The sequence below is a fragment of the Streptomyces sp. NBC_01622 genome (assembly GCF_045209635.1).
Lineage (GTDB): Bacteria > Actinomycetota > Actinomycetes > Streptomycetales > Streptomycetaceae > Streptomyces.
On the sequence record NZ_CP109293.1, the window covers coordinates 11,546,888 to 11,662,230 of the forward strand.

At 68.7% G+C, this 115,343-nt stretch carries 102 protein-coding genes and 11 pseudogenes (1 of these 113 cut by a window edge); 63 read left to right on the forward strand and 50 right to left on the reverse strand.

Annotated elements, in window-relative coordinates; all coding sequences use genetic code 11:
• Positions 1 to 73, forward strand: partial view of a DUF1326 domain-containing protein gene (locus tag OH768_RS53430; RefSeq protein ID WP_406464912.1) — the final stretch only. 581 nt of this gene lie to the left of the window's left edge; the window shows 73 of its 654 coding nt (coding positions 582-654); its start codon lies beyond the left edge, outside the window; the stop codon is at positions 71 to 73.
• A 143-nt stretch (positions 74 to 216) separates the two neighbouring features.
• On the opposite strand, the gene OH768_RS53435 is transcribed toward OH768_RS53430, so the two are convergent.
• Positions 217 to 951, reverse strand: a complete 735-nt coding sequence (locus OH768_RS53435) for a DUF899 domain-containing protein (protein ID WP_406464913.1) — start codon at positions 949 to 951, stop codon at positions 217 to 219.
• 220 nt (positions 952 to 1,171) lie between these two features.
• Between OH768_RS53435 and OH768_RS53440 the strand changes: the two genes are divergently transcribed.
• Both OH768_RS53440 and OH768_RS53445 read left to right on the forward strand, forming a co-directional pair.
• On the forward strand, positions 1,172 to 1,441 hold the full coding sequence (locus tag OH768_RS53440; RefSeq protein ID WP_406464915.1) for a helix-turn-helix domain-containing protein: 270 nt from the start codon (positions 1,172 to 1,174) through the stop codon (positions 1,439 to 1,441).
• 84 nt (positions 1,442 to 1,525) lie between these two features.
• Positions 1,526 to 1,957, forward strand: a complete 432-nt coding sequence (locus tag OH768_RS53445; RefSeq protein ID WP_406464917.1) for a transposase — start codon at positions 1,526 to 1,528, stop codon at positions 1,955 to 1,957.
• 94 nt (positions 1,958 to 2,051) lie between these two features.
• Here OH768_RS53445 and OH768_RS53450 read toward each other — a convergent pair whose 3' ends face one another.
• The gene (locus OH768_RS53450; RefSeq protein ID WP_406464919.1) at positions 2,052 to 2,909 is read right to left on the reverse strand and encodes a ketopantoate reductase family protein; all 858 of its coding nucleotides are present in this window, start codon (positions 2,907 to 2,909) and stop codon (positions 2,052 to 2,054) included.
• 70 nt (positions 2,910 to 2,979) lie between these two features.
• Between OH768_RS53450 and OH768_RS53455 the strand changes: the two genes are divergently transcribed.
• A complete protein-coding gene (locus OH768_RS53455; RefSeq protein WP_406464920.1) occupies positions 2,980 to 3,609 on the forward strand; it encodes a TetR/AcrR family transcriptional regulator in 630 nt (209 codons plus the stop codon).
• Between the two features lie 88 nt (positions 3,610 to 3,697).
• Here the strand turns inward: OH768_RS53455 and OH768_RS53460 are convergent, their stop codons facing one another.
• Complete coding sequence (locus tag OH768_RS53460; RefSeq protein WP_406464922.1) at positions 3,698 to 4,393, reverse strand: hypothetical protein; 696 nt, start codon at positions 4,391 to 4,393, stop codon at positions 3,698 to 3,700.
• Positions 4,394 to 4,442: 49 nt separating this feature from the next.
• On the reverse strand, positions 4,443 to 7,307 hold the full coding sequence (locus tag OH768_RS53465; protein WP_406464923.1) for a hypothetical protein: 2,865 nt from the start codon (positions 7,305 to 7,307) through the stop codon (positions 4,443 to 4,445).
• A 661-nt stretch (positions 7,308 to 7,968) separates the two neighbouring features.
• On the opposite strand from OH768_RS53465, the gene OH768_RS53470 reads away from it, so the two are divergent.
• Positions 7,969 to 9,159, forward strand: a complete 1,191-nt coding sequence (locus tag OH768_RS53470) for an RNA-guided endonuclease InsQ/TnpB family protein (RefSeq protein WP_406464924.1) — start codon at positions 7,969 to 7,971, stop codon at positions 9,157 to 9,159.
• 49 nt (positions 9,160 to 9,208) lie between these two features.
• On the opposite strand, the gene OH768_RS53475 is transcribed toward OH768_RS53470, so the two are convergent.
• Positions 9,209 to 10,723, reverse strand: a complete 1,515-nt coding sequence (locus OH768_RS53475; RefSeq protein WP_406464926.1) for a sialidase family protein — start codon at positions 10,721 to 10,723, stop codon at positions 9,209 to 9,211.
• A gap of 489 nt (positions 10,724 to 11,212) precedes the next feature.
• Here OH768_RS53475 and OH768_RS53480 point away from each other — a divergent pair, with 489 nt between their 5' ends.
• Positions 11,213 to 11,539: an ATP-binding protein gene (locus OH768_RS53480; protein ID WP_406465811.1), complete on the forward strand. Its 327-nt coding sequence runs from the start codon at positions 11,213 to 11,215 to the stop codon at positions 11,537 to 11,539.
• Positions 11,540 to 11,633: 94 nt separating this feature from the next.
• Here OH768_RS53480 and OH768_RS53485 read toward each other — a convergent pair whose 3' ends face one another.
• Both OH768_RS53485 and OH768_RS53490 read right to left on the reverse strand, forming a co-directional pair.
• On the reverse strand, positions 11,634 to 12,383 hold the full coding sequence (locus OH768_RS53485; protein ID WP_406464928.1) for a hypothetical protein: 750 nt from the start codon (positions 12,381 to 12,383) through the stop codon (positions 11,634 to 11,636).
• On the reverse strand, positions 12,380 to 12,697 hold the full coding sequence (locus tag OH768_RS53490; protein ID WP_406464929.1) for a PadR family transcriptional regulator: 318 nt from the start codon (positions 12,695 to 12,697) through the stop codon (positions 12,380 to 12,382). The genes OH768_RS53485 and OH768_RS53490 overlap by 4 nt, the downstream gene beginning before the upstream one ends.
• 205 nt (positions 12,698 to 12,902) lie before the next feature.
• Between OH768_RS53490 and OH768_RS53495 the strand changes: the two genes are divergently transcribed.
• The 11 genes from OH768_RS53495 to OH768_RS53545 all read left to right on the forward strand — a co-directional run bounded on the left by OH768_RS53495 (position 12,903) and on the right by OH768_RS53545 (position 26,224).
• Positions 12,903 to 13,529: a hypothetical protein gene (locus tag OH768_RS53495; RefSeq protein ID WP_406464931.1), complete on the forward strand. Its 627-nt coding sequence runs from the start codon at positions 12,903 to 12,905 to the stop codon at positions 13,527 to 13,529.
• Positions 13,530 to 13,677: 148 nt separating this feature from the next.
• Positions 13,678 to 14,571: a universal stress protein gene (locus OH768_RS53500; protein WP_406464933.1), complete on the forward strand. Its 894-nt coding sequence runs from the start codon at positions 13,678 to 13,680 to the stop codon at positions 14,569 to 14,571.
• Positions 14,572 to 14,602: 31 nt separating this feature from the next.
• Positions 14,603 to 15,625 (forward strand): zinc-dependent alcohol dehydrogenase, encoded by a 1,023-nt coding sequence (locus OH768_RS53505; RefSeq protein WP_406464935.1) that lies wholly within the window; start codon positions 14,603 to 14,605, stop codon positions 15,623 to 15,625.
• 5 nt (positions 15,626 to 15,630) lie between these two features.
• Entirely contained in the window at positions 15,631 to 16,503 is an 873-nt protein-coding gene (locus tag OH768_RS53510; RefSeq protein ID WP_406464937.1) for a universal stress protein, read from the forward strand.
• Positions 16,504 to 16,724: 221 nt separating this feature from the next.
• A complete protein-coding gene (locus OH768_RS53515; protein WP_406464939.1) occupies positions 16,725 to 19,106 on the forward strand; it encodes a phosphoketolase in 2,382 nt (793 codons plus the stop codon).
• A gap of 43 nt (positions 19,107 to 19,149) precedes the next feature.
• Positions 19,150 to 20,163 (forward strand): type I glyceraldehyde-3-phosphate dehydrogenase, encoded by a 1,014-nt coding sequence (gap, locus tag OH768_RS53520; protein WP_406464941.1) that lies wholly within the window; start codon positions 19,150 to 19,152, stop codon positions 20,161 to 20,163.
• Positions 20,164 to 20,313: 150 nt separating this feature from the next.
• The gene (locus OH768_RS53525) at positions 20,314 to 23,004 is read left to right on the forward strand and encodes a GNAT family N-acetyltransferase (RefSeq protein ID WP_406464943.1); all 2,691 of its coding nucleotides are present in this window, start codon (positions 20,314 to 20,316) and stop codon (positions 23,002 to 23,004) included.
• Positions 23,005 to 23,013: 9 nt separating this feature from the next.
• The gene (locus OH768_RS53530; protein ID WP_406464945.1) at positions 23,014 to 23,745 is read left to right on the forward strand and encodes a CBS domain-containing protein; all 732 of its coding nucleotides are present in this window, start codon (positions 23,014 to 23,016) and stop codon (positions 23,743 to 23,745) included.
• Between the two features lie 21 nt (positions 23,746 to 23,766).
• Entirely contained in the window at positions 23,767 to 24,276 is a 510-nt protein-coding gene (locus tag OH768_RS53535) for a flavodoxin domain-containing protein (RefSeq protein ID WP_406464946.1), read from the forward strand.
• 368 nt (positions 24,277 to 24,644) lie between these two features.
• Positions 24,645 to 25,631 (forward strand): Acg family FMN-binding oxidoreductase, encoded by a 987-nt coding sequence (locus tag OH768_RS53540; RefSeq protein WP_406464948.1) that lies wholly within the window; start codon positions 24,645 to 24,647, stop codon positions 25,629 to 25,631.
• A 5-nt stretch (positions 25,632 to 25,636) separates the two neighbouring features.
• Positions 25,637 to 26,224 (forward strand): hypothetical protein, encoded by a 588-nt coding sequence (locus OH768_RS53545; protein WP_406464950.1) that lies wholly within the window; start codon positions 25,637 to 25,639, stop codon positions 26,222 to 26,224.
• 103 nt (positions 26,225 to 26,327) lie between these two features.
• Here OH768_RS53545 and OH768_RS53550 read toward each other — a convergent pair whose 3' ends face one another.
• The 3 genes from OH768_RS53550 to OH768_RS53560 all read right to left on the reverse strand — a co-directional run bounded on the left by OH768_RS53550 (position 26,328) and on the right by OH768_RS53560 (position 28,518).
• The gene (locus tag OH768_RS53550) at positions 26,328 to 26,960 is read right to left on the reverse strand and encodes a CBS domain-containing protein (protein ID WP_406464951.1); all 633 of its coding nucleotides are present in this window, start codon (positions 26,958 to 26,960) and stop codon (positions 26,328 to 26,330) included.
• A complete protein-coding gene (locus tag OH768_RS53555) occupies positions 26,960 to 27,421 on the reverse strand; it encodes a Crp/Fnr family transcriptional regulator (protein WP_406464953.1) in 462 nt (153 codons plus the stop codon). The genes OH768_RS53550 and OH768_RS53555 overlap by 1 nt, the downstream gene beginning before the upstream one ends.
• Positions 27,422 to 27,687: 266 nt before the next feature.
• Positions 27,688 to 28,518, reverse strand: a complete 831-nt coding sequence (locus OH768_RS53560; protein ID WP_406464955.1) for a universal stress protein — start codon at positions 28,516 to 28,518, stop codon at positions 27,688 to 27,690.
• A gap of 166 nt (positions 28,519 to 28,684) precedes the next feature.
• Here OH768_RS53560 and OH768_RS53565 point away from each other — a divergent pair, with 166 nt between their 5' ends.
• Together OH768_RS53565 and ppdK are read left to right on the forward strand one after the other, a co-directional pair.
• Positions 28,685 to 29,587 (forward strand): universal stress protein, encoded by a 903-nt coding sequence (locus OH768_RS53565; protein WP_406464957.1) that lies wholly within the window; start codon positions 28,685 to 28,687, stop codon positions 29,585 to 29,587.
• A gap of 15 nt (positions 29,588 to 29,602) precedes the next feature.
• The gene (gene ppdK, locus OH768_RS53570; RefSeq protein ID WP_406464959.1) at positions 29,603 to 32,305 is read left to right on the forward strand and encodes a pyruvate, phosphate dikinase; all 2,703 of its coding nucleotides are present in this window, start codon (positions 29,603 to 29,605) and stop codon (positions 32,303 to 32,305) included.
• Between the two features lie 264 nt (positions 32,306 to 32,569).
• On the opposite strand, the gene OH768_RS53575 is transcribed toward ppdK, so the two are convergent.
• The 4 genes from OH768_RS53575 to OH768_RS53590 all read right to left on the reverse strand — a co-directional run bounded on the left by OH768_RS53575 (position 32,570) and on the right by OH768_RS53590 (position 36,153).
• Complete coding sequence (locus tag OH768_RS53575; protein WP_406464961.1) at positions 32,570 to 32,752, reverse strand: hypothetical protein; 183 nt, start codon at positions 32,750 to 32,752, stop codon at positions 32,570 to 32,572.
• Positions 32,753 to 33,337: 585 nt separating this feature from the next.
• Complete coding sequence (locus OH768_RS53580; RefSeq protein WP_406464963.1) at positions 33,338 to 33,529, reverse strand: hypothetical protein; 192 nt, start codon at positions 33,527 to 33,529, stop codon at positions 33,338 to 33,340.
• A gap of 512 nt (positions 33,530 to 34,041) precedes the next feature.
• On the reverse strand, positions 34,042 to 34,305 hold the full coding sequence (locus OH768_RS53585; protein WP_406464965.1) for an FAD-binding oxidoreductase: 264 nt from the start codon (positions 34,303 to 34,305) through the stop codon (positions 34,042 to 34,044).
• A gap of 255 nt (positions 34,306 to 34,560) precedes the next feature.
• Positions 34,561 to 36,153, reverse strand: coding sequence for an oleate hydratase (locus OH768_RS53590; RefSeq protein WP_406464966.1), 1,593 nt, complete (start codon positions 36,151 to 36,153; stop codon positions 34,561 to 34,563).
• Between the two features lie 521 nt (positions 36,154 to 36,674).
• On the opposite strand from OH768_RS53590, the gene OH768_RS53595 reads away from it, so the two are divergent.
• From OH768_RS53595 to pflA, 6 genes are all read left to right on the forward strand, one after another.
• A complete protein-coding gene (locus tag OH768_RS53595; protein ID WP_406465813.1) occupies positions 36,675 to 38,078 on the forward strand; it encodes an amino acid permease in 1,404 nt (467 codons plus the stop codon).
• A gap of 53 nt (positions 38,079 to 38,131) precedes the next feature.
• Positions 38,132 to 39,352 carry an arginine deiminase gene (locus tag OH768_RS53600; RefSeq protein ID WP_406464968.1) on the forward strand — a complete coding sequence of 407 codons (1,221 nt, stop codon included), beginning with the start codon at positions 38,132 to 38,134 and terminating at the stop codon, positions 39,350 to 39,352.
• Positions 39,353 to 39,372: 20 nt separating this feature from the next.
• Positions 39,373 to 40,374: an ornithine carbamoyltransferase gene (gene argF, locus OH768_RS53605; RefSeq protein ID WP_406464970.1), complete on the forward strand. Its 1,002-nt coding sequence runs from the start codon at positions 39,373 to 39,375 to the stop codon at positions 40,372 to 40,374.
• Positions 40,375 to 40,377: 3 nt separating this feature from the next.
• Positions 40,378 to 41,301 carry a carbamate kinase gene (locus OH768_RS53610; protein WP_406464972.1) on the forward strand — a complete coding sequence of 308 codons (924 nt, stop codon included), beginning with the start codon at positions 40,378 to 40,380 and terminating at the stop codon, positions 41,299 to 41,301.
• A gap of 148 nt (positions 41,302 to 41,449) precedes the next feature.
• Positions 41,450 to 43,708 carry a formate C-acetyltransferase gene (gene pflB, locus OH768_RS53615; protein WP_406464973.1) on the forward strand — a complete coding sequence of 753 codons (2,259 nt, stop codon included), beginning with the start codon at positions 41,450 to 41,452 and terminating at the stop codon, positions 43,706 to 43,708.
• 5 nt (positions 43,709 to 43,713) lie between these two features.
• Positions 43,714 to 44,451 carry a pyruvate formate-lyase-activating protein gene (pflA, locus tag OH768_RS53620; RefSeq protein ID WP_406465815.1) on the forward strand — a complete coding sequence of 246 codons (738 nt, stop codon included), beginning with the start codon at positions 43,714 to 43,716 and terminating at the stop codon, positions 44,449 to 44,451.
• 193 nt (positions 44,452 to 44,644) lie between these two features.
• Here the strand turns inward: pflA and OH768_RS53625 are convergent, their stop codons facing one another.
• From OH768_RS53625 to OH768_RS53635, 3 genes are all read right to left on the reverse strand, one after another.
• Positions 44,645 to 45,733 carry an IS630 family transposase gene (locus OH768_RS53625; protein WP_406464974.1) on the reverse strand — a complete coding sequence of 363 codons (1,089 nt, stop codon included), beginning with the start codon at positions 45,731 to 45,733 and terminating at the stop codon, positions 44,645 to 44,647.
• Between the two features lie 142 nt (positions 45,734 to 45,875).
• Positions 45,876 to 46,070, reverse strand: a complete 195-nt coding sequence (locus OH768_RS53630) for a hypothetical protein (protein ID WP_406464976.1) — start codon at positions 46,068 to 46,070, stop codon at positions 45,876 to 45,878.
• A gap of 31 nt (positions 46,071 to 46,101) precedes the next feature.
• The gene (locus OH768_RS53635; RefSeq protein WP_406464978.1) at positions 46,102 to 46,323 is read right to left on the reverse strand and encodes a hypothetical protein; all 222 of its coding nucleotides are present in this window, start codon (positions 46,321 to 46,323) and stop codon (positions 46,102 to 46,104) included.
• Between the two features lie 735 nt (positions 46,324 to 47,058).
• Here OH768_RS53635 and OH768_RS53640 point away from each other — a divergent pair.
• Positions 47,059 to 47,499 carry a hypothetical protein gene (locus OH768_RS53640; RefSeq protein WP_406464980.1) on the forward strand — a complete coding sequence of 147 codons (441 nt, stop codon included), beginning with the start codon at positions 47,059 to 47,061 and terminating at the stop codon, positions 47,497 to 47,499.
• Positions 47,500 to 47,535: 36 nt separating this feature from the next.
• On the opposite strand, the gene OH768_RS53645 is transcribed toward OH768_RS53640, so the two are convergent.
• The 9 genes and pseudogenes from OH768_RS53645 to OH768_RS53685 form a co-directional block, all read right to left on the reverse strand.
• A complete protein-coding gene (locus OH768_RS53645; RefSeq protein ID WP_406464981.1) occupies positions 47,536 to 47,967 on the reverse strand; it encodes a hypothetical protein in 432 nt (143 codons plus the stop codon).
• A gap of 28 nt (positions 47,968 to 47,995) precedes the next feature.
• Positions 47,996 to 48,598, reverse strand: a pseudogene (locus tag OH768_RS53650) (transposase); the annotation flags it as partial.
• Between the two features lie 290 nt (positions 48,599 to 48,888).
• Entirely contained in the window at positions 48,889 to 49,410 is a 522-nt protein-coding gene (locus OH768_RS53655) for an SgcJ/EcaC family oxidoreductase (protein ID WP_406464983.1), read from the reverse strand.
• 73 nt (positions 49,411 to 49,483) lie between these two features.
• Positions 49,484 to 50,941, reverse strand: a complete 1,458-nt coding sequence (locus OH768_RS53660; protein WP_406464985.1) for an aldehyde dehydrogenase family protein — start codon at positions 50,939 to 50,941, stop codon at positions 49,484 to 49,486.
• 23 nt (positions 50,942 to 50,964) lie between these two features.
• Entirely contained in the window at positions 50,965 to 52,092 is a 1,128-nt protein-coding gene (locus tag OH768_RS53665; protein WP_406464987.1) for an NAD(P)-dependent alcohol dehydrogenase, read from the reverse strand.
• Positions 52,089 to 52,655, reverse strand: coding sequence for a hypothetical protein (locus OH768_RS53670; RefSeq protein WP_406464989.1), 567 nt, complete (start codon positions 52,653 to 52,655; stop codon positions 52,089 to 52,091). The genes OH768_RS53665 and OH768_RS53670 overlap by 4 nt, the downstream gene beginning before the upstream one ends.
• 68 nt (positions 52,656 to 52,723) lie before the next feature.
• On the reverse strand, positions 52,724 to 53,440 hold the full coding sequence (locus OH768_RS53675; RefSeq protein ID WP_406464990.1) for a maleylpyruvate isomerase family mycothiol-dependent enzyme: 717 nt from the start codon (positions 53,438 to 53,440) through the stop codon (positions 52,724 to 52,726).
• Positions 53,437 to 54,282: a fumarylacetoacetate hydrolase family protein gene (locus OH768_RS53680; protein ID WP_406464992.1), complete on the reverse strand. Its 846-nt coding sequence runs from the start codon at positions 54,280 to 54,282 to the stop codon at positions 53,437 to 53,439. Before OH768_RS53680 ends, OH768_RS53675 begins: the two co-directional genes overlap by 4 nt.
• A complete protein-coding gene (locus OH768_RS53685) occupies positions 54,282 to 55,418 on the reverse strand; it encodes a cupin domain-containing protein (RefSeq protein WP_406465816.1) in 1,137 nt (378 codons plus the stop codon). The genes OH768_RS53680 and OH768_RS53685 overlap by 1 nt, the downstream gene beginning before the upstream one ends.
• Positions 55,419 to 55,446: 28 nt before the next feature.
• Between OH768_RS53685 and OH768_RS53690 the strand changes: the two genes are divergently transcribed.
• Positions 55,447 to 56,196 (forward strand): IclR family transcriptional regulator, encoded by a 750-nt coding sequence (locus tag OH768_RS53690; protein ID WP_406464994.1) that lies wholly within the window; start codon positions 55,447 to 55,449, stop codon positions 56,194 to 56,196.
• Positions 56,197 to 56,319: 123 nt separating this feature from the next.
• Here OH768_RS53690 and OH768_RS53695 read toward each other — a convergent pair.
• A pseudogene (locus tag OH768_RS53695) lies at positions 56,320 to 56,430 on the reverse strand (IS5/IS1182 family transposase); the annotation flags it as partial.
• Positions 56,431 to 56,526: 96 nt separating this feature from the next.
• Between OH768_RS53695 and OH768_RS53700 the strand changes: the two are divergent.
• Positions 56,527 to 56,772, forward strand: a pseudogene (locus OH768_RS53700) (DUF1028 domain-containing protein); the annotation flags it as partial.
• A 33-nt stretch (positions 56,773 to 56,805) separates the two neighbouring features.
• Here OH768_RS53700 and OH768_RS53705 read toward each other — a convergent pair.
• Positions 56,806 to 57,336, reverse strand: coding sequence for a transposase (locus OH768_RS53705; protein WP_406465818.1), 531 nt, complete (start codon positions 57,334 to 57,336; stop codon positions 56,806 to 56,808).
• Complete coding sequence (locus OH768_RS53710) at positions 57,333 to 57,878, reverse strand: winged helix-turn-helix domain-containing protein (RefSeq protein ID WP_406464995.1); 546 nt, start codon at positions 57,876 to 57,878, stop codon at positions 57,333 to 57,335. Before OH768_RS53710 ends, OH768_RS53705 begins: the two co-directional genes overlap by 4 nt.
• Positions 57,879 to 57,940: 62 nt before the next feature.
• Here OH768_RS53710 and OH768_RS53715 point away from each other — a divergent pair, with 62 nt between their 5' ends.
• The 3 genes from OH768_RS53715 (at position 57,941) to OH768_RS53725 (ending at position 60,549) form a co-directional block, all read left to right on the forward strand.
• Positions 57,941 to 58,582 (forward strand): DUF1028 domain-containing protein, encoded by a 642-nt coding sequence (locus OH768_RS53715; RefSeq protein ID WP_406465820.1) that lies wholly within the window; start codon positions 57,941 to 57,943, stop codon positions 58,580 to 58,582.
• Positions 58,583 to 58,932: 350 nt separating this feature from the next.
• Entirely contained in the window at positions 58,933 to 59,952 is a 1,020-nt protein-coding gene (locus tag OH768_RS53720; RefSeq protein ID WP_406464997.1) for an ISAs1 family transposase, read from the forward strand.
• A gap of 138 nt (positions 59,953 to 60,090) precedes the next feature.
• Entirely contained in the window at positions 60,091 to 60,549 is a 459-nt protein-coding gene (locus OH768_RS53725) for a hypothetical protein (protein WP_406464999.1), read from the forward strand.
• Positions 60,550 to 60,608: 59 nt separating this feature from the next.
• Here OH768_RS53725 and OH768_RS53730 read toward each other — a convergent pair whose 3' ends face one another.
• Positions 60,609 to 61,904 (reverse strand): hypothetical protein, encoded by a 1,296-nt coding sequence (locus OH768_RS53730; RefSeq protein WP_406465000.1) that lies wholly within the window; start codon positions 61,902 to 61,904, stop codon positions 60,609 to 60,611.
• A gap of 259 nt (positions 61,905 to 62,163) precedes the next feature.
• Between OH768_RS53730 and OH768_RS53735 the strand changes: the two are divergent.
• Positions 62,164 to 62,318, forward strand: a pseudogene (locus OH768_RS53735) (IS5/IS1182 family transposase); the annotation flags it as partial.
• 6 nt (positions 62,319 to 62,324) lie between these two features.
• On the opposite strand, the gene OH768_RS53740 reads toward OH768_RS53735, so the two are convergent.
• Positions 62,325 to 62,687: a peptidase inhibitor family I36 protein gene (locus OH768_RS53740; protein WP_406465002.1), complete on the reverse strand. Its 363-nt coding sequence runs from the start codon at positions 62,685 to 62,687 to the stop codon at positions 62,325 to 62,327.
• Positions 62,688 to 62,825: 138 nt separating this feature from the next.
• The gene (locus OH768_RS53745) at positions 62,826 to 63,953 is read right to left on the reverse strand and encodes a helix-turn-helix domain-containing protein (RefSeq protein ID WP_406465003.1); all 1,128 of its coding nucleotides are present in this window, start codon (positions 63,951 to 63,953) and stop codon (positions 62,826 to 62,828) included.
• 147 nt (positions 63,954 to 64,100) lie between these two features.
• Here OH768_RS53745 and OH768_RS53750 point away from each other — a divergent pair, with 147 nt between their 5' ends.
• From OH768_RS53750 to OH768_RS53780, 7 genes are all read left to right on the forward strand, one after another.
• Positions 64,101 to 64,772, forward strand: a complete 672-nt coding sequence (locus OH768_RS53750) for a transposase family protein (RefSeq protein WP_406465005.1) — start codon at positions 64,101 to 64,103, stop codon at positions 64,770 to 64,772.
• Entirely contained in the window at positions 64,712 to 65,281 is a 570-nt protein-coding gene (locus OH768_RS53755) for an ISAs1 family transposase (protein ID WP_406465007.1), read from the forward strand. The genes OH768_RS53750 and OH768_RS53755 overlap by 61 nt, the downstream gene beginning before the upstream one ends.
• Positions 65,282 to 65,608: 327 nt before the next feature.
• The gene (locus tag OH768_RS53760; RefSeq protein ID WP_406465008.1) at positions 65,609 to 65,866 is read left to right on the forward strand and encodes a hypothetical protein; all 258 of its coding nucleotides are present in this window, start codon (positions 65,609 to 65,611) and stop codon (positions 65,864 to 65,866) included.
• Positions 65,863 to 66,234: a fic family toxin-antitoxin system, toxin component gene (locus tag OH768_RS53765; RefSeq protein ID WP_406465010.1), complete on the forward strand. Its 372-nt coding sequence runs from the start codon at positions 65,863 to 65,865 to the stop codon at positions 66,232 to 66,234. Before OH768_RS53760 ends, OH768_RS53765 begins: the two co-directional genes overlap by 4 nt.
• Positions 66,235 to 66,356: 122 nt before the next feature.
• Positions 66,357 to 66,764, forward strand: a complete 408-nt coding sequence (locus tag OH768_RS53770) for a hypothetical protein (RefSeq protein WP_406465011.1) — start codon at positions 66,357 to 66,359, stop codon at positions 66,762 to 66,764.
• Positions 66,761 to 67,060 (forward strand): tyrosine-type recombinase/integrase, encoded by a 300-nt coding sequence (locus OH768_RS53775; protein WP_406465012.1) that lies wholly within the window; start codon positions 66,761 to 66,763, stop codon positions 67,058 to 67,060. Before OH768_RS53770 ends, OH768_RS53775 begins: the two co-directional genes overlap by 4 nt.
• A 548-nt stretch (positions 67,061 to 67,608) precedes the next feature.
• The gene (locus tag OH768_RS53780; protein WP_406465013.1) at positions 67,609 to 68,136 is read left to right on the forward strand and encodes a hypothetical protein; all 528 of its coding nucleotides are present in this window, start codon (positions 67,609 to 67,611) and stop codon (positions 68,134 to 68,136) included.
• Between the two features lie 66 nt (positions 68,137 to 68,202).
• Here OH768_RS53780 and OH768_RS53785 read toward each other — a convergent pair whose 3' ends face one another.
• Positions 68,203 to 68,637, reverse strand: coding sequence for a DUF6228 family protein (locus OH768_RS53785; RefSeq protein ID WP_406464614.1), 435 nt, complete (start codon positions 68,635 to 68,637; stop codon positions 68,203 to 68,205).
• A 99-nt stretch (positions 68,638 to 68,736) separates the two neighbouring features.
• On the opposite strand from OH768_RS53785, the gene OH768_RS53790 reads away from it, so the two are divergent.
• From OH768_RS53790 to OH768_RS53815, 6 genes are all read left to right on the forward strand, one after another.
• A protein-coding gene (locus OH768_RS53790) for an IS5 family transposase (RefSeq protein ID WP_406464615.1) occupies positions 68,737 to 69,553 on the forward strand; the annotation gives its coding sequence in 2 pieces (ribosomal slippage) (positions 68,737 to 69,084 and positions 69,086 to 69,553; 816 coding nt in all).
• A 51-nt stretch (positions 69,554 to 69,604) separates the two neighbouring features.
• A protein-coding gene (locus tag OH768_RS53795) for an IS5 family transposase (protein WP_406448790.1) occupies positions 69,605 to 70,422 on the forward strand; the annotation gives its coding sequence in 2 pieces (ribosomal slippage) (positions 69,605 to 69,947 and positions 69,947 to 70,422; 819 coding nt in all).
• A gap of 83 nt (positions 70,423 to 70,505) precedes the next feature.
• Positions 70,506 to 71,323, forward strand: a protein-coding gene (locus OH768_RS53800) for an IS5 family transposase (RefSeq protein ID WP_406465015.1) whose coding sequence is annotated in 2 segments (ribosomal slippage) — positions 70,506 to 70,848 and positions 70,848 to 71,323 — 819 coding nt in all. Because the reading frame shifts where the segments join, the coding sequence is not laid out codon by codon here.
• A 70-nt stretch (positions 71,324 to 71,393) separates the two neighbouring features.
• Positions 71,394 to 72,350: a type II toxin-antitoxin system prevent-host-death family antitoxin gene (locus tag OH768_RS53805; protein WP_406465017.1), complete on the forward strand. Its 957-nt coding sequence runs from the start codon at positions 71,394 to 71,396 to the stop codon at positions 72,348 to 72,350.
• Positions 72,319 to 73,869 (forward strand): hypothetical protein, encoded by a 1,551-nt coding sequence (locus OH768_RS53810; RefSeq protein ID WP_406465018.1) that lies wholly within the window; start codon positions 72,319 to 72,321, stop codon positions 73,867 to 73,869. The genes OH768_RS53805 and OH768_RS53810 overlap by 32 nt, the downstream gene beginning before the upstream one ends.
• The gene (locus OH768_RS53815) at positions 73,869 to 74,441 is read left to right on the forward strand and encodes a hypothetical protein (protein WP_406465020.1); all 573 of its coding nucleotides are present in this window, start codon (positions 73,869 to 73,871) and stop codon (positions 74,439 to 74,441) included. The genes OH768_RS53810 and OH768_RS53815 overlap by 1 nt, the downstream gene beginning before the upstream one ends.
• A 512-nt stretch (positions 74,442 to 74,953) precedes the next feature.
• Here OH768_RS53815 and OH768_RS53820 read toward each other — a convergent pair.
• Together OH768_RS53820 and OH768_RS53825 are read right to left on the reverse strand one after the other, a co-directional pair.
• Positions 74,954 to 75,277, reverse strand: a pseudogene (locus OH768_RS53820) (transposase); the annotation flags it as partial.
• 43 nt (positions 75,278 to 75,320) lie between these two features.
• On the reverse strand, positions 75,321 to 76,016 hold the full coding sequence (locus tag OH768_RS53825; protein WP_406465022.1) for a hypothetical protein: 696 nt from the start codon (positions 76,014 to 76,016) through the stop codon (positions 75,321 to 75,323).
• Positions 76,017 to 76,350: 334 nt separating this feature from the next.
• Between OH768_RS53825 and OH768_RS53830 the strand changes: the two genes are divergently transcribed.
• From OH768_RS53830 to OH768_RS53845, 4 genes and pseudogenes are all read left to right on the forward strand, one after another.
• On the forward strand, positions 76,351 to 76,626 hold the full coding sequence (locus OH768_RS53830) for a transposase family protein (RefSeq protein WP_406465024.1): 276 nt from the start codon (positions 76,351 to 76,353) through the stop codon (positions 76,624 to 76,626).
• A 63-nt stretch (positions 76,627 to 76,689) separates the two neighbouring features.
• Entirely contained in the window at positions 76,690 to 76,938 is a 249-nt protein-coding gene (locus OH768_RS53835) for a transposase (protein WP_406465026.1), read from the forward strand.
• Positions 76,939 to 77,126: 188 nt separating this feature from the next.
• Positions 77,127 to 77,390, forward strand: a pseudogene (locus tag OH768_RS53840) (IS5/IS1182 family transposase); the annotation flags it as partial.
• Between the two features lie 153 nt (positions 77,391 to 77,543).
• Positions 77,544 to 79,250 carry an IS1182 family transposase gene (locus OH768_RS53845; RefSeq protein WP_406465027.1) on the forward strand — a complete coding sequence of 569 codons (1,707 nt, stop codon included), beginning with the start codon at positions 77,544 to 77,546 and terminating at the stop codon, positions 79,248 to 79,250.
• Here OH768_RS53845 and OH768_RS53850 read toward each other — a convergent pair.
• Entirely contained in the window at positions 79,209 to 80,408 is a 1,200-nt protein-coding gene (locus OH768_RS53850) for an IS30 family transposase (RefSeq protein ID WP_406465821.1), read from the reverse strand. The genes OH768_RS53845 and OH768_RS53850 overlap by 42 nt on opposite strands.
• 388 nt (positions 80,409 to 80,796) lie before the next feature.
• Positions 80,797 to 81,680: pseudogene (locus tag OH768_RS53855) on the reverse strand (IS5 family transposase).
• A gap of 197 nt (positions 81,681 to 81,877) precedes the next feature.
• Here OH768_RS53855 and OH768_RS53860 point away from each other — a divergent pair.
• The 4 genes from OH768_RS53860 to OH768_RS53875 all read left to right on the forward strand — a co-directional run bounded on the left by OH768_RS53860 (position 81,878) and on the right by OH768_RS53875 (position 86,490).
• Complete coding sequence (locus OH768_RS53860) at positions 81,878 to 82,402, forward strand: PadR family transcriptional regulator (protein ID WP_406465029.1); 525 nt, start codon at positions 81,878 to 81,880, stop codon at positions 82,400 to 82,402.
• Positions 82,399 to 83,097, forward strand: coding sequence for an ABC transporter ATP-binding protein (locus tag OH768_RS53865; protein ID WP_406465031.1), 699 nt, complete (start codon positions 82,399 to 82,401; stop codon positions 83,095 to 83,097). The genes OH768_RS53860 and OH768_RS53865 overlap by 4 nt, the downstream gene beginning before the upstream one ends.
• Positions 83,094 to 85,391 (forward strand): FtsX-like permease family protein, encoded by a 2,298-nt coding sequence (locus OH768_RS53870; RefSeq protein ID WP_406465033.1) that lies wholly within the window; start codon positions 83,094 to 83,096, stop codon positions 85,389 to 85,391. The genes OH768_RS53865 and OH768_RS53870 overlap by 4 nt, the downstream gene beginning before the upstream one ends.
• A gap of 361 nt (positions 85,392 to 85,752) precedes the next feature.
• On the forward strand, positions 85,753 to 86,490 hold the full coding sequence (locus OH768_RS53875; protein WP_406465034.1) for a dienelactone hydrolase family protein: 738 nt from the start codon (positions 85,753 to 85,755) through the stop codon (positions 86,488 to 86,490).
• Positions 86,491 to 86,736: 246 nt separating this feature from the next.
• Here the strand turns inward: OH768_RS53875 and OH768_RS53880 are convergent, their stop codons facing one another.
• On the reverse strand, positions 86,737 to 87,588 hold the full coding sequence (locus OH768_RS53880) for a class I SAM-dependent methyltransferase (RefSeq protein ID WP_406465036.1): 852 nt from the start codon (positions 87,586 to 87,588) through the stop codon (positions 86,737 to 86,739).
• A 124-nt stretch (positions 87,589 to 87,712) separates the two neighbouring features.
• Here OH768_RS53880 and OH768_RS53885 point away from each other — a divergent pair.
• Together OH768_RS53885 and OH768_RS53890 are read left to right on the forward strand one after the other, a co-directional pair.
• Positions 87,713 to 88,457, forward strand: a pseudogene (locus tag OH768_RS53885) (IS5 family transposase).
• A gap of 66 nt (positions 88,458 to 88,523) precedes the next feature.
• Positions 88,524 to 89,678: pseudogene (locus OH768_RS53890) on the forward strand (IS4 family transposase); the annotation flags it as partial.
• Here OH768_RS53890 and OH768_RS53895 read toward each other — a convergent pair.
• The 8 genes and pseudogenes from OH768_RS53895 to OH768_RS53930 form a co-directional block, all read right to left on the reverse strand.
• Positions 89,669 to 90,517: pseudogene (locus OH768_RS53895) on the reverse strand (ATP/GTP-binding protein); the annotation flags it as partial. The pseudogenes OH768_RS53890 and OH768_RS53895 overlap by 10 nt on opposite strands.
• Positions 90,514 to 91,122, reverse strand: coding sequence for a hypothetical protein (locus OH768_RS53900; protein ID WP_406465038.1), 609 nt, complete (start codon positions 91,120 to 91,122; stop codon positions 90,514 to 90,516). The gene OH768_RS53900 and the pseudogene OH768_RS53895, both read right to left, overlap by 4 nt.
• Positions 91,123 to 91,398: 276 nt before the next feature.
• Positions 91,399 to 91,701 carry a hypothetical protein gene (locus OH768_RS53905; RefSeq protein WP_406465040.1) on the reverse strand — a complete coding sequence of 101 codons (303 nt, stop codon included), beginning with the start codon at positions 91,699 to 91,701 and terminating at the stop codon, positions 91,399 to 91,401.
• A pseudogene (locus tag OH768_RS53910) lies at positions 91,689 to 91,997 on the reverse strand (transposase); the annotation flags it as partial. The gene OH768_RS53905 and the pseudogene OH768_RS53910, both read right to left, overlap by 13 nt.
• Before the next feature lie 95 nt (positions 91,998 to 92,092).
• Positions 92,093 to 92,857, reverse strand: a complete 765-nt coding sequence (gene istB, locus OH768_RS53915; RefSeq protein WP_406465042.1) for an IS21-like element helper ATPase IstB — start codon at positions 92,855 to 92,857, stop codon at positions 92,093 to 92,095.
• The gene (gene istA / locus OH768_RS53920) at positions 92,854 to 94,380 is read right to left on the reverse strand and encodes an IS21 family transposase (RefSeq protein WP_406465044.1); all 1,527 of its coding nucleotides are present in this window, start codon (positions 94,378 to 94,380) and stop codon (positions 92,854 to 92,856) included. The genes istB and istA overlap by 4 nt, the downstream gene beginning before the upstream one ends.
• A 145-nt stretch (positions 94,381 to 94,525) precedes the next feature.
• Positions 94,526 to 94,903 carry a hypothetical protein gene (locus tag OH768_RS53925; RefSeq protein WP_406465046.1) on the reverse strand — a complete coding sequence of 126 codons (378 nt, stop codon included), beginning with the start codon at positions 94,901 to 94,903 and terminating at the stop codon, positions 94,526 to 94,528.
• Entirely contained in the window at positions 94,900 to 95,394 is a 495-nt protein-coding gene (locus OH768_RS53930; protein WP_406465048.1) for a winged helix-turn-helix domain-containing protein, read from the reverse strand. Before OH768_RS53930 ends, OH768_RS53925 begins: the two co-directional genes overlap by 4 nt.
• 794 nt (positions 95,395 to 96,188) lie before the next feature.
• Between OH768_RS53930 and OH768_RS53935 the strand changes: the two genes are divergently transcribed.
• Positions 96,189 to 96,749, forward strand: coding sequence for a hypothetical protein (locus tag OH768_RS53935; RefSeq protein WP_406465050.1), 561 nt, complete (start codon positions 96,189 to 96,191; stop codon positions 96,747 to 96,749).
• 9 nt (positions 96,750 to 96,758) lie between these two features.
• Here the strand turns inward: OH768_RS53935 and OH768_RS53940 are convergent, their stop codons facing one another.
• The 4 genes from OH768_RS53940 to OH768_RS53955 form a co-directional block, all read right to left on the reverse strand.
• Positions 96,759 to 98,297, reverse strand: a complete 1,539-nt coding sequence (locus OH768_RS53940) for an ISKra4 family transposase (RefSeq protein WP_406465051.1) — start codon at positions 98,295 to 98,297, stop codon at positions 96,759 to 96,761.
• Between the two features lie 74 nt (positions 98,298 to 98,371).
• Entirely contained in the window at positions 98,372 to 98,899 is a 528-nt protein-coding gene (locus OH768_RS53945; RefSeq protein ID WP_406465053.1) for a hypothetical protein, read from the reverse strand.
• 110 nt (positions 98,900 to 99,009) lie between these two features.
• The gene (locus OH768_RS53950; RefSeq protein ID WP_406465055.1) at positions 99,010 to 102,711 is read right to left on the reverse strand and encodes a hypothetical protein; all 3,702 of its coding nucleotides are present in this window, start codon (positions 102,709 to 102,711) and stop codon (positions 99,010 to 99,012) included.
• A gap of 596 nt (positions 102,712 to 103,307) precedes the next feature.
• Positions 103,308 to 104,078 carry a transposase gene (locus OH768_RS53955; RefSeq protein WP_406458364.1) on the reverse strand — a complete coding sequence of 257 codons (771 nt, stop codon included), beginning with the start codon at positions 104,076 to 104,078 and terminating at the stop codon, positions 103,308 to 103,310.
• 134 nt (positions 104,079 to 104,212) lie between these two features.
• Here OH768_RS53955 and OH768_RS53960 point away from each other — a divergent pair, with 134 nt between their 5' ends.
• The 7 genes from OH768_RS53960 to OH768_RS53990 all read left to right on the forward strand — a co-directional run bounded on the left by OH768_RS53960 (position 104,213) and on the right by OH768_RS53990 (position 115,241).
• Complete coding sequence (locus OH768_RS53960; RefSeq protein ID WP_406465057.1) at positions 104,213 to 107,062, forward strand: CRISPR-associated endonuclease Cas3''; 2,850 nt, start codon at positions 104,213 to 104,215, stop codon at positions 107,060 to 107,062.
• A gap of 651 nt (positions 107,063 to 107,713) precedes the next feature.
• Positions 107,714 to 109,306 (forward strand): type I-E CRISPR-associated protein Cse1/CasA, encoded by a 1,593-nt coding sequence (casA, locus tag OH768_RS53965; protein WP_406465058.1) that lies wholly within the window; start codon positions 107,714 to 107,716, stop codon positions 109,304 to 109,306.
• 46 nt (positions 109,307 to 109,352) lie between these two features.
• Complete coding sequence (locus OH768_RS53970) at positions 109,353 to 110,030, forward strand: type I-E CRISPR-associated protein Cse2/CasB (protein WP_406465060.1); 678 nt, start codon at positions 109,353 to 109,355, stop codon at positions 110,028 to 110,030.
• 1 nt (position 110,031) lies between these two features.
• On the forward strand, positions 110,032 to 111,246 hold the full coding sequence (gene cas7e / locus OH768_RS53975; RefSeq protein ID WP_406465062.1) for a type I-E CRISPR-associated protein Cas7/Cse4/CasC: 1,215 nt from the start codon (positions 110,032 to 110,034) through the stop codon (positions 111,244 to 111,246).
• Positions 111,243 to 112,748, forward strand: a complete 1,506-nt coding sequence (gene cas5e, locus OH768_RS53980) for a type I-E CRISPR-associated protein Cas5/CasD (RefSeq protein ID WP_406465064.1) — start codon at positions 111,243 to 111,245, stop codon at positions 112,746 to 112,748. The genes cas7e and cas5e overlap by 4 nt, the downstream gene beginning before the upstream one ends.
• A gap of 40 nt (positions 112,749 to 112,788) precedes the next feature.
• The gene (locus OH768_RS53985) at positions 112,789 to 114,375 is read left to right on the forward strand and encodes a recombinase (protein WP_406465066.1); all 1,587 of its coding nucleotides are present in this window, start codon (positions 112,789 to 112,791) and stop codon (positions 114,373 to 114,375) included.
• On the forward strand, positions 114,372 to 115,241 hold the full coding sequence (locus OH768_RS53990; protein ID WP_406465067.1) for an AAA family ATPase: 870 nt from the start codon (positions 114,372 to 114,374) through the stop codon (positions 115,239 to 115,241). The genes OH768_RS53985 and OH768_RS53990 overlap by 4 nt, the downstream gene beginning before the upstream one ends.
• The last annotated feature ends 102 nt before the right edge of the window (positions 115,242 to 115,343 follow it).

Sequence of the window (115,343 nt, forward strand, 5' to 3'; positions counted from 1 at the left end):
GTTCGGCTTCAGCTGGGACCGCAGTGGCAAATCCAGCAAGCATTTCCCGTTCGACTGGAGCGGCCCCGACTGACTGAGCGCCCTGCTCTTCACCTGCCTCTCCTACCTCTCCGCCGTTGTCACTCGGGAGTGTGCTGGAGCCGAGCCCTGGTGCCGTTGTGCGGAGGCGGAGGCGGAACATGGATCCCCGTGTGCACGTCGGGGACGGACGGCCCCTCAGGTCTTGCCGTACTCGTCGTGGCGGCGCAGCCAGTGGGTCTGCTCACCCTCCTCGTGGCGGCCAAGCGGCGCACGGTCGAGAAGCCCGTAGTAGGCCATGGCAGCCTCAAGGCCGCGCGCGGTGGTGACATACGTTCGGTAGACGGTGCCGTCGAGGAGCGCGTAGGCGCTCATCCCGGGCCCCTCGGTGACGTAGCCACGCACGTCCGTGCCGGACAGCTGCGCCATCTGACTCACCGTCGGCGGGACGTCGCCTTCGAGGAACGACCTCAGCTCGTCCTCGGTGTACTGGAAACCGAGGTCGCGGTGGAAGTCGCTGCCGCCGACGGAGACCCAGTCGAAGCTCCAGCCCATCCGCTCCCGGTAGGAAAGGAGCTTGTCGAGCGGCGCCCGCGAGGAGCAGATCAGCGTCACGTCGCGGGCCCTGAGGTGGATCACGTTGGGGGAAAGGGTGTCCGCGATCGAGGAGCAGACCGTGCATCCGGCCTCGTACGGCGGGCCGAACATGAAGTGGTAGACGAGCAGCTGGGAGCATCCGTCGAAGAGGTCCGCGAGCGACTTGGTCCCGCCCTCGGTCTCGAAGCGGTAGTCCTTCTCGACCGGCACCCAGGGGAGCTCCCGCCGCTTCCGGGCGAGCTCGTCGCCGCGTCGGGTGAGTTCCTTCTCCTGCGCCAGCAATTCCTCGCGGGCTGCCTCGAAATCCTTCTGGGTTCCGATCCTGTGCTCAGGCATGGTCTCTCCCTCCTGAGCGGAACGGATCACCGTGCCTGTGCCGGCGTATCCGTCCGGCCCTACGTCCACCGTACGCGCGCGTAGGCGGGCCTTCGCGACCAAACTGGGGACCCTCGCCTACAAGACCACGCCCTGACGCCACCGGCTCGTCCGTTGTTCCAACCGCCACCCATTGCATCGGATGAGCTTTCCCGCCCGAAGGGCCTGGCGCGGTCGCACGATGCCGTGGCTAATCCGTCAGGTGGCGCGAGAGTCCCGGCGACATGCTGCCTCAGCTGAGCCTGTGTTCCGAGCTGCCCATGCCCAGGTCCACCAGCTGATCGCCCAGGGACACAGTCTCCGGGCGATCGCTCGGCGCCTCGGCTGGGGCCGGAGAACGGTGATGAGGTACGCGCACGCCGCCCGCTGGCAGGACATGATCGTCGGAATGCCAGTGCGGCCGAGCAAGCTCGACCCCTACAAGCCATACCTGGAACGCCGCTGGGCATAGGGGTGCACGAACGCCCGTGCCCTGCACCGTGAGATCACCGAATGGGGCTACCTCAACGGCTACGGACCCGTCCGCGACTACCTCGTGGCCTTCCGGCTGACATCCGGCACGCCGCCGCCCGGACCGCCGAGTGTCCGCCGGGTCACCGGCTGGCTCACCCGCCATCCCGGCACGCTCAGGGAAGGGGAGCATCAACACCTCAAGATGATCCTGGCCCGCTGCCCCGAGCTGGAAGCCGCCCACCAGCACATCCGCGACTTCGGAGAGATCCTCACCTGCCGCCTCGGTGGCCTGCTCCCCGGCTGGATCGAATCCGTCGTCCGGGATGACCTGCCCGGACTGACGGGCTTCGCCCGCGGCCTGAACAGCGACTTCGACGCCGTCACCGCTGGCCTCACCCTGCCCTGGAGCTCCGGCGGCACCGAAGGCGCCATGAACCGCATCAAGAAGATCAAGAGGCAGCTCTACGGACGCGCCGAGTTCGAACTACTCCGGAAGTTGATCCTTCTTCAGTGACCGAATGTCACTGAAGCGGGATCAGTGCCACTGCTCGGCCGCGACGAGGCGTTCGATGACGATGACGACGCAGCAGTTCTCGTCCCCTCTTCTCCTAAGCGCGTATCTGTTCGGCCATCCGCTCAAGTTCGGCCGTTGTCGCAGGCGAGGCGTTGTTGAGTCCGCTGTGCACGGCCGTCGGGCTCCGCAAGAAGCGCCGCAGTACGACCACGAGCAGTCTTTCCGGCAGAGTCTGCAACGCGGCGAATCCGCGCGGGACCGGAGGTGTCGCCATGGCGTCCAGGTTCTGCCGCATGAGGCGGAGCATGCCGCGGACCGCGTCCGGATCGTCGGCCAGTGCCGCCGGGCCGCCCGCCGCGTGCACCGCCTGCCCGAGCGGCACCTCGAACGCGGCGTGCGTCTTGAGCCAGGCATCCATCTTCGGTTCGACCTTGGCGTTGATCCCGGCGGTGCGGAACGTCTCCACGATCCGTTCCAGGCGCGGGGTGGTACGGCCGTCGGGTTCGCCGATCGGCATCGCAACCCGGCGGGTCATGAAGTTGGTCGCGCGGTAGCGGACCACGTCGCCGTCCATCGTGCCGCCGGCCGCGGGGAAGCCGAGCAGCACCCGCTCGGGGCCGATCACCGCGCCCAGCGGCTCCGCGCCGGCCGCCCAGTTGTGCAGGAACGCCACGTCGCCCTCGGTACCGGCGAGTGACTCCAGCACCGCGTCCACCTGGTGGGTGCGGACGAGGACGGCGATCAGGTCGTAGCGGCCGACCGGGTGCTCGACCACTGGCACCGGTACCCGCCTGACAGCTGGGCTGTCTCCCTCGGCGAGCTGCACGCCGTGCCGGCGCAGGGCGGCCAGGCGCTCGCCCCGGGCGAGGAGGGCAACGTCCTGCCCGGCCTCATACAGGCGGGCGGCGAACAGGCTGCCGAGAACCCCGGCGCCGTACACGAGCAGTTTCATGGCAACCCTTTTCGTACGTTCGTTTCAGTCATACGTTCGTTTTAATCAAACGTCTGTAGTGTACGCAGACGTGGCCCCATCTGACACACGCACCCAGATCCTCGACGCGGCAGAACGCCTCTTCGCCGAGCGTGGATATCGCGGCACCTCGGTCCGCGCGATCACCGACCTCGCGGGAGCGAACCTGGCCGCCGTCGGCTACCACTTCGGCTCGAAGGCCGAGCTCCTGGCAGCGGTCGCCCGCCGCGTGATCGAACCCATCAACGCCGCGCAGTGCGCCGGGCTCGACCGGCTCCTCGCCCGGACCCCGGACCCCGCGGTCACCGACCTGGTGGAGGCATTCGCGGGGCCGCTGTTCGACGAGATGCCGGCCGGTGACGAGGGCGGCGCCCGGACGTCCCGGCTGATCGTGATGATCCTCAGCGACCCGGCCGAAGAGGTGCGCAGCTGGACTGGTCCGGCCGAAGGCACGGTCCGTGAGCGCTACCTGGCGGCCTTCGGGCGGGCACTGCCCAGCCTCTCCCCGGAGGAACTGTGGTTCCGGCTACGGGGAGTCCTCGCCGTGACGGCAGTAGACCGCGTCGAGGTCTACCAGCAGAACTCGCCCACATGCCCGTCCCCGGCAGCAGGCGAGGCAGGCCGGCACTGGGCGATCACATTCCTGGCAGCGGCGATGAGTGCACCACCGACCATGACCTAGCCACTCGGGACGGCCGAGGCCGGCCGGAGACGCCGCCGGTCGGCCAGAAGGCGGGCCCGGCAGCCGGTGTCTGCTCGGCCGGCCGGGTTCAGCTCCTTGATGTTGCGGCCATCCCCTCTTGGGCGGCACCACGGAACCACGAGCAGACCGGTACCACCTGCCGAGGGTGTTCTGGGCCCAGGTGCTGGGGGATGCGGGCGCGACGTTCCATCAGCAGGGACACGATAGTCACCTGCAGGGGTGTGCGCGTGAGCCGTGCGGTGGCTTCTTCCGTCATTGCTTTCTTGACTCGTTCAAGGACCGTCTCGCGCATCTCCGGGTCGTCGAAGTGGCGTGCTGGGGCCAGACGTTCGGCGTGGTGGAGGGCGTCGCCGGAGTCCATCGGGACCAGCGTGAGGGTCTCGTAGTCCCCGGTGTGGAACTCTCCCTTGTATCCCTGAGGGCGGGTGGTGGCGACCACCCGGAGGTCGGCGTCCATTTGCCGGGCATCGAGGAGGAGGTCAGAGATTCCCCGCAGCACCTCTTCACGCGTGTGCGGGGAAGCGACCTCGTCAAGGCCGTCCAGTACCAGCACGCAGGGCCAGATAAGAAGCCACCGTTTCAGGTGGACGGCGGTAATGCTGTCAGAGCTGCGCCGGTTGACCTTCTGAGCCAAGGTTCCCGTCATCTTGGACACTCGATCGGTAAGCCGCGAGGGCGTGTTGATGCAGCCGCCCTCGAGCGGCACCTGCCAGATGGTCAGGCCCTTAAAGGCGATCAGGCCGCCGGGCGGCTGACACGCCATGGGCGGCGGCCAAGTCGCGTGGGCGCCTCCCGGCACGGGGAGGTACCGATCACGAGGTGGGACCGACGCCCGGTTCGGTCTCCGGTGGGCACGCGAACTGGTCGGAGGGGCCCCAGCGTGTGACGGGGTCCTTGCTCGCGGCCAGTGCGCCGCACGTCAGGTCGGTGACCGTGGTACCCGCCGAGGTGATCTCCCGGATGTGGACCTCCTTGCCGCGCGGGTATTTGGCGCCGTTGCCCAGCGTCATGATGCCTGACTCGCCGACGTAGTCCTTGACGCCGGGTGACTGGAGGAAGGTGACGACCGAACTTGGCCTGAAGTCCGGGTCGGTTCCGGAGATATCTGTCATGACCCCGAAAAGGATCTTCAGGGCGTCGTAGCCCGCCGCCGCGTCGCTGTCGGTGTGGACGGCGAATGCCTTGCGGAAGCCCTGGGCGAAGGGGCCGTTGGCGTCGGGCAGGCTGAACTGGCTGTAGAACAGCGTGAGTGAGCCGTAGTTCTGCGGCATCAGCTCCGGGTGGAGGACGAGGTCCGGGGCCGGACTCTCGGCGAGCACCGGCACACGGCCTCCGTGTGTACGGCAGTTCTTGTCGCCCTGGAGGTAGTAGAAGAGGTCGTGCATGACGCTGGACCGGCCGGCGTACAGGACGAAGCCGCCTGTCTGGCGGACGAGGGCGCAGACGTTGGCGGCGACGGCGGGTGTCTGGCTGCCGCCGTCGGATTCCCGGTAGGGGACCAGCCGCACCGGGCCTGCCGTGGCGTAGTCGGAGGTGAACTTGTCCTTGAGGTCGGCGCTGAAATAGGTGTCGTCCGGGTCGAAGACGACGATCGCGGTCGGCGCGGGGTGGCCGGGAGCGGGTTTCGTCAGGGTGTGCAGCTGGGGGGACCGGCCGGCGAATGATGCCATGATCTGGGCCACGCGTTCGTCGGGTGGCGAGAGCTGAAAGTACGACACGGGGGAGTCCTCGACCATGGGCTGCCCGGTGACGCCCGTGCCGAGGACGGGGATTCCCCGGGTGCCCAGTTCGATGGCGGCCTGCAGGGATTCGGGGCGGCTCTGGGTGAGGCCGAAGACGGCGGCGATGTGGTCCCGTGCGACCCGGTCGACGATCATTCGTGACACGTCGGTGTGGCTGAGGTTTTTGGTGTTGAGGCCGTGGAGCGAGCCGTAGTGGAAGTACTCGCCGGCGTTCGCCACCAGCAGCCGCACCTGCACCTGGTGCTTGAGGTTGAGGGAGTTGACCTCCTTCTGCGCGAGCAGCGCCCCGCGCAGGATCTGCAGGCCGGTCGGCACGGTGCGGCGGGACTGCGACCCCACACTCAGGGGTGCGAAGAACACGAGGGTGCGGTACGGCTTGGACGGGTCGACCTGTGCGTTCTGACTGCCCATGGTGTGTTCGAGGGTCCCTAGCTGGGAGGCGTACAGGCCGTGCGCGAGGTCGCAGCCGTCGGTGCCGTCGGTCAGGCCGACGACCTCGCCGGTCCTGACGCGATGGCAGGACGCGACCGGGGCGGCCTTGCTGTCGTCGACGGGGGCACGGGACCCCGAAGGCCACAGCTCGTAGCCGCTGCCGGCCGCCACCAGCAGCAGCGCGGTACCGGCCGCGATCGGGCGGGCCCAGCCTTGGTGACGGCCGCCCCGTACCCGGACGGTGGGGCGCACGGCCAGCCGGTCGGCGGCGCTGCCGCCGTCGGGAGTGCGGGGCAAGGTGAAGGCGTGAACGGCCTGGCCCGGCCGGCCGGTGGCCCCGGACGCGTACAGCGCGGCGATCTCCCGGGCCGGAGCGGGAACATCGTCCTGCCCGGCGTGCCGGACGACGTACTGGGGGACGTCCGCGGTGGCGGCGCCCAGCACCAGCAGCGGGCAGTCGGGGTTGTCCTCGGCGACGTCGGCGAAGGTGTCGAGGAACTTCCGGCTGGGTGTTCCCGCGGCGCCGACGCCGGGCAGCAGGACGACGAAGGACCAGGGCCGCCGTGGCCTGCGCCGGCTCCAGAACGGGGGCCGGGAGGCCCGAGCCAGGTCGCGGATCAGTGCGGTCAGCAGGATCTGCCGGACCGCCGCGGCGTCACGGGCCCCGGCGGCTCCTGCCGCCGGATGCAGCGCTTCGCCCGTGGCCGCGGCCCGCGCGCGCAGATGAGCCTCGCGCAGGGCCACCGCCGCACCAAGGAAGCTGCGCCCGGTCTCGCCGAGCATGCCGGACACCCAGCGGCGGCGGGGGCCGTGGTTGAGTCGTACGCCGTACCACCAGCGCCACAGCAGTGCCACCGGCACGGCCGCCGCCCGCAGCAGGGCCGCGCCCTTCTTGGGACCGAGATCCTCGCTGAGGCGAGTGACCTCCGCGCCCAGCCCGAAGGTCCAGGCGTGCCTGCCGTACAGCAGGTTCCGTACGGCCGTGCGTTCGTCCACCGCGTCGGCCGGTAGCTGGCAGCGCAGCACCGACAGGCAGACCTCGAACTCGCCCAGGCGGAGGGCCCCCGCCCCGTCCGGCATCGTGGCGCGCAGTCGGCGCGCCACCTTGTCCAACAGGACGATGTGCGGGTCCTCCGCCGGCGAACCGTCCTGAGGTACGGGTTCGCAGGCCAGTTGCGCCTCGTCGACCAAGGCGTGGGGAACGAGGCTTGCCAGGTGGCGCGCCTCGCCCGGACCGGGCCGTAGCAGCCGCTTCCGATAAGCCCGGACCAGGGCGCTCGGGTCGGGTTCGCCCTCGGGGGGCGAGCCGACCGAGGGCGGGGTGTCGACCTCCTGGGGCGCGCGTGCGAACAGCAGCGCGGGGAGCCGGCGGCTCGACGACCGCCGTAGCCGTGGCACCCCGCTCTGCCGGTCGGCCGCATAGAGGTCGACCACACGGACGATTTCGTCGAATCCACTGGGCAGGACGAGATTCTGCTCGTCCTCGGGCAGCCGCTGCAGCACTCAAGACCTCCGGGCATCCAGGCAAGAGGCGAGCAGCCTAGAGGCGGACGGAGGAGCCCCGGGTGGTATCCGGGCATTCATTAGTTACTGAGTAAGTATGGCTATTACCTTTGCGTTATGCGCATACGAGCGGCTATGCACCTTCCGGTTTTGACGGATGCGTCTCGAACGGCAGTCCCGACTGGGTGGTTGCGGGGCGCTTGGCGCATACTGCCCGACCAGCGGAAAAGCCGTCCTCAACGTTCATGCGGGTCCTGTGCGATTCCCGACTCCCTTATCCCGGTGGGGTGATCGGTCCCTGACCCGTCAGTGATCCTCGTCCAAGTACGGCCGCCGAAGCCGCCGCTCGGGGCGCTGTGCGTCAGCTCTACAGAGCAACCGCCGGCGGCCACGGCCACGGTCGGGGTGCCCCTGTTACGGATAGCGCCCAGGGTGATGTCAGACCAGGAGACGTGGCGCGGAGCTGCCCCGGCAAAACGTGCCGGGGCAGCCGTTGCGTTCATCGGGACTCTTTCGTGGATACCCCGGCCTTCAGGCCGGGGAGGAAGCGAAGCTCCTGCGGAGCAGGGCAGGGAAAGGCGAATCGCCGCCAGGGCGATTCGGCGTCTGGGACCACCGTCCAAGACCCATTGCTCACACAGGGCCTGATAGAATGTGAGGCATGACGCAGCAGGTCAAGCGGGCATTCAAGTACCGCTTCTACCCCACGGACGAGCAGGCAGCCGAGCTGTCCCGCACGTTCGGCTGCGTCCGCCTCGTCTACAACAAGGCGCTGGAAGAGCGCACACGGGCCTGGTACGGCGAGCAGCGCCGTGTCTCCTATGTCCAGTCGTCCGCCGCGCTGACGGAGTGGAAGAAGGCCGAGGAACTCGCCTTCCTGACCGAGGTGTCCTCGGTCCCGCTCCAGCAGGCACTGCGCCACCTTCAGACCGCGTTCGGGAACTTCTTCTCCAAGCGCGCCAAGTACCCGCGCTTCAAGTCGCGGAAGAAGTCCCGCGCATCGGCCGAGTACACGCGTTCCGCCTTCAAGTGGCGTGATGGGAAGCTGACGCTGGCGAAGACGTCCGATCCTCTGGACATCCGCTGGTCGCGTCCCCTCCCGCAGGGAGCGGAGCCGACGACGGTGACCGTGTCCCGCGACAGCGCCGGGCGCTGGTTCGTGTCCATGCTGTGCGACGACCGCATCGCCCCCGCGCCCGCCACGGCAAACGCGGTCGGTATCGACGCGGGCATCACCTCGCTGGTGACTCTGTCCACCGGGGAGAAAGTCACCAACCCGCGCCACGAGCGGCGCGACCGTGCCCGACTGGCGAAGGCGCAACGGGAACTGTCGCGCAAGGCGAAGGGTTCTGCGAACCGGGCGAAGGCCCGCAAGCGTGTCGCCAAGGTCCACGCCCGGATCGCCGACCGACGCCGGGACTTCCTCCACAAGCTCACTACTCGTCTCGTCCGTGAGAACCAAACGGTCGTGATCGAGGACCTCACCGTCCGCAACATGGTCAAGAACTACGGTCTCGCCCGAGCCATCTCGGACGCGGCCTGGCGTGACCTGCGGATGATGCTGGAGTACAAGTGCGCCTGGTACGGGCGCGAACTCGTCGTGATCGACCGCTGGTTCCCGTCCAGCAAGCTGTGCGGGAACTGCGGCACCATCGCGGCGAAGATGCCGCTGCACGTCCGCGAGTGGACGTGCGACTGCGGCGCTGTGCATGACCGCGACGTGAACGCGGCCCGCAACATCAAGGCGGCCGGGCTGGCCGTCTCTGCCTGTGGAGCTGGTGTAAGACCTCAAGGGAGTTCTCCTGGCGGGCAGTCGGCGTTGAAGCAGGAACCCCCACGGCGCGAGCCGTAGGAATCCCCCTCCTTCAGGAGGGGGAGGAAGTCAAGGTCTGTCGTGTCGGTCAGGGGCTGTCCTCGCCGCCCCCGGTGCCGCCGTTGGCCAGCCACTGCGCGTAGGCGATCGCGGCCAGGCGGGCCGAGAAGACGTTGTCACGTGCGGTGGCGGTCGTCGCGGTGGCGGTGCCTGCCGCCGCGGCCAGGCCCGAAGTCGGCGTGTACATCGCCTCGTTGAAGACCGACCCGCTGGGGGCCGAGGCCACGGCGAAGACGGGGTGGGCCGTTCCGCCGGAGAAGGACGTCGAGATGTAGTCGCCGACCATGGTGCCCTGCGTGGTGCTCGCCAGCCAGGAGTGGGTCATCGGCCCTGCCAGCTGGGTCGGCGCCGTCCAGGTGCTGCCGCCGTTGGTCGAGGAGACGTACCCGACGTCCAACTGGCAGGTGGCGGCGGTGCAGTTGGCGACCGGATGGTAGTAGTACGCCAGTGCCAGGTGGGCGGTGCTGCCCGAGGTGGCCGGGTCGACGGCAAGGCCGGGGATGAAGTGGTCGACGGTGCTGGTCGTCGCGTCGATCGGGATACGGGTCACCGTCGACCAGGTGGTGCCGTTGGTGGTCGTGGACATCACGATGTCGTTGGAGGTGCAGGAGCCCCCGCTCGCGCGGAAGCGGCAGTCCTGCCAGACCACGTACGCCTTGCCGGCTGCGTCGATCTCGGCGGAGGGCAGCGGGCCACTGCGCAGGCTCCCGTGCACGGTGAAGGTGCTGACGGTGGCGATGGTGGTGGTCGAGGTCCAGGTACTGCCGCCGTTGGTGGACCGGAAGGAGAGGACCGACGTCTCGGAGGCGTTGGAGGCCGGGACGATCACCGTGCCGTTGGGCTGGACGACGGGCTGTCCGCCGAGGCCGGTGGCGTTGTTGCCCGTGTTCTTCGAGGCGCCCCAGGTGAGACCGCCGTCGCTGGAGGTGGTCATCTTCAGGCGGTCGCCGTCGCCGTTGTTGTCGTACTCGGTGTAGCAGTTGCCGTAGAAGGCGCTCGTGGCGGTGTTGTCGCAGACGATCCAGTTCTTGTCGAGGCTGGAGCCGGTCGCGGTGACGACGGGGTTGCTCCAGGTCAGTCCGCCGTCGGTCGAGCGGCTGGTGAAGACCTCGGGCACGGCGACGGACGAGGTGATGGGGATGGTGGAGATCAGCCAGGTGTTGTGCTTGGCGTCGTAGGCCACCGCCGGGTCGCTGACCCGCTGGAAGGTGCCGCCCGCCTGGGTGGTGATGCCGGGCAGGAAGCCCTTGGTCCAGGTGGTGCCGCCGTCGGTGGAGGTGGAGAAGCCGACGTTGGAGGAGCCGCCGTCGTTGAAACGGCCGACCTGGAAGGCGGAGACGATGGTGGAGCCGTAGGAGAAGGTGTCCGGCTCGACCTCGGTGGCGTGCTGGCTGGTGGAGTTGGTGTAGGGATCGGCGCTGATCTGAGTGAGGGCGGGCGCGGCGCCGGCGGTGGTCGTCGACAGGGCCAGCGCGCCGGCCGCGAGGGCCACCGTCACCAGGCCGGGTCTCGCCAGGCGGTGGAGCAGGGATGCCAGGGACATGATCCGTTCCCTTTCGAAGAAGGGGCACGTCCGGCATCGGTGCGTCGCGAAGTGGGGTCGGGAGCATGCCTCGTACACGTCCGCGCCATCAGGGCGGGCGGAGCCCGGCCGAACCGAACATCGTGCAGGACGTGCTGAAGGACGCCGCCACTCTGCTGCGGCATGCATGACCATGTCAACGCGTTTCGTCGCAACACCGCCCGAACCGCAGGGAATTGACGTCCCCTTGACCCTCGGACAGTCCGATGGCCTGCCTTGCCGCACCACGTTTTACGGGCAGCCGTTGCCATGAGGGCGGCGGATGAAGGTCAGCAGTTCGATGTCGCGGTGGTGTAGAGCCGGTAGCCGACCGGGTCCGCTCGGCAGTGGGCCCTATCCCCTTCGACTTGGGCATACGGTGAGACCCTCCGCTTCTCCTCGGGCGACGGGGACTTCTCACCTCCAACGACGCTAAGCGCACAGGAAGGTCACTGGCAGCAGCCCACGATCATCGAGGACGTCATGCTCGCCGCGACTGAAGTCATCACGAACGCCGTGCGGCATGGCTCCAAGGGACCTGCGGGCATCGTCACTGTCGCGATCGAACTCTGCGGCAACGACCTGCGGGTCAACGTGACGGACTCCTCCACGATGTTGCCCATGCTCAGAGACGTATCGCCCCTGGAAGAGGGTGGCAGGGGTCTCCGCCTCCTTGGCGCTCTCACCGAGAGTTGGGGCGTTCATGTGGAGCGGGAGGGGGCTGGGAAGACCGTCTGGTTCACGCTCGGCGGCAACGCCCTTCCACGCCGCGCGGGCCGCTATGCGGCCTGTCGTTGAGCAGGACATCAAGGCTGCGTTCCTGCTCGCGCCCACCAGTCCGTAGAACGGACTGGTGGGCGCAGCTGCGTTCGGGGCTTGTCGTGACCGGGCGCTAGATGCCGTTGGAGTCGCTGTGTGGCGACGCGAGTTCGATACCGCGGATTCTGCGGAGCCACCCGACGAACAGCCGAAGGGCGATACCGCAGCCGGCACACCAACCCCAGCCCTCGGTGACGAGGGCGTGGAAACCGTCCTCGTACTCGACGTACACGACCTGCGCGCCGACAGCCAGGGTGATGAACCCATGTGTGCGCGTCTCCACCGACAGGAGCCAGTCCACGGGCAGCCACAGGGGAGCGGTGAGGTCACGCACCCGCATACGGAGCGCCGCCCAGAGGAATCCGAGGGCGTAGCGCATCCTGCGGCGTCGGGAGAGGACGATGCCGGTGCTGGGGTCCCCGGCCAGGACCGAGGCCCATTCCGCCCGGAGATGTGCCCGGCGTTCTCCGGCGACGAAGGAAGCGAGGTCCAGGGTCCGAAGGCCTGCCCGGGCGTTCTGGGTATGTGTGCTCGTAGTGGCCTCAGGGTCCAGGTCTTGCTCCTGCGGCCTGTTGCGCAGTGCGGTGAGCAGCAGCGTGATGGCGCTGCCGAGGAGCGCGACCGCGGTCACGGAACCGGCCGCCCATCCGAGGGTCAACACGTTGTTCGTGAACGCCGGTTCGGGGTCGAGCAACTTCAGGGCATAGCCCACGAGAAGGAAAACCAGTGCGGCCGTGCCGGTCAGTACCGGTGCGAGCACCGCGACAACAGCCAGCGTTCCGGCGCGGGAGAAGACCTCCACAGCCGGCTCGTCCGCCCTCACAGCGCTCCCCCTTCACCTGCTGAGCGCAGCCCGAAGAGCCGAGGCTTCCGCTCTTTGGCCTGGTGGGCCGCTTGTTGGCCGACGGCGGTGAGTTCGTAGTAGTACCGCTTCGGCCGTCCCGGGTGCTCGCCCGATTCCGCATACCGAGTCGCCCACCCCGCGTCTACCAGTCGCTCAAGGATGGGGTAGACCGTCCCGGACCCGAGGTCGGCCTCCTCGCAGATCTTGAGTCCCCACGCGGGGTCGTCGGCGGTGGACGTCAGTAGCACCTTGATGACCTCAAGAGTCGGGCGTGTAAGGCGAATTGATGCCATGCCACGAGTGAAGCAGCACGCCGACCATATGTCGAGTACGACATTCGGTCGGCCTTGGTGTCTTCGGGCCGGCGGTCCAACCGGCCCTGCGGAAGGGGTCGTTCAGCCCGGCGCCGACGGACCAACGGCATCAGGTGGCGGACGGCCCAGCGCACAAGAGTCAGGGGTGCAACGAACGACCTGACACCTCGAAGGGACCACGATCATGGCCGTGCACGAGCACCCGCACCGCAGCTCCGGCTTCCACCTGCCCACGTTCCGCAGGAACGGTTCGGCGTCGGACGGCGCCGTGACGGCAGCCACCACGACGACCACCACGGCACGTGCCTACGCCTTCGCGTCCTTGCGCCTGGTCACCGGGTTCGTCTTTCTGTGGGCGTTCTTGGACAAGACGTTCGGGTTCGGTTATGCGACTCCGTCCGGTAAGGGCTGGATCGATGGCGGTTCGCCGACGAAGGGTTTCCTGAGCGGTGTGGCGGCGGGTCCGATGGAATCCACGTTCCATGACTGGGCCGGTGCGGGCTGGGCGAACTGGCTGTTCATGCTCGGTCTGCTGGGCGTCGGTGTCGCGCTGGTTGCCGGTGTCGCGCTGCGGCTGGCGGCGGTCGCCGGTACGGCGATGATGGCGCTGATGTGGATCGCCGAGTGGCCGCCTGCGAAGCACTTGTCGGACGGCACGCTGAGCATGTCGTCGAACCCGTTCGCCGACTACCACCTGATCTACGCGATCGTGCTGATCGCTCTCGCGGCGGCAGGCGCCGGCGCCACGTGGGGTCTGGGCAAACTCTGGGCCACGGTGCCCGTCGTCCGCGACCACAACTGGCTGCGCTGACCGCAGGAGAGACGGCGGGCCCCTCGCGAGGGGCCCGTCCTGCGGCTGGCCATTGGGCCGATCGGCCCCTCCCGGGGACCTGCGGCCCCTGCTGCGGGAACCCCTACGCCACCAAGCTGGAATCACATCCCGTTGAGGAGGAAGAACCATGGTCCGCAGTGTTGTCGCAGGTCTCGACGGTTCACCCGAGAGCCGCGCCGCCGCTGAATGGGCGGCCCGCGAGGCGAAGTTGCGCGATCTGCCGCTGAAGATCGTCCATGTCTGGGAGCCCGCCCCGGACCCGCTGGCCCAGGCCCCGCTGCTGGGCGCCGAGACACAGCAGCACTGGAGCGAGCGGATTGCGCGCGAGGCGGGCGAGGACCTGCGTCAGCGCCACCCCGGCGTGGACGTGACGGTGGACCAGGTGACCGGCACGCCCACGGACGCGCTGGTGGACGCGGCGAAGGACGCCGAACTGCTGGTCCTCGGCTCTCGTGGACTGAGCGGAGTCGGTGGATTCCTCGTCGGTTCCGTCGGTCTCTCCGTCGTCGCGCACGCCGAGCTGCCCGTGGTCCTGGTCCGGGCCGGCGAACAAGCCGCCGACAAGGACGGCACGAATCCGGAGTCCGTCACCCCGTACCGGCCCGTGGTCCTCGGCCTTGACGCCGACGCCCCGTCCGACGCGGTGATCGAGTTCGCGTTCGCCGAGGCCGCCCGGCGCGGCACCACCCTGCGCGTCGTCTACGGCTGGAACCTCCCGCCGTACTACGCCTACGGCCTCGCGATGGACGCCGGCCTGCACGAGGAACTCTCCCGTGAGGAGAGCGAGGCCCTCACCGAGGCCCTGCGCGCATGGCGCCAGAAGCACCCCGGCGTCGAGGTCGTCCTGGAGCCCCGTGTCGGCAGCGCCGCCGACCACCTGGTGGACGCCTCCCGCGAGACCTCCCTCGTCGTCATCGGCCGCCGTATCCGCCGCGGTGCGCTCGGCGCCCACATCGGCCCCGTCGCGCACGGCGTCCTGCACCACTCCACCGCCCCCGTGGCCGTCGTCGCCCACGACTGACCCACCCCCGTCCCCCTGAGGAGCAGCAGTCATGAAGGCAGCCGTTGTACGAGCGTTCGGCGAGCCCCTGGTTATCGAGGACCGACCCGACCCCGAGCCGGGCCCCGGCCAGGTCCGTGTCCGTGTCGAGGCCTCCGGGTTGTGCCACACCGACATCCATGCCGCCCACGGCGACTGGCCCGTGAAGCCCAACCCGCCCTTCGTCCCCGGCCATGAGGGTGTCGGCCTCGTCGAGAAGCTCGGCGACGGCGTCACCCACCTGAGCATCGGCCAGCGGGTCGCGGTGCCGTGGCTCGGGAAGGCGTGCGGGCGGTGCGAGCACTGCCTGTCCGGCTGGGAGACGCTGTGCGAGCAGCAGATCAACACCGGGTACGGCTGCGACGGCGGGTACGCCGAGAAGATGCTCGCCTGGGCCGACTTCGCCCAGCCGGTACCCGACGGCGTGAGCGCCGTCGACGCCGCCCCGCTGACCTGCGCCGGCGTCACCACGTACAAGGCGCTCAAGGTCGCGGGCGTCCGGCCCGCCCAGCTCGTCGCGATTTCCGGTGTCGGCGGGCTCGGGCACCTGGCCGTGCAGTACGCGAAGATCGCCGGAGCCCAGGTGGCGGCCATCGACGTCACCGACGAGAAGCTCGAACTCGCCACCGCGCTCGGCGCGGACCTCGTCATCGACGCCCGCAAGGACGACGTGGGAGAGGTTCTCAAGCGGCACGGCGGCGCACACGCGGCGATCGCGCTGGCCGTGAACGAGTCCGCGTTCGCCGCCGTCAACTCCGGTCTGCGGCGTGGCGGGAAGCTCGTCATGGTCGCCCTGCCCGCGCACGGCACGATCCAGGTCCCGATCTTCGACACCGTGCTGAACGGCACCTCGGTGATCGGCTCGATCGTCGGCACCCGGCAGGACCTCTCCGAGGTCTTCCAGCTGCACGCCGCCGGACAGACCAAGGTCATCTCCGAGACGCGCCCGCTGAGTTCCGTCAACGAGTCCATCGCCGATGTACTGCGCGGCGACGTCAAGGCCCGGATCGTCTTCGACCTCGCGACGGGGCGGTGATCACGATGACACTCCCGATCGTCGTCGGTGTCGACGGCTCCGAGCCGAGTCTGCGCGCATGCGACTGGGCCTCCGACGAGGCCGCCCTGCGCGGAGTCCCGCTGCGGCTGGTGTACGCCTCGCTGTGGGAGCGCTACGAGGGCACCTCGATCGCCGAGGATCTCGCCAAGCCCGACGACCAGGTGATGGCCGAGGACATCGTCGACAACGCCGCACGCCGTGCCCGTCGTCGCCATCCGGACCTGGACGTGAGCGTCGAGGTGCTGGCGGAGGAGCCCGAGTACGCGCTGGTACGGGAGAGCCGCAGCGCCTCGGCGCTGGTGACGGGCACCCGCGGCCGGAGCGGGCTGGCCGAGGCGCTGCTGGGCTCCGTGAGCCTGATCGTCGCCGGGCACGCGCAGTGCCCGATGATCGTCGTACGCGGCAACCACGACAACCAGGCCCAGGCCGGCACGCACGGTCGCATCGTTGTGGGCGTCGGAGAGAAGCCGGCGGGCTCGGTGGCGGTGCGCTTCGCCTTCGACGAGGCGCGGCGACGTGGAGTGCAGGTGGAGGCCGTACGGGCCTGGCGCTGGCCCGCGCGTGAGTCCACCGACCATCCGCTGATGGCCGGCGAACCGGCCCGACTGCACGAGCAGCAGGCGGTGGAGGCGCTGGAAGCGGCGCTGCAGGACGTTCCCGCCGATGTCGTAGTACACCGCCGTACGGTCGAAGGCCCCACCCGGACGGTACTGGTCGACGCCTCGCGCGACGCCGACCTCCTGGTCGTCGGAGCGAAGCGACGCCCCGGGCACTACGGGCTCCAACTGGGCCGGGTGGCACATGGGGTGCTGCACCACTCGGCCTGTCCGGTCGTCATCGTGCCCGAGCGGGCATGACCGCGGTGACCGGCTGCTCGGAGATCCGCCGCGTGATCGGGGGCGTAAGTCCGCAGATCGCGCGGCGGACGCTCGGTGCTTTCAGCTCCGCAGCGGGTCACCAACTTCACTTGTAAGCAACGCAGTTGTCCCACGTACGGCGCGGCAGCCTCGCAGCACTGTGGTCTGCCATGCCGTTTCTCCTACGCATTGCCCCACGCCGATGACTCCCGGAGCCCCTGATGAACAAGGCCGAACACTCGGACACGACCGGACTCTCCGACGACGGACTGCGCACCCTGGACGCCCACTGGCGGGCCGCCAACTACCTTGCCGCAGGCCAGATCTACCTCATGGCGAACCCGCTCCTGACCGAGCCCCTGAAGCCGGAGCACATCAAGCCGCGGCTGCTCGGCCACTGGGGTACCTCGCCCGGCCTCAACCTCGTGTACACGCACCTCAACCGGGTGATCAAGGCGCGCGGTCTCGACGCGTTGTGCATCTGGGGACCCGGCCACGGCGGTCCGTCCGTACTCGCCAACTCCTGGCTGGAGGGCAGCTACAGCGAGACCTACCCGGACGTCTCGCGCGACGGGGCCGGTATGGAGAGGCTCTTCAAGCAGTTCTCCTTCCCCGGTGGCGTGCCGAGCCATGTGGCGCCGGAGACCCCCGGGTCCATCCATGAAGGAGGCGAACTGGGCTACTCGCTCGCCCACGCCTACGGCGCCGCCTTCGACAACCCGGACCTCCTCGTCGCCTGCGTCATCGGCGACGGCGAGGCCGAGACCGGCCCGCTCGCCGCCGCCTGGCACTCCAACAAGTTCCTCGACCCGGTCCACGACGGCGCCGTCCTGCCGATCCTGCACCTCAACGGCTACAAGATCGCCAACCCGACGGTCCTGTCCCGCCTCCCCGAGTCCGAACTCGACGAGCTGCTGCGCGGCTACGGCCACGACCCGATCCACGTGACCGGCGACGACCCGCTCAAGGTGCACCGTGCCATGGCCGCCGCGTTCGACGACGCGCTGGACCGCATCGCCGTGATGCAGCGGACCGCCCGCGAGGACGGCGTCACCGAGCGCGTGCACTGGCCCATGATCGTCCTGCGTACGCCCAAGGGCTGGACCGGTCCCGCCGAGGTCGACGGCGTCCCGGTCGAGGGCACCTGGCGCGCGCACCAGGTCCCGCTGTCCGAGGTGCGCGAAAACCCGGAGCACCTACGGCAGTTGGAGGCGTGGCTGCGGTCGTACCACCCGGAGGAGCTGTTCGGTGCCGAGGGCCGGCCCGTCGCGGACGTCCTCGCCTGCGTCCCCGAGGGCGCCAAACGCCTCGGCTCCAGCCCGTACGCCAACGGCGGTCTCCTCGTCCGCGACCTGCCGATCCCGTCCCTCGACCGTTTCGCCGTCCCCGTCGACAAGCCGGGCACGACCCTCCATGAGCCCACCCGCATCCTCGGTGACCTCCTGGAAAAGGTCATGCACGACACCTCGGCGAGCCGCGACTTCCGCGTCGTCGGCCCCGACGAGACCGCCTCCAACCGCCTCCAGGCCGTCTTCAACGCCAGCGGCAAGGCCTGGCAGGCCGAGCACCTGCCGGTCGACGAACACCTGGACCGGCACGGCCGCGTGATGGAGATCCTCTCCGAACACACCTGCCAGGGCTGGCTGGAGGGCTACCTCCTCACCGGCAGGCACGGACTGTTCTCCTGCTACGAGGCGTTCGTGCACATCGTCGACTCGATGGTCAACCAGCACATCAAGTGGCTCAAGACATCAAGGGAGTTGGCGTGGCGGGCGCCGATCGCCTCCCTCAACTACCTGCTGACGTCGCACGTGTGGCGCCAGGACCACAACGGCTTCTCCCACCAGGACCCCGGCTTCGTCGACCACGTCCTCAACAAGAGCCCCGAGGTCGTCCGCGTCTACCTCCCGCCGGACGCCAACACCCTTCTCTCCGTGGCCGATCACGTCCTGCGCAGCCGCGACTACGTCAACGTGGTCGTCGCGGGCAAGCAGCCCTGCTTCGACTGGCTCTCCATGGACCAGGCCCGCGCCCACTGCGCGCGCGGCGCCGGGATCTGGGAATGGGCGGGCACCGAGAACGGCGGCGAACCGGACGTCGTGCTGGCCTGCGCCGGTGACGTCCCCACCCTGGAAGTGCTGGCCGCCGCCCAGTTGCTCCGCCGGCACCTGCCCGGCCTCGCAGTCCGCGTCGTGAACGTGGTGGACATGACGAGGCTCATGCCCCGTGACGAACACCCGCACGGGATGAGCGACTTCGAGTACGACGGCCTGTTCACCACGGACAAGCCGGTCATCTTCGCCTACCACGGCTACCCGTGGCTCATCCACCGCCTCGCCTACCGCCGTACCGGTCACGCCAACCTGCATGTGCGCGGCTACAAGGAGTCCGGCACCACGACCACGCCCTTCGACATGGTCGTCCGCAACGACCTCGACCGCTACCGCCTCGTCATGGACGTCATCGACCGCGTCCCCGGCCTCGCCGTGCGCGCCGCCGCCGTACGCCAGCAGATGGCCGACGCCCGCACCCGCCACCACGCCTGGATCCGCGAACACGGCACCGACCTGCCCGAGGTCGCCGACTGGACCTGGAACGCGTGACCCGCTCCCGTAAGTCCCCTGCGCCGCAAAGGAGTTCACCGTCATGACCGTACGCGTCGGCATCAACGGCTTCGGCCGGATAGGCCGCACCTATCTGCGCGCGGCACTCGACCGCGCCGAGGCGGGCACCCAGGACGTCGAGGTGGTCGCGATCAACGACATCACCTCGCCCGCCACCCTGGCCCACCTCCTGGAGTACGACTCCACGTTCGGGCGCATTGGCCGCGAGGTCAGCCACGACGACAGTTCGATCACCGTCGACGGCAGGCGCATCGAGGTCAGCGCCGAACGCGACCCGGCCGCCCTGCACTGGTCCGACTACGGCGCCGGCATCGTCATCGAGTCCACCGGCCGTTTCCGCGACCGCGACTCCGCCGCCCTGCACCTGAAGGCGGGCGCCCACACCGTGCTGCTGTCCGCACCGGGCAAGAACGCGGACGCCACCATCGTCATGGGCGTCAACGACACGACGTACGACCGCAGGCAGGACCGGATCGTCTCGGCCGCCTCCTGCACCACCAACTGCGTCGCCCCGATGGTGAAGGTGCTGCACGACGCCTTCGGTATCGAGCGCGGCATGATGACCACCATCCACGGCTACACCAACGACCAGTCCCTGCTCGACGGCCCGCACAGGGACCTGCGCCGGGCCCGGTCGGCGGCCCTGAGCATCATTCCCACCAGCACGGGTGCCGCCCGGGCCGTCGGCCTGGTGCTGCCCGAGCTGGCCGGCGCCCTGGACGGCATCGCGGTCCGCGTGCCCGTCGAGGACGGCTCGCTCACCGACCTCGCCGTGGTGCTGCGCCGTGAGGTGACGTCCGAGGAAATCAACGCGGTCTTCGACGAGGCCGCCGCAGGCCCGCTCAACGGCATCCTCCGCGTCTCGAAGGCCCCGATCGTCTCCCGCGACGTGATCGGCGACCCCTCCTCGTGCATCTTCGACCCGGCCCTGACCCAGGCGCACGGCACCCTCGCCAAGGTCTTCGGCTGGTACGACAACGAGTGGGGCTACACCAACCGGCTTCTTGACCTGACGGCGCTGGTCGCCGACGACTGAGCACGACCGCGAGAGGCCCCGTGAGGTGGGCCTGTGTGGCGGGTTCCTGAGGGCCGAAAGGCCCCATGGTCCGCCCCCAGGCAGCCCATGGGGCCTCTCGCCGTTCCGCGGGACGCTCGAAGTGCCAAAGAATCCTGGAAGGGATCCGCGATGACGCACGACATACTCGGCCGACCCACTGTCCACGCTCTGCTCGCGGACGGCACCACCGTGTGCATCCGTCCCGTCGAGGCCGGCGACCACGACCAACTGCAGGGCCTCTACGAGGAGATGTCCCCGGAGAACCTGCGGCTGCGGTTCTTCGGAGTGAGTCGCCGGTCCGCCGAGACGGCGGCCGACCGGGCCTGCCGGCCGCACCCCGGATACCGGGCCCTGCTGGCCGAGACCCAGGGCCAGGTGATCGGACTCGCCGAGTACGACACCGGCGGTACCGGGACCGCGGCCGACATCTCCATCGCGGTCGCCGACGGACTGCACCACCGAGGTATCGGCACCCTTCTCGTCGAACACCTGGTTTCCGCCGCCCGCGCCGAGGGCGTCACCACGTTCACGGCCGACGCGCTCAGCGAGAACCGCGAGATCCTGCGGCTCTTCGCCGACCTCGGCCTGCGCACCGCCCGCCACTTCGAGGGCCCCGAGATGCACTGCACCATCGAACTCGCCGAGGACGAGAACTACTTGTCGGCCACCGAGGCACGTGGCCGCGCCGCCGACGTAGCCAGCCTTGTACCGCTGCTGCGCCCGGACGCGGTTGCCGTCGTCGGTGCCGGGCGCACGGCCGGTTCCGTGGGCCGGGCGATCCTGCACCACCTGAAAGCCGGCGGCTTCACCCGCCGCCTCTTCGCGGTGAACCCCGCCGCGACCTCGATCCTCGGCGTGCCCAGCTACCCCTCGGTCAGCGCCCTGCCCAGGACGCCCGACCTCGTGGTCGTCGCCGTACCCGCCGCCGCCGTCCCGGCCACAGCCGAGGAGTGCGGCAAAGCGGGCGCCCGCGCCCTCCTGGTCGTCACCGCGGGACTCGACGCGGCCCAGGCCGAGGCGCTGACGGTGGCCTGCCGGACGTACGGCATGCGGCTGGTGGGCCCCAACTGCCTCGGGGTCTCCAACACCGACCCGGAACTGAGCCTCGACGCGACCTTCGCCGCCAACCACCCGAGCCCCGGCACCGCGGGCATCGCCGTGCAGTCCGGCGGCGTCGGCATCGCCCTGCTCGACGGACTGTCCCGGCTCGGCATCGGCGTCTCGACCTTCGCGTCCCTGGGTGACAAGTTCGACGTCAGCGGCAACGACATGCTCCAGTGGTGGGAGAGCGACGGCACCACCGACCTCGCCCTGCTGCACCTGGAGTCCTTCGGCAACCCGCGGGCCTTCTCCCGCACCGTGCGCCGCGTGACCCGCCGGATGCCGGTCCTGACCGTCGACGCGGGCCGCACCGACGCGGGCCGTCGCGCCGCCGCCTCGCACACCGCGGCCGCCGCCACCCGCACCATGACCCGCGGGGCGCTGTTCACCCAGGCCGGCATCACCGCCACCCGATCCGTCGGCGAACTCCTGGAAGCCGCAGCCCTGTTGCACTCCCAGGCGCTGCCGACCGGGTCCCGCGTCGCGATCATCACCAACGCCGGGGGAGCCGGAGTCCTCTCCGCCGACGCCTGTGCCGAAGCCGGGCTCAGCCTCCCGACACCCACCCCCGAACTCGTCGACGACCTGCTCGCCGTACTGCCCGGAGGCGCCGCGATCGGCAACCCGGTCGACGCCACCGCCGCCGTCACGGAGGAGCAGCTCAAGGACTGTGTGGACCGCATCATGCGGCACGGCGGCGTCGACGCCGTCCTCGTGGCACTGGTCCCCACGGCGGTCGCCGCGGCGACCGGCGACGACCTCGTCCGGGCGCTCACCGACACCCCCGGCCGACGGCCCAAGCCGATCGCCGTGGTACGACTCGAACAGGCCCTGCCCGTCGAGCTGTTGCCCACCACCGACGGTCGCACCGTCCCCGCCTACGCCGAACCCCAAGCCGCCGCACGGGCGTTGGCCCACGCCGCATACCGCGCCGCCTGGCTCGCCCGGCCCGCCGGGACCGTCCCCGACCTCGACGGAGTAGACACCGCGCGCGCCCACAGCGTCGTCGATAGCTACCTCGACGCGAACCCGGACGGGGGCTGGCTCGGCCCGCGAGAGTGCGCCGAACTCCTCAGCTGCTACGGCATTCCCCAACTGGCCTGGGCCTGGGCGGAGACCGAGGACGACGCCGTCCTCGCCGCCGACCGGATGCGCGGCGCCGACGGACGGGTGGTCATGAAGGGCCACTGGCCCGGGCTGCTGCACAAGAGCGAACAGCACGCCGTCCACCTCGACCTGCGCGGAGACGCCCAAGTGCGCGCCGCCTTCAGGGACTTGGAGACCCGCTTTGCCGGACTGCTGACCGGCGTGGTCGTGCAGCCGCTCGCCGAGCGCGGCACCGAACTGTTCGCCGGCGTCGTCCAGGACCAGGTCTTCGGACCCCTCGTCCTGTTCGGACTCGGCGGCACCGCGACCGAGATCCTCGCCGATCACACCGCCCGGCTCGCCCCGCTCACCGACCACGACGTGCACGACCTGATCACGGCCCCGCGCTGCGCCCCGCTCCTGTTCGGCGCGCACGGCAGCCCGCCCGTCGACCTCGAAGGCCTCGAACAACTCCTGCTGCGGCTCTCCCGGATGGCGAGCGACCTGCCGCAACTGGCCGAGGCCGACTTCAACCCCGTACTCGCGGCACCGGGCGGAGTCTCCGTCCTCGATGCCCGCGTCCGCCTGCTGCCCAGCAGGCCGCAGGACCCGTATCTCCGCCGACTTCGCTGAGGAGGGAACATGAAGCACAACAAGGTCGGCTCCGTGATGACCACGGAGGTCGTTCGCGCCACGTACGGAACGCCGTTCAAAGAGGTGGCACGCCTGCTCGGCGAACACCGCATCAGCGGCCTGCCCGTGGTCGACGAGGACGACCAGGTCATCGGAGTCGTCTCCGAGACGGACCTGATGGCCCACCAGGCCGAGGCCCCCGACCCGTACGAGCCGAAGAAGCGGTTCCGGTTCGCCGGCCTGACGCGCGGCGGCAAGCAGCGGGCCGCGAAGGCCACGGCCCGCACCGCCGGCCGGCTGATGACCGCGCCCCCCGTCACCGTGCACGCCGACGACACCATCGTCGAAGCCGCCCGGACCATGGCACAGCACCGCGTGGAGCGGCTGCCCGTCCTCGACGAGGAGCATCGGCTCGTCGGCATCGTCACCCGCCGCGACGTGCTCCAGGTCTTCCTGCGGCCCGATACGGACATCCGCGACGAGGTCGTCAATGAGATTCTGGTACGTGCACTGTGGCTGACGCCGAGCAGCGTCGACGTCTCCGTGGCGGAGGGCGTCGTCACGCTCTCCGGCCACATGGAACGCAAGAGCGAGACGGAGATCGCCGTCTCCATGGTCCGGCAGATCGACGGTGTCGTGGCGGTCGTCGACAAGCTCTCCTACCGAACGGACGACTCCCGCATCCAGCCCGAGGACCAGCAGTACCACGGTGTCTCCGAGACCTGGCTGCGCCACCTGTGAACTGAGAGGAGGCGAACCGTCATGCCCACCAGCGTGCTGGTCGCCTACGGGACGACGAACGGATCGACCGCGCAGATCGCCGAGGCCGTGGCCGAGGTCCTGCGCAAGGAAGGGCTCATCCCCGACCTGCTGCCTGCCGGGTCCGTCGCGGATGTGAGGCCGTACGGCGCCGTGGTGGTCGGCAGCGGGCTGTATGCCGGCCGCTGGCACCGTGACGCCCGCCGGTTCCTGAACCGGCACGGCCGCTACTTGGCGCAGCGCCCGCTGTGGTTCTTCAGCAGCGGCCCGCTCGACGCCTCTGCCTCGAAGCGGGACATCCCACCCGTGCACGGCGTACGGCGTGCCATGGCCCGGCTCGACGCCAGGGGCCATGTCACCTTCGGCGGTTGCCTGGAGGAGGGAGCCAAGGGACGTATCGCCCAGTCGATCGTGCGCAACGGGAAGGGCGGAGACTTCCGCGACTTCGGCGCGATCGAGGACTGGGCGGCGCAGATCGCGAACGAGCTGCTGAAGGAGCAGGAGGAGAACTGAACTTGCTGTATCTCCCTTTGGCGCGGAGCGGCCCCGGCGCGGAACCGATGCGCCGGGGCTGCTCCGTTGGACGCGGGAGACGAGGTCGGGCCAATGCCGCTCGGGTATTCCCGTACCGGTGGCCGCACGCGGTGACCGCGAGCAGAGGCAGCGTCAGTGCCGCGGTGAGCACGGTGGAGCGGCGGCGGTGGTTGCGAGATGCGAGTGCTGATGTGCTGTTCATGCCATTCTCCTCCGACATGTCCAGCGAACTCCTCCCGGTAGGCGCTCACCAGTGCCGCACGGCTCGTCTCCAGGGCCGGAAGGCTCATGCGCCGGGTGCCGCCGGGCGAGGACCCTGAAAGGGAACGGTCGACGAAGGGGGCACCATGTCTCTCGCCTACGAACAACACGGCCGTGCGGCCCTGCACTTGGCCCACGCGGCGTCCCTCGCACCCTCGCCGCACAACACCCAGCCCTGGTTCTTCGCCGAGGAGGGCCACGATCACGGCTTCGAGATCCACGCGGACCGCGGGCGGCGCCTGACCCTGACCGACCCGGGCGGCCGGGAGACGGTCATCGCCTGCGGGGCGGCCCTGTTCAACGCGCGGATCGCCGTGCGCGACCTTGGCTTCAGGCCCGCCGTCGACGTGCTGCCGGAGACCGGGAACCCGGCCTACCTGGCCCGTGTGGCCTTCGCCGCCCATGCCCCGGCGACCTGCGACGAGGAGCTGATGGCGGGCGCGATGGCACACCGGCACACGCACCGCGGACCGTTCGGGGCCGAGAGAGTCGCGGAGGAGCTGTTCGACGACCTGCGGGAGCACGCACGGGCCGAGGGCGCCGCCCTTCAGGTCCTCGACGAGCCGGACCAACTGGACCAGCTCGCGGATCTGGTGCGCACCGCCGAGGACGTACACCGCGCCGACCGGGGGCACAGCGCCGAGATCGCGGGGTGCGTCGGGCCGGCCGGAGTACCGGCCGAGGCGTGCCTGTACCACCCGGACTGTGTCCTGCTCGCCGCCCGTGACTACCTGGGCCTCGTCCGGCAGTTCGCCGTCCCGCCCCAGAAATGGGTGTCGCGCACCGGCACGGTCGTCGTACTGACCACCCCCTACGACACCCGCCCGGACTGGCTGCGCGCGGGGCAGGCACTCCAGCGCGTGCTGCTGTACGCGGCAGCTCACGGGGTCCGGGCCGCCTTTCACACCCAGCCCCTCGAAGTGCCCGGCGTACGCGCGGAAGTTCGCACGGGCATCGCCTTCGGCCGGTTCCCGCAGATGATCCTGCGCCTCGGCCACACGAACCAGACCTGGGCCACCCCGCGGCGCGGGCCCGCCGAGACACTGCTCCGCAGTGACATGCCGGTCAGGTGAGGACCATGACCCCCAACAGGCGCGGAAAGCCGGCCAAGGTGCGCCGGTGGCGGCTTCGGCCCAACCCGCTCAGGCGCCGCAGCTACCTCGTCGAGGCCTGGCTGCTGATCGCGGCCTGGACTCTCGCGCTCGTAGCGGCGGTCGGCGCGGGCACATGGACGGCCCTCGCCGTCGAGCGGCACGTCGACGCCCTGCGGGCCGAGCGGCACCCGGTGTCGGCCGTGCTCATCGAGGACGCCGAGCGCACCGTGGGCACGAGCGACGGCAGCGACAGCTACCGGGCCACCGTGCGCTGGACCGCGGCGGACGGCAGGAGCCGCACGGGTCTGGCCCATGTGGACTCCCACAGCAAGGCCGGGTCCACCGCCCACGTGTGGCTGGACGCTCAGGGCCGTCTTGTGCCCACTCCCATGACCGCCGAACAGGCGCGGCTGGAAGGTGTGGTGCTGGCCGCCTGGACCGCCGTGGGCGCCGGCGGGACGGTACTCCTCATGGGTTGGAGTGTGTCCGGGTGGCTGGAACGGCGGCGTCTGGAGCAGTGGGAAGCCGAGTGGGCGCGGGTCGGTCCACGGTGGGGCCACAAGACCGGCTGACGAGTCCGCGCGCGCCGTCGTGATCCACAAAAGCAAGTTGCAGTCGGGTGCTGCCCGTTCAGCAGTCGCCGGGCGATCCCGGATCCCGATCGCCCGGGGATCTTCAGCGGTGGGTGAGATCGAGCCGCACGTCCACGACGCCTTCCACCGCCCGCAGCGCCCGGGCTGCCACGGGCACGAGTGTCCGGTCGGGCAGCGAACCGCCGATCGTGACGACACCGTCGGTCACCTCGACCGTCAGGGAGCTGGTCAACGGGAGCCGGCCGAGGACGCTGCGCCGGATCTCCCCGGCGATCTCCTCGTCGGGACGGAGGAAGACCTTGAGCAGGTCCCCTCGGCTCACGATCCCCTGCAGCAGTCCGACGCCGTCCACGACGGGCAGCCGTTTGACATGCCGCCGGGCCATGATGCGTGCGGCCTCGGCGAGCGGGGCGTCCGCGTGTACGGTCACGGCCGGACTGCTCATGAGCTCGCCCGCGGTCACCGCACCCGCCTTGGCACGGTGCGCGGAGTCGCCTTCGCCGGGCCCGTCCTCGCCGCCATGGAACTCCTCCTTGGCGAGCAGGTCCGCCTCGGACACCACCCCGACGACCCGGCCCTCGCCGGCCAGGACCGGCACGGCGCTGACCTTCCACTGGCCCAGCAGTTCGACGATCTGCTTGAAGGGTGCCTCGCTTCCTACGGCGACCACGGTGTGGGTCATCACATCGCTCACGGTGTACGGAGATTCAGGCATCACGGTCCCTCCATCTCGTGTGTCGAGCGCAGTGAGACCAGCAGAGCGCGGGCGGCGTTCAACCGGTGGGCCAGCACCCGGCCGACCCAGTGCTCGACGGTCCGGCCGAACTCGGCGTCGTCCAGGCACAGCAGACGGACGGCGACCGCGTCGAACTCGTAGGCCTGCACCTGGGTCACCGTCGCGGCGCCCAACTGCCAGGCGTACGGCTCGTACAGCCAGGACCAGCCGACGAGATCGCCGACTCCGAGCGTCTCGACGACCGGGGGCCGGCGGTCGGGCACTTGCATGTCGAGGGCGACGGTGCCGTGCTGGATGATCCAGAACCGGTCGGCGTGCCCGCCTTCCTCGAACAGCCGGGTGTCCGGCGGGAAGCGCACCTCGCGGCCGAACCTCAGCAGCCGTTCGCGATGCACCGGGGGCAGCGCGTGGTTCACACGGAGTGCCATCGAAGGGGGCATCGGGTTGCCTCTGTTTCGTGTTCGGCTTCCAGCGCGGCGACCGGGGTCCGTGGCTGGGGCAGGTTCCCGGCGTCGGCTTCGAGCGGGGGATGCGGCCTGGGAAATTGGGTGTCTGCGGGCTGTCGTCGGCCACGGTGAGCGCGGCGTGCTGCCACAGCCCGATCAGTCATAGAAGGCCTCGTCATACCTCTCAACGTGCGCCGCGCTCACGCCGACCCACAGGGGCCGAACGGCCTGTCCGCCGGGGCCGAACCTCCCCCTGTGGGCTACAACGGCACGACGGCGACCGGGGAGTGCGTGTGCGCCAGGAGGGCCAGTGCGGTGGAGCCCGGGGCGGTGTGCCGTCCCACCACCACCAGTCCGGACGTCTCGGAGGCGTGGGCGAGGGCCTTCGCCGGGGAAAGCAGCAGTACGTCCTCCTGGACATCGACGTCCAGGTACTTCCCGCGCCACGGGCGCAGCGCGTCGGACAGCAGATCCTCTTCGTGGTCCTCCCAGGTGCCACGGTCCTTCTCCGGCACGGGGACGACGGACTCGGCGGCGCCTGCCGGCAGGGTCCAGGCGTGTACCGCGTGCAGCCGGACGCGGTGCAGGCGGGCCGTCTCGAAGGCGAAGTCGAGCGCGCCGCCCGCTGGGTCACGGGCGTCGACACCCACGGTCACGGCGTCGGTGTGGCCCGCGGCGTCCGTCCCCGCAAGGGTTCCGGGCACCAGCACCAGCGGCCCGGCACACCCGGTGGCGAGGGCCGCCGCGGTCGAGCCCAGGGCGACCCCGGCATGCCGGCCCTCGCCGCGCAGGCCGAGGACGACCAGTTCCGTGTGCGCGCTCGCCGCCCGCAGTTCGGGGACGGGCGCTCCGGTAAGGCTCACCGCCCGGACCGTCAACGACGGGTGGCGGGCGGTGAGTTCGGCGACCACGTGGTCCGCCACCGTGTCCGGGCGGTAGGGCCACTGCTCCACTGGGTCCAGGTTCTCGGGCGGTGCCACATGCACCACTCGCAAGGGGAGCCCGCGTCGCAGCGCCTCGCGCGCCGCCCAGTCCGCGGCAACGCGGCTGCGCGCCGACCGGTCGACACCGGCGATGATCACTCGTTCCATGGTCTGCCGCCTTCCAGGTCCGTGGCCCTACCACTCTGACTGTGCGGGGCGGGTGTGTGCTGGGGCCGAACGGACCCCGGTTGGAGACCTGGCGGCCCATACCTGCCGGTAGGCCGCGGGACGACGCTGGAGGGGAGGAGCAGACCGAGCGCAGGAGGTGCGGACCATGCTTCCGCCCGTCATCGCAGGAGTCGACGGTTCCGCCGAGAGTCTGGCCGCCGCCGACTGGGCCGCCCGCGAGGCGGCACGCCGCGACCGGTCGCTACGGCTGGCCCACGTCTGGAACTGGCACCCGCGCCAGGAAGACGGCGAGCCCGTCACAGCCGCCCAGCGGCATCAGGCACGCCGCGTCCTGCGGCAGGCGAAGGAGAGGGCCCGCGCCGTCGCCCCCGGTATCCACCTCTACGACGAGCAGGTGGAGGGTCCCGCGACCGCCGCCCTGCTGAAGGCGGCCGAGGAGTCCGAGCTGCTGGTACTTGGCTCGCGTGGGCTGAGCGGGGTCACCGGGTTCCTGGTGGGCTCGGTTGCGCAGGGCGTGGTAGCCCAAGCCTCTCGACCCGTGGTGCTCGTCCGGGCGGACGAGGAAGCCGCCGCCGAACACCTTCCGACGCCCAGTGGCCGCCCTTCCGTCCTGACCGGCTACCGGGATGTGGTCCTGGGCGTCGACCTGGGCGATCCCTGCGACGCGGTGATCGAGTTCGCCTTCGAGGCGGCCCGACTGCGCGACGCCCGGCTCCGTGTGGTCCACGCCTGGCAGCAATCGTCCCCGCTGGGGCTCGGCCCCGGCGAGATCGGCCTGGTGAGCGGACCGCAGCGGGCCGAGGAATGGCACGGCTTCCTGTCCGCCGCACTCCAGGTGTGGCGCGACAAGTACCCCGGCGTCGAGGTCGCCGAGATCGTCGCGGAGGGCCGGGCCCGGTCCGTGCTGCTCCGGGCCGCCTCGGGAGCGAGCCTCCTCGTGGTCGGCCGGCACGTCACCGACCGCCCGGCAGGCCCGCGCATCGGACCCGTCACCCATACCGCCATCCATCACGCCGGCTGCCCCGTGGCCGTCGTACCCCACGAGTGAGAGGCCCGAGTCCTGATGACCGCACCGACCAAGTACGTGTACGAGTTCGCCGAGGGCAGCCGGGACATGGCCGCCCTGCTGGGTGGCAAGGGAGCGGGCCTGGCCGAGATGACCCGGCTCGGGCTGCCCGTGCCGCCCGGATTCACCGTCACCACCGAGGCCTGCAAGGCCTACCTGAAGACGGGCGAGGAGCCGCCCGAGCTGGCCGTCGAGGCGGCCCGCGCGCTGGCAGGACTGGAACAGACGATGGGCCGCACCCTCGGCGCGCCCGACGATCCGCTGCTGGTGTCCGTACGCTCGGGCGCCCGCTTCTCCATGCCCGGCATGATGGACACCATCCTCGACATCGGCCTCAACGACGAGTCCGTCACCGGGCTCGCCGAGGCGTCCGGGCAGGAGCGGTTCGCCTGGGACTCCTACCGGCGGCTCATCCAGATGTTCGGCCACACCGTGATGGGCGTTGACGGCGACCTCTTTGAGCAGGCCATCGCCGAACACAAGGCACGGCGTGAGGTGACCGGCGACCACGACCTCGACACCGCCGAACTCGCCCTGATCACCGAGGAGTTCAAGACCATCATCCGCAAGGAGACCGGCGAGGACTTCCCGCAGGACCCGGCCGAGCAGCTGGCCCGCGCCATCCGCGCGGTCTTCGACTCCTGGACCGGCGAACGCGCCCACATCTACCGCCACCGCGAACACATCTCCGAGGACCTCGGCACCGCCGTCAACGTCCAGGCGATGGTCTTCGGCAACCTCCGCTCCCTGGTGACCTTCGAAAGCAGTGGTACCGGCGTCACCTTCACCCGCGACCCCGCCACCGGCGAACGCGGCATGTACGGCGACTACCTGCCCGACGCACAGGGCGAGGACGTCGTCGCCGGAGTCCGGGACGCGCTGCCGCTGAGCGAGCTGAAGCGGCTCAACCCGCGCGCCTACATCCAGCTCAGCGATCACCTCCGCACCCTGGAGCACCACTACCGCGACCTGTGCGACGTCGAATTCACCGTAGAGCGCGGCAAGTTGTGGATCCTGCAAACCCGCGTCGGCAAGCGCACCGCCGAGGCCGCCTTCCGCATCGCCCATGACCTGCGCGAGGAGGGCACGATCGACTCGGACGAAGCCCTGGTCCGCGTCGACGGCGCCGAACTGACGCGCCTGATGTTCCCCCGCTTCGACACCACCCCGGCCGACGTACCCCTCGCCCATGGCGTCGCAGCCTCCCCGGGCGCGGCGGTCGGCGTCGTGGTCTTCGACTCCGCCGAGGCGGTACGACGCGCCGCGGCCGGCGAGGCCACGGTCCTCGTCCGCCGGGAGACCACCCCCGACGACCTGCCCGGCATGATCGCCGCACAGGCCGTCCTGACCAGCCGGGGCGGCAAGACCAGCCACGCGGCTGTCGTTGCACGCGGCATGGGCAAGGTCTGCGTCTGCGGCGCCGAATCCCTCACCGTCGACCCGGCGGCACGTCGATTCACCACGGAATCGGGCGTGGTCGTGCACGAGGGCGACACCGTCTCCGTCGACGGCACCGCGGGCACCGTCCACCTCGGCGCACTCCCGCTGACCGCGTCCGACGTCGGCCGTGCACTGGAGACCGTCACCGCGAGCGGCCCGCTCACGGAGGCGGTCCTGGGCGCCCTCGCCCACGCCGACTCCGTACGACGCCTCGAAGTACGGGCCAACGCCGACACCCCCGAGGACGCCGTACGCGCCCGAAGCCTGGGCGCACAGGGCATCGGACTGTGCCGCACCGAGCACATGTTCCTCGGCGAACGCAGGGCGCTGGTCGAGGCGATGATCCTGGCCCGCGACGACAACGCACGCCGGGAGGCCCTGGCTGCTCTGCTGCCCCTGCAACGCGAGGACTTCACCGGAATCCTGACGGCGATGGACGGCCTGCCGGTGACCATCCGGCTCATCGACCCACCGCTGCACGAATTCCTGCCGGACCGCACGGAGTTGGCCGTACGCCTGGCGCGCACCGAGCACCCGGACCCCCACGACCGCGAACTGCTCGCCGCCGTCGAGCGCATGCACGAGCAGAATCCCATGCTCGGCCTGCGCGGCGTCCGGCTCGGCCTGGCCGTGCCCGGCCTGATGGCCATGCAGGTGCGGGCGATCGCCGAGGCCGTGGTCGCGCGACTGCGGGCCGGCGGCCGGCCACGCGCCGAGATCATGATCCCGCTCGTCGACACGGTCGAGGAACTGCGCCTCGCACGCACCGAGGCGGAAGCCGTCCTCGCCGAGGTCCAGGAGGAGACCGGCACCACCCTCGACTGCCCGATCGGCACGATGATCGAGCTGCCGCGCGCCGCGCTCACCGCGGGACGCATCGCGGAGTACGCCGACTTCTTCTCCTTCGGCACCAACGACCTCACCCAGACCACGTGGGGCCTGTCCCGCGACGACGCCGAGGCCTCCTTCTTCCCGCTGTACCTGGAGAAGGGCGTCTTCAGCGTGTCGCCGTTCGAGACGATCGACCAGGAGGGCGTGGGCCGACTGGTGGAGCTGGCCGTCGAGGAGGGCCGAGCCGTCGACTCCCGCTTGGAGACCGGGGTGTGCGGCGAGCACGGCGGTGACCCGGAGTCCATCCACTTCTTCCACCGAGTGGGACTCGACTACGTCTCCTGCTCGCCGTTCCGTATACCCGCGGCCCGGTTGGAGGCCGGACGGGCGGCCCTCATGGACATCACCGGGGGTAGCGACAGCAGGTGAGTGGTTCGGTCAGCCATAACGGCAACGGAGGCACAGGCCCCCTCGGTAGATCAAGGAGCGTCACAACTCCATGACCACGGGACCTGTGCCTGCCTCATCTTGAGGACATGCTGAGCCCTGACTACTCGCTCTGGACGATCGGGTCGAGGTTCGTCTCATGGCCTTTCCCAACAGCGAGGACCTCGGTCAATCAACTCTGCCGGGCGATTCGCGGACGCGCATGGTTTCCGCCCTTGAGTAGTAACAGCGGTTGCCGCCCGGATCCTAGGCTTCATCATCCAACTCGCTCGCGGGTGGGAGCTGGGACTGTTGGCCGGCCACTTCGATGAGCCGATAGCGGCGTTGACTTCGTCTGTCTGCGGCTGAGCGCAGGACGAAGCTCTCCAGTGCTACCTCGACCTCTTCGTCAAGATTTGCTTTGACGGTGTTGACCAGTGATTCGTCCACGAACCCATGGATCTCCACCCCGGCTCGGGTTTCGAAATTAAGATCTGCCGACGAGTGCGGAGGCCGTCGAGGCGTCCCTGTATCCGGACGATCTCTCGTTCCTCGCGGATGATGTCGAGCCGCTCGCGGAGAGACTCGGACTGCCCGACGGAAAGGCTGGAGACGATGCGTTCTCCTGTCCCGCGCTTCACGGCCAGGCTGATGTCCAGATTCTGGTTCGGCAGGCCGAAGATCAAGTCAGCCACGGCTCGCCGCACCACGGGCGACGCGCTGAACAGCGAATCCATGGATTCTTCGTCATTGGGGCCTTCAGGAAGAGCCCGTACAAGCTCCACAGCTCCGATTTCCGCCCACGACACACCGGCCGGCGGAGCTCCCCTCGTTCCTCGCCATCCGACTGGGCGTGAGGACGCAGGTCAACGATCACCGATCCCGGCGCGGAGGCGGCCACATCCAGTCGGGCGACCTCAAAGTCCAGGAGCTGCAGCTTCACGATGTCCGCAACGCGACTGCGCCGCGCTTTGGCGAGTCGAGCGACAGCGCGTTGCACACGTTGAAGGAAGTCGCCGACTTCGTTGGCCGAGATCAATCCACCATGGGTGGTGTCGGACTGGCGGAAGTTGAGGCCAGGGCGCCTGTAGCGGCTTCCTGGAGTCCGAGCCCGCTGAACTTCGTCGCTGATGCTTGGAGGCTGGCCCGGGCGAGCTGGGAGAGCGGATCGGTGCCCTCGGTTGTCTGGAGGGCGCGGACGTAGGCGTCGCGAAGCTCGTTACTCACCAGCTCACCTCCAGATATCCCTTGATCGCCCCAGGAATGGGTTCCCGTCAGGCCCCTTCACCTTCGACCAGATCCCATCCCAATACTCCTCCTGCGCGGCGACACCCACGGTGACAAAGAAGCTGTCGATCAGTCCGCCCATGGGCTGGACGCGGTTGGCCCGTAGCTGAGGCAGTTCCGCCTCCACGCCCTGGAGCGTGAACAAAGGGATGAGCTTCTCGTGATCCTTCTCGGTCAGTGGCAGCGAAGGGTCGACGAGAACAGCCAGGTCCAGATCGTCCGGCGGGGCTTCCTTCTAGGTGCAAAAGCCACCATCCACCCAAAAGGTGCCGTGGAATCACGGTCCCCCCTCACGCCGGCGCAAGCCGACCATCCCGCAGCTCTGGCGGGTCACCATAGCTGTGACACCAGCGCACAGAAATAGGAACGGCTGTCTCCCGTGGGACAGAGAGGTACCGCTGTTGCTTGAGCCCCCCTGGGCACCGGTCGCGGCGGCCACCGCCTCCGCCACGTCACCGCCGACCGTGGCGGGGTCGGCGCAGCGGCGGACCCAGCACGCGGTTCATCCGCTCGAACGACCTGACGATGCCGTCGGCGGCGGGTACGCAGGCTCTGGACAGCCCGGTGCCGGCGCCCCGTGCCGTCACGGGGACGTGCCGTGTGGCGGCGACCGCGACGATCCCCGAGACCTTGGCGGTCGATGCGGGCCGCACCACGAACTGCGGCCGTCGTGCCACGGCGGCCGGCGACTCGTCGTGCCCGTACTCCTCCGGCACGCGGTCCTCTGTGAGAACGTGCTCCGGTCCCACCACCTTCGCCAGGAGCGTTCAGGTGTCGGCCATGATCCGGTTCCCTTCGTCGACCCTCCCGCCCCGGAGGCCCGCACCTGCGGGCCGGTGACGCGCTCGCCATGATGGGGGCCACGGCAGTGAGCGAGGGATCCGCCAACTGACCCTGCTGCGAGGCCAGTTGGCTCTTTCGCTCCGAGAAGCCCGCCGCTCGACGGCTCCGCGCGACGCCCTCGTTCGTCCTTACGCCAGCGCGGCCTTCAGCACGTCGAAGGCGGTCACCGGATCAGCCAGGGCATGGTAAATGCCGGGTATCTCGTGGTCGTCGAGGCCGAACAGGCCGTAGACGGCGTGCATCGCGCCGCGCACGGAGTACTCAACGGTGAAGACCACGTCCTCCGGGATCTCCGTGAACTGGCCCAGGAAGGCGAAGTTGGCGGAACCGCGCGGGATGACCAGGGGCCGGTCGTGCACCGTGCGCGGGGCGAACTGGCTGGTGATGTACGGCATCATCACCGGGATCACGGTCGTCGTCGCCGCGACCTGCTCCTCGATGTCCGACATGCCGAGGTGGCCGAGGAGTTCGGTGAGGATCTCCCGGCCCGTGGCCTCGGCCATCGGCTTGCCGGCGAAGTCTCCGGCGCGGTCGGTGAACAGGCCGTAGCCCCACACGGTGTAGACGTCCTCGGGCTGCCCGTCGAAGTGCGGGGCGTGCGGCACGACGACGGACATCAGCCAGTTGGAGTCCTTGAACGTCATCAGCGCGCCCGTGCCGGGGAGGTTGCCGGACAGTTCCTCGATGCGGTGCAGGAGCAGCGGGTCGTGCACGGTGAGGGTGAAGGACTCCCACTTGGCCTCGTCCACGTTGCCGTTGAAGGCGGTGGGCCGGCCGAAGTCGTCGGCTTTGGCGGCGAGCGTCTCCCAGAGGCGCCAGCCGCCGTCCCGCTTGTCGCGGACCAGCTCGGGCGCGGTGTCGTCGGTGCCGTAGGCGGCGTCGGCGGTCATCGATCCCAGGGTGAGGAACGCGTAGTCGTCGGCGGTGAGTTCGTACGTGTCCGGGTGCCCGTCGCGTTCGAGGTGCAGGCGTCGTGCGCGTCGTACGCCGTCCTCGTCGGTGGTGAAGTCGACGTCGGTGACCCGCACGCCGTACTCGAAGACCACGCCATGGGCCTCCAGCCAGGTGCGCAGCGGCCGGATGATCGAGTCGAACTGGTTGAGGCGGGTGCGGCGCACGCCGGCGAGGGTGTGCATGCGGGGGAACTCCTGCATGAAGCGCAGGAGATAGCGCTTGAGCTCGATGGCGCTGTGCCAGTTCTGGAAGGCGAAGGTGGTGCGCCACATCGTCCAGAAGTTGGTGGCGAAGAAATGCGGGGAGAAGAAGTCCTCGATCCTGCGGGCCCCGATGACCGCTTCGGGCAGCACCAGCAGGCGGGTCAACTCCAGGCGGTCGCGGGTGTCGAGGCCGTAGTCGGCGGCGTCCAGAATCGTGGTGTCCCGGCCGATCAGGCGGGCCTTGGCGTCGGTGGGCCACTTGGCGTTGAACTCGGTGATCTCCTCGCGTACCGAGATCGTTTCGTCGGTCAGGGTGGGGATCGTCTCCAGGAGGTTCCACAGGCAGGTGTAGGCCTCCTCCTCCAGCATCCGTCCGCCGCGGGTGACGTACCCGGCGGGCTCGCCGCTGCCGTCCATCGAGCCGCCGGCGATGGGGAGTTCCTCCAGGATGTGGATGCGTTCGCCGGGGAAGTCCGCGTCGCGGACGAGGAAGGCGGCGGCTGCGAGGGAGGCGATGCCGCCGCCGACGAGGTAGGCGTGGGATGAGCGCGGAGCGTCTGCCATGACGTCCCTCCGTTCTGCCGCCCGGGGTGTCCGGGCGGCCGACAGTGTTCGAATCCTGCGCGCCGGACACCGTGTGTGGCTGTGCGGGGTGAGGCGCGGGGTGGCGCCGGGCTGCTCGGGGTGAGCGTGGCGGCCATGCCGACAAGCCAACTCGCGGGTTGATCGCGGGGGCAGGGGCCGGAGGTCCCTGCCCACCGGCCGATGGCCCTGTATCGGGGACTGCTTCACCAGGGGAGAGGACCGACCGAACGGATCGTGACTCCTGACGGCCGGTTCGTCGACGAGCCCTGCTCAGGCCACCAGCCGCTCGATGGGCCGTTCGGGACCTGACGGCCGGGACCAATGGTCCCGGGTGGGGTTATTCGGCCACTGACTGCGGTCACCGCCGCCGAGAAGGATCGGACGCAGACCGATTCCCCGTAGCCACGTGCACAAGGAGCACCACCATGCCCAAGACCCCAAGAAGCAGTGAAGGGGCGATTCCCAAGGCGGCACTCGGCCTCTCCGGTGCGAGCGCCCTCGTGATCGGCACCATCATCGGGACCGGAGTGTTCGCGCTCCCCTCGGCCCTCGCGCCGTACGGGCCGATCTCGCTCGTGGCGTTCGGAATCGTCACCCTGGGCGCACTCGCGCTGGCGGTGACCTTCGGGGCGCTGTCGAAGCGCGTGCCGGCGAGCGGCGGGCCGTACGTCTACGCCCGTGAGGCCTTCGGCGAGTTCGCCGGATTCCTCAACGCCTGGTCGTACTGGATCACCGCCTGGGCGGGCAACGCCGCGATCGTGGTGGCCTGGGTCGGCTACGTTGAGGTGTTCGTCAACACCAGCCACAAGACGGCGATTTCCATATGCATCGCGCTGATCGGGCTGTGGATACCCGCCGCGATCAACCTCACCGGCGTACGGAACATGGGCGCCTTCCAGGTGTTCACCACCGTGCTGAAGTTCGTCCCGCTGCTCTTCATGGCCACCATCGGACTGCTGTTCATCGACCCGCACAACTTCGGCTCGTTCAACGCCAGCGGCCAGTCGGCGATGAGCGCGATCTCGGCCGCCGCGCCGATCGCCCTGTTCAGCTACATCGGCCTGGAGGCCGCCTCGGTGGTCGCCGGACGCGTCCGCGAGCCGGGCCGCAACGTGCCGCGCGCCACCATCTACGGCACCCTCGCCTGCGCCGTCATCTACATCCTGGGCACCCTCGCCGTCTTCGGCACCGTCTCGCACGGCGAACTCGGCGTCTCCACCGCCCCGTTCACCGACGCCGCCAACAACATCCTGGGCGGCACCTGGGCCGGCGACACGGTCGCCGTCGCCGCGATCATCTCCGGTATCGGCGCCCTGAACGGCTGGACCATGCTCTGCGCCGAGATGCCGTACGCCGCCGCCCGCGACGGACTCTTCCCCGGCGCCTTCGCCAAGCTGCGCGGTGACAACGGCGTCCCCGTCTTCGGCATCGTCGCCTCGACCGTCCTCGCCTCGCTGATCACCGTGTTCAGCTACACCCGCTTCGACGACGTCTTCACCAAGATCGTGCTGCTGAGCGTCCTCACGGCCGTCATCCCCTACCTGTTCTCCGCCGCCGCCCAGCTGTACTGGCTGCTGGTGCGCGGACGCGAGAGCATCACCGGCCGACGGCTGGCCCGCGACATCACCGTCTCCGCCCTTGCGATGGCCTTCTCGTACTGGGCGATCCAGGGCAGCGGCTACCAGACCGTGTACTACGGCCTGTTCGTCCTGCTGCTCGGCCTCCCGGTGTACGTGTGGCTGAAGCGAGGCCAGGGCGTGTACGGCGGGGAGCCGGCCCCGGCGCCCGTCCCCGAGGGGCGGGCCCCCGAGACCGCGACACCGCCGGCCCGGCGGATCTCCCGCGCAGTGGCCACCACCCGCACCGGCGGCCTCCGCAGGAACCGCCTCCGCAACCGCGGCTGACCGCGCCCCGAGCCAGGCCCTCACCCCCGTACGACCAGAGGAGCAGCCCCGCCATGAACGCCACCGCCTTCCACGTCGACTCCGAGGTCGGCCGCCTCCGCCAGGTGATCCTGCACCGCCCCGGCCTGGAACTGTCCCGGCTGACCCCGCGCAACGTCGACGCCCTCCTCTTCGACGACATCCTGTGGGCCAAGCGCGCCCGCGAGGAGCACGACGCCTTCGCCCAGGTACTGCGCGACCACGGCGCCCGCGTCCACTACTTCGCCGACCTGCTCGCCCAGACCCTCGCCGATCCCGAAGCGCGCGACTGGCTGCTGGAGCGGGTCGTCACCCCGGCAACCGTCGGCCCCGCGCTGATGGACCCCCTGCGCGAGCTGTGCCTCGACCTCGACGGAGAGACGCTCGCCGGCCACCTCATCGGCGGCATCCTTAAGAGCGACCTCACGCTCCCCACCCCGCACAGCCTGGTCTGGAACACCCTCGACGCCGAGGACTTCGCGCTGACCCCGCTGCCCAATCACCTCTTCCCGCGCGACAACTCCTGCTGGATGTACGACCGCCTGTCGGTCAACCCGATGGCCAAGCTCGCCCGGCGCCGCGAAAGCCTGCACGCCGAGACCATCTACCACTTCCACCCGATGTTCTCCGGCACCGTCACCACACCACTCCTCGACGGCGCGGTCGGCACCCTGGAGGGCGGCGACGTCCACGTCCTCGGCAACGGTGCCGTCATGGTCGGCATGGGGGAGCGCACCACCGCCCAGGCCGTGGAGAACCTGGCAACCCGGCTCTTCGCCACCGGCACGGCGAACCGACTGCTCGCCGTCCAACTCCCTGCCGCCCGGGCCTACATGCACCTCGACACCGTGCTCACCATGGTCGACCGCGACGCCTTCACCATCTACCCGGGCCTCGCGGACTCCCTGCGCTCGTGGACGCTCACGCCCAGCGACGCCCGCGAGACCGGCTTCGACGTCACCCCGAACTCCGACCTCGCCGGCGCCCTGGCCGAAGCCCTCGACCTGGACAAGCTCCGCATGCTGTCCGCGCCGCAGGACATCCGCAGCGCCGAGCGCGAGCAGTGGGACGACGGCAGCAACTTCCTCGCCCTCGCCCCCGGTGTCGTCGTCGGCTACGAGCGCAACGTCACCACCAACACCTACCTCCGCAAGCAGGGCATCGAGATCGTCACCATCGCCGGCGCCGAACTCGGCCGCGGCCGGGGCGGACCGCGCTGCATGAGCTGCCCCATCGAACGCGACCCGGCCGCCTGACCCAGCAAGGGGACATCACCATGACCGCCGACCTGCGAGGCCGCTCCTACCTGAGCGAACTCGACTTCACAGCAACCGAGATGCACCACCTCCTCGACCTGGCCGCCGACCTCAAGTCGGCCAAGCGCGCGGGCACCGAACAGCCCCGGCTGACCGGCCGCAGCCTCGCGCTGATCTTCGAGAAGACCTCCACCCGCACCCGCTGCGCCTTCGAGGTCGCCGCCGCCGACCAGGGCGCCCACACCACCTACCTCGGTCCCGGCGACACCCACATCGGCAGCAAGGAGTCCATCGCCGACACCGCACGTGTCCTTGGCCGGATGTTCGACGGCATCGAATACCGCGGCTCCGACCAGACCCTTGTCACCGAACTCGCCGTCCGCTCCGGCGTCCCCGTCTACAACGGCCTGACCGACACCGCACACCCCACCCAGAGCCTGTGCGACGTCCTCACCATGGACGAGCACAGCCCTAAACCCCTGCCGGACATCAGCTACTGCTACCTCGGCGACGCCCGCAACAACATGGGCAACTCGCTCCTGTCCATGGGCGCCCTGCTCGGCATGGACGTACGGATCGCCGCCCCCAGAGCACTGTGGCCGACGGCCGAACTGGTCGCCACCTGCCGGGCGTTGGGCGAGAACAGCGGAGCCCGGATCACTCTCACCGAGGACGTCGACACCGCTGTCCGAGGGGCCGACTTCCTGCACACCGACGTCTGGGTCTCCATGGGCGAGCCCGCCGACTCCTGGCGGAAGCGGATCGAACTGCTCCTCCCGTACCAGGTCAACGACAAGACCCTCGCAGCCACCGGAAACCCGAACGTCAAGTTCATGCACTGCCTGCCGGCCCTGCACGACCGTCGCACCCACCTCGGCCAGGACCTCTTCGACACCTACGGACTGGACGGCCTGGAGGTCACCGACGACGTGTTCTCGTCCCCCGCCTCGATCGTCTTCGACCAGGCGGAGAACCGCCTGCACACCATCAAGGCCGTCCTCGTCGCCACCCTGGAGGACTGAGCCATGCGCATCGTCATCGCGCTGGGCGGCAACGCCCTGCTGCACCGCGGCGAACGCCCCGACGCGGCCGTCCAGGTGGCGAACATCGACCGGGTGACGACCGCGATTGCCGCTCTCGCCACTGAGCACGAGATCGTCATCACCCACGGCAATGGCCCCCAGATCGGTCTGCTCGCCGTGGAGAGCGCGGCCGACCCGGCCCTGAGCGCCCCCTACCCGCTCGACCTGCTCGGCGCCCAGACCCAGGGCATGATCGGCTCCCTGCTGGCCCGCACCCTGCACGACGCCCTGCCAGGCCGCCGGATCGCCGCGCTGGTCACCCACACCCTCGTCCGGGCCGAGGACCCGGCCTTCGAGCACCCCACGAAGTTCGTCGGCCAGGTGTACCCCTACGACGTGGCGTCCGCGCTCGCCCGCAAACGCGGCTGGCACATCGCCGCCGACACCACTGGCTGGCGCCGGGTCGTCCCCTCCCCGGCACCCGAACGGATCCTGGAGACCGACACGATTCACGAACTCTTCAACAGCGGCACGCTCGTCATCTGCGCCGGCGGCGGAGGCGTGCCCGTCACCGCGGACGCTGATACCGGCGCGCTCACCGGAGTGGAGGCCGTCGTCGACAAGGACCTGACGGCAGCCCTGCTCGCCGAGCACCTGAAGGCCGACTTCCTGCTCATCCTCACCGACGTGCCCTGCGTCTACACCGGCTACGGCACCCCCGACCAGCAGCCCGTCCTCGGCGCCACCCCCGCCGACCTGCGCCGGGGCGGCTTCCCCGACGGCTCCATGGGCCCCAAGACCGAGGCCGCCGCCCGCTTCGTCGAACGCACCGGGGGACTGGCCGCGATCGGCGCCCTCGACGCGGCGTACGAGATCGTCCACGGCAGGTCGGGCACGCTCGTCCGCCCCGAGCTGCCCGTCGTATGAGCGTCCGCGGCGGGGAGGGCCGTTCGGCCCTCCCCGTGGGTCGGACGGCCAAGCTCAGGGCCCTGACCGGCCCTCCCGACGACCGGAGCATCGGACCAGCATGGAGTCAGGGAGACATCCCCGTGCGGAACAAGGGAGAGAACCGGCGATGACAACGACAGCGGCAGTCGGAACACGCGCATCCGAGGCATGGCGCGACTTCGCCGGCACCTCCTGGCGCGAGCGCGTCGACGTGCGCGACTTCATCCAGGCCAACTACACCCCGTACGAAGGCGACGCCACCTTCCTGACCGGCCCCACCGACCGCACGCGAGCCGTGTGGGAGAAGGTCAGCGCGCTGTTCCCGGAGGAACGGCGCAAGGGCATCCTCGACGTCGACACCGCGACCCCCTCCACGATCACCTCGCACGCGCCCGGATACATCGACCGCGAACGGGAGTTGATCGTCGGCCTGCAGACCGACGCCCCGCTGAAGCGCGCGATCATGCCCAACGGCGGCCTGCGCATGGTCGAGAACAGCCTGAGGGCCTACGGCTACGAGTCCGACCCCTTCGTCTCGCGCGTCTTCGGCACCTACCGCAAGACCCACAACGACGGCGTCTTCGACGCCTACACCCCCGAAATGCGCGCCGCCCGCAAGGCCGGCATCATCACCGGGCTGCCCGACGCCTACGGCCGCGGCCGGATCATCGGCGACTACCGGCGCGTGGCCCTGTACGGGACGGACCGCCTGATCGAGGCCAAGAAGGCCGAGCGGGCCAAGCTCGACGCCTGCGCGTCCGTCGCCGACATCATCCGGGACCGGGAGGAACTCGCCGAGCAGACACGGGCGTTGGGCGAGCTGACGCGGATGGCGTCCACATACGGCTGCGACGTCTCCCGCCCCGCAGCCACCGCCCACGAGGCCGTGCAGTGGCTCTACCTCGCCTACCTCGCCGCCGTGAAGGAGCAGAACGGCGCCGCGATGTCGCTCGGCCGCACCTCCACCTTCCTCGACGTCTACCTCCAACGAGACCTGGAGGAAGGGATCCTCGACGAGACCCGCGCCCAGGAACTCATCGACGACTTCGTGATCAAGCTGCGGATCGTACGGTTCCTGCGCACCCCCGAGTACGACGCCCTGTTCTCCGGCGACCCGACCTGGGTGACGGAGTCCATCGGCGGCATGGGCGAGGACGGGCGCACCCTGGTCACCCGCACCTCCTTCCGCTTCCTCCAGACCCTCTACAACCTCGGCCCGGCCCCCGAACCCAACCTGACGGTCCTGTGGTCGCCCCAACTCCCCTTCGCCTTCAAGGAGTTCTGCGCCCAGGTATCGATCGACACCAGTGCCGTCCAATACGAGTCCGACAAGTTGATGCGTCCGCGTACCGGCGACGACACCGCGATCGCCTGCTGCGTCTCGGCGATGCAGGTCGGCAGGCAGATGCAGTTCTTCGGCGCCCGGGTCAACCTCGCGAAGGCGCTCCTGTACGCGGTCAACGGCGGCCGGGACGAGATGACCGGCGAACAGATCGCGACCCCGACGCCCCCGCTGACCGGCGAGTACCTCGACTACGACGAGCTGTCGGCGGCGTACGACCACGTCCTGGACTGGCTGGCCCGGACATACGTCAACGCGCTCAACGTCATCCACTACATGCACGACAAGTACGCCTACGAGCGCATCGAGATGGCCCTGCACGACTACCCCGTGCACCGCTTCATGGCCTGCGGCATCGCCGGCCTGTCCGTCGCCGCCGACAGCCTGTCCGCCGTCAAGTACGCCCGGGTGAAGGTGTTCCGCGACGCCACCGGCCTCGCCGTCGACTTCCGCACCGAGGGCGACTTCCCGGCCTACGGCAACAACGACGACCGCGCCGACAGCATCGCCGTAGGCCTGGTGGAGTCCTTCATGGCGAAGGTGCGCCAGTACCCCACCTACCGGGACGCCGAGCACACCCAGTCGGTCCTGACGATCACCTCGAACGTCGTCTACGGGAAGCACACCGGCAACACCCCCGACGGCCGCCTCGCCGGACAGCCCTTCGCCCCCGGCGCCAACCCGATGAACGGCCGCGACCGGCACGGAGTCGCCGCCTCCGCGCTGTCGGTGGCCAAGCTGCCCTATGAACAGGCCCGTGACGGGATCTCGTTGACGACGACGATCACGCCCGAGGGGCTGGGGCACGCGCCCGACGAGCGTGCCGGGCACCTGGTCGGCATCCTCGACGCCTACACATCGGCCGGCGGCTTCCACATGAACGTCAACGTGCTCGACCGCGCGACGCTGGAAGACGCGATGGAACACCCGGAGAACTACCCGGACTTGACGATCCGGGTGTCCGGCTACGCCGTCAACTTCGTCCGGTTGACCCGCGAGCAGCAGCTCGACGTGATCAGCCGCACCTTCCACGGATCGCTGTGAGCAGGGTGCGCACCGCGACCACCGGCCGGATCCACTCCTGGGACCTGTCCACCGGCGTGGACGGCCCCGGGACCCGGTTCGTCCTCTTCGTCTCCGGCTGCCCGCTGCGTTGCCTGTACTGCGCCAACCCCGACACCTGGCACATGCGCGACGGCCAGGAGATGAGCGTCGACGCGGTCATGGCGGAGATCGGGAAGTTCCAGGGCTTCGTCACCACGGCAGGCGGCGGGGTAACCATCACCGGAGGCGAGCCACTGCTCCAGTCGGCGTTTACCGCAGAGGTCCTGCGCCGCTGCAAGGAAGCCGACCTCCACACCGCGCTCGACACCTCGGGCTTCCTCGGCGCCCGCGCCACCGACGAACTCCTCGCCGACACCGACCTGGTGCTCCTGGACATCAAGTCCTTCGACGTCAACACCTACCGGAAACTGACCGGCGGAGAACTCGCTCCCACCCTCAACTTCGCCACCCGCCTCGACAACCTCGGTATCCCCATGTGGATCCGGTACGTCCTGGTCCCCGGCTGGACCGACGACCTTGACTCGGTGGACGCGCTGGCCGGCTTCGTGGCGGGACTCGGCGCGGTCGAGCGGGTCGACGTGCTGCCCTTCCACAAGATGGGCGCCGCGAAGTACAAAGCTCTCGGTGTTCCCTTCCCGCTGCATGACAACCCGGTGCCCGACCGGGCCCTGATCGAGAAGGTCCGCGCATGCTTTAGGGAGCATGGAGTTCAGGCTTATTGATCATTCCAGAATGAGATGGATCCACAGTCGCTCTTTTGGGTGATGCTGCCAACACCGTACCCGCGGGCCATAGTTGCTCAAGTAACGCAGGTGCGTCGGATAAGCGGTCGGCTTCCTGACAACACATGGCTTTGGCGGGAGCTGATGGTGTCTCCTGTGTTGGTGAGGCGCGGTGGTGAAGTCACATGCCCCTCTAGTGTCCTGAGTCGCTAATTCGTGTGCAGTACGCGGCGAGGGTGTCGAGGATGTCGTCGGCGGTCTTCGTCCAGACGAACGGCTTGGGGTCCTTGTTCCACTCGTTGATCCAGCCTCGGATGTCGCGTTCGAGTTCGACGACGCTGCGGTGGGCCGAGCGGCGGAGTTTGCGGCAGGTCAGCTCGGCGAACCAGCGTTCGACGAGGTTGAGCCAGGACGCCGAGGTGGGGGTGAAGTGCAGGTGGAAGCGGGGGTGGCGGAGCAGCCACTTCTTGACCGGCTCGGTCTTGTGGGTGGCGTAGTTGTCCAGGACCAGGTGGAGTTCGAGGTGCTGGGGGACCGCGGCGTCGATGACCTTGAGGAAGCGGAGGAACTCCTGGTGGCGGTGGCGGCGGTAGTGCTGGGCGATGACGGAGCCGGAGGCGATGTCCAGGGCGGCGAACAGGCTGGTCGTGCCGTGCCGGACGTAGTCGTGCGTCATCTTCGCCGGTGTGGCCGGCGCCGTCGGGAGCACGGGCTGGGTCCGGTCCAGGGCCTGTATCTGTGACTTCTCGTCCACCGCCAGGACCAGGGCGTTCTCCGGCGGCGACAGGTAAATACCCACGACGTCACGGACCTTGGTCACGAACTGCGGGTCGGTCGACAGTTTCCAGGTCTCCACGATGTGCGGCTTGAGGCCGAACGCCCGCCAGATCCGCGAGACGGCCGACTGCGACATCCCCACCGCCCCGGCCATCGAACGCGTCGACCAGTGCGAGTCACCCGCCGGTGGCGCCTGGTCCAGCGTCCTGGCGACCAGGGCCTCGACCTGCTCGTCCGTGATCTTCCGTGGCGCCCCCGGACGCGGCCGGTCCACCAGCCCCTCCAGCCGGTCCGCCGCAAACCGGGCCCGCCACTTCCGCACGGTCTCCCGCGACACACCCAGATCCTGCGCGATCTGCGCGTTCGACAGGCCCTCCGCGCACGCCAGCACGATCCTCGACCGCAACACCAGCGCCTGAGAGGCGGTCTGCTTGCGCAACCAGCCCCGCAGCACCCTGCGTTCGTGATCGGACAACTCCAGCGGCAACGGCTTCGGACCAGGCACCACCCCACCCTACAACCGCCCACGAACTAGCGACTCAGGACACTAGCGCCAACTCGGCGAACCGCAGAAATGAGGAACACCCCGCCAGCCTGAACGGGCAGCGGGGTGCTCTCGTTTCAGGGTGCGGGGTGGTTGGGATGTGTCAGAGGAGCTGGGACAGAATGAGCTGTGCCGCGTCCTCGCCGGAGCGATCGGGGTGCTTGAGCACCCCGGACAGCAGTCCGGACAGGTAGAGCTCAGCGACTTCCGTGAGGTTGGCGCCGCCGTAGTACTCAGCGGTCCCGTAGTTCTCCAGTAGCTTGCCGAGGCACTCGGCGAGTTGATCGAAGTCGATCAACTCCACCTCCGCCGAAGGTGACCGTGTTTCGTCACCACACCTGGTCACGTCCCGCGTTGCGGGAAGCAACGCGATGGTCAGTACAGGGGTGCTGGGTGACGATGCCGAGGTAATTCTCGACGGCGTCGTGGAAGGAGGTGATGGCGCGCGAGCGGAGCGGAGTCGGCTGACGGCTCTGCTCGATGCCCTCGCGGTACAGGTACCGGATGTACGCGTGCCGTTGCACGGTGCGCGGGTCGAGGGGGTGGGACATTACAACTCCAGGTGACGGTGCGCTTGTTGTGATTCTGGCGACGTCCCCACGGTCGCGCACGTGGATATCCCTCGTGACGTCCGGGCGTCCGTTGACTCCCCTCGTTGTCGGCGGAAGCTGAGACGGCTCAGCCAGGCCACACCGTGTACACGGCACGGACAGCCTTGGCCACGGCGGGAATGCCGGTCTACTGCGCTGGCTTGTGCTCTGGGCGCCAGATGAAAAGGACCAGCCCAACCGCACCAGCACCAACTACTGGACCGGTCCTTGATCTCCCGCCAGGTAGCCAGCAAGAAGATCGAGGAGCCGCTGCGCCGGTTCTACGCCGCTACGCCTCCCGCGGATCTGCCCGCCGACGTGTGCTGAGGCGAGCCGCGCGGGTCGGATGGGCTTCAGGGAAAGTACTGGGCTGGGTCGCAGTGATCGGATCACGCCCGTGGGGTCTGCCGGCTGCAGTCGTTTCCAGACCGGTGCATCTGAGCAGTGAAGCCGACCTTGCTCCTGGGCCCGGACGCCGCCGCCCGCCCTGCTGTGCCGCCACGTTCACGACGTGAAGGCTCGCCGGGCCCGTGCGGCCGGGCCGTCGGTCTGGTGGTGTCCTGGCCTGGGTGCCACCGTCGTGGAGTGGGCAGCCGAGAGATCTGGGCGTGGTGCCGGTGCCGGGTGCTGGCAGGTTGCCCCGTTCCTCGAGCACCTGGTGTGCGGGGTGGTGGCCGGGCAGGCTAGTTTGCTCGGGTGAGTCTCCTTGATGATGTGGCCGAGCGTGACGGCTGGCGCTGCTGGGTGTGTGACGAAGCGGTCGACCCTGACGAGTCGGTGAACGACCTGCGGGGGCCCAGCGTCGACAGCCGGACCGCTGACCGGAAGGCCAAGGTCGCGGAGCGGCTCGCGCACCGTGGGTGCAACACCCGTAAGGGTGCGGTCAAGGTGGTCATCGCCTGGCCGGACCACCTGTACGTGGTCGAACCCGCACCGCTGATCACTGTTGCGGGGAGGCTGGAGCGTAAGGGGGGCCGCGAGATGGTGGGCCGTTGTCCGACCAGGCGGGACGCCCAAGAGGCGGCGGATTGGCTGGTGGACCGGTTCTCGCGACTGGTACCGGGGCTGCCCGTGACCGCCGACATCGAGGCGGGCGGCGGCCAGTTCCTCGTCATCTTGGCCACCGGCCGCCGCTAACCGCGGCGGCGGGACCGGAGCTCTGCTGGCTGGTGGTTAGCCGATCTTCTTCCAGGGCTTGCAGTCGGTGGTCTGGAACGCCTTGTCACCTGCGGCGATCTTGACGATGGCCGGGCCCTGGGCGTTGCCGTTGGCGATGATGGCGCTGCCCTCGCCGGTCGTGTCGCTCAAGGGTGCCCAGTAGCAGCCGTATGTGTTCTTGCCCTCGCTGTGGTAGGTGCCGGCCTGGATGTCTTTGCCCACCAGGATGGTTCCATCGCCGGGAATCCTTCCCTTGGGCGCGGCCTCCTGCCGCGGCCCGGCAGTGGCGCTGGGGGAAGCGGCACCCGCCTGTACGTCTGCGCCCGTCGCGGTGGCGGTCACGGTCACCGTTGCGGAAGGGGAGTCCTTGTCTCCTCCAGACCCGACGATGTCGATCAGGACTCCCGTCAGCAGTCCACCGAGAGCGACCGCGGTGTAAGAGGGCATTTGATCCAGGCGTATTGCCCTGCATGTACTAGTAGGTTCCTCGCCAGGTTGGTGTGGTCTCGTCCGTTATGCGTTTGGCGAGGTTGTCGATCGAGGCGATGTGGATCATGGCCTCGGAGCTGGCGGTGAGGGTCTCGTAGTCGCGGGCGAGGCGGCGGTGCATCATGATCCAACCGATACTTCGCTCTACTACCCAGCGCCTTTTAACGACGTGAAAGCCGCGAACTCCGGGGTTTCTGTTGGCGACTTCGACGTCGATTCCGAGGCCCGCGCCGTGTTCGACAACGGCGTTCTTGAGTCCGGTGTCGACCCAGCTTTTGGAGATGGTCGGGTACGTCTTCTTCGCCTGGTCGAGGAGACGTATTCCCAGGGCGTTCTCGGAGAAGCTCGCGGCGGTGACGGTGACCGCGAGGATCAGTCCGATCGTGTCGGTGAGGATGCCTCGCTTCCGGCCTGCGATCTTCTTGGCAGCGTCCGTTCCCTGACTGGTCAGGGGTACGTTGGTGGTGGTCTTCACGCTCTGGGTGTCGATGACGGAGCCTGTGGGTTCGGGCTTGCGCCCCTCCTTCACGCGGGCCACGGTCAGGTCGTAATTGAGCTGGGCGAAGATCCCCTCATCACGCCAGACGGACTTCGGGACGCAAGGCCGGATGAGACGGGCAGTCGGGTGTGCGACCCCCGAGGGGGCGATAGTCGCTAACGCGGCATCCCGTACTGAAATAGGGCATGCATGAAAGTCGTGTACCCGACCAGATCTACGTAAACGCCCTCTGACCAGGTCTTTTGTGCTTGTAGCGGCTGATTCGGGTGCCGGGGAGCGCTGCCGCAGTACAGCCCGGCCACTCTTGTGGGCTCCGGTGCGTCGGAGCCCACAAGTTGTCGACGTGAACGTCGAACTGTCGGAGTGGCAACCGTAGTTGGCTATGCCGCCGGCAGGACCGACGAGAAGCTGTAGCGGGCGAGCTTCCACTGGGTGTGATTCCTGTGCAGGACGAACAGTTCGTGGTTGCTGCTCGGGAGCTGTGTGCCGTTGGCGAGGACGATGGCGGTGCCGGTCGAGGAGCTTCGCAGGAACGCCCAGTCGGGAGACACGACGTTCACCTCGGCGACCTCGAAGGTGAGGTCGAGGCGGAGCGTCTGGAACAGGCCTGCGTACGTCGCCCGGACGGCATCGATGCCGACCGCGGTCGGGGCCTGCGGCGGCAGGAACACGGCGTCGTCGGTGTACAGCCGCACCACGCCCGCGACATCACTGGCGTTGAGTGAGCGCTCGTAGTCCTTCAGCACTTCCACGATCTCGGCGCACTGCTGTGTCTTGAGTCGGTTCTGCCGATGCGCATCCGACGTTTGGGCCTCCGCGGAGGCAGCGGGGACGAACGTGCCGAGGGCGGCGCCGAGGGTCACGGCGGCGCTCTTGCGGAGTACGGTACGACGGCTTGTCATGACGTGACTCTTTCTGCAGGACGCCCAGGGCCGTGCTCGGCTCTGAGCGGGGTGGTTGTGGTCGGCGGTGGTTTCAGGCGGTCCGGGGTGCGAGGTGGACGAGGTGTTTGATCTCCTGGAATTCCTCCAGTCCACGGCGGCCGTTGAGCCGGCCCACGCCGCTCTGCTTGAAGCCGCCTTCCGCGAACTGGTCGAGGACGACGGCCCAGGTGTTCGTCCACACGGTGCCCGCCTCGAGTTCGCGTCCCACCCGCAGCGGCCGGTCGGCGTCGCGGGTCCAGATGCTGGCGGCGAGGCCGTACTCGGTGGCGTTGGCGAGTGTGACGGCGTCGGCCTCGGTCTCGAAGACCTCGAAGGTGGCGACCGGGCCGAACACTTCCTGTTGCACGATCGGGCCGGTGGGGTCGGTGACTTCGACCAGACTGGGCAGATAGAACGCCTGACCGGCCAGGGGCCCCTCGGTGACGAGTCCGCCGCGTACCACGATCTTTCCGTAGGCGGCGCTCTCCTGGACGAACCGGTCGACGCGCTCGGCACTGGCGCGGTCGATCATGGGACCCATCTCGCTGGTCGGGTCGTCGCCTGGGCCCGCTTTGACGGCGGACAGCGCGTCCGACAGGCGTTCGCGGAGCGTGTCGGCGATCCCGCTCTGGGCGAGGATCCGGCTGCCCGTCATGCAGAACTGGCCGGCAAAGGTCGTCACCGCCTTGGTCAGTACCGGGACCACGGCGTCGAGGTCGGCGTCGTCGAAGACGATCATCGGGCTCTTGCCGCCGAGCTCCAGTGACACCGGCTTGAGGGTGGCTGCGGCCTCAGCCATGATCAGCCTGCCGACCTTGGTGCTGCCGGTGTAGCTGACCACGTCGACGTCGGGTGAGGAGACCAGCAGGGGTGCGCCGTCGTTGCCCGATTCGGTGAACGCGTTGAGGACGCCGGCGGGCAGGCTCTCGGTGGCGGCGATGATCTCGTAGAGCAGCCCGTTGGTCAGGCCGGTCTGGCCGGGCAGTTTGAGCGCGACCGTGCAGCCGGCGGCCAGGGCGGGGGCGAAGGAGCGCACCGCGAGGACGATCGGGGAGTTCCAGGGCGCGATGACGCCTGCGACCCCGACGGGCTCCTTCAGTGCCACCGAGTACAGGCCGGGTTTGCTCTCCGCAGCGCTGCCGAGATCGGTGAGGGCGAGGGCCGCGTAGTAGCGCAGTTTCGGAATGGTCAGGTCGATCTCGAACGCGGCCTCCCCGAGGACCTTGCCGTTCTCCCTGGCCAGGAGTTCGACGAGTTCGTCGCGCCGGGCAGCCATCCGGTCGGCCAGCTCGAAGAGCGTGGCGGCGCGCAGGTCGCGGTTGCGTGACCAGTCCCCGGTGTCGAAGGCCCGGCGGGCGGCGGCGATCGTGGCCGTCGCCTCGTCGGCTCCGCCGTCGGCGAAGGTGCCCAGGACTTCACCGGTCGCGGGATTGCTCGACTCGCCGATCGTGGCGGAGTCGACCCATTGGCCGTCGATGAAGTTTCTGGCGTGCGGTGCGGAAGTGGACATCGTTGGTCCTTCCTCTTCGTGGATCACGACAGTCGTAGTACGGGTTTGATGACGGCACCGTGGTGTGCGGCCTTGGCGGCGTTCTCGATGTCGTCGAACGCGAAGTGCTCGACGAGTTGCTCGACGGGGAACCGGCCTTGTTGGTGCAGTTCGACGAGAGCGGGCAGGAATTGGTCCGGTACCGAGGAACCCTGGTTGACGCCCACTATGTGTGGGTTGCGCACCAGCATCCGGGGTACGTCCAGGCTCACCTCGCTTCCGAACGGCGGGGCTCCGATCACACCGCACGTGCCGTCGACGGCCAGCGCGTCCACGGCCTGGCGGAGAACGTGAGTGTTGCCGGTGGTCTCCAGGGTGTAGTCGGCTCCGTCACCGGTGATGTCACGAACCGCCTCGACGGCATCGGCGCGACGGGGATTGATGACGTCGGTGGCCCCAAGTCGTAGGGCCAGGTCGAGTCGTGCGTCCTGCAGGTCCACCGTGATGATCTTCGTCAACGAGGTGAGCCTCGCGGCGATGACGGCGGACAGCCCGACTGCGCCCGCGCCGAAGACCACGAGCGCGCCACCGGCTCGCGGGCGCAGCACGTTGAACACCGCGCCGGCCCCGGTCTGCACGCCGCAGCCCAGCGGGGCGAGGATGTCCAGCGGCGTGTCCGACGCGACTTTGACGGTGTTGCGTTCATGGGCCATCGCGTGCGAGGCGAACGAGGACTGGCCGAAGAAGTGCCCGTGCAGTGGCCGGTCGTCCCCGTCGCGTCGGATCGTGGCCGACCCGTCGAGCCTGCTGCCGCCGAGGAGATTGAGCGCCGGCCAGTGCGCGCACTGCACCGGGCGGCCCGTCACGCAGGCGATACACGACCCGCAGGAGGTGAACGTCATGAGCACCTTGTCCCCGGGTGCCACCTTGGTGACCTCCGGGCCCACGGCCTCCACCGTGCCGGCGCCTTCGTGCCCGAGCACTCCGGGAAGCGGGAACGGTGTGGCACCCGATCGCACGGACAGGTCGGTGTGGCACATGCCGACCGCCTCGACCCGGACGACGACCTCGTGCGACCTGGGGGAGTCCAGAACGATGTCGGTGACGGTGAACGGGGCGCCGGTTCCCTCCACCACGGCCGCGGTCGCCTTGGTCACCGCTTCCGCGCTCATCGTTCGGTGTCCGGGGACTGCGCCGACGGGTTGTAGATCAGGCCGAGGTGGACCGCGTAGACCGCATGCCACACGAAGACGGACACGATGAACTTCCAGCCGAAGTGGTGGCTGAAGAACCCGGCGTCGGCGCCGAGCGCGGGACCGTAGACGCGGGGGGTCATGAACACGAGGCTGACGAGGGCCAAGGCCGTGCCGAAGACGAGGGCCTTGGCCAGGTTGCCGGCCGCGGTGTCGCGCCACGGCAGCCGGGGGTGCACGGCGACGACGAACAGCACCGTGAACACGATGCCGTCGAGGTAGTGGAAGAAGCCGCCGGACACGAACTGCGCCATCGGGGACGCCCCCGGGGTGTAGACGGCGCCGTTGACCATGTTCCAGTCGAGCTTGGCCAGTCCGACGCCTGGCAGGAAGTAGCCGACGATCGTGGCCATCTGGGTGGCGACCAGGCCCGCCAGCAGCGCGGCCGGGAGGCGGTGGTGGGTGACCCAGACCCTCCATGGCACTGGGGTGGGATGTGAGGTGTCGACGCGGGGGGCGGTGGGCGACTCGGTGATGGTCATGGGGCTGTCCTTCTGTTCGGGGGATTTCCGTGTTCATGTCCAGTGAGGTCGGAGGGTGTCCACTGTGGTCACAGCCATCGGCCCAGCTCCGGGAGCGGGCCTTCGGCCGTCAGTCCGTCGGCGCCCCGCCCGGTGACCCAGCGGGTCAGGTCCGCTCGGCCGGCGCTGACCGTGACTTCTGGTTCGGTGCCGGTGATCTTCCACGGGCCGCCGCCGTCGGTGGACAGCAGCAGGACCGAGGGCCCGCCGTGGAGGGCGGAGCGGTGCGTGGTCACGTCCAGGAGCAGCGCTTCGCGCATTCCGGGTGGCAGGGACTCGAAGCCGCTCCCCGCGAGCAGGTCGATCACGTGGATGCCGACCTCTCGTGCCCGTAGCCACGGGATCTCCGATGCGGGCACGCTGCGGCCCTGGGCCGTGACGACCTGGTGCTGCCATGCCGGGCCGGGCAACTCCTCGATGTCGGCGGCGAGTTGGCGGGCCGACGACACCACCCACCCGCGCAGCTCGGCCGCCGGGAGTCGGCTGCCGGTCTCGATGTCCGCGCCGCGCGCGGCGGGGGAGGCGTACATGGCGTTCGGGACACCGGTGCGCGCCCAGCCGACCAGGCGCCTCAGCGCCTCGGCGTTGGACGCCACGTGTGCCAGCAGATGACGGCGGGTCCAGTCGGGCAGGGCACTGGGTGCGTCGAGGGCCTCGTCGTCCAGCCGGGCCAGGTCGTCCAGCAGCGTCACCGTGGCCTCGTGCATCCAGGCCCTGACCGTGCGGGTACGGGCGTCGGGCGTCATGCTGTGACTTCGACGAGTTCGGCGTCGGCCCGGTTGTCCAGTCGGCCGATGCCGCTGACCTCGGTGATCAGGCGGTTGCCGGGCCGCAGGTACTGGGCGGGTGTGCGTGCGTGTCCGACGCCGGCAGGGGTGCCGGTCAGGATCACGTCACCAGGGCGCAGCGTCGTGATCGTGGAGATGTAGCAGACCAGGTCCAGTGGGTCGAACACCAGGTCGGCGGTGTGGGATTGTTGAACGATCCTCCCGTCGACGTACCCGGTGATGTCCAGTCGGGGCCGGACGCCGCCGGGCAGTTCATCAGGCGTGACCAGCACGGGCCCGATCGGGGTGGTGGCTTCGAAGGTCTTGCCCTGGAGCCATTCGCGGGTGCGGAACTGCCAGTCGCGCGCGGTGACGTCGTTGGCGACGGTGAACCCCGCGATACCGGCCGCGGCCTCGGCGGGCGACGCACGGCGCAGGGGCCGGCCGATCACGACGGCGAGTTCGGCCTCCCAGTCCACCGCGTCGGATTCCGGCGGCAGCATGATCGGGTCGTTGGGTCCGATCAGGGCGTCGGCGAACTTGGCGAACAGGGTGGGGAATTCCGGGAGTTCGCGTCCCATCTCCAGGATGTGGCCGCGGTAGTTCAGGCCGACGCACCAAATTTTGCCGGGCGCGGATACCACGGGTGCGAACTCGGCACCGGCGAGGCTGTGGGTGGGCCCGTCCGCAGTGGCGAGCTCGGGCCAGTCCGGATGCGCCAGCAGAGAGCCGACATCGGCGTGGCCGAGGTCCACCGCGTGGACCTCGTCGATACGAACCGCGCGCGTGGCACCCGCGGTGCGCAGGGTCGCGAGTCTCATCACTGTGCTCCTTCCACCTGCACGCGGTAGGCGTGCAGGTGCTCGAAAACGGGGGTGTCGCTGAACCGGAACAGGTCGAGTTCCGACTCGGCGCCGATCTCCAGCTGCTGCCAGGAGGGCACCACGAACAGGTCGCCGCGGCCGACGGTCCAGGTCGAATGACCCACCCGCACGACTCCCGTGCCGTCGAACACCTGCCACACCGCCGAACCGACCTCCCTGCGCGGCAGCGTGGTCGCGCCGGAGCGCAGCCTGTGGAACTCCGCCCGCAGGGTCGGCATCACATCCCCGCCGGTGGTGGGGTTGGTGAACCGCACGCCGGCGTGTCCCGGCTCGATGACACCGGGGTGGCCCTCGTGTTCCAACGCCAGCTGCTCGGACAGCGCGGCGTCGGTGTGCTCCCAGCGGTAGGCGGCGATCGGCGAGCTGGGCAGGGACCGCGGCTGCGACACTGGGCGCAGCCCGGGGTGTGCCCACAGTCGTTCGGCGCGTGAGCGCTCGGGCGTGGAACGGTCGCTGACCTCGTCCGCGCCGTACTCGAAGAACGCCGAGTCCATGTGGTGCGCGAACGGGATGTCCAGGCCGTCGAGCCACACCATCGGGGTGTCGGACACGTTGTGGTGACCGTGGAAGTGCCAGCCCGGGGTGAGCAGGAAGTCCCCACGGCGCATGGCGACCGGGTCGCCGTCAACGACCGTCCAGACGCCCTCGCCCTCGACCACGAACCGGAACGCGTTCTGAGTGTGGCGGTGCTCGGGCGCGACCTCACGCGGACCCAGGTACTGGATCGCCGCCCACAGTGTCGAGGTGGCGAACGGCGCACCCCCCAGCCCCGGGTTCGCCAAGGCGATCGCGCGCCGCTCCCCGCCCCGGCCGACCGGTACCAGTTCGCCGGCCTGCTCGGCGAGCGGCAGCAGCCGATCCCACCGCCACAGGTGCGCCGAGGTCTTCGGCATCGGCTCGGCGGGCATCAGCTCACCGATCTCGGTCCACAGAGGGATCAGCAGTTCGCGCTCGAACCCCTGATAGAGCGCTCGGAGGTCCGCGGTCGGTTCCGGTTGGCCGGGCCCTTGGGACACCGCCACTCCCGCCGGGCTGCCCGTGAAGTCGTTCATAGCCAAGGATGGTGGAGCTATTCTGTCAGCCGGGATACTTTTTTCTACTGTGAAGAACAAACCGGCCTACGCGATCGACTCCGTCGACCACGCCCTGCAACTGGCGCAGCTCCTGCAGCAGGAGGGATCGCTGCGGGTCACCGACGCCGCCGAGCGTCTGAACGTGTCGCGTTCCACCGCGCACCGGCTGCTTGCGATGCTCGTCTACCGCGATTTCGCCGTCCAGGGCGACGACCGCAGGTACCGGCCCGGCGAGACGCTGCGGCCGACCCTCATCAGCCATGGGCCGATCAGTCTCCTGCGCCAGATCGGCACCCCGCATCTGCGTGAGCTCGCCGGGCGGGTGCACGAGACCGCCAACCTCCAGGTCCGGGCCGGGACGGAGATCCGCTTCATCGCCTCGGTGGAATGTGACCAGGTTCTCCGTGTCGGCGACCGCACGGGCCGCATCCTGCCCGCGCACAAGGCGTCGGGCGGAATGGCGCTCCTCGCGGCCCTTGACGAGGATGCGCTCAGAGCGCTGTACGAGGACGATCCCGACCGCCCTGACCTGGACGTACTCGGCAAGCAGTTCGCACTCATCCGCAAGCGCGGATTCGCCGTCAACGACCAGAAGACAGAAACCGGGGTTGTCGGAATCGGCGTGGTACTCGCCCCGCACCAGAACCCGTTGGCCGCTATCGCCCTGGCGGCCCCCTCGGTCCGCGTCAACCGGGTCCGCCTGGAAGAGCTGCGCTCCGAACTGGAACTCGCCGCCGCCGCTCTGACCCGAGAACTGGTCGTGCACCTGCCGAGCTGACACCGCGTCGGCCGGGCCACGTCCGCGCCACCCCACAGGTGATTTACGTGTGTGAATCGATGAGGAGTTGTGCCGCGCTCTCGTCCGTCACCACGGAACGGGCCAGTCCACCGCGGAGCGCGCTGCGAGCTGGGCGAGGGTGTCGTGCCGGCGCAGGTACACCAGGCCGACGAGGGAACGTTGGTGCGGTGGGAGCTTGCAGCGGCGGTCACCCTCACGGGTGACGATGAGCATGGTGACCCCTTGGTGAGTGTCTTTGAAGCCGCACCAATCATCACCAGGGCCTACCGCGACGAGGTCTCTGCTCGATTCTTGTAAGGGGGAAGGTGTGTGACTTTCACGATTCTCGCGGCGGACCCGCACACTGGTGAGTTAGGGGTTGCCTCGTTCAGCTTTGGGCTTGCCGTCGGAGCCGGCATTGTGCACCCCTCCCACAAATACGGACTTGTCGCCGTGCAGGCGCTTGGCGATCCAGCGTGGGCATCTCGTCTGCTTCCGAACCTTGCTTCGGACGCGTGGTCCGATGCCGTTGCCGAGCTCAGCCAAACACCTGGTTTCGAATCCGGTCAGGTGGCTGGACTATCGACTAGAGATCTTCAATGGCTGGGGTTACGGCGGTTGGAAGTCGAGTCCGGTCTTGGCGATGAGCCCCTCGATGAGGTGGGGCCGGTACTGCATCCGTTTCAGCCGGGTCCTGACCAGCGCGGTGAGCTGGTCGAGGCTGTGTTTGGTGAGGTTGGCCAGCGATCTCTTCAGGTGCGACCACACGCCCTCGACCGGGTTGAACTCCGGCGCGTACGGCGGCAGTTGGTAGACGGTCAGCCATAATCGCGCGGCGATCAGCTCCCGCATGGTGCGGCTGACGTGTGTGTTCAGGTTGTCCCACACCAGGACGACGGGGCCGCCGAGCTGCTGGTGTGCGCCATCCAGAAGGCGGGCGTAGTCGGTCTCGGTGAAGCCCTTGCGTCGGCCCTTCGCGGGGCCGCGGTCGAGGTGGACGCGGTAGATCAGCCGTGGCCGGTGTCCGGCCCTGATGCAGATCAGGGCCGCCATCGAGACGCGTTTGGTGCCCTGGGCGGTGACCTTCACGACGGGTGTGTGGCCACGGCGGCCCCAGGTACGGCCTTTCGGCGGCCTCAGGCCCTGACCTGCCTCGTCCTCGAAGCAGAGCCAGGCGCCCAGGTCCGCCGCCCTCTTTTTATGACGGGCCACTGCTCGTCCTTCCAGGCGGCGATCTTCGACTCGTCCCGCTCGGTGGCTTTGCGGCTCGGGATCTGCACGCTCCAGCCGATGCGGTGCAGCAGCAGATCCAGCCCGGCCAGGGTGTACTCGACCCCGAACCGGCGGCGCACGACCTCGCCGATGCGGGCCAGCGTCCAGCACTGGTCACTCCACCATCCGCACGCGGCCGGACCGGCCTCCAACACCGCCTCCAGGGCACGCAGTTGGCCGACATCGAGCTTGCAGCGGGCGCCACCGGGGCCCTTGGACACGAGGGCCTGGCGGCCGCCCGAGGCCAAGGCCCGGCGCCAGCGGTTCGCCGACACCCGAGTCACCCGGAACCGCCGCGCCACCTCCCGGTCACTGACCCCCGCCTCGATCAAGTCAGCTGCCGCGAGCCGGACCTGCTCACGCCGATGCCGCTCCTCGGCCGTCAGCCCACCGCCATCGGGATACCTCACCCCTCCGGCATAGCGCAGCCGACGCCAACCGTCACGACCAGACGTAACCCACACCGTTAAAGATCTCTAGCGGTGACACCTTCGCATTCACTGGCTCGGACACGGAGGCGTTCGCCGCGGCTGCTTGCGAGCAGAACATCTGCTGTGCCGCGAACCTCATGGCGGTTGACTCCCTTCCCACCTTGGTGACCGATTACTTCCGGTCGCTCGACCCCCAGATGTCGTTGGCTTCCCGACTCGTCCAGTCGGCGCACCACGCAGACGTGTTGGGTGGCGATGTGCGTGGGCGCATGTCGGCCTTCGTCAGGACATTCCACAGCGATCCGGAATACAGGCCGGTGGACTTGCGTGTCGACTGCCATCCGGACGCTGTCTTGCAACTGGTGCACCTTGTGCGGATCGAGCGGGCTCACAGGTTCCTCACTTCGGCGCTCGACGAGCAAGGCAGGTACGCCAACGTTTCGGCTACCCAAGCTGCCTACCAGCTCGCTCCGGAAAGCGCGGTCACTGCGTCGGCGTACTTGCTCGCCCGACTCCGGACGGAGGACCTAACCGACCCGGAGCTGAGAGCCTTTACCGACGAGCTGGTTCGACAACAACCCTGTCTTCCTGAGCGTCTTCGGCGACTGGAGTCGGCGGGGCGCCTTCCGGCCGGAACAGTAGAGGGGCTCGACCTGCTCGAGGCACCTCATCGGGATGCATGATGCGGTAGGAGGACCGCCACCTGACACAGAGTCGGCTCCAACCTGACAGGTGGTTGGGCGGGTTGCCCCGGCCGCCAGGGCGGTTTCAAAGTCCTGATGCTCATAAATCTGTGCAGGTCACGGCAGTACGGCGGTGTATCGGTGACCCGTCACGCATGCAACGAAGCTCCAGTTGAAGGGGTGACCTTCCCAAGTCGCCCTGTCCAACCGGAGCTTCGATGTGCCGTCAGTCTGCCAGTGTCTGTCTGATCAAGTCGCCTTCGCGTCAGCACCGCGGACTCGTCGGCTTGCCGACGCGGCTTGGGACGCTGGCGGATCCGCGTTGCCGGCGGGGGAAGCGTCACCCGTTCGTGAGCGTGCTGCTGGTGGCCTGCTCGGCCGTGGTGGCCGGTGCCCGGTCCTTCGCGGCGATCGGGCAGTGGGCGCGAGGTGCCCCACAGGCCGCCCTCGCCCGACTCAGCGCCCGCACCGTCTCGGTATTCGGCGTCCGTCTCGCGCCGAGTACGGCGACGATCCGGCGGATCATCAACCAGGTCTGCCCCGGCGGTCTGGCCGACCTGCTGGGATGTGACCCGGCCGGGGCGGACACCCTCGCGGTGGACGGCAAGAGCGCCCGCGACTCGCGCCATGGCGACACTCCGGCCGCGCATCTGCTCGCGGCGATCACCGGCACCGGCATGACCGTCACCCAGCTGCGAGTACCGGCCAAGACGAATGAAATCACCTGCTTCGCCGCCCTGCTGGCCCCCTTCGACCTGACCGGCGTGGTCGTCACCGCCGACGCCCTGCACACCCAGCGCGACCAAACCCGTTTCCTCGTCGAGGACAAGCAGGCGCACTACGCCTTCACCGTCAAGGGCAACCAGAAGGGCCTGCACCACCAGCTTCGCGCCCTGCCCTGGACGAAGGCGAGTGCGAAGTTCTACGACCGCACCGAAGTCCACGGGCGGCTGGAGACCCGGGTGGTGCAGGCGCTGACCGTCACCGGTCTCGGTGTGGACTTCCCGCACGCCGCCCAGGTCGCGAAGATCACCCGGCACCGCACCAGCAGCAAGACCGGCAAGCGCACCCGCGAGACCGTCTACGTCATCACCGACCTGACAAGCCGACAGGCATCCCCCGAACGCCTCGCGACGATCGCCCGCTCGCAGTGGACCATCGAGAACCGGCTGCACTTCGTCCGCGACACCACCTTCGCCGAGGACGCCTCCAGAATCCGGACCGGGCACGGCCCCGAGAACATGGCCACCCTGCGCAGCTTCGCCATCAACCTGCTGCGAGCAGTCGGCTACACGAACATCGCCGCCGCCCTCCGCGAGATGTCCTACGAGCCGTTCCACCGCCCACTGGACCTCCTCGGCATCAACTGACCAGCACCGATCCAAGATCAAAAGAGTTTGAAACCGCCCTGTGAAGCTCACTGACCTGATCTTGCCCGTCCCACATAGCCTGAGGTCACACCCACAGACTTATGATCGATTTTATCGATGTCTACGCGAGGAGTTGGCGTGCCTAGATTGGTTCGGCGACAGGAAGTGCCGGTAATGGTGGATTTTCACGGCTGGGCACTTCAGGACTGGGATGATACGCAGGTACCCATCACGTTTCCCGGTAATTTTCAGCGTAATAGTTTTCTGAGCACTCATCCCGGGCGTCTGGACTTCAGTAGCGCCGGACACACGCACACGGCACGTCTCACCATTGAAGTCTGGGATGCCCAGCCTCCCACTCCGCCTGGCGACTGGGAGGAGGAAGCGGAAGCCGAAATCTTCACCTCTTCGGGAAAACTGCGGGCCTGGGCGGTTGCCGGAGGTCCGATGCCGGACAAGATTGACTTGGTAGGCGGACCGAGCACATGGGGGGTACGTGTCATGTGTACCGGGCGCAACGAGGTTGCCGAACAGAGCATGCACGGCCTGGCCGATGGCGTGGAACAGTACACAGCGCAATTCTGGCCACAGAAATAGCGTGATGGGTCGGCCACGAGTTCGTGGCCGACCCATCACGCTATACAGTTACCGATATTTCACGAGGTGATCTTTACGATAAATCCGTCATCGGGTCCATCGATGATCCGATTCAAAGTGTAGAACTGGCCGAGGAGAGTTCCGGCTGCGCCATTACTCTCGCCATCGAGGGCCATTACGCTGAAGTTCAGGGGATCTTGGAGAGGATCATAGTCGGACCCCGCAGCCCCCTGGTAAGTGGTGGCGAAAGGAAACTCATCGCATTCCTTGCCGCCAGCGGCATAGTTAGCTCCGAAGAATTTTCCGCAGTTGTAGACGGCTCGAACGCGATTCCTGCCTCTGCGTTCAGTGTCAGTGTAAAGACGCGTAAGGGGCTCGTCCGCGTTCTGGCCAGCTAGCCGTTTCGTGGCCAGGGGTGGCTGAGTCTGCGTCGGTTTTGTGAAGGCTTTCTGGATATGCTTGGCGACTTCATGTTCTGGAGCAGCGTCCGCGGTGCTGTATTTCAGGGTCGCCAGGACGCTGAAAACTGCGGCACCACCAGCGGCTGATGCGTTCAGGTAGCTGGCTTCGTCCCAACGGGGCGGCAACATGAAGATATCACCGCCGGTGAATGCGTCCGATGCCCAACCGGGCGGCGCCACCAGTTTGATGTTGGGCTGGTAGATAGCGGAGATCTGCCGTAGCGAGCCCGCCGTGCCGGGCTGCCCCGACGGAGCGGTGAGTGTTTGCTTGACGGGGATTCCATCCAGCAGCTCAGCCCACTTCCGGGTAGCCGGCAGAGAATTGCCCCCTGTGGTGAATTGGGCGGTGGACGGCCAACTATGGGATACGGACGCGTTCGTGGTGACGCCCAGGTCCCGGGCATCAGTGCTGCCCTCGATAGTGAAATCGGTGTAGTAGTACGTCGCGGTCATTTCCCGGCTGTTCTTGGGGATCGTACCGACGACCACTACATCAAAGTGACTCTCCCCAACCGGCGTACCATTCTTGATCCACACCTGCCCAAATTGACGCCCGGAACAGACCGCATACCTGGACTTGACATAGAACTCACTGCCCACCAGTCCCGCGACACACTCCTGCAGTGTCATGGTATGTGCCGGCTCCGGCAGGGAGACCGCAGTGGCATCGGTGGCAGCCGCAGTGGATGTCAAACGGTCCTCGCTCAACGGCTGCGCTGAGTCTTCCTCCGCCCGAGGCGCGAAAGATTTCGCTGGGCCAGAAACCTCATGCGGAAGCACAGCCGCCAATGCCTGTGGGGTCTGCAGCGTCTGCAACCTTTCAAGGCCGCCAGGTCTCTGAAGTTCAGTCAGCGTGAAGGCGTCGGCGTTTACCGGCTGTACATAGGTTTCCACCCGCTGAGAGCCGGTGTCCCCGTCTGCGTGTGCAACGCTCAGCGGCACTATCAATGGCAAACACAATGCCGCCGTGAGTATTACTCTCGTGCGATTCCGAGAGTCCAGCAAAAGACGTCTCACCAAGCCCCCTGATATGCACACGTGCATCCGGCACGGGCCTTACCACAGGTACCCCTCACAGGATCTTCACAACAAGGGCGGCAGGGATTCTGGCTTGATCACTTCCAGATTTTGGCTGAGATCGCGATCTCTCTACAAGGACACACGCCGGGCCCTGGCCGCGGCACGGGCACCGGTCGAACGCGGCGTCGCACGCCTGGAGTCCTGGCAGATCTTCCGCAGATCCCGATGCAGCCCCAACCGCATGACGTCAACGCCAAGGCCATCCTTACCCTGGAGCGGCAACGCTGAAGAAGCTCAGTGAGTCAGCTTAAAAGATCCCATCCTGAAATTCGGGATCTTCTTTCCCTTCGCCACCGACTTCTTCGTCCCGTCGCAATCACCACTACGGTAAGCCGTCAACTTGTAGTTGCTGACATTCCAGGCGGAGTAGGCCGTAAAGTGGTCAAGATGCACACAGTTGTTCAGAACGGTGCTGTAGCTGTCCTTTTCCCCTTTGTAGTTCTTCTGGCTCCAGAAGCAAGCTCCACGCTTGCTCTTACTGCACGACGAATCTGCAGGTGACACACTGGATGCCGTTGCAGAAGAGGCATTGAAAGTCAGAGCCGTCACTGCAATCGCCACAGCCGTAATGGACCCAAATACCTTGGTGCGGATCACAATTTCCCCCGAGTTCGATTTTCCTCTGTCGTCCCATGCGCGGACAGCATCTCGCAGCGCCCATGATCTTCGTCAGGATGCCGGACCGACCAGGGGCGAGTCATCGCCAACGCGTGTACACATGTCCCGCCATTGCGTCTACGCGATGCCCGGGCGTTCCCTGTTGCGATACTCCAGCGGTGTCATTCCGTATTCACGGCGAAATGTCCGACTGAAGTGGGCGCCGTCGGTGAAACCCCACTGGGAGGCGATGGCGTGGACGGGCACGGTGACCATCGCGGGGTCCGCCAGGTCGGCGCAAACGCGCTCAAGGCGTCGGCGGCGGATCGACGCGGCAACCGAGATGCCCCGTTCCTGGAAGAGTCGGTGCAGATAGCTCACGGATATGTGGTGGGCAGCCGCCACTACTTCCGGCGCAAGCCGAGGGTCGGGCAGGTTCTGCTGGATGAAAGCCTCAATGGTCAGCGTCAGCGTCCGCCGACGGGTCTCTGGAGTGAGGCTGTTCTCCATCTCCAGTACCTGGGCGAGGGCCGCCGACAGCAGATCCACGACGACGGTCCCCAGCCTGGGACCGTCCGCCGGTCCGTATGAGGCGGTGTCCCTTGTCAGCTGGGTGATGAACGCGAAGAGCAGGGCGATGGCTCCCTCGCCGCCGGGCATCCGCCGCGCGAGGAGCCTGTCGACGCTGTCCGTCGGCACCGACAGCAGGACCTTGGGAACGAGGACCGAGAACCCGGTCAAGCTCGCCTTGCCCTCATCGGTCCTGACTCGCATCTCGTTTGGCAACGACGTGCTCAGGAGCACGAGATCATACGGGTGGTGCGTCGCACGGCAGTCGGTCCGGCCCTGCTGGTGGACGACGTCCATGCTGCCTTGGCAAAGGAGCGAGACCAGGTACGCCTCGGGATCGGACTGCCGGACGAGCTTCCGTGTCCGCCGTACGGTCACCGGTGGGGCATGCATCGACCTGACCGCCACGCTCCCGAGGGTCAGGACGCGATCGGTCACGCGGAAGTCGGACGCGTGCTCGCTCACGAGCTCCACAGGCACATGGGTCTTGATGAGATATTCACGCCAGACGTCGAATCGGTCCGCCGCGGGCAGGTCCTCAGTCCGGAGCACCGTCTCATACATCGTTTTCCTCCCCTGGCCATGCTGCTCCGTCATGACCCAGAGCGCGGCATCACACGAGGATTGAACACCAACGTCGGCGCGGGGACATTGGCCGGGAGTCGCATTGCAGCGAAGACTTGAAACCGCGCACATCGAGCGGGATCCGGCCCAGGGCTTCGACGTAGTCGCGTGACGCCCGGTTCGTGGTGAACCGCCGACTCAGCAGTGCTCTCGGAACGTGACAGGCACGGCTTCCAAGATCATGGAGTTCTCTGCGCCCCGTGATCCAAGTGGAAGACCGTGCCTGCCGACGCATCATCGCTGATCCCGCCTGCCCTCGACCAACTGCGCGAGAATCTGCAGGTCGGACCCGAGGAGGTCCCGAGCCTGGTGGAGCGGCCGGCCGGGGTGCCGGACCCGCGTGACCCGCGTGGGGTGCGCCACCGCCTGGCCGTCGTGCTCGCTCTCACCGCGTGCGCGGTGCTGGCCGGTGCGACCGCGCTGCCGGCGGTCGGCGAATGGATCGCTGATGCCCCTGGATACGTTCTGGAACAGGTCGGTGTCGACTCCGACCCGCTTCTCCCCAGGCGGGTCCGGCCCGCAGAGACCACGGTCCGCCGACTGCTGGCCCGCATCGACGGCGACGCGCCGGACCGGGCAGTCGGACGCCGGCTCGCCGACCGACGCCCGAAAACGACCGGGCTGCGCGGACTCGCGGTGGACGGCAAGAGCCTGCGCGGCGCGGCCAAGGAGAAGGGCCGCAAGATCCACCTGCTCGCCGCACTGGAGCACGTCACCGGCCTGGTCCTGGCTCAGCTGGACGTCGGCGAGAAGACCAACAAGATCGCCTGCTTCCAGCCGCTGCTGGACACCGTCGCCAACCTGGCCGGGCCGTGGTCACCAGCGACGCGATGCACACCCAACGTGAGCATGCCGACTACCCCCTCGGCCGGGGCGCCCACTACGTCGTGATCGTCAAGGGCAACCAGAAGAAGCTGCGTCAACAGCTCAAGTCCCTTCCCTGGAAGGACATCCCGCTGCAGGGACGTACCCGGGGCATCGGCCACGGCCGCTCCGAGATCCGTCGGATCAAGGCCGCCACCGTGAACAGCCTCCTCTTCCCCGGAGCCCGCCAGACCGTCCAGATCAAGCGCCGGCGCACCGACAGCAAGACCAGCAGGACCACCCTCAAGACGGTCTCCGCCGTCACCAGCCTGACGGCGGAGCAAGTCACCGCGGGCCAGCTCGCCGAACTCGTCCGCAGCCACTGGACGATCGAGGTCCTGCACCATGTCCGCGACACCACCTTTGCCGAGGACGCCTCCCAACTACGGACCGGCAACGCGCCCCGCGCGATGGCTACCTGGCGCAACCTGGCGATCGGAGCCCTCCGCATGGCCGGAGTGAAGAACATCGCGGCCGGCCTCCGCCGCCACGCCCGCGACCCTCGCCGCCCCCGCGCACTCCTAGGCCTGGGATGATCACGAACCGGACGTCGCGCAACCACGCCGAAGCCCTGGGTCACGGCCCGCTGCTCGCTATCGCGCGGATCGCCGAGAGTTCGCCGTTCTCAACATCATCGACGCTCTCGGAGATCTGGCTCAGCCCGAACTGCTCGTCACTGAAACGTCGGCCGTACTCGCCCCGGAGCCACGCATTCTGTAGACAGTGCTGGCGCTCACCGTTAGGTCCGGATATCGACCGCGCCTGAGCTGCGCTGGACAGGAGTCCTGCCCGACCGGTTTTCCCTGAATCGCTGTTTCGAGGCACGGTACTAGCGCCTGCTACCACCCTGCTACCATTCGTGTATGACTTCCGTGAAGAAGCAGACGCAGGTCAGGCTGGAAGAGGACGTGCTGGGGGCCGGTAGAGCCGCAGCACGTGCCCGTGGGCTGGACTTCAACAAGTACGTGGAGCGGCTCATCGTCGAGGACACCACCGGGGCCCGCGCCGCCGGTATGACGGCTGCCCAACGGCTCATTGACGAGCACGGCGGCTTCCTCGACGATCTGGAAGAACAACTCGACGCCCCGTACGCCGATCCGCAGTCGGGCGCTGCCGCGTGATCCTGCACGTGGACGAATCCTGGATCCTCGAGGTGGCGGAACGGACCGGGCACCACGACCCTTCCCCTGACGACTACGGCGTGCCCATCGCCGCCGTCGCTCGCCATCGCGGGGAACTCCTCGACACCCCGGTCTACGACGGCCCTTACGCCCGCGCCGCCGCTCTCGTACACACCTTGGGCCGCTGCCGCTGGCTGGAGCGCTCCAACCTCACCGTTGCCTGTGCCGCCGCCGTCATGTATCTCGAGGCCAGCAATATCCCCGTCAACCCCACCCGCGAACAGCTCACCGCGCTCGCCCATGAGCTGAACAACCCGCGCTGCACCGCCAACCGGATCGCCTCCTTCCTGCGGACCTGGAAACCCTGAGTCCCGGACCGGGTGGTGATCGCCTCAGGCTATGCCGGCCGGCCGGTACCCCGGGGCAGGAGTCACGCCGCCGGTTCGGGTAGTTGCCCTGGCGTGGTCTCGACGATCTGAATGTCGGCGCAATGAGTGTCCACGAGTTCATTCTTGCGGCCGGCAGTACTGACGTCGCCAAGGCCCTGGCCTCTGCGCAGAACCTCGCGGACCTCGAGGCTCTGGACTGCGACGACCGCGGGCTGCGGGATGTCTGGGAGACCCTCGTTGTCACCGGCCGCCGCTGCAGTGCGGTATTCAACCTCCGCCTGGAGTGTATCGACCGGCACGGGAAGATCCCGTTGCTCTGGCACGATCAGACGAAGGTCGGGAACTTCGACGAGGGCATCCGCATCTCCGAATGGCTCATCCAGAGTTGGAGTCTAGGCAGGCCAAGACCATCGACCGCTTCATCCAGCGCAACGGCCGCCTGCCGTCCGCCACCGACCGGCTGGAACTGGCGCTCTTTCCTCGAGCGCCCTCCAACAGGCGGGGTTTGAACGGTGTCTCCTACGGATGGTTTTCGACGCAGTTCAGTACCTGGGTCAAGGGCCTCGACCTCGGCGGGGCGGTTCCCCACCAGGCTCGCCACACGCTGGCCACCAATCTGCTGCGGGCCGGTGCGAACCTGACGCACGTCAAGCGCTACCTCGGCCAGATCTCCGAGGCGATGGCCGAGCACTACGTCCACATCGCCAACACCGATCCCGTGCTCAACGCCGCTCTCGAGGCGGTCTGGGTCGGCGGCCCCGGAGCCGCCGAACCGGGAGTCCTCCTGGCGGCGGTGAGCCGCTGACACGCGCGGAAGCCGAGGCCCTGGCTATCGACCTCACCCGCAGATCCACACCCGCCGAGGGTGGCTTTTGCACCTTCCAGCCCGTCGTCAACGGTGACGCATGTCCATGGGGTCTGAACTGCCACAGCTGGTAGGAGTTCGTGTTGTCGGGAGCGGATCTCGTCTACTGGCACCGCAAGCGCGAGCAGTGGCGGGATGCTCGCCGAGCGAGCGTCTGACAGCGCGACCGCCGACTGGCGACCACCGTCGAGAGGATGTTCCGCGAGGACCGCGCAGCGCTCCTGGAGGCTGCACTGGAGCTGTGGACGCACTACGGGCCCAAGCACTTGGACTTGGTGGTGCGCGGCCAGGGAGGCCTGGCGGATCTCGCCGGCGTCCGTGCCCCGGCCGCGGCGGACCCCGGCGCTGAAGTGGACGCCCACTCAGTCGTACGGACCTCCGCTCCGGGCCAAGGCGCTGGCCGGCCCGTCCCGCATACCGGCTGTACGCGCCCTCATCCAGTTCACCGAACGTCGTTGACCACATCCCGTACGGAGACCCGGATCCACATGAGCGAGAACACCAAGAACCTTGAGCAGCTTGGGGAAGGCGCGGCACGCTCCCTCGTCGAACTCGTCGCCGCCCTTCAGGACCGCGGGATCACGTACCCGCTGGAGGCGTATCGCATCTTCAGCTACCTCACTCGTACCACCGGAGAGTTGCGGACCGCCATCGAACTCCTGCGAGCCTCCGCGTGGGATCTCGAGGACCGGGGACGTCTGATGACCGGCTGCCGGGGCGAACCGCTCGTCGAGGTGATCGAGCGCTTCAGCGAATTGCGCGGCAGGTCGAGGGACCTTGCGGGCGGACTGAACGGCACCTTGAGCAAGGGCCACTCGGCGGTCGGACATCTCGCGTACAAGGAGACACTGACGAGCAGGAGTCGGCGGCACGCGGCTGAGACCGTCTGTTCGTCAGTGAGCGGAGGCCGGGGCCACCGGCCCCGGCCTCCGCTCCGTCGTGCGGTTGTCCGTCGCCGCTCGCCGGCAAGCGCTTCGCCCGGTCAACTCCCGCCAGTAGATCTCACAAGTGAGTGAATACCAGGCGTAGGCGTGTGACTCTTTCAAAATTCTTAGAGGTTGTCTCACGTGGTGTTGCCCCAGCTACTCGACCGTGCTCGTGAGAAACGTGTGGAACTCGGCGGCGAGGTTTCGCATCTCCTCGCCGGCCGCGTGCACGGTGGTGGTCTCGAAGTGCCACTCCTCGGACGGAGGCCGATCGTGGATGCCCCACGTCAGGTGCACGTAGCCGCCCGAGTGGTGTTCCGCCGAGATCGTCAGGTCGCGTTCCAGAGAGCGCCAGGCGCGCGCACCTTCCCAGCCGCGGAAATCCTCGGCCAGTGAGGAGAGGAAGGTGTCGAGGCCGTCGCCGTCCCACGTCCGAACCAGGGTCTCGATACTGACCCATTGCCCGCGAGCTTTCACGACGAAGTCGAGTGTGGGGTCGTCCTCGAACGGTCTCGCCAGCTCGGAGAAGAGCAGGTGGACCGGTCGCGGTCCGGTGTCTCCCACGCGTACCGCAGGGCCGTCTTCGGTCATTTGTGCAGGTTAGAAGTCGTGGGGCTCGATCGCCAACTGCTATTCCCGCACTGCCCCGAGGACGGGCCCCAGGTCCCATGTGGGGCATGATCGTCCGCTATGGCTGTGGATCTTGCGCGGGACCTGGTCCCCGATGGGCTGTGGAAGATTGCCGCGCCACTGATACCACCGTTCCGGCCCAGACAGCAGGGTGGCGGGACGGTGCCGGTGGCGGATCGGAAAGTGTTCACGGCGGTGGTGTACGTGCTGACCAGCGGTTGCGCCTGGCGGTATCTGCCGCCGACGTTCGGCACCTCGCCTGCCACCGCGCATCGCCGGTTCTCGGCGTGGACCAGGGCCGGTCTGTGGCGCCGGCTGCACCGGGCGGTCCTGGACGAACTCGGTGCCAGAGGTGCGCTGGACTGGACCTCGGCGATCATCGACGCCGCGTCCGTCCGTGCGAAAAGGGGGCTCGCTGACCGGGCCGAACCCGGTCGATCGCGGCAAGAAGGGCAGCAAGCTGCATGTGCTGTCCGAAGCGCAGGGCATCCCGCTGGCCGTCGCAGTGTCCGGTGCGAACGTGCATGACAGCCAGGCGTTCAAGCCGCTGCTCCTGGGCGTCCCCGCCATACGCTCCCGGCGCGGGCCACGACGACGGCGACCGGTCAAGGTCCGCGCCGACAAGGCGTACTACTCCGCCGAACACCTTGCCTGGCTTCGCTCCCAAGGACTCATCCCGCGCATCGCGCGCCCGGGCATCGAGTCCGGCGAGCGGCTCGGCCGACACCGCTGGAAGATCGAGAGGTCGATCGCCTGGTTGTTCGGTTACCGCCGTCTCACCGTTCGCTATGAACGCAAGGGCAGCCACTTCCTCGCCTTCCTGGGCCTCGCCGCAGCTCTCACCTGCTACAAGAAACTCGCAAAACTCACCACGTGAGACAACCTCTTAGACCGTGTCCTATGTGGTGAGGCGGACGTTGGTCTGTTCATGGGGCGGGGTACGTGGAGTTGGATTGTTCCGGACGGGCTGTGGGAGATCGCGAAGCCGCTGATCCCGCCGTCGAAAGTGCGGCCGCAAGGCGGCGGGACGCAGGGCACGCCTGATGAGACGCTGTTCGCAGCCATCATCTACGTCCTGGTCAGCGGGTGTGCCTGGCGAGCGTTACCGCCGTGCTTCGGTGTCTCGAAGTCGACCGTCCACCGCCGATTCCTGATCTGGTCCAGAGCCGGTGTCTGGGGCCGCCTGCACGAAGCTGTCCTGCACCGCCTGGACGACGCCGGCCTCATCGATGTCTCCCGCGTCGTCCTCGACACCGCCCACGTCAGGGCGAAAAAGGGGGCGAACACACAGGTCCGAGCCCCGTGGACCGGGGCAAGCCGGGTTCCAAGATGCACGTTCTGTCGGACGCGAACGGATTGCCCCTCCTCGTCGGCGTCTCCGCCGGTAACACCCATGACAGCGAGGGTCTGAAGCCCATGGTGGCGGGTCACCAAACGAGACACGACCCGGATCGCGGCCGCTACTTCAAGCCCCAGCGCTTCCACGCGGACAAGGCCTACGACCGGCCGGACCTGCGGAAATGGTTACGCGGCAAGCGCATTGGAGTCCGCATCGCCCGCAAAGGAATCGAGTCCAGCGAACGATTGGGCCGCCGCAGGTGGGTGATCGAGCGCACGATGTCGTGGCTGTCCGGCTACCGCAGGCTCAGCCCCCGCTACGAACGTCATCCCCGCAACTACCTGGCCTTTCTCGGACTTGCCGCCGCCCTCTGCTGCTACAAGCGATACGTCCGCCTCACCACATAGGACACGGTCTTAGTGGATTTTGATAGTACGGCAGTTAGAGGATGTCTCACGTGGCGTGATGTACGTGCGGCATGATGCCGGTCGTGGGTGTTGATCTGTCACAGCGGCTGGTTCCTGATGAACTGTGGGAGCTGGTCGTCCCGTTGCTGCCGTCGTTCGCTGCTCGTCCGCAGGGTGGCGGGACTGCTCCGTGTGATGAGCGGGCCGTGTTCACTGCAGTGGTGTATGTGCTGACCAGCGGTTGCGCCTGGCGGCATCTGCCACCGACGTTCGGTACGTCTCCCGCTACGGCGCATCGCCGGTTCGCGGTGTGGACCGAGACGGGCCTGTGGCGCCGGCTGCACCGGGCGGTACTGGACGAACTCGGCGCCAGGGGCGAGGTGGACTGGACCTCGGCGATCGTCGACGCGGCGTCCGTCCGGGCGAAAAGGGGGGCACGCTGACCGGGCCGAATCCGGTCGATCGCGGCAAGAAGGGCAGCAAACTGCACGTCCTGTCCGACGCCCAGGGCATCCCGCTGGCTGTTGCGGTGTCCGGGGCGAACCTGCACGACAGCCAGGCGTTCAAGCCGCTGATCCTGGCGATACCCGCCATCCGCTCCAGACGCGGACCGCGCCGACGGCGACCGGTCAAAATCCGGGCGGACAAGGCGTATTACTCCGCCGACCACCTGGCCTGGCTCCGCGTCCGCGGCCTGATCCCGCGGATCGCGCGTCCGGGAATCGAGTCTGGCGAGCGGTTGGGCCGCCACCGCTGGAAGATCGAGCGGTCGATCTCCTGGCTGTTCGGCTACCGCCGGCTCACCGTCCGATACGAACGCAAGGGCAGTCACTTCCTCGCCTTCCTCGGCCTCGCGGCAGCCCTGACCTGCTACAAGAAGCTCGCAAAACTCACCACGTGAGACATCCTCTTAGTTCGGCATTCTGGGAGGGTGAGTGAGTCAGAGTCAGAAGCCATCGGCCGAGACCGCGATGACTGCGACCGAGGCCCGCACGGAGCTCTTCGCCCTGGTGAAGTGTGCCGAGAGGGACGGGGTCTCGACGCTGATCCACAAGCGGGATGATCACGCCCTTCTCGTACCGCTGGCCCGGTTTCCGGCAGCCCGGCAGCCCGGCGCGTTCCCGTCCCACGTACTGAGTGCGGCTCAGAGGGACTTCGGTGATCTCATCACGCTGGCGGCTCAGGGCCAGCCGCAGGTGCTCCGGCGCAACAGCACACCGGTCGCGGTACTACTCCCCGCCGACCCCGCCTCAAGTGTCCTCTCGACCGACACGGCCGCGCCCCCCGGCGCGGCGACCGCAGGAGGTGCGGTGAACAGCCAAGCCGACCAGGACAGCGGCACTACGCCGCGCAGGCTCACCACGCTCGGCGACGCCGTGTCCGTTCTCACCTCCGTCCTCACCGGAGGCCCCACGTTCGGACTACCCGGGCTGGACGCCGCGACGGGCGGTCTGCAGCCGGGCCGGCTAACCCTCGTGGCGGCTGCCCCGAACATCGGCGGAAGCCTCCTGGGACTCGCGGCCGCGCGGCGGACCGCTCTCGTCGACCGCCGCACGGTTCTGTACGCGGCGTCGGGACCGAACCGGGACGACATCTTCCGCCGGATCATCTCCGCGGAGACCGGGGGCGACTACCCGCGCCTGAAGCAGGGCCGCCTCACCGAGCACGAGCAGCAGGTCGCCCACCAACTGGTCCAGGCGGGCGACCTGCTGATGATCGACGACGGCAGCGATCTGACCGCCGTGGACATCGCGGAGACCGCTCCGCACATGGAGGGCCTGGCCCTTGTGGTCGTGGACCGCCTCCAAGCGGGCCCGCAGCGCCCGCCTGCCGCTGTCCGGGGACCGTCTTCCGGATGCCTCTCAGGTCCTGGCTTCCCTCGCGCGCACCCTGCACGTGCCGGTCCTCGCCATCGTCGACAGCGATGACCCCACCCTCCTGGGACTCCTGGACGCCGACATCACGTTGACACTCACGCCGACCGAGGACCCTGCCAAGGTCCAGGTGACGGTCGCCGAGCGCGACTTCGGCACGATCGGCTCGGCATACCTGAGCCCCGACTTGCTGCACGCCCGCTTCCTCGACGCCGGCAGCTCCCTCGCCGCCCCTACGGCCAAAGACCAACCCGCGCCCCTTCGGGGCAGTGCCGTGGAACGGGAGTTGGCCGAGGCAGCACTTCCCTACACCTCCGGCGCACGGCAGGGAGTGCCCGCCGCCGTCACCCATGTACTGGCCGCGCTGCGCACCGCACTCGCCAACGGCGCCCAGGACGTCCTTGACGACCTCGGGCCGTCGCTCGCCGAGATCGCCGCGGCACCGCCCCAACTGCCGGACACCGACGAGGGACGCCGCCTCACCGCCGCGCTGAACACCTATGACTCCGTGCTTGCCGGTGCCGACCATCCCGTCGCGAGCAGCGGACACGTTCCATACGATGAAGACGACACAGAAAGGGAAGTGGAACTTCAGCCGGGGGACGAGGAGGACGAGGCCGAGACAGCGGTCTTCCCCGCGTTGAAGATCCTCAGGGACGCGGTCGGCCGCTCGAAGATGCACCCGATCCCGGTCATCGGCGTCGAGGCACGGGAGTGCGATCCGTGGCTGCTGATCAGTGAGCACATGGACGGCGAGCCTCGCTGGGTCCACCCCGACGTCACCAACACGCGCGTGCCCTTCCTCCGGGAGAACAGGAAGCGGGTCCGGCGAGACCATTTCGACGTGCCCGACTCCTTCGGCGCGGGGGTGATGTGCCTGATCGACCGCAACGGCTCCTACCCGTCCGCCTGTTCAGCCGTCCCTCTCGCCCCGAACAAGCTGCTGAACACCGGGCCCCTCGACGCGTTCGACAAGGCCAGCGCTGGCATCTACCTCATCGACATCCCGCAGTGGACGCGCACCGACATGCCGCACCCCCTGGGACGAATCATCGACCGGCCCGACGAACAGGGCCGCGTCTGGGTGACCACCCCGCACATCAAGCAGCTCGCGAGGCTCGTCCGCGAAGAGCACCTCACCGCAATGCCGACCATCTACGACTCGTGGACGGGGAAGGCCAACGAGTCGCTGTTCAAACCGTTCTACGAGGCCACCCGGAAGGCGCGTACCGAGCTCGTCGAGGCTGGCGGTGAGCCGTACAAGGCGTACAAGACACGGCTGTCGATCGCGCTGCGTCTGCTGTGGCCCAAGCGGCAGGAACAGCGGTCCCCGTTCTGGAGGCCGGACTGGCGTATGAGCATGGTCGCGGAGGCGTCCGTGCGGCACTGGATGGCGGCCTTCAAGGCGGTCCAGACCGGGCACACGCTCATCGCGCTACGCAACGTCGACGCGGCCGTCTTCTGGACACCCGAGGACACGCCGCCCGCCACGTACCGGATCGGGACGGGCTTCGGCGAGGTCAAGGCGAAGTTCATCCAGGTGGGCGAGATGATCCCTGAGGGCGACGACTGATGGCCGGGCCCACCGGTCGCGGAGGGTCTCTGGGCGCCGCCCTCGGCGACCTCCTGCGCGCCCAGGTCACGCCCCGCCACCGGCTGTCGTCCTACAGTGCCAAGCACTGGCATGCCCAGCTCTCCCAGCTCACCGCAACCTACCGCGGCTACCAGGCTCTGGACGAGGCCGGCCTCGACGTCACCGCTAAAACGCTCCTCAACTGGCTGTCTGATCCTGAGTACAACGTCCGCCGCGGCTACCGGGACCTCATCCACACCGCCTACGAGAACGTCGCGATCGTGCCCGCCGGCCCGATCCCCGACCACGTCAAGGACGGCCAGTGGGAGATTAGCGGCTACGTCACCACCGGAACCGACCGTCGCGAGCGCGGAACACGCGCTGCCGCGCCCCTGAGGATCGACGGGAGCCGGGGCGACTGGGACGCGATCGAGGAACTCTGGATCGCCGGCGAGTTCACCGACAGGGAGTTCGAGGACCACTTCATCGACGATGTGATCGTGCAGGACATCGGTGAAGGTACCGACGGATGGACCTTCGACGGCAGCTCGTACTCCGTTGAACTCAGGTAGCACCAACAGCGGGGCAGGCCACGGCCTGCTACAGCAGCCAGGGAACCCGCGTATGACCATCGGCCCTAAACGCCCCGCGTTATCGCTGAACATTGTCGACAGGGGGCAGCCGTGAGCGTCCAGCTTCGAGTGGTTTCGAAGCCGCGGGCACAAGCCCGGGGGAGGCGTAGTCACCCGCCGTGCCCTGGACCCGCAACGTGTGGCTTCGAGGCCGTGAGGAAGCCGTAAAGCAGAGCCTGGGAAGTAGTCCGTTCTTGGTCAAGCCGGGCTCGAGTGTCAGCCCTGACTGTGAGATTGAGGGGCTGGGGAGACGGGACACCGAAACCTCAGGTAGATGGGTTGTCGACTGACAGCAACTTTCCCCGCCTAGAGCCCCCGAGTCATTGCCCACCCGTCGGGGCTGCGTCTGTCCCATTCCGCACTGCAGCTGCTGCGGTGAAGGTTGGCCGCTCGGCGACGACTGATCGGCACCCGGCGGCGGATGGCCTGCAGCCGACAGGCGAAAGTCCCCGTCAGCTTGCTGACGGGGACTCATGCACGATCGACGTTGAGACCATGTCCTGCGTGGTGAGGCGGACGAGGCGCTTGTAGCAGCAGAGGGCGGCGGCGAGTCCGAAAAATTCCAGGTAGTTCCGGGGATGACGCTCGTAGCGGGGACTGAGTCTGCGGTAGCCGGACAGCCACGACATCGTGCGCGCGATCACCCACCTCCGACGTCCTAATCGCTCGCTGGACTCGATGCCTTTGCAGGCGGTGCGTACTCCGATTCGCTTCCATCGAAGCCACCTGCGCAGGTCGGTGCGACCGTAGGCTTTATCTGCGTGTAGGCGGTGGGGGACGTCGTCAAGTGGTCCCGGGGATTGAGTTGCGCTGGGACCATCAGCCGGGCCGTCGGTTCCGGATCCGGTGCCTCACCGCCCAGACGGCGAGGCTGACGAGGGCGAGGAGCAGCCAGGTGACGACGAATCCGAGCGGGTCGCTCTCGTGTGCGCCGGAAGTGACGATGCCGGAGACGACGGTGAGCACGCAGGCTCCGGCGATCATCTTGCCGGTGAGCGGGAGCCCATCCGCGGCGCGGCGCCGGGCCGGCTCACGCGTACCCCGGCGCAGCCAAACGGCGGTGCACAGCGCGAGCACCCCGCCGCCCAGCATGCTCAGGCCGGCGCCCAGGTAGAGACCCGGATACGTCGTCGGCGCCTCAACTGTCTGCTGAACGCGCCCGTCGAAGGTGATGTCGGTGCGGTGGCCGTGCCAGACGACCACCCCGATGCGGTCGCCCTTCCGCAGCCTCGACAGCACAGGGCCGGAGTCGTCGAGGCTGATCCTGCCGGACACCGACGAGGGGCCCGCGACCTCCAACCAGTAGTTGCCGCCATGACCGTTGGAGTGGTCCTCCAGGTTCCTGACCACGGCAGGGATGCCCCGGGTTTTTGGTGCGGCCTCGTAGGCTCGCACGGTGGAAAGGCTGTGGCGATAGGGCACGGCGAGCACGGCAGTTCCGCCGAGGACGAGGAGCAGCGCCAAGGCCGCGAGCCCCCACGCCCGTCGCCCAGCTTCCCAAGTCCTGCCGACCATCGCGCCTCCCTGGGAGGTTCGACTCGGAACGGCCAAGGAGGGTTGCGCCCACTTACCTTGGTGCGAGCCAAATGGAATGACTCGGAGCTGATCTCGACAGCACCGCCCCTACCGGACAGCCGAAGAACCGTCTCACTGCATGAGCTGAGGTGGGGCCGCTTCAACCCGTCACTACTCCTCAATGCGTCGACGCGGCCCGTTTCCCGGGGCCCCTGGAGGCCAATATGCCGGGGCCGTTGAACGGTCCTGGCGGGCATTCCGTGAAGGCGATCACGCTTCCGAACGCCGGTGACATGCGGTCACGTTGCCGGGATCCTGGCTGACGTGTGAGGGCTTGATCGAGAGGCTGTTTCCGCATCTGGAAGCGGTACGCGTGGAGCAAATGGTGCTGAAAGAAGGCGTGTTATGTGTTGTGGCGCGGACCCGAGATGGGCGGGACTACGCCTGCCCGGCATGCGGGACACCGTCGCGACGGACGCACAGCCGGTACGAGCGCCGACTTGCCGACGCGTCGGTGGGCGGCCGCCGGAGCGTGATTGAGCTGTCGGTTCGGCGGCTGTTCTGCGACAACGCCGGCCGCGCCCAGGAGGCATTCGCCGAACAGGTCTAGGCCGTTTCTGATGGCTCTTGGTGGGCTGGGTGGATCTCGTGGGTTGCCGGGCAGGACGCCCGTATGGTGCGGCGATACGAACTCACGGACGCGCAGCGGCAGAGGATCCAGCCTCTTCTGCCCGGCAATGGCAGGCCGGGCGGGCAGTGGGCGGATCATCGCAGGGTGATCAACGGGGTGCTGTTCCAGGCCCGGACCGGGGTGCCCTGGCCTGACCTGCCCGACCGATACAGGCCCTGGCAGACCGCCTACGAGAGGCATCGCCGCTGGTCGGCCGACGGCACCTGGCAGACCATCCTTCACGAGCTGTAGATCGAGGCGGACGCCGGTGACCCCGACGGCACACGCGCCCTCCAGGTGTACCGGCAGGAGTGGGCCGTGAACATCGACTCGACCTCCTGCCGGGCGCATCAGCACGCGGCCGGAGCTCCCCGCAGGCCTCCGGCCGACTATCCGCGAAAGGGGGCGGGGCTCGTGATGAGGCCGATGGGCGGGAGGCGTTGGGGCGCTCGCGGGGCGGGCTGACCAGCAGGGTCCACCTGCTGTCCGACGACCGGGCCCGCCCGCTGCAGTGGCTGACCTCGCCCGGCCAGCCGGGTGACAGCCCGATGTTCGCTCCGGTGCTGAACGGCTTGCGCATCCGGCGCCGCGGACCAGGCCGCCCGCGCAGCTGGCCGGACCGGGTGCGCGGCGACAAGGCGGACTCCAGCCGCGACAACCGCGCCTACCTGCGCAGGCGCGAGATCAAAGCCACCATCGCGCAGCCCGATGCCTCCTGATGGGACGACGAAGCGGTTGTGGATGCGAGCCCCCTAGCTTGACTCTGTCGGGGATCTTGGAGTTTCCCGGTGCAACGACATGATCAACGGGCATGCTCGGGGCTGTTCTGCAGGCCGATGTAGCTGTTGGGGTGTGCGTTGTCCCTCCGTTCCCGTTCCGGTGAGCAAGTTCCGGCTCTGACCGCGCAGATCGCGCGGGCGAGCAACCCGGACGGTACGACGGCGATATGGGTGCGGGACCGGTTGGACGGGCTGTGGCACGACGAGGACTTTGCCGGCTGGTACCCGCGCGACGGCCGTCCGGGCCTGTCGCCCGCCCAGTTGGCCACCGTCTGCGTGCTGCAGTTCGTGCTGGGTCTGTCGGACCGGCAGGCGGCGGAAGCGGTCTGCTGCCGCATCGATTTCAAGTACGCGCTGGCCATGGAGCTGGACGATCCCGGCTTCCACCACAGTGTGCTGGCCGACTTCCGCGAGCGCATCGCTCAGGACGACCGCGCCGACCGTCTTCTCGATCTGGCGCTCGCCCGCCTGAAGGAGGCCGGACTCGTACGCGAGCGCACCACGCAGCGCACTGACTCCACCCACGTCTTGGCCGCGGTACGCGACCTGACCCGGCTGGAACTGGTCACCGAGGCCGTCCGTGCCGCGCTGGAAGAAGTCGCCCGCACGGCCGGGCACCTGCTGGTCGGCCTGGTCGACGAGGAGTGGGGGCGCCGCTACGGCCGTCCGGTCCGCCTGGGCAAGAACCCCACCCGGCCCAAGACCAGGATCCTCGCCGCCGGCGACGACGCCTGTCGGCTGCTGGAGCATCTCCACCGGCACGGATCCGGCTACCGGCCCGGCCCGCAGGCCGAGGCGCTGCGGCAGATCGTCGTGCAGAACTACTACCCCGACGCGACAGGCCGCCTGCGCTGGCGGACCGCCGACGACGGTGGGCTACCGCCCTCCTCCTCGGCGATCGCCTCCCCTTACGACATCACGGCGCGTTATGTCCGGCATGGGCACATCATCAGCTGGAAGGGGTTCGCCGCACATGTCACCGAGACGTGTGCCTCCGGCAGCGTGAACGTGATCACGGACGTGGCCACCACGTCGGCTGCCACAAACGACGGCCAGGCTCTGCCCGGCATCCACACCCGGCTGGCGCGTCGCGGGCTGCTGCCAGCCGAGCATCTGGTCGACGGCGGCTACACCTCCCTGGTCCACCTGGAACGAGCCCAGCGCGAACACCAGGTCACCGTCAGCGGCCCACTGCCGGGCAACCCCACTCGCCAGCACCGCAAGAACGAGGGCTTCGGCCGGGACGACTTCCACATCGACTTCGACCGCCGACAGGTCACCTGTCCCCAGGGCCAGGTCAGCGCCGGCTGGCACGGCCCCTACCCGACGTCCTCGCCCACCGCCGCCCCGTTGATCGTGGCCCGGTTCACCAAGAGCCAGTGCCGCCCCTGCCCGGTCCGCACCCGCTGCACCGCCACCGCCGACAGCGCCGGGACCGTGGGCTTTCCCCCACGAGAACTCCGCGATCTGCAACTCCGTGTCCGCGCCGAGCAGCAGACCCCCGGCTGGAAGGCCCGCTACGCGGTCCGCTCAGGAGTCGAGGGCACCATCAACGAGTTCGCCCATGGACACGGCATGCGCCGCTGCCGCTACCGGGGACAGCCGAAAACTCATCTGCAACACGTACTCACGGCCATCGCCGTGAACATCGAACGCCTCAGCGGCCTGCCACCGACTGAGGAAACCCCCTCACCACGGCCACCGACCGCCTTCCAGACCTTCCTGGACCAGCACTGGGCGAGTTCAACCAGTCGTTGCAACACCGGGCTGTTGCAACGAGCGTAGCTGCTCTTCGAAGACCTCGGCGGGTGTCCGCCAGCCGAGGGTCTTGCGGGGCCGGTTGTTGATCGCCATGGCGACGGCTTCGAGGTCCGTGGACGACCACCGGGACAGATCGGTGCCCTTCGGGAAGTACTGACGCAGCAGCCCGTTCGTATTCTCGTTCGTCGGTCGTTGCCAGGGCGAGTGGGGATCGGCGAAGAACACCTTCGTCCCGGTATCGATGGCGAACTGGGCGTGGCCGGAGAGTTCCTTTCCGCGGTCCCAGGTGAGGGTTTTGCGTAGCTGCTCGGGCAGCTGCGTCATCGACGTCGTGAGCGCCGCGTTCATCGCGATCGCGCCATAGCCCCCGAGTGAGGTGCCGTTCTTCACGGGCGGATTCTCGCCCCAGCCCTCGAGCCGGGGCAGGTGCACCAGGAGCGTGGAGCGGCTGCTGCGCTCGACCAGCGTGCCGATCGCGGAGCGACCCGTCCCGATGATCAAATCGCCTTCCCAGTGTCCGGGGACCGCGCGGTCTGCGGCCTCGGCGGGGCGTTCGCTGAGGATGACGTCCGCGGTGACATGCCCCTGCGGTTTGTTCTGTGACCGTGCACGGGGAGTCCGCAGCGCCCGGCCGGTGCGCAGGCACGTGACCAGTTCCCGCTTGAGCGCGCCACGGCCCTCGATGAACAGCGCCTGGTAGATCGCTTCGTGGCTGATGCGCATGGACTCATCATCGGGGAAGTCGGCATGGAGACGGTGCGAGATCTGCTCCGGGCTCCATGCCGTCGCCCATCGTCTGTCCTGCCGGTGCGGCTTGTTCAGCCCCTTCCAGGCGGGCGTCCTGGGTCCGGGGACGATCGTGTTGCCGGGGCGGCGGACGCTGCCGGCGAGCCGGTCCTGCACGTACTCACGCAACCTGTCGTTGCCTGTGAGCTTCGCGGTCTTCGGGCGCTTGGCGGCCTGCTGTGCTTTCCACTGGGCGACCGTCGCGCGGTACTCCTGCTTGCCGCTGCGCGTGGCGGCGTTGCGGCGCAGTTCGCGAGAGATCGTTCCGGGGTCACGCCCCAGGGCGCGGGCGATCTCGCGCACGCCCTTGTTCATCGCACTGAGGATCGCGATCTCCTCGCGCTCCTCGAACGCGAGGTACCGGCCCGTGGGCTCGGCCAACGAGATCGGAGGCATGCCGCCAGCGTGACGAAACCACCTCGCACCCACCGGCCACGACACGCCGACCGCCAACGACGCCTCCACCGTCGTGACCCCTGTGGCGATCAGCCGCCAGAACTGGCGCTGCACGACTCGAGACGGATCAGGCCGCCCCGGCGAACGCATCGCCGGCCGCAACGCACGATCAGCGCGCCACTGCCGACGCCGACCCTCCGGAACATCGCTGGTCTTCAAACTCCAGTCCGCCGTGGCCACGTCGCACACCTCCGAGATCAAAGTGTTGCGACGACCAGTTGAATCCACCCAGCATCCCCCGGTCGAAGTCCTGGCGAACGCTGGGCAGTTGACCTCGACCGCTCCAAGATCCCCGACAGAGTCAAGGGGTCTGTTGTGAAAGTGCTGGTCACAGCCACTCGTTGAGGACTGCGACCAGCACGGTCGCCTCGTAGCGGACCGCGAGCTTGTCATACCTCATGGCTACAGCCCGGTGGCGCTTGAGGCGGTTGTTCCCGCACTCGACCGCGTGCCGCTGCTTGTAGTCGTCCTTGTCGAACTTGGGCGGCCGTCCGCCTCGCGATCCGCGCTTGAGGCGGTTGCGGACGCGGTCCGTCGGGACCGGGATCGTGGCCTTGATCCCGTGTCTGCGCAGACAGGCGCGATTGCTGCGGGAGTCGTACGCCTTGTCGGCCCGGACCCGGTCCGGCCGTTTGCGCGGCCTGCCGACTCCGGGGCGGGGCACCCGGATCGCTTCCAGGACCGGCTCGAACTGAGGCGAATCACCCCGCTGTCCGGCGGTGATCACCACCGATAGCGGCTTCTGCCCCTGCTCGACGGCGAGGTGGATCTTGCAGGTCAGGCCGCCCCGGGAGCGTCCGAGCCCGTGGTCGGCCGGCTCGATGGTGATCCCGCCGGGCGGTTCCTTCTGGAGATCCCCCTTTTCGCCGCCCCAGCCGCGTACTGGTGGGCCCGGCAGACCGTGGAGTCGACGTTCACGTCCCAGATGATCAGGCCCTTGGCATCCGCCTCGGCCTGCAGCTGAGTGACGATCCGGGCCCAGGTGCCATCGCGCTGCCAGCGCCGGAACAGGTCATAGACCCGGTCCTACGGCCCGTAGCGTTCCGGCACGTCACGCCACGGAGCACCCGTCCGGGTCCGCCACCGTATGCCGTCTATCAGCTGCCGCCGCGTCCACACCGGCGGACGGCCCGGCTTGATGCCCCACGGCAACAGCGGCTCAAGCCGGGCCCACTGGCCGTTCGTCAGATCCCACGCCCCACAGAACGTGATCACCAACCATCAAGATCAACTTTTGCAACAGACCCTGGACCCACAGGCGATCGCACCGGCCTGCCCGCCCTGGCCGTCATGTGCTTCCGGGGCCCGCATCCGCTGGCCAGTCGTCGCTTTCTCCACGTAGCCCCAGCCTGGTGCCGGGTCAAGTCGTCCATTGACGCCGACTAGATACTGAGTGTAGATACTGAGGTATGACTGTTCCTCTGGCACTCCTCGGACTCCTTGAACGGGAGTCGAGCCACGGCTACGACCTCAAGCGCGACTACGACACCTATTTCGGCCGGGGTAAGCCGCTGCCCGCCGGGCAGGTCTACTCGACCCTGGGGCGCCTGGCCCGTGACGGGAAGGTCGAGGTCGGCGATACCGGGCCCGGTTCGGGGCCGGACCGTAAGCGCTACGTGATCACCGAGCTGGGAGTCACGGAGGTCGAGGGCTGGCTGACCGAGCCGGTCGAGGGTGAACCGCACCTGCAGACGGTGCTGTTCACCAAGGTCGTACTGGCGGTGCTGCTGGAGCGCGACCCCCGCGTGTACCTCGACATCCAGCGTGCCGCCCACATGGAGCGGATGAGGGAGCTGACCGAACTGCGCCGGACCGGCAGCACGATCGACTCGCTGCTTGCCGATCACGGCGTGTTCCACCTGGAGGCCGATCTGCGGTGGATGGACCAGACCGTGGCACGGCTCGCCGCTCTGACAGCGGAGGTGCGCTCATGAGTTCGGACGACGGCTTCCTGGTGGAAGCGCGAGATGCTGTCCTCTCGTTCGGGCAGACGCCCGCGCTGCAGGGTGCGAACCTCTGCGCCCGTGCCGGCGAGATCCTTGCCGTCACGGGACCGAGTGGCTCCGGCAAGTCCACGCTGTTGCACTGCCTGGCCGGGATCCTGACACCTGACTCCGGCGAGATCTGGTTCGACGGCCGCCGCGTCGACACCCAGGGCGAGCCCGAGCGCAGCGCGCTGCGCCGGGACCGGTTCGGCTTTGTCTTCCAGTTCGGTCAGCTCGTCCCCGAGCTGACCGCCGAGGAGAATGTTGCTCTGCCGCTGCTGCTCGCGAAGTCCCGCAGGGCGAGCGCGCTGGCCGAGGCCCGATCGTGGTTCGGGCGGCTCGGTCTGGACGGTCTCCAGGGGCGCCGGTCCGGCGAGCTCTCCGGCGGGCAGGCACAGCGTGTCGCCCTGGCCCGCGCCCTGGTGTCCCGGCCCAGGGTGCTGTTCGCCGACGAGCCGACCGGGTCGCTCGACTCGCTCACCGGCGAGCACGTGATGGATTTGCTGGTCGCCTCCGCACGGGAGGAGGGCACCACCGTTGTCCTCGTCACCCATGAGCCGCGGGTGGCCGCCTTCGCGAAGCGTGAAGTCATCGTCCGCGATGGTAGGGTCACGCCGCTCTTCGTCGAACGGCTCACCTCGTGATCCGCCTCGGCCTGCGCCTCACCCTGAGCGGCGGGAGGGAGGCTGCCGCCCGTCTCGCCATCATCGTGGCCGCCGTCGCCCTCGGCGTCGGATTGCTGCTGAGCATCCTGGCGGCCATCAACGCCACCGCCACCCAGAACAGCCGGAACGCCTGGCTCAACACCGGCTCCGGCACGGGGACATCGAGCCAGTCGGCAGCGAAGGCGGACACGGACCCGCTGTGGTGGCTGCTCAGGGCGGACCACTTCGACGGCAAAACCATCGGCCGCGTCGACGTCGCCGCCACCGGCCCGAACTCCCCGGTCCCACCAGGACTCTCACGACTTCCCCGACCGGGCGAGTACTACGCCTCACCGGCCCTGAGCAAGCTCCTCCACTCCGTCCCGGCCGCCGAACTCGCCGACCGCTACCCCGGCCACCAGGTCGGCACGGTCGGCAACGCGGGGCTCCCGGGCCCCGACTCCATGGTCATCGTCGTCGGCCACCGCCCCGACCAGCTCGCGAAGCAGCGCGACGCCACCCAGGTCACCACGATCACCACCGTGACCCCCAGCAGCTGCAACGGCACGAACTGCACGGTCAGGGCGGGCATCGACAGCAGGGGCATCAAGCTCATCCTCTCCGTCGCGGGCACCGCCCTGATCTTCCCCGTGCTTATCCTCATCGGCACGGCCACCCGGCTGGCAGCCGCCCGCCGCGAGCAGCGCTTCGCCGCGATGCGCCTGGTGGGCGCCACACCGCGGCAGATCTCGATGCTGTCCGCCGTCGAATCGGCCCTCGCCGCGATCGTTGGCACGGCCGTCGGCTTCGGCCTCTTCTACGTGTTCCGTACGCAGCTGGCCCTGGTCAACCTCACGAGTACGCCGTACTTCGCCGGCGACCTCACGCTGCGGACCGGCGAGATCCTGCTCGTCTCCGTCGCTGTCCCGGTGGGGGCCGCGGTCGCGGCCCGGATTGCTCTGCGCCGCGTGCAGGTCTCCCCGCTCGGGGTCACTCGGCGCGTCACGCCGCGCCCGCCGCGCATCTACCGGGTGATCCCACTGGCCGCCGGTATCGCCGAACTCTCGTACATCATCGGCCGGGTGCCCAGGAGCACCAACGGCCAGATCTGGGTCTTTGTCCCGGGAATCCTGCTGGTCCTGACCGGACTCGTCATCGCCGGACCGTGGCTGACCATGGCCGGAGCCCGCCTCCTGGCCCGGCAGACCAGCCGCCCTGCACTGCTCGTTGCGGGCCGACGGCTCGCGGACGACCCGAAAGCCGGCTTCCGCGCGGTCAGCGGGCTGGTCCTCGCCCTGTGCGTCACCAGCGCGGCCGTCGGGATCATCGGCTCGCTGAACGCCGAGCGCAGCATCCCGCAGGCCAGCCGGACGGTCGCCGGCGCCTTGGACGCCAACTACACCGAAGGTTTCAACCGCGCTACCGGGCGTCAGATCGGCAGCGTGCCCCCGCTCCCGGAGGCCGCGCTCGGCGACCTGAACTCCGTACCGGGCGTCAAAGGCGTGCTGATGATCCACACGAATCCGCTCGGCACCACGGACCCGACCATTCACGCCCGACAAGGCGTCGGGACCCCGCCGGTGGCCGGCCTGGCCTCGTGCACGGAGCTCGCGAAGATGCCGGCCCACAGCGCATGCGCCTCCGGAGCCCAAGCGGCGTCGCTCCCCCAGAACTACGGCAGCTTCGGCACGTACTACTGGATGCACTGGCCCACGGCATGGCCCGCCGCCGACATCTCCGCCCAGCGCCTCGCCCGCCTCCCCGTCCAGGAGATCGTCGTGGCCACCAACGGGTCGACGTCGGCGGTCGAACGTGCGCGCACCATCCTCGCGAACACGTATCCCGACCGCGACGTCCCCTGGACCGTCCGCGAGGACCATGCGCAAAGTGGCGCACAGCTCGCCGGATACCAGCAACTGGCCAACGTGGTCATCCTGGTCAGCTTCCCCATCGCCGGCTGCAGCCTGGCGGTGAGCGTGGCTGGGGGCCTGCGCGACCGCAAGCGCCCCTTCAGCCTGCTGCGGCTGACCGGCACACCGCTCGGGGTACTGCGGCGGATAGTGCTTTTGGAGAGCGTGGTCCCGCTCCTGGTGGTCGCCGTGGTGGCGATCGGGATGGGCTTCCTGGCCGCCCAGCTGTTCGTACAGGCACAGTTCAGGTATTCGATCCAGGCACCGGGGATCCAGTACTACGCGATCGTGCTCGCCGGGTTCGTCGCCTCGCTGGGGGTCATCGCGTCCACGATGCCGCTGCTCAGGCGGATCACGGGACCTGAAACGGCACGCAACGAGTAGCAGGAACGGCGACGGCTCGGACCGGCTGACCGCAGCCTGTCCGAGCCGTCCGTCGTTCAGGACGGCCTGGATCGAGAACTCACTGCTGTGAGTCCTGCTCGTGCTGACGAACACCGAGGATCGGCTACGACGGATGAACTTCGCTAAAGGCATCCGGCCGTGACCAGCCCGAGCATCCGAGCGGTGAGAGGCCTGACCGAGATACGGGTCAAAAGGGCGACGGGATGGATAGCTGTCGTGGGGACGAGACTTGTGACGGTTCTTGTGAGCCCTCGTCGTATTTCAGGGGGATGTCCGCGTTGCTCTGCCGGCGGCAGAACAGCGGCCGGACCGGGCTCGACGATCGCTACGGTCCAGTCTCATGACGACGATTACGACGCGTACGGTCGAGTACCCGGCCGACGGTCTGACGATGGTCGGGCACCTCGCGCTCCCGGCCGGTGTCGACCGTCGGCCCGCAGTGCTGCTCGGACCAGAGGGCATGGGGCTCAGCGACGTCGAGCGCCGCCGGGCCGATGCTCTCGCCGAGCTGGGATACATAGCGCTGGCCTTCGATCTCCACGGCGGGCGCTATTTGAGCGACCCCGAGGAGATGCTGGCCCGTTGCATGCCACTGCTGTCTGATCCCGACCGGATGCGGAGCATCGGCCATGGAGCGCTCGACGTGTTGCGCACCGAACCGCGGACCGATTCCGACCGGATTGCCGCCGTCGGCTACGGCACCGGGGGCGCTGTCGGGCTGGAACTGGGGCGCGACGGCGTCAACCTGCGCGCGATCGGGACAGTCAACGCACTGACCACGGGCCGGTCTGGCGAGGCGGCGCGCATTCGCTGCCCGGTGTGGGCCGGGGTCGGGTCGGAAGACCCGATCATGCCGCCCGCGCAACGCAAGGCGTTCACCGCTGAGATGCAGGCCGCGGGCGTCGACTGGCGCCTGGCGGTCTACGGCGGGGCCTTGCACGCCTTCCACCACCCGCCGGTCGACCACCCCACGGTCCTCGGCGTCGGCTACCATCCGCGGCACGCGCAGCGAGCCTGGCGCGACGTCGTCGACCTGCTCGCCGAGTGCCTGCCTGTGACGGCGGATCCGGGGGCATGACCCAGGCGAACATGCTGGCCCCAGGCTTGGCCGGGGTCATGCACTGACCCGGCCGAGCGCGAGGCGGTCGTGAACGACGCGATGGACGGCATCGTCGCGTCCATCGCGATGCCGCTCCCGTCGGACCTGTGACGCCTCAAGCAGCGTGGACAGGTTCGGCAGATCGGGGCAGGGATGCGTTGGGCTGGACGGCGGGCCGGGTGAGTCTGCGGGGCATGAGCGTGATCGAGGGAAGCGGGAGGCGCTCTACCGGCGGACCGCCGAGATCAGGCCGCCGGGCCGCTCCTCGCGCTGCGGCGGGGTGCTGATCGGGCGGCCGTAGGCGGCAGCACGTTCGCGCAGGGTGTGGGTGCTGGCCTCCCAGCCGTGCCCGGCCAGCCAGCCCACCGGGTCGTCGGGCATCTCCGAGACCCACATGGACGCCGCCGATCCCGGCACGGCGTCCGCGCCGAAGCGCTCGATCACGCCGCGCGAGCCCAATGTCAGCCCCATCCGACTGCCTGCCGCCGAATGCGTGCTGATCCGGGCCAGCAGCAGCTCCACCGCATCCTCGGGCAGATAGATCAGCAGTCCTTCGGCGATCCACACGGTCGGCACCGCCGGGTCGTGCCCTGCGGCGGCCAGCGCGCCTGGCCAGTCCTCACGCAGATCCACCGCGACGGTGATCCGCTCGCAGCGTGCGACGGCCCGCTCCCGGCGCAGCACCGAAGTCTTGAAGTCCAGTGGCGCGGCGGTGTCGACCTCGAACAGGCGGGTGCCCTCGGGCCAGTGCATCCGGAAGGCCCGGCTGTCCATGCCGGCGCCGAGCAGCACGACCTGCCGGCCCCCGGACGCGGAGGCCTGCTGCAACAGGTCGTCGAGGAACTTCGTCCTGATGACGATGGAGAGCGACACGGCCAGCCGACGGCGGCGCGCGGCCTCGTCATCGGGCAGCGGTGGCGAGGAGGGCCACAGGCCGCCGGCGGTGGCGTAGGCCTGTGCCAGCGGGTCGCGGAACAGCGCGTTCTCCCGCTCGGTCTCCAGTGCCCGCACCCTGGCCACCCCCACCGCCGTGGCCCACACTCCCGACGGCTGCACCCGCTCCTGCTCATCAGTCACCGCGCCAGCCTAGAAGATCGATTCCAAGGGGCCTGATGAGGGGAGCCACCTTCATGCGCGGCTAGCCAGTCATGCGCGCACTGACCGCCTACGACCACTAGGGTCCGTCTTCAAAGATCACCGGATGGTGGATCATGGTGGGGTGATACGTCGCCATGAACTCACCGATCAGGAGTGGGAGTTACTCGCTCCACTCATACCGCGGGCCGCGACGGGCCGACCGCGTGTGGAGGATCGGCGGGTCGTCAACGGGATGGTCTACAAGATCCGGACCGGGATCTTCTGGCGTGACCTGTCAGATCGCTACGGCTCATCGCAGACGGTCTACACCGCTTCCGCCGCTATGCGCTGGACGGCGTGTTCACCCGGGCTCTCCAGCAGATTCAGGCCCACGCAGACGCGGCCGGCGACATCGACTGGCTCGTCCAGATCGACTCCACCATCGTCCGCGCCCACCAGCACGCCGCCGCCACCGGCCGAAAAAGGGGACCCACCGGCCGGACGAACCAGACGATCACGCTCTCGGCCGAGCCCGAGGAGGCCTGACCACCAAAATCCATCTCGCCTGCGACGGCAAGGGTCGCCCGCTCGCGCTCCTGCGATTCCGCGCCTACCTGCGCAAACGCGGCATCGCCTGCACCATCCCGGAGAAAGCGGACCAGCAGCGACACCGGCACAACCGCGGCAGTCGCGGCGGTCGGCCACCGGCATTCGACCGTCAAATCCATCGCCGCCGCAACGTAGTTGAGCGCTGCTTCAACCGCCTCAAGGGCTTCTGCGGCATCGCCACCAGATACGACAAGACCGCCACCTCCTACGAGGCAGCGGTCAGTCTCGCGTCATTCCTGCTCTGGGCAAGATCAGTTTGAAGACGGACCCTAGCCCCAATGCCGTTGCTTTAGTTGGCGGCGTAGTCTGCTGGCAGGGCGTCGGGGGTGGTGCCGGTGGCGGAGAGTGTCCCGGAGTTATCCCGTCTGGGGTTGTTGACCTGGGTGTATCCGCCGGGTCTGGTGGATCGGGTGGTCGCTGCGTGCGGCCGGACCGAGCAGCGCAGACGGCTGCTTCCCGCCCGGGTGGTGGTCTACTTCGTCCTCGGTCTGGCCCTGTTTTCGCTGGCTCCGTATCTGGAGGTGCTGCGGCATCTGACCGACGGGCTGCGTGCGGGCGGGCTGTGGGGCAACTGGTGGATCCCGGCGAAGTCCTCCCTTTTCAGGGCCCGTGGCCGACTGGGTTCCGAGCCCTTGCGGGTGCTGTTCGCGGCCACCGTCCGTCCGCTGGCGGATGAGGAGACACCGGGCGCGTTCTGGCGCGGGCTGCGGCTGACGGCGGTGGACGGCACCTGCTGGGATGCCGCCGACACTGCCGTGAACGACCAGGAGTTCGGCCGTCCCGGCAACACCCGCGGCCCGGACAGGTCCGCGTTCCCGCAGGTGCGGATGGCGGCCCTGGTCGAGTGCGGCACCCATGCCGTGCTGGACGCGGAACTGGCCGGCTGCCGGACCGGTGAACTCACCCTCGCCGCCCGTCTGGTCCGCTCCACCGGGCCGGACATGCTGGTCCTGGCCGACCGGGAGTTCCTGGGAGTGCCGTTGTGGAGAGCGTTCACCGCCACCGGCGCCCACCTGCTGTGGCGGGTGTCGGCCAACCGGGTCCTGCCCGTGCAGGAACTCCTTCCCGACGGCTCCTGGCTTAGCCGCCTGCACGCAGGCACCGACGGCAAGAAACGCGATCCGGTGCGCGTGAGGGTGCTCGCCTACCAACTGTCCTGCGGCGCAGCGAGCACCCAGAACACGCATTACCGCCTGGTCACCGACCTCCTCGATGCGGAACGCTTCCCCGCGGCCGAACTCGCGGCCCTGTATGCCCGGCGGTGGGAGATCGAGTCGGTCTTCGACGAGATCAAGACCCACCAGCGCGGCCCCCGCGTCGTCCTGGCCAGCAAGACCCCCGACGGCGTGCGCCAGCAGATCTGGGCCCATCTGCTGGTCCACCACGTTCTGAGGTCCCTGATGTCCAGAACCGCTGCCGTCCACGGCATCGACCCGGACCGGCTTTCGTTCACCGACACCCTGCGTGCGGCCCGCCGCAGCGGGGAGTCCGTCTTCAGCCGCCACCAGGCAGTGCGGCCCGACCGCGTGATCTGTCCGGCACCCTTGAGGTCGTCGGTGTCGTCGAGTTCGGGGTCGATGCCGCCTTCCTGGAGGCGTACTTGGCCGAGGTCGGCGTAGCTGGGGGAGTGCAGCACGCCCTCGCGGATCTGCCCTCCGTACAGCTCGCTGGCTTCGGCCTCGGCCAGGAGCGGCTCCGCCAGGCCGCGGTGGAGGGCGTGCTGGATCATCCACACGACCTCCGCCGGGCGGGCGGGACGGAAGGCGATGCCGCCGGCGAGCGCGGCCTCCACCCGGGAGGCCTGCTCGCGGTAGGCGGTCACTTCACGCCGTGCCACCGGAGCCGGCCGCATGCCCAGCGCCGGTGAGAGTTCCGCCCACATGGCGCCGAGCGATGCCGATACCTGCAGGCCGGCGCTCTCGGTCTGCAGGGGCACCGCCAGCCACAGGGTGCGGCGGTGCATCTCCTGGTCGTCCAGCAGATCGAGGGTGGCGTCGACGTTCTCCACCCATGGATGCGGACCGCCGCGCGGGGCCGTGTCGGCCGGCTCGATGCCCTCGATCATGCGCAGGGCGATCTCCCCCGGATCGACCTGCGCGCACAGCCCGAACAGGCGTGGAGCCCCGGACAGGGAGCGGATCAGGTGGGTGATCCTGGCGAGCTGTTCGTCGCGGACCGCGGCGGGCACGTAGGTGCCCTGCACGGTCTCCTCACTGCGGCCGCGGGCGTCCGGGCCGGGGTGCAGCCGGTAGAGCGCCCACACACTGCCGTGCGTCGACCACACCAGATGCCCGGCGACGTGACGGATCGGCACCCTCATCGCACACCCCCGCGCTGCGCGGTGAGAGCGAGCAGCTGCTGCACACCCGCCACCGGCGCCACCGGCGCCACCGGCGCCACCGGCGCCACCGGCGCCACCGGCGCAGCCGGCTCTGTGCGGCGGCGCGTAGACGAGCGGGCGGCGGCCGTGCTCGCGTGCGGTGACCGGGTGGCGCGCTGTACAGCCGCGCGAGGCGGTGCGCCCGCCGCAGCGGGTGCGGGCAGCGGGCCCTCGATGGTGAAGCCGCCGAGCAGGGGGCGCGAGGCGCGGTCGCGGGCGGCGCGGCCGCCGATCCGCCCTCCGTGCGGCTGCCGGCCGAGCAGCAGCCAGCCCAGGGCCGCTTGCATCGGGGCGCGCCCCCGGATCTTCGGACGGCGTACGGCCCAGATCGCCAGCAGCCAGGCCACGATCGGGACCGGCCCCGTCCACGACCACCACGCAATGGTCTTGACGAGGAGGAAGCCGCCGGCGACGGCGACCGTGATCTGCGCGGGTGTGTACGGGCCGAGCGGGATCCTCCAGTCGGCGACCTTGCCCAGGACCCAGGGGTGGCGGCGGGCGGTCGTGTAGAAGCGGCCCACCCGGCCGGCGGCGGCCGCGGTCATAGCCGGCCTCCGACGCCGGGCGAGTGCGTGCGACTTCTCATTTCGGTGTCATCAGTGGTTCTCATCTAGATGTCGTGTATCTCTACTGGTCGGAACGCAGAAGTGGTGACAACGAATGCGAAGTCTTGGTGACATCATGTGAGAATTCCCAGCGCACTGAAATGAGAAGGCCATAAGATTGGCTATCTGGCCTGCTATTTTATGCTTTGGCCTTGCTACTGAACTTGAACTCGTGATGTCGGCCCAGGGTCTGGCCGTGCTGTCAGGAGGGCTGGTCTACGATCCTGTGCTTGCCAGGCGTGAGGCGACGAGCGCCACGAAGTGCTGAAGGACGGCGAACGGCAGCGTTTGCGTTGCGTCGAAGTAGACCTCTGCCGGCTTCTCCTCCTCGGGCGCGTAGACAAGCACTGTCACGGCTGTCGGCCCTGGAACAGGTGAAGCAGGCAGAGAAGAGGATCGGCCCGGAACCATGCGGGCCTCGCTGAGCTCGAAATGTGTCATCCGGCCCTCGCCTGCACCCGTCTCGGTGGTGAGGGCGCAGAACAGATCACCGTCGTAGTCCCAGGTCAGCAAAGACATGGTGGTGATGCTGCCATACCTGGCGCTGTCAGCGGTCGGGCATTTGCATCACCGCATCCGTCAGGGTCCGGATCCATGTTCAGACCGGTGCCGGCGAGACAGCCGTCGACCACATCAGGGCGGTACTGGATCTGCTTGAGTCGGCGTTTCACTGCCTGGGTGATCTGGCCGAGGTCAGTCGCCGCGAGGTTGCCGATGTCGCGCTTGACCAGCGACCAGACGCCTTCCTGAGGGTTGAGGTCCGGGGCGTAGGTCGGTAACTGAAAGACGGTGAGCCAAGTGGTGTTTGCCTCGAAAAACTCCCGTAGTGGCGCGTCTGGAACGCCTCGTTATTCCCCAGGGCTGGGGTCACGTAATTCCCCAGCCCCTCGCGTGATCGGGGTCCAGTTGGTCAGGACTTGCCGGGCTTGTCGGTGGTGTTTTTGGGGCGCTTGTTCGGACGGAAGCTCGGGCCGTTCATGATGACTTGGTGGCTGGTGTTGATCAGTCGGTCGAGAAGGGACTCGGCGACGACGGGGTTGGGGAAGAGCGGATACCAGTCGCTCGGTGCCCGGTTGCTGGTGATGATCAGGGACCGGCCCTGTCGCTCGCTGACCAGCTCGTAGAGGTCGTAGGCCTGGGCCGCGGAGAGCTGGCGCATCGCGAAGTCGTCGAGGATGAGCACGTCGGGACGTACCAGTTCACGGATCCGTTTTGCCCAGGTGCGGTCCGCGTGGCCGCCGGCCAGCTCCGCGAGGACGCGACTGGTCTTGGCGAAACGGACGTGGGCGCCCTGCCGGACGGCGAGATGGCCGAGGGCCTGGGCGATATGTGTCTTCCCGACTCCGACCGGGCCGAACAGAATTACGGACTCGCCGGAGTGGAGCCAGCGCAGAGCACCCAGGTCGCGGATCTGGGCCGCGGGCAGCTTCGAGGAGGCTGCGAAGTCGAACTCCTCCAGGGTGACCTGCTGCTCGAACTTGGCCCGCTGCAGGCGGCGTTGGAAAGCGACGGTCTCCCGGCGGGTGATCTCGTCCTGGCAGAGGACCTGCAGGAAGTCCAGGTGGCCGAGCTCGCCGCCATGGGCCTGGGAGAGACGGGCATCGAGGGTCTCCAGCATGCCCGAGAGGCGGAGGGCCTTGAGGGACTCGCGCAGGGCTGCGTCCATCACGCTCATCGGATGCTCCCCTCGGGGTCGCCGTGGACCTGGTCGTCGCGGAACTCGTCCGCGATGCCGGGGGTCGTCGCGGCGGAGGCGAACAGCTGCTGCGGACCGTGCAGGAAGGCTGCGGCTCCGGCATCGCCGCTGGTCTCGGGCTCGGGATCGGCCTCGGTGCCGGCGATCAGGATTCCCTTGATGGTGCGGTAGGAGGGGTCGCCAACCACGATGGCTCTGATGCAGGCGGCTTCCAGGCGTGTGTCGCCGTACTTCTTGCGCAGGCCGAGAACCCCCTGGGCGGCGCGGAGCCGGTAGAGGGCGTTGACTTCCAGCAGTTGGTCGACAACCTCGCGGCAGGCGTCCCCGACCTCGGATGACTGGCTGCGGCACCAGATCGGCGTGCGCATCTGGAATGCGATCTTCTCTGGCGGATAGTCGCTCTTGTCGGTCCGTTTGCCCTGTTCAAGTGCCGCATGGGTCTTGACCAGTTGACCGTCATGGAAGACCTGCATCATCGTGGCGGTGGAGCGGACATCGACGCGGCGGCCGATCAGTTTCCAGGGCACCGAGTAGAGGGTGCGTCCGACCTTGATGTGGATGTCCGGGCCGACCGTCGCAGTCGACCAGCGGGCCAGCACGAACGGCGTGGGCGGCAGCGGCAGCAACTCGGCGGCCTCGATCGCCTCGAACACCGTGATCGGGGCGGCCCCGTCCAGCGGCCGGCACGGTCGTCGACCCGCGACGGTCTGAGCCCAGGTGATCGCCTCGGCCTGCATGTGCTCAATCGAGATGAACTCCCGTCCGCGCCAGAACGAGTCCCGGATATAGGGCATAGGCCGCTCCACCCTGGGCTTGTCTTTTGGCTTCAGAGCACGAGCTGGATCCACCAACGCCCCATAGTGGGTGGCGAGTTCGGCATACGCCTTGTTGATTTTCGGGTCGTAGAGGTCAGGCTTGTCGACCCCGGTCTTCAGGTTGTCCGGCACGAGCCGGCGCGGGACACCGCCGAAGTAGCGGAAGGCCGCAACATGTGCCTCCGTCCAGGCGTGCTGGTGAAGGTGCAGGACAGGGCGGACGAACATGTGCCGCAAGCACGGCAGCACCATCACGAAGGCCCAGATCCGGTGCCGTTTGCCGGTGCGCGGATTGATCCACTGCCCCAGGAAGCCGTAGTCGATCTGGGCCTCCTCGCCCGGCTCGACCTCGTCACGCAGGACGGTGACCTGCGATCTTCTCGGCGCCTCGGGCATCGTGGAGACGGTCACCGTCCCCAGCAGACCTTCGATGAAGTCACGATGCCGGTCGATCTCCGACCAAGTTACCTGTCGCAGCCGGGTGTTGAGCAGTTCCGGGAACCAGCCCCTGATCAGCTTGTTCCAGTCGGCCTCGCCCATCGGCGGCCCGCCCGGCGCGAGCCCAGCCGCCTCCGCCGGCGCCAGGTACTTCCTGACCGTCTTGCGGTCCAACCCCAGCGACACCGCCAGCTCGCTCTTCGAGCGGCCCGCGTACCAGTGGACGTAGATCTCGGTGATGTCGACCACGACGAACGTTCTCCTTGCCATCCGGGCTGCCATCGGCCTTCCGAACCACAGGTCGAAGGACATGCCAACGCCGCGATGGCCAGGTGTCCCTCGATCCCGAACGCCGCCGTACCCATGGCCAATTAGGAGAATTCATGATGGGGAATTACATGGCGCTCAAACCACCCCAGATGGGGAAAAACTTGACCGCCGACAGCGCGACCAGGTGCATGCGCAGGTTGTCCCACACCAGGACGATCGGGCCGCCGAGCTGCATGCGGGCGCGGATGACCAGGTCGCGGTAGTCCTTCCAGCCGAAGCCCTTCGGTTCGTCCTTGCGGCCCCGGTACTCGCGGATCGCGTAGATCAGACGGGACCGCTCGCCGTGCTTGTAGCAGGTCATCCCCGCCATCGACACACGTCCCGAGCCACGTCCGCGCACACGGACGACCGGGGTGCTGCCCTGGCGGCCCCAGGTCCTGGCGCGCGGCGGCGTCATCGACTGGCCGGCCTCGTCCTCGAAGACCACCCAGGCGTTGTTCACCGCCGCGGTGCTCTTACCCGCGGCCAGACCTCCCGTTTCCACAGCTCCACCGCATCGTCATCGCGCTCGATCGCCCGCCGGGCAGGCTGCTGCCAAGACCAGCCGTGCCGCCGCAGCAACCGCCACGTGCCCTCCACGGTGTACGAGACGTGGAACAGGCGGCCGATCAACGTCTTCACCCGGGCCAGCGTCCACCGCTGGTCGACCCACCCGTGGGCCAGCGGGCCGCGCTCCAACTCCCGCTCCAGCCTGGCCATCTGCACGTCTGACAGTCGAGGCCTGCCGGGTGATCCCTTCGACGCCAACCCGGCCAGGCCCTCCTCGCGCCACTGGCGCCGCCAGCGTTCCACCGACCGCTCCGAAACTCGGAACGCGGCAGCGATCTCCCGGTTCTTCCCGCCGGCCTTGAAGCCAGTCACGGCCTGGAGCCGGACCCGCTCTCGCGCAGCTCTCTCGGCGTCGGTCAAGCCGCCGCCCTGCGGATATCTCACCGCACCCGGAGTACAGAAGACACCTGCCTGCTGTCCGGCGAACAACCCGACATCACCCGATCAAGTTCAGTAGTTGAGAGCCGTCCGTGGTGGGTGGGAAGCCTGATCCCCAAGGACCGCCGCTGGGGCTAATGAACCCGAGCACTGTGACCGGGCATTGCAGGCTGCTGTGTCCGTCCGCCGGCCGATCAGCTATCACCGGCCCGCTGAGGGCCGGGACGAGCTCACGGGCCGGGATCGAGTGGGAGTGCGCAAGCGCGGTGCTCTGACGGTTCGTCCGTAGTGACAGACCCTCCCTGTGTAGGGAAGACTTGCTGGCCGAGCTCATCGAGACTGGGTGCGAGGACAGACCCCCACACGTGTGGGGAAGACCGGGAGGTCACCACAGGTCTGCTGGCCTGCTGCGACGGACCCCCACGCGCGTGGGGAAGGCACGATCAAGACCTACGCGGACCGTGTCGCGCACGAGGCACCCCCGCGTGCGCGGGGAAGACCGTAGATGGGGACATCCTGGAACACGACGGTCTGAGAGACCCCCACGTGCGTGGGGAAGATCCCTTATTCGCCTGCGGTTTCGAAGATCGGTAGAGCGTTTTTTGCTTACTTTACATGACCTGGCCGTGCTGGTGAGGGCCGCTGCCTGGAGGCGCTCGCTTTTGGTGGTTCGGCCTGAACTGCCCGACCGGCAGGTGGATTTGGGATCGCCAGTAGCGTGGTAATTGCGTCGGGTGCGGATCCTTTGGAGGGAACAATCTCGGATGCCTGGGCGGGTGAAGGGCCACGAGAATGGTGCGATGCGGTCGCCCGAGTTCACGGAGGATGAATATGCGAGAACTGTCGAAAGTCTGCGCGGTACGCGCCTTATAGAAGTGACCTACTACCCGCTGAGCTGCGGTGACGATGGCGCCGAGGTCGAGGAGTGGGACTTCGGTGTGTGGCACCAGCCCACGATGGGCGTCGGTCTGCTCGCCGAGAACGGCACGCGATACTCGGCAGTGTGGGGCAACAGTTTCGACTGCTACGGCCTGGAGATCTTCCAAGAACCCATGTCCAGTCAATTGACCATGATCGGACAGCCCGGAGGGACGCCAGCCGTGGCTGTAACTGACCATCCTTCCTGGTCAGGGCTCATCGGAGTTCCGCTCGTGGGCGCCGACATCCTCTGGTCCGAGGGTGACTACGGACTCCGACTGCCGGTCGCTGTCGAGCTTCGTGCACCTGCCGCCACAGTGTGGCTTATCGCGGGTCGTCCGGCACAGTGGCCACCCGACGGGCGTTTCTGCCTCGGAACTGACGACGTAATGACCGTCTTCACACACGAGTTCGCTGGCACCGTCGGTCTCCCTCTGAAGTGACGGTCGGGATCAAGCGGTGAGGCTGTACTTCTGCTGGCCGGGGCTGGGGTAGAGGCGTTGATGTACGCGGGCCGTGTGGAAGATCCAGTAGTCCTCGAAGTCGCCGTTCGTGATCAATGCGCGGAGTTGGAGGACGGCTTCTGCGCCGTTGAGTCCCCAGCGGGCTCCGGTGATGTCGAGGCGGTCGGCGATCAGGTGGCGGCAGGCGCCTTCGACGGCGCCGGTGGCGATCGGCCAGCCGGCTGCGAGGGCGGTGTCGTAGTGGAGCTGGTCGAGGTGACCGGTGAGGTAGCGGTGGCAGGTCGTGACGGCCTCGCGACGGGCGGCGGAAAGGTGTTCGGCTGCGGCCTGGAGGTTCATCTCGGCGGCGGCTCGGTCGGCGTGTCCGGCGAGGATCGCGGTGAGTTTGTCCGCGGCCCAGGTCTCGGCCTCGCGGCTGCCGACCAGGTGGAAAGCGTGCGCGGCCGTCCAGCAGTACTCGGCAACATGCACGAAGTCGAGCAGGACGTGCAGGCGGATGCCGCGGCGGGCGGCTTCGTCCTGGATCAGGTCGAGTTGGTGGCGGGCGCCGTCGACGAGCACGATCCAGTCCCGCAGATGCTGCAGGTCGCGGGCCTCGGCCTGGTCGAAGGCGTCGGCGATGACCTGCTCCGGAGGACGGATCACCGAGGCGGTGCACCATTTGCGCTCCGCTTTCGGGCCAGGCCTCGGCGTCCGGCTCTCGCTGCGGCCACCCGGCGGATGCACGATGTCATGCGGCCGGCGCGGGGCGGGCGCGGCGTCGAAGACGCAGGCCACCGTCGCCATGCGCTTGCGGTTGGGTTTTTCTCCCGGAGCCAGCCGCCCGCGCCGCCCGGCCGCCGCGCTCCGGGCCGCGGCCCGGCGGGTGGCCTCGCGCAGGGCTTCGGGGCGCATCACCACGCCCTTGCCGTCGACCTGGATGACCAGCGGCACCTCGCGGGTGCACGGGGTGGGGATCTTCACCGTGTAGTAGGCGGCGATGTCGACGGCCGCAGCGATCACCAGCTCTTCGAGGCGGCGCTTGCCCAGCACTCTCCCGCACCGTCGCTCGATCGCGGCCTGGGCCTGGTCGAACGAGCCTCTCACGGCTTCCAGGACGGCAAGCCGGGCCAGCCCACGCGAGTGCCGGCCCGCGGGCAGCGACAATGCTTCGTCGGCCAGGTGCACGTTGGACACGCCCCGGCCGCGATAGGCGATCCTGTTCACCCGCACCGGCCCGAACACGCAGGTCAGCCAGCGGGGGTGGTTGCTCTCCTGCCAGGTCCGCGGCTGTCCTTCCGGCCCGCGCACCACCGGCCGTCCCGCGCTGACGCGGGCCGCCGTTTCTTCAGCCCTCGCCCGCAGGTCGAGGTGATCCTGCATCAGCTGCCTCAGCAGCTCGCGCCCTTGCTGCTCGAGCAGGACCTCCAGCTCGTCATGGGCCATGTCCCGCGCCGGGGTGCCGACCAGCGTCGAGACGAGGCGTTCGAAGGCACCACGGGAGGCTGCGTAGGCACCAGGCTCGAATAAGGCGTCATAGGGTTCCATCTGGGGCTCTTCTTCGGCTCTTCTTGCGATTCGTTCGGTTGGCACCTTCGAATCTACGGAGAAGAGCCCCTTGGTCACCGGGAGTTGACGTGGTCGGCGTCCCTGTCGTGGCGGGCCAGGGTGAACCGTCCCGGCGCGTCCTCGTCCAGCCAGCCCCGTTCCACCAGACGCTTCAGCTTCCCCCGCGTCCCCTCGATCTTCGCCGTCGTTGCCTCCAGACCGATCCGCGGCACGATCTGCTTGGCCTGCAACGGACCCGGAGCATCGGCGACGATCTCCACGATGTCCCGGTACACGTCCGGCAATACCTGAGCGACCAGGCCCTCCCGCCACGGCGGCACCGCCATCACCCCGATGCCGTGAGGCGCCGGCGCTTCCTTGGGTTCCGGCGCGTCGTGCGCCTCTGCCGCCGGCGCTTCTTCCGCGGCCGACAACTCCGCCAGCACCTGCATCACGGTCTCCCGCGTGATCTCCAACCGCGACAGATCCGCCCGGGCCTTCTCCAGCCGGACAGCCAACTCCGCAGCCTCGGCCTGCAGTTCTTCCACCCGCTGTCGAGCCGCGGCCTCCCGCGCCTGGAGTTCTTCCGGCAACGACACCATGGCACCCCACCTCCACCTCGCCACGGTAGAAGTACGACGGCACCGCCCACACGTCAATCAGCGTCTTCCCAGCTCAGCTGTCCCTCGAAAGGATCCGCACCCAATTGCGTCTACTTGTGGGGTTTCTTCCGCTGGGCGCGGGTTGACCGGCGGGGTTGCTGGCGGGCTGTAGTCGGCGGCTGATGTTGAACGGAGGGTGTGGGCTGGAGGCGGACGGATACGAGTCCCGCGGCGAGGAGACCTTTGTCGCTGGTGCTGTTGATGTGACGGCCCAGTTCGGCGGGTGAGGCCATGAGCTGCCGGTGCGTGGGGGAGTCGTTGAGGGCGAAGCCGTAGCCGAAGAAGACCACCGCGCTGTGGCGGGAGCGAGCCGCCTGCCGCCATTGGCTGGAGGCCTGCACGGTCGCGCGGGCGATGACGGTGCCGTCGTCGTGTTCGAGGGTCAGCTGCTGGCCGGTCAGCACGAGGGTGAGGTGCTGGGGCGAGATGAGGGTGGGCTGCGGTCCGGTCAGTCGGCGCAGCCCTTTGTCGCAGGCTCGGTGGACCTGGAGCTCGATGGACTTGCCAGTGTCGGGAGAGGTGGAGCCGACCATCTTGTGGGGTTGCAGGATGGCCAGAGCCTTCGGGCCGGGCAGGAACTTTCGGGCTTCCGGCAGGAGGAGGTCGATGGTGGAACGTCCGGTGAGGCTGCCGTAGACCGGGTCCGTGGACAGCGACAGCACCGCGTGGCAGCGGGCTGCCTCGTAGGCGTCTTTGACTGCTGGATCCCGCTCGAGCGCGGCCAGGCCGGCGGCCAGAATGGCCTCTCCCTCCTCCTGGTACTGGCGGTGCACCGTCTCACCCATCACCGCCGACAGCCGCGGCACCAGTCCGGAGCAGATCCGCTCCCACACGTTGTCCGGGTCATACGGCTCGGTTAACGCCTTGTCGTTGAGCCGGCTCATCTGCTCCAGGAACCCTTCGTCCTGGGAACTTCCGTTCATGGCCCGCCAACTGTCGTACACCACCTGGAGCAGGATGAACCGGGCCTCATCGGTGGCCGTCTCGAGCGCCGGATTCTCGGCGATGCCGGTTTCCTCCAGCAGCCGTCCCAGCAGTTCCACTGCACGCTGCTCTCCCTGGGTCACCCACGTCCAGGCGCAGTGGCAGCCGACGTTGTGCACCAGGTGGTGCACGGCGAATCCGTACAGCGTGCGAGGGCCGGCATAGGGCAGGAAGTCGTTCAGCGCGGCATCGGCCTGCTCCCACTTGTGCTGTAGGGCGAGCGCCTCGATGAGGAGGCGTTTGAGGTCGGCCGTAGCCCGCGACCATGGATCGGTGCTCCTGGCCAAGGCTGCCGCTGCGGCGTGTTCGGCGCGCTCGCCTTCGCCGTGTCCCAACAGGTCCTGGATAGCGAGGAGGTCTTTCGTCGCCTGCGTTGACTCGGTGAGGGGCAGTGTGTCTGCCAGGGCACGGAAATCTTCCAGCAGCTGCGCGAGCGCAGGGTCGGGCTCGTCGCGCAGGTGCTTCTGCAGGATCCGCGACGCCTCGGCTGCGAGGTGGGTGACGGGCTCGGGCAGCGGACCGTCGAGCTGGCGGAGGTAGGACAGCACGGGCAGCAAATGGGCAGCAATGCGGTGCCCGGCGTCGGCCTGTTTGCGCAGCTGGGTGAGGTGCGCGAGCAGGATGTGTGTCTGGGCGGCCAACCCCTCGTCCGGGTCGCCGGCTTGTGCCAGCCATTCCAGCTCCAGCTCCAGCAGGGCGCGGGCGGCGTCGTACTGGCCGTGAGCATGGTGAAACGCTGCCAGATTGCCCATGAGCAGGGCCGTGTAGCCGTCGGCCGTGTGTGCTGAGCGAATGTGCCCGACCAGCACGGTGGCGTGCTGGGCCAGTTCCCAGGACCGCTCGGCCTGCCCGGAGAGCAAGGCCCCGCGCAGCCAGCGGTCGGTGTGGCAGGCCACGTGTGCCAGACCCGCAGCCACGTCTGACTGCGACAGCCCCAAGTGCCGGGCCAGAATGTCCTGCAGCACCGCGTTCATCGACACGGTGTCCTCGCTGCCGGGAAACACCTCCGTGCGGGTCGGTAGCGGCTCGTCGTACCGGACGACGGAGACATCGGTCAGTTCGCGGATGACCTCGCGCACCGGGATCTGCGCCTCGTCGAACACCACCCACCCGGGAGCCGGCGGCAGGTCTGCGGGGCCGACGAACGCGCTCGCCAACGCCAGATGCACCGGCGCCCGGCGCGGGGCGAGCCAGCACAAGGCGGCCACCGTGGCCAGGGTCGGCCGCAGCAAGCCACGAGAGCGGGCACTGCTGATCAGCCGCTCGGTGCTCAGCGCGACGGCCGCCGACAGCGTCCGCGGATACCCGGCAGGCACCAACCGCTCATCGTCCGCGGCCCGTTGGACCAGCGTATTCGTATAGGCGGGAAGCCGGTCCACGCTAATACCGCAGGTGACCAGGTAGCCGCAGGCCACCTCGATCGCCAGCGGCCAGCACTCCAAGACCTGGGCCAGCCCGGACAACGACGACGCATACTGCTCAACCTGACCCTCACTCAAGTCCAGCCGCAGCTGCAGCAAGCGGAGTGCTTCCTCGCTGCTCATCGGGCTCAGATCGATGCGCCCTTGCACACCGTGCCAGTGGCCACCCAGAGCGGTCACAATGACCCTGCCCCGCCCACTACGTGGTATCCAGGCACGGGCAACAGGCGCACTGGCGTCGTCGAACACCATCAGCCACAGCCCCGGCAAGGACTGCAACTCGGCATGCACTCGCTCGCGCACCAGCCGCGGATCCCGCACCTCGGCCGGTTCCTCACTGCCGGTCAGATGTGCCAGCACGCGGGCGAACGACGCGACCAAGGCCTCCTCGCTCTCGGCGTCCACCCAGAACACCACGTCATAGCGGAAGGCCTGATCAGCAATGTGTGCCGCGGCCAGGCTCGACTTGCCCAGTCCCGACAGTCCGGTGATGACACACGTTCGGACGCCCACGGCGCCATCCCCACCAGAAGAGAGGATCTCTGAGATCCCATCGACGAGGTCCGTGCGCTCAACCTCAGGAAGGGGCGGCATCTGTCCGTAGACGATCCCGAGCTCGTGCCGGCCGACAGCTGAGATCAGTTCCTCGTCGCCGACCAGTACCGACCGACGAAACTCCCGCACGTCCCAGTGAGCCAGGTCAGGGTCGGCCGCGCGGCGCATGACCTCGGCCACCAAATGGCCCAGCACCAGCCCCCCGGCCCTGTGCGACAACCCCTGCCCGGCACGCTCCCGTTCGGTGCGCAGCGCATAGTGGAGATCTTCACGCAACTGCCCGTCGCTGCGGCCATCGAACTCGATGCCCGCACGCCCCAGACGTTCCCAATGCTCCTCGGACAGAGCCTGGCAGATACCCCACACGGTCGGCGCCCGGACCAGAAGGTCCTGCAAGTCCGCTTTGAGCAGAGGAACATCACCGCCATGGCGGCGCAACACCTCAGCCAGCCGCAGACATCCTTTGTCAGGTGCAGCCGAGGTGATCAACCGGTACTGCTCGGCCTCGAAACCAGTGACCAGATGCACCAGCACCGCCACCGCTTCTCGGGCCTTCGCGATCCGCCCTGTTCCGGCGCTTTTCACCTGTACCGCCATCAGCGAGCGGCCAGCGGCGTCGGCCAGATCGAAATCAACCGAATCCGCATGCTGGAGCGACACCACGTTCCCAGGCCCCTCGATACGGCACACAGCTGCTTCGCCGTTCCGGACGCTGGCCAGCAGTGCTTCCACCGTGCGCAGATACTGGTACTGGAAGCCGCGAGCAGCGACTCGCCCACCGTCGAACGCCACGCAAACCCCCTGCGCTGAAGCCGACTTGTCGCCGCAAGACTAGGCACGGGGTCTGACAACAGGTGTCCACGCAGCAGGATCTGCGACGGCTTTCGGCCTCATGTGCCCCGCTGCAGTCTCACGCACTATGGATAGGCCCCAACTGTGTGGAACACGCGGTGGGCTGGATCGGGTGGGTGGGCCCAGTTCGCCGACAGACCCCCACGTGTGTGGGGAGATCAAGAAGCGAGGCCGGGGCTACCTCCGACTGACGGAAAGACCCCCACGCGTGTGGGGAAGACACCCCGACATCACCGCGCCCATGCTCGAACGCGGACAGACCCCCACGTGTGTGGGGAGGACCTCTACAACTCGCGCAACAGCCTCGCGAACATGGAACAACCCCCACGCCTGTGGGGAGGACCCTTGCTGGGCTGTGGGTTTGAAGATCGGCAAGCCGCTTTTTTTGCTCACTTTACCGGAGTCGGTTGTGGCGGTGGTCCCCGAACCCGGCGAGTGGTGGCCGCGTGCATCCGCGTGCTTGTGCCCTGGCTATCGGATCTAAGCGTTGTCCCGTAAATGATCTTTGATGTGCTGGATGACCTGCCGTTTCTCCGTCACCCTGCGAGTGCGAGGTTGTGCAGGCGGGCGATGCCGAGCATGGCGTGGTGGACACCGGCCCCTTTGAGGCGGCAGTCGCGGAGGATTTTCCAGGTCTTCATGCGGGCGAAGGCATGCTCGACGCGTGCACGTACTTTGCGATGGGAGGTGTTGTGTTCCTCTTTCCACGCCGGGAGTTCGGCCTGGCCCGGTTCACGTCGGTGCGGGATGACCAGGCCGGTGCCGCGGTAGCCGCCGTCCGCGATGACCGTTGTCTTGCCGACGGCGTCCTTCGCGCCGGACAGTTCCCACGCCTTGCAGTCGTTGCGGTTGCCGGGCAACGGGCGGCCGACGGCGACGACGAGCCTGGTGTCGGCGTCGATGACGACCTGGTGGTTGGTCGAGTAGCGGTAGTTCTTCGACTGCTCGGCGACCTGGTGATCGCGGGTGGGAACCAGGGTGCCGTCCACAATCAGCACGGCGTCCTTGCGGAACCGCCTGCGTTGCTGGAGGGCGAGCGCGGGTCCGAGGTGGTCGATGATGCGGTCGGCGGCCGACTTCGACACCCCGAACAGCGGCGCCAGTTGGCGCAGCGTCAGGTTCGTCCGCCAGTACGCGGCGACCAGCAGCACCCGGTCTTCCAGCGGCAGGCTCCACGGCCGGCCCTTGCGCACCGGATCTGCCCCCTCGCGTCGCAACGCGGTGATCAGCTTCCCGAACTGACGCGGACTCAGCCCGGTGAACGGGGCTATCCAGGACGGCTCCGACGCCGTGATCACACCAGCCACGACAAGATCATCTCATCCCTGACCAGCAGTTACGGGACAAGTCTTAGGCTCTGATCCGTGGCTGGGATCATGGTGCGACCGGATACGGTCAATGTTCCTCTGCTGGGAGGAAGTTGATGGCAGAGGAGTAGCTGGTGGGAGTGCGGGAGGATGCCCGGTACGGCGGGATCGATCTGACGCCGTGGGGGAAGTTCGACCGTGGGCAGGGGGCGGTGTATTCGCTGCTGTTTCATCTGCTGGATGTCGCGGCGGTCGCGGGCGTGGTCTGGGACCGGTACCTGACGCGCGGTCAGCGCCGGCTGATCGCCGCCGGACTGGGCCTCTCCCTGGCTGACGCGCGCTGCCTGGTGATGTTCATCGCCGGCCTGCACGATCTGGGCAAGCTGTCCGCTTTCCAGGAGCAGGAGGCGCATCCCTGGGCCCGGGTCAGCGACACCCTGCGCGCGGACGCCCGTAACTGGAAGCGTATGCCGCACGAGCGGGCGTCCATGCACAGTGCGCTGCACCTGCTGTCCGAGGCCGGCTATCCGGCGGACACGTCCGACAGCGTCGCGGTGCTGGTCGCGCAGATCCTGGGCGGCCACCACGGCCGGTTCCTGCAGGTCGACATCGATGGCGCGGCCAAGGCCTCCCGGGTCAACCTCACGCTGGGCGGGCCGGCCTGGCAGGATCTGCGCCGCCGCTACTTCGCCCTGCTGCGCCATCTGACCGGAGCCACCGCGGTGCCCGCGGACGTGTCGGTGCCGGCGGCCGTGCTGATCACCGGGGTCGGTATCATCGCGGACCGGCTGGCCAGCCAGCGCCACTACTGGCTGCCCAAGGCCCAGGCACCCGCCTTCGGCGCCGGCGAGCACTACGCACAGGCCGTCCGGGACGCCCCCGCCCTGCTCGAGCAGTCCGGTCTGACCCGTATCACCCTGCCGCACACGTCCTTCAGCCGCGCGCACGGCGGCCTGGAGGCCCCGAACGATCTGCAGGCCTCGGTGATCGAGCAACTCGCCCACGCGGTGGGGGAGAAGGGCCCCGGAATTGTGGTGGTCACCGATGCCACCGGCGGCGGCAAGAGCGTCACCGCCCTGGAAGCCGCACGGATCTTCAACGCCTCCGGCGACACGGCCGGCATCCTGTGGCTGCTGCCGACCATGGCCACCACCAACGCCGCCTACGACGTCCTCGAGGCCTACGTGGCCGCCCACCGGCCCGAGCACGCCCCGGTCTCCCTGGTCCACAGCCACAGCTACCTCAACACCGCCTACACCGACCACCGCCTCGCCGCTCACGAGCCGTCGACCAGTGACGCCTTCTGGCCCGACGAAGACGTCGCCGGCACGCCGGCGGGGGAGCGGCCCGAGGAGCGGGTGACGGTGCCCGACGGCTGGCTGCGCGGCTGGGACCGGGCCCTGCTGGCCCAGTTCACGGTCGCCACCCACGACCAGGCCCTCATGGCTGCGTTGCCCGTCCGGTTCAGTGCCCTGCGCATGCTGGCCCTCTCCGGGCGGACCGTCATCGTCGACGAAGTTCACGCCCTGCCGCCGTTCATGCGGCTGATGCTGGGGCGGCTGCTGCACTGGCTGGGCGCCTTGGGCTGTTCCGTGGTGCTGCTGTCCGCGACCCTGCCCAGGCACGTGAGCAGTGAATTCATCCGAAGCTACCTCGACGGCGCCGGCCACCCCTACCCCGCAACAGCTTCTCTGGACTGTCATCCGCCGTATCCCGGCTGGCTCTACGCCGCGGCCTCAGACGCCTCCCTCACCCGTATCGACCCCGCCGCGGCCGCCACCCACGCCGGCCGACACCGCCGCCGCGCCGACATCCGCCTTCACCCGGTGCGTCACCCCTCCTGTACCGACCCCGAGGACGCCCCGGTCCGGGAGACCCGCCTGGAGCGGATCGCCAAGGAGATCGCACCCGTCGCCGAATCGGGCGGCTGCGCGGCCGTCTACTGCGCCACCATGGCCGACGCCCAGGCTACTTACGAACACCTGCACGCCGCCCTGGACTGGCCGGACGGCGGACCCGAGGGCCAGTTGCTCCTGCTGCACGCCCGTCTCCCGGGCCACCAGGGGGAAGCCCTCACCCGTCACGTCCGCACCGTCCTCTCCCGCAGCGGTCGGCGCCCGAAACGTCTGGTGATCGTCACCACCAGCCTGCTGGACATGAGCCTCGACATCGACGTCGACGTCATGGTCAGCGACCTGGCCGCTCTGCACACCCTCCTGCAACGCCTGGGCCGCCTGTGGCGCTTCGACCACATCGCGCTGCCCGCGTGGACACGCCGGCACGGCCGCCCCTGCCTGAGCGTGCTGCAGCCCACCGACCACCGCGGCCGCACCCTCCTGCCGCCCGCCTGGCGCGTCCTGGACTCCCCGTTCCTGCCGCTTGCCACCGCTGAGCACCTCGCGCACCGGCATGACGGCCCGCTCACCCTGCCCGACGACGTGCGGCATCTCGTGCAGAGCGTGCACGGTGACGCCGAGGACCTCGCCACCACCAACACCGCCCTGCACCGCAATGACACTCTCCACCAGGCCCGCCAGCGCACCGAAGAACACCACAGCGCGCTGCACCTCGTGCCCACCTGGCACGACACCCTCTCGTTGTCCGACCTGCACCGCCAGAACCTGCACGCCAGCGAGGCCGCCACCCGGCTGGGTGTCATGCCCCGCCGCCTCCTGCCCGTCTACCGCACCCCTGGCGGCCGTCTCACCCTGGACGCAGCCGGCACTCAGCCGCTGCCCCAGCAACGGAAACTGACCACCGCGCAGACCCGGACGATCCTCCGGCACACCCTGCCGGTGCCCGCCGCTTGGGTCGCCGACCGCGGCTGGCGCAACCAGGTCCCTGCCTCCTGGCGTACGCACGCTCTCCTCGCCGACCTCGTTCTGCTGCCGCAGGATGCCCAAGACCCCGCACGGCCGGTGCGTTTCGGGCGCCACAGCCTGCGCCTCGACGCCACCCTGGGGCTGGTCCACACCCAGCCCTGAGGTGGCGTCGCCTGCGTGCCTGCGGCCACCGCGCTTTTCCTGAGCCCTTCAAGGCGCTGTGGCTGCTGATCGCGAACCGCGCCGGGCTGCGACGGCCAGGAGAGCACCGTCGCATCGGTGTCCGCCGCTGTGCCGTCTCTGTCGGCCACTCCGGCAGCCGCCCGGGTAGGCCCGGACACCCTGGAGACGGCGGCGCATTGCACCCCTGTGTTCTCGATGCGGTTCAGGTGCGTCCGTCGGGCGGCAGCGAAAAGAAAGGGGGCTGCCGGGGCAGAACCGTGAATAGGGCCGCTCCGTATCCAGGAAATGACGCTGGGTCAAAAAAGGAAACCGACCGGTAATTGCAGGGTGAACAATGTGGTTCAGGGGGCTGCCGAGCTGTGGCTAATATGGAACCGCGAAGTCGGACGAATGTTCGAGTCCGGTGTCTCGCGCCTGCTGTGCTGTGGACACCGCACCCCTGGTGTCCCCGTGCGGCACCCTGCTGCCCGTCGGCGTTGGCCTGACCTGGCCCACAACCGCGCGGCCCGCCTCCTCTTCCTGGTCCTCCGCGTGCACCTGCGGCGCCGCGACCCGGGCGGGCCCCCTGATTTCGGCAGGCAGCTCTTTCCAGAGAACCCCTCTTGCTTCACGCCCGGCAATGGAGCCCGTGTGCCTGCCCCGCATTATGCGACCGACCAAGAGCCCTGCATTCCCGTCCTGTTCCTGAACGGGCGCCAGGAATACCTGGGATGGAGGGATGTGCTGCTGCGCGCCCACCTCATCCAGGACCTGGCGCTGCCCCTGCCGCCGGCGGCATCCGCGGCCCTGCGCCTGCTCGTTGCTATGGCTGCGCGGGTGAGTGGCCTGGACGCGCAGGCAGACGGACGCATGACGGCACGGCAATGGGCGCAACGCCGCCGTGACCTGCTGAAGAACCCCGGAGGATTCGACCCGGACGCCGTTCACGACTACTTCGACCGCCACATCTGGGACCTGTTCCACCCGCAGCGGCCGTTCCTGCAGGACCCGCGACTGGCCGCGCAGTGCGCGAAGCGGGCCGGCGTCAACAAGCTGGTCTTCGGCCGCCCCGAGGGCAACAACCTTGCCTGGCTCAGCCCGCACACCGACACCGACCCCCAGCCCGTGCCCAGCGACCAGGCCCTGTGGCACCTGCTCATCCACCACTACTACGGCGCGGCCGGCCAGTGCTCCGTGCGCACCGTAGGCGGACGTTCCCTCGGAAAGGCCAAAGCCGGACCGCTGCGCTCCACACTCTCCTTCCACCCGCTGGGCCGCACCCTGTACGAAACCCTCCTGGCCGGCATGCCCAAGCCGTCCCGGCTGTGGCCGGACGCAGAAGACCGCTGCCCATGGGAGGAACCACTGCCCGCCCCGGACCCGGACGACGGCCCCGACCCCGATGCCGCACCGCCACCGGTGTCCTCCCCGGGCCGGCTTTTGACCGGCCGCTCCCGGCACGCCGCCCTCCTCATCCCCTCCGCCGACGGCCGGCAGGTGACCGACGCCTACCTGACCTGGGCCACCCAGAAAAAGCTCCCCGCCCTCGACCCCTACCTCATCCACCACGTCCATGCCGGCCAGCCCGTCACCAAACGGCACAGGCCGCGCCCGGCAGACGCCGACCGGGCGCTGTGGCGGGACCTGGACGCCCTGCTGCTGGCGGGCGATGAGGACGACCGCAAAGGACGGACCAGCAAAGGCGGCACGGCCTACACCGTCCAGCGTCCCGAGGCCTTCACCACACTCAACGACCTGCCCCCGGACCTGCGAGCCGCCCTGAGGGTGAGGGTCTACGGCTTCGACCAGAACGACAAGACCGTCAACCGCACCTGGTACACGGCCCTGACCCCGCCGATCTGGCCCTGGACGCAGGAACACGACCCGGCCGCGGCCGAGCGCATCGCCGAATGCCGCAAGGCCGCCGAGGAGATCGGCGAACACCTCGACACCGTCTCCAAGTCCGCCTGGAGCCAGGTCACTTCCCCGGCCGGCGACAAGGCCGGGCGGCCGCCCAGGAGCCTGCCGCCGTGGACCCGCAGCGCCCGCACCCTGTACTGGCCCCGCGCCGAGACCACCTTCTGGGCCCTTCTCGAGGACTCCGCCCGCCCCGCACGCGCAGCCTGCGCCGCCGACGCCATCCACGCGCTGCGCACCGCCACCCGCCCGGCCATCGCCCAGCACTTCCGCGCCGCCGAGGCCATCGCCCACGCCGTGGCCCAACTGCGCCGCCACCGTCACTGACCCCCGGCTTCGTCCCGCCGCCACCCCACCCGAGGCCCTCGCACCCATGTCCTTCACCACCGCGCAACGCCGCGCCCACTACGACGACTTCGTCCATCAGGTCATCACCCTGTGCGCGGTCACCAGCATCCGCGCCGACCTCAACTCGGGATGCGGACGCCCCATCGCCCAGTGCCCCCGGATACCGGAGCACCTCACCCGGCACATCGCCGGCTTCGGAGCCCGCCGCGCCCACTACACCGTGGCCGGCCTCATCGCCCAGAACCGCGACCTGCCCCACGAACACGGCCCCTACAAGCCGGAGTCGGTCACCCCCGCCGCAGACCACACCGCCCGCCCCGCCACAGCGCCGGCCGTCACCGGCGCCGCACCCGGGCCGGGCCCGGCCCCTGCACCACCGGCCGGTACCGGGGCGGCTGCACGGCCCTGGCGCAGCCGCCCCGATCTCGGCACCCACCTCGCCATCGCCGTGGCCCGGTACGGCTTCAAGGAAGCCGTCATGACCAACCGCGTCAAAACCCTCACCCGGCTCGACACCGAACTGCTGCACCCCCGGCTGTGGTCGCTGACCAGCCACCTCCACAGCCACGGCGCCGCCCGCCTCGACTTCGCCGTCCTCCTCGAGGACCTGGCCTGGTGGGACCACGACCAGCTGGAGACAGCCGCCCGCTGGCGCGAGAACTACTTCCTCACCCTGCACACCCTGTCCGCCAAGGAGCACTGACATGGCCGCCTACGCACCCGCCCGATACATCGACCTCCACGCCCTGCACCCGCTGCCCGCCTCCGTGCTGAACCGAGGCGAGGACGACCTGCCCAAAACGCTGCAACTGGGCGGCGTGCTGCGCCCCATGGTGTCCTCGCAGTCCTGGAAGCGGGCCATCCGCATGTGGCTGGAGGACTACCTCGACGAGCACGCCGCACGCACCCGCATGCTGCCCCTGCGCGCCGCCGACGCCCTCCGCGAAGCCGGCTGGCCGGCAGAGCTGGCCACTTTCGCCGGCGCCCAGATCGTGCGCTCGGCCACCCGGGAGGGACTGAAGACCGAGGAAAACCAAGGAGGCATCACCTCAGTCCCCCTCTACCTGCCGCGCACCGTGCTCGATGACCTCACCGACCTGTGCACCAAACACCGCCCCCAGCTGGAAGAGGCCCTCGCCAAGGAGACAGCGGACAAAGCCCAGCAAGCCGAGGCCGACGCCAAGGGCGCCCGCAGGAAGACCAAGAAGGAGACGGCGGCTGTCCTGCCCACGCCCGCCGTCGCCGCTCTCATCCGCCAGCGCACGGCCACCATCAACCTCTTCGGCCGCATGCTCGCCGAGGTACCCGGCGCCCAGGTCGACGGCGCCGTGCAGATGGCACACGCCTTCGGCGTCCACCAAAGCGGCCAGCAGCCCGACTACTTCACCGCGGTGGAGGACTGGTCACTGCCCCACGAGAGCGGCAGCGCACACCTGAAGACCAGCTTCTTCACCACCGGCCTGCTCTACCGCTACGCCACCGTCAACCTCACCGAACTCACCCGCAACCTGAACGGCGACCACGACCAGGCCCTGCACCTGCTGGAGCTGTTCGCCGAATCCTTCATCGACGCCATGCCCGGCGCGAAGAAGACGGCCACCGCCCCGCACACCTACCCCCACCTGGTGCACTACGCGGTACGCGACCGCCGCCCCGTCTCCCTCGCCGCCGCCTTCGAACAGCCCGTCAAAAGCGCCCCCGGCGGCGGCTACCTCACCCCCGCCATCCAGGCCCTGTCCCAGCACGCCGGCGCCTACAACCGGCTGCTGGGCACCCGCCGCCTGATCGGCTCCGGCTACGCCACCGCGCACGACGCACCCGTCGACCACCTCGGCACCGTGCACACCGGCTTCGACGACCTGACCGGCGCCCTCACCCAGACCGCAGCCCAGCCCTCCCTAACCCGGGCAGCCGCATGAACGGCATCCTGCTGCGCCTGGCCGCCCCGCTGATGTCCTTCGGGGAACACGCCGCCTTCCACTACCGCGACACCCTCCCCTTCCCCACCCGCTCCGCCCTCATCGGCCTGTTCGCCGCCGCCGACGGACGCCCGCGAGAAGAAGCCCTCACCCCCGACCCCGACACCCACAAGATCCCTTACACGGACCTGGAGTTCACCGTCCGCATCGACCGGCCCGGCCAGCGCCACACCGACTTCCACACAGCCGGCGGCGGCCGCCCCCACAAACAAGGCCTGCGCACCAGCGACGGCAGCTACCGCGCCCAGACCAAGTCCACCCTCATCAGCAGGCGTGTCTACCTCGCCGACGCCGTCTTCACCCTCGCCGTCCAAGGCCCCGACCCGCTCCTGAACCACCTCATCCAGCGGCTCGAACAACCCGCCTTCAGCCCCTACCTGGGCCGGCGCGCCTGCATCCCCGACGAACCCCTCGTCCTTGGCGGCCCCCACCCCGACCCCGTCGGTGAACTCCGCCACCACATCCCGCTCAGCCTGGACGCCCCACCCCCTCCCGAACAGGCCACCGTGCCCGTGGACTTCCTGTGGGAGCGACAGCCGAAGCACGTACCCGCCGCCCCCGCCCACCGCGAAGTCGCCGACGTACCCGTCGACTTCACCCCCACCCGGCGCTTCCACACCACCCGCCACGTCTGGCGCACCACCGAACCCCTGCCCGCCACCCTGTACGCCCCGCCGCCAGCCCTCACCGCACTGGCCACCTACATCGACCAGGACACCCCCCCTGTGACCAACACACCCGAGACGCTCACCACCACGGCGACACTGACCCGCATCCGCCTCAACCGCCGCAGCAGAGCCGTCCGCCGCGACCTGACCGACACCGCCCATCTGCACAAGACCGTGATGCTCCTGGCCCCCAACGGCCTCGGCGAACACCCCCGGCACAAAGCCGGCCTGCTCTTCCGCCTGGAAGACACCACCGACGACACCCCGCCCACCCTGCTCATCCAGTCCCACCAGCCGCCCGACCTCACCCGCCTGCCCCACGACTACGGCAGCGCCGAAACCCGCGCCCTGCACTCCATGTTCCAGGCACTGACCCCCGGCCGGGCGGTGCGCTACCGCATCACCGCCAACGCCAGTGCCGTCCGCCGTGTCCTCGGCGACCACCAACCCGTCAGCAACAAGCACGGCAGGAAAACCGTCGCCCTCTACGGCGACGACGCCCTCGCCTGGTGGCAGCGCCGCGCCCACCAGGCCGGCCTCGCCCTGACCACCACCGACACCACCCCAGCCCGCTTCCGCCGCCCCCACAAGCGCCCGAACCCCTCCACCGGGCCCGGCGGAGCCGACCAGGCCCCCGGCCCCCTGCACGTGCTGACCCGCTTCGACGGCGTGGCCACCATCACCGACCCCGACCAGCTGCGCCACGCGCTGCTCACCGGCATCGGCCGCGGCAAGCCCTACGGCGCCGGCCTGCTCTCCCTCGCCCCCGCCTGACCCACCCCCACCCACCACCCCAAGGAAGATCCCGGACCCCGTGCCCGCCACGCCCTCACCCGACGGCCCCTACGACACCACCTCCCTGCGCGCCGCCGCGGTCCGCCGCCTGCTGCGTCTGCAAGACGCCGAGCGCCTGACCCACCACGACGTACGCACCGTCGCCGACGCCTTCACCGTCCACTGGCGCACCGTGCGCCGCTGGATGGACAACGCCACTGTCCACAGCGGCACCTACACCCCCCAAGGCCGCCGCCACTTCACCCTCACCCCGGCCATGCACGAAGCCCTGGCCCAATGGCACGGCAACGTGGCGAGCGCCTACCTCGCACTCGTCGCCGACGGCCACCTCGGCACCCCGCCCCGGGCCTCCCAGGCCACCTTCTACCGCGCCGTCAACCGCGAACTCAGCGCCGGGCAACGCGCCGCCCTCAGAGAAGGCGAAGCAGGACGCCGCCGACACGACGTCCACGCCCTGCGTCCCCACGGCAACCGCAACGACGTCTGGGAGACCGACCACGTCGAAGCCAGCGTCTTCGTCAACATCGACGGACACCCCAGCAAACCGTGGATCACCTGGTTCGTCGACCACGCCACCGCCGTCATCTGCGGCCTGGCCATCACCCCCCACCAGCCCAGCCAGGACGCCATCCTGGCCGCCGCCCGCGACGCCATCCTCTGCACCGATCACCACCGGCCCTTCGGCGGCATCCCCCGCAAGGTCAGAGTCGACCGCGGCCGCGACTTCCTGGGCAAGTGCGTAGGCGAGGCCTTCCAGAAGTTCGGCACCGAACTGATCGTCCTGCCGCCCTACAGCCCCCACCTCAAAGGCACCGTCGAAGCCATCAACGGCGCCGCCAAGCACATGCTGTTCAAGGGCCTGCCCGGCTACGCCCACACCCCCCGAAGCCGCCGCGACCGCCGCGGACAACCCCTGTGGGCCCTTAACGAACTCCTCGACTACGAAACCTTCGTCACCGTCGTCCTCGACTGGGTGGACTGGTGGAACAACGACCACACCATCGCCCGCCTCCACCGGCGCACCCCCTCCCAGGCCTGGCACGCCGACCTCACCCCCATCGACACCCTCAACCCCGGCGACCTGCACACCTACACCCTCAACGACGCCGGCCCACCCCTGAAAATCACCAGCAAGGGCGTCCGCTGGAACAGCGCCTACTACGTCGGCGCATGGATGCACGGCCACGGCAGCGCAGGCGAGATGGTCCGCCTGCGCCACGAACCCCACCACTACCACCGCGTCGAGCTCTACGACGCCGACACCCTCACCTACCGCGGCCCCGCCTTCCGCAGCGACGAGATGAGCCCCCGCCAAGCCCGCGCACTGCGCAACGCCCGCCAGCGCGAAGCCGACCGCTACGCCGCCAAAGCCCGCCGCGCCCGCAAGAACGCCAAACCCCGCTACGCCGCCACCAGCGTCGCCGCCACACCCGAGCCCCTCAACCGGCTCACCGCCAGCCAAGCAGCCGCCCAGCTACGCCAGTTGCAGACACCGGAAGCAGACCTGCACACCGAGGCCCGACCCGACCTCCTCAACCGGCCCCAACCCTCCTCCACCCGCTGGACCAAACCCCTCTCCGGCCCCAAGCCCCAGGACACCGAGTGACCCACCCGACCACCACGCCCGAAGGCCAGCCGGCTACCGGCCCCAATTACCACTACATGGGCCTGCCCGGCGCCCGCGCCATGCTGACCAACGCCAGCGCAGAGACCTACGCCAACCTCCACACCACCCTCAACGCCGACGCCGGCAAGGGCGCCATCATGTGCGTCCACGGCGGCGTCGGCCTGGGCAAGACCTTCGCCGTCAACAGCCACCTCGACGACCTCGCCCCCCACACCACCCTCCGCATCAAAGTCGGCTCCGCCAAAATCCAGGCCCTGCGCGCCGCCCTGTACAAAAAGCTCGACCTGCCCGGAGAGGCACCCCTCAACAGCACCCGCTGCGAAGCCATGCTCAAAGAAGCCCTGTCCCAGACGCCGCGCGTCCTGGTCGTCGACGAAGCACAGTGGCTGGACACCCGGACCTTCGAATTTATCCGCGAACTCTGGGACGACGAGGACACCCGCCTCGCCGTCGTCCTGGTCGGAGCCGAAACCTGCTACCAGAAAATCAAGAACCGGCCGGCCCTCGACTCCCGCATCCTCATCTGGCAGCGCTACAAGCCCCTCACCCCCGCAGAAGTCCTCACCGTCATTCCCCAGTACCACCCGCTCTGGACGGACGTACCCACCGACGAACTGCTGTGGATCGACGACGCCGCCTGCCACGGCAACTTCCGCCAGTGGGCCAAAATCACCTACCTGCTCTGGGAAGAGCACGGCGGCCCCGACACGAAGGGGCCCGATACCGCAGGACCGCCACACCAGCCCACGCCACACGACGCGGCCGCATCGCTCCCTGCCTACAGCCGGGACCTCGTGCGCGCCGTCCTCAGCCGCCTCGACCCCACCCAACGCCACACCGACTGAACGGGTCCAGGGGCGACGGCCCCGGAAATCTGGCTGCACCAGCGCCGGGACGGGAGCCCTGCGGCCCTGACGGCTGCCGCGGTGATGCCCACTCCCGGTGGC

Bases quoted from the DNA above. Each gene is read 5' to 3' on its own strand.
- OH768_RS53555 (WP_406464953.1), bottom strand. From the start codon at position 27,421: ATGCCCCCTTCGATGGCACTCCGTGTGAACCACGCGCTGCCCCCGGTG.
- OH768_RS53670 (WP_406464989.1), bottom strand. From the start codon at position 52,655: ATGACCATCACCGAGTCGCCCACCGCCCCCCGCGTCGACACCTCACAT.
- OH768_RS53835 (WP_406465026.1), top strand. From the start codon at position 76,690: ATGGTGCGGCGATACGAACTCACGGACGCGCAGCGGCAGAGGATCCAG.
- OH768_RS53970 (WP_406465060.1), top strand. From the start codon at position 109,353: ATGTCCTTCACCACCGCGCAACGCCGCGCCCACTACGACGACTTCGTC.
- OH768_RS53515 (WP_406464939.1), top strand. From the start codon at position 16,725: ATGAACAAGGCCGAACACTCGGACACGACCGGACTCTCCGACGACGGA.
- OH768_RS53770 (WP_406465011.1), top strand. From the start codon at position 66,357: ATGAGTGTCCACGAGTTCATTCTTGCGGCCGGCAGTACTGACGTCGCC.
- OH768_RS53780 (WP_406465013.1), top strand. From the start codon at position 67,609: ATGAGCGAGAACACCAAGAACCTTGAGCAGCTTGGGGAAGGCGCGGCA.
- OH768_RS53590 (WP_406464966.1), bottom strand. From the start codon at position 36,153: ATGGCAGACGCTCCGCGCTCATCCCACGCCTACCTCGTCGGCGGCGGC.
- OH768_RS53440 (WP_406464915.1), top strand. From the start codon at position 1,172: ATGCCGTGGCTAATCCGTCAGGTGGCGCGAGAGTCCCGGCGACATGCT.
- OH768_RS53550 (WP_406464951.1), bottom strand. From the start codon at position 26,960: ATGCCTGAATCTCCGTACACCGTGAGCGATGTGATGACCCACACCGTG.
- OH768_RS53935 (WP_406465050.1), top strand. From the start codon at position 96,189: ATGCGGTCGCCCGAGTTCACGGAGGATGAATATGCGAGAACTGTCGAA.
- OH768_RS53535 (WP_406464946.1), top strand. From the start codon at position 23,767: ATGCCCACCAGCGTGCTGGTCGCCTACGGGACGACGAACGGATCGACC.
- OH768_RS53490 (WP_406464929.1), bottom strand. From the start codon at position 12,697: ATGGCATCAATTCGCCTTACACGCCCGACTCTTGAGGTCATCAAGGTG.
- OH768_RS53755 (WP_406465007.1), top strand. From the start codon at position 64,712: ATGCACACCCAACGTGAGCATGCCGACTACCCCCTCGGCCGGGGCGCC.
- cas5e (WP_406465064.1), top strand. From the start codon at position 111,243: ATGAACGGCATCCTGCTGCGCCTGGCCGCCCCGCTGATGTCCTTCGGG.
- OH768_RS53760 (WP_406465008.1), top strand. From the start codon at position 65,609: ATGACTTCCGTGAAGAAGCAGACGCAGGTCAGGCTGGAAGAGGACGTG.
- OH768_RS53435 (WP_406464913.1), bottom strand. From the start codon at position 951: ATGCCTGAGCACAGGATCGGAACCCAGAAGGATTTCGAGGCAGCCCGC.
- OH768_RS53900 (WP_406465038.1), bottom strand. From the start codon at position 91,122: ATGACCGCGGCCGCCGCCGGCCGGGTGGGCCGCTTCTACACGACCGCC.
- OH768_RS53945 (WP_406465053.1), bottom strand. From the start codon at position 98,899: ATGGTGTCGTTGCCGGAAGAACTCCAGGCGCGGGAGGCCGCGGCTCGA.
- OH768_RS53905 (WP_406465040.1), bottom strand. From the start codon at position 91,701: ATGTCTTTGCTGACCTGGGACTACGACGGTGATCTGTTCTGCGCCCTC.
- OH768_RS53645 (WP_406464981.1), bottom strand. From the start codon at position 47,967: ATGCCCTCTTACACCGCGGTCGCTCTCGGTGGACTGCTGACGGGAGTC.
- OH768_RS53530 (WP_406464945.1), top strand. From the start codon at position 23,014: ATGAAGCACAACAAGGTCGGCTCCGTGATGACCACGGAGGTCGTTCGC.
- OH768_RS53815 (WP_406465020.1), top strand. From the start codon at position 73,869: ATGGCCGGGCCCACCGGTCGCGGAGGGTCTCTGGGCGCCGCCCTCGGC.
- gap (WP_406464941.1), top strand. From the start codon at position 19,150: ATGACCGTACGCGTCGGCATCAACGGCTTCGGCCGGATAGGCCGCACC.
- cas7e (WP_406465062.1), top strand. From the start codon at position 110,032: ATGGCCGCCTACGCACCCGCCCGATACATCGACCTCCACGCCCTGCAC.
- OH768_RS53470 (WP_406464924.1), top strand. From the start codon at position 7,969: ATGACGCAGCAGGTCAAGCGGGCATTCAAGTACCGCTTCTACCCCACG.
- OH768_RS53500 (WP_406464933.1), top strand. From the start codon at position 13,678: ATGGTCCGCAGTGTTGTCGCAGGTCTCGACGGTTCACCCGAGAGCCGC.
- OH768_RS53610 (WP_406464972.1), top strand. From the start codon at position 40,378: ATGCGCATCGTCATCGCGCTGGGCGGCAACGCCCTGCTGCACCGCGGC.
- OH768_RS53805 (WP_406465017.1), top strand. From the start codon at position 71,394: ATGACTGCGACCGAGGCCCGCACGGAGCTCTTCGCCCTGGTGAAGTGT.
- OH768_RS53450 (WP_406464919.1), bottom strand. From the start codon at position 2,909: ATGAAACTGCTCGTGTACGGCGCCGGGGTTCTCGGCAGCCTGTTCGCC.
- OH768_RS53860 (WP_406465029.1), top strand. From the start codon at position 81,878: ATGACTGTTCCTCTGGCACTCCTCGGACTCCTTGAACGGGAGTCGAGC.
- OH768_RS53865 (WP_406465031.1), top strand. From the start codon at position 82,399: ATGAGTTCGGACGACGGCTTCCTGGTGGAAGCGCGAGATGCTGTCCTC.
- OH768_RS53745 (WP_406465003.1), bottom strand. From the start codon at position 63,953: ATGTGCGCGGTTTCAAGTCTTCGCTGCAATGCGACTCCCGGCCAATGT.
- OH768_RS53940 (WP_406465051.1), bottom strand. From the start codon at position 98,297: ATGGAACCCTATGACGCCTTATTCGAGCCTGGTGCCTACGCAGCCTCC.
- OH768_RS53655 (WP_406464983.1), bottom strand. From the start codon at position 49,410: ATGACAAGCCGTCGTACCGTACTCCGCAAGAGCGCCGCCGTGACCCTC.
- OH768_RS53660 (WP_406464985.1), bottom strand. From the start codon at position 50,941: ATGTCCACTTCCGCACCGCACGCCAGAAACTTCATCGACGGCCAATGG.
- OH768_RS53825 (WP_406465022.1), bottom strand. From the start codon at position 76,016: ATGGTCGGCAGGACTTGGGAAGCTGGGCGACGGGCGTGGGGGCTCGCG.
- OH768_RS53540 (WP_406464948.1), top strand. From the start codon at position 24,645: ATGTCTCTCGCCTACGAACAACACGGCCGTGCGGCCCTGCACTTGGCC.
- OH768_RS53850 (WP_406465821.1), bottom strand. From the start codon at position 80,408: ATGCCTCCGATCTCGTTGGCCGAGCCCACGGGCCGGTACCTCGCGTTC.
- OH768_RS53475 (WP_406464926.1), bottom strand. From the start codon at position 10,723: ATGTCCCTGGCATCCCTGCTCCACCGCCTGGCGAGACCCGGCCTGGTG.
- OH768_RS53875 (WP_406465034.1), top strand. From the start codon at position 85,753: ATGACGACGATTACGACGCGTACGGTCGAGTACCCGGCCGACGGTCTG.
- OH768_RS53545 (WP_406464950.1), top strand. From the start codon at position 25,637: ATGACCCCCAACAGGCGCGGAAAGCCGGCCAAGGTGCGCCGGTGGCGG.
- OH768_RS53635 (WP_406464978.1), bottom strand. From the start codon at position 46,323: ATGTCCCACCCCCTCGACCCGCGCACCGTGCAACGGCACGCGTACATC.
- ppdK (WP_406464959.1), top strand. From the start codon at position 29,603: ATGACCGCACCGACCAAGTACGTGTACGAGTTCGCCGAGGGCAGCCGG.
- OH768_RS53495 (WP_406464931.1), top strand. From the start codon at position 12,903: ATGGCCGTGCACGAGCACCCGCACCGCAGCTCCGGCTTCCACCTGCCC.
- OH768_RS53680 (WP_406464992.1), bottom strand. From the start codon at position 54,282: ATGAGACTCGCGACCCTGCGCACCGCGGGTGCCACGCGCGCGGTTCGT.
- OH768_RS53510 (WP_406464937.1), top strand. From the start codon at position 15,631: ATGACACTCCCGATCGTCGTCGGTGTCGACGGCTCCGAGCCGAGTCTG.
- istB (WP_406465042.1), bottom strand. From the start codon at position 92,857: ATGAGCGTGATGGACGCAGCCCTGCGCGAGTCCCTCAAGGCCCTCCGC.
- OH768_RS53785 (WP_406464614.1), bottom strand. From the start codon at position 68,637: ATGACCGAAGACGGCCCTGCGGTACGCGTGGGAGACACCGGACCGCGA.
- OH768_RS53560 (WP_406464955.1), bottom strand. From the start codon at position 28,518: ATGGAACGAGTGATCATCGCCGGTGTCGACCGGTCGGCGCGCAGCCGC.
- OH768_RS53665 (WP_406464987.1), bottom strand. From the start codon at position 52,092: ATGAGCGCGGAAGCGGTGACCAAGGCGACCGCGGCCGTGGTGGAGGGA.
- OH768_RS53460 (WP_406464922.1), bottom strand. From the start codon at position 4,393: ATGGCGTGTCAGCCGCCCGGCGGCCTGATCGCCTTTAAGGGCCTGACC.
- OH768_RS53505 (WP_406464935.1), top strand. From the start codon at position 14,603: ATGAAGGCAGCCGTTGTACGAGCGTTCGGCGAGCCCCTGGTTATCGAG.
- OH768_RS53525 (WP_406464943.1), top strand. From the start codon at position 20,314: ATGACGCACGACATACTCGGCCGACCCACTGTCCACGCTCTGCTCGCG.
- OH768_RS53565 (WP_406464957.1), top strand. From the start codon at position 28,685: ATGCTTCCGCCCGTCATCGCAGGAGTCGACGGTTCCGCCGAGAGTCTG.
- pflB (WP_406464973.1), top strand. From the start codon at position 41,450: ATGACAACGACAGCGGCAGTCGGAACACGCGCATCCGAGGCATGGCGC.
- OH768_RS53600 (WP_406464968.1), top strand. From the start codon at position 38,132: ATGAACGCCACCGCCTTCCACGTCGACTCCGAGGTCGGCCGCCTCCGC.
- argF (WP_406464970.1), top strand. From the start codon at position 39,373: ATGACCGCCGACCTGCGAGGCCGCTCCTACCTGAGCGAACTCGACTTC.
- OH768_RS53675 (WP_406464990.1), bottom strand. From the start codon at position 53,440: ATGACGCCCGACGCCCGTACCCGCACGGTCAGGGCCTGGATGCACGAG.